Raw genomic sequence first — 111962 nt, forward strand, 5'->3', positions numbered from 1 at the left:
ACGTTGCGCCGCCGGTCGTCCGGGTCAACGGACCGTGCGACGAGGTCGCGGCGCTCGAGCTCATTGATCGCCGCGGTGACGTCGCTGCGGTCGATGCCGGTGCTCCGACCGAGATCCGCCTGGCTGGCCGCGCCCTGCTCCTCCAGTGAGGCCAGCAGGCGGTAGTGATAGCTGCGCAGCCCGGCGCCGTGCGCCTCGAACCCGGCGCTCAGCAGGCTGCTCGAGCGTGCGTAAGCGCGACTGATCAGCCAGGTCGGCCGGTCCCGAACGCGCGCCGGCGCCCGCCCGGCAGGCTTCGTGTCTTCCACTCGCAGCAGCCTAGCAGTTGTTGGTCCGGCCAACGATGACTATGGTGGTGAAACCAACGTTGGCCCTGCCAACGATTTTACTCAGTGAGAGAGGAACTGCCATGAGCCCGTCCGCATTGATCGTCGGCAAGAGCCAGCTGGTGCTCACCGATACCGTCAGCCTGTTGCGCGGCAAGGGATTCACAGCCGACGCCACCAACCAGTTCGACGACGTCGGCCGCGACTTCGACCTCGGCGCCTACGACGTCGTCGTGTTCGGCGGCCAGGTGCCGCCGGACACCAGGGAGCAGCTGGCTTCGCAGGTCCGCCGGCTCAACCCCGAAGCGTTTCTCGTCGACGGCCTGGCCGGGATCCCCGGCCTGATCGCGGCCCAGGTCGAGGGAGCCTTGGCTGCCGGACGGGCCGAACCCGCCCCGGAGTTCGACCCCGGACGACGGGCGATCGTGCTGTCCCTGGCCGGCGCGCGAACCGTGACGGTCACCACCTGGTGGGCGACGTCATTCATACCGCCGGACCCGAAGAGCGACTCGCGGATCCTGGTCGACCACCAGTGGCTCGAGGGACGGCAGACGATCCTGTTGCCGGATGACGTGCCAGCGCAGGCGGCGTTCGTCGCCGTGCAGCTCGACGAGCAGGTCCACACCCTGCGCGTGGCTTGACCGGCAGGACCTGATCGGGCCGCTCACCTGCCGAGGATCGACCCATCCGAGGTGAACGGGTCCGGGCGGCACCACCGTTCAGCTGTTGGCGCGCGGGGCTATCGCGGGTAGTTCCACGGTGATGCGGATTCCCCCCGCAGAGCGCGGGGTGAGGGTGAGTGTCCCGTCGTGGGCGTGGGTGATGGACTTGACGATGGCCAGGCCGAGGCCGACGCCCGCTTGGTCGGTGTGTATGCGCTCGGTGCCGCGCTGAAATGGTTCGGTGAGTGCCGAGATCTTTTGTGGGGTAAGCCCCTCGCCGGTGTTTTCGACGGTGAGCACCACAGTGTTGGCGCGGACGCTGGTATTCACCCAGACGGCGCCGTGGTCAGGCAGGTTGTGCACGATCGCGTTGTGCACGAGGTTCGTGACCAGCTGCAGCAGGAGCGCAGGTGAGCCGACGGCGGGAGTGATGACGCCCGATGTCTCGATGGTGACGCCGTGCTTCTCGGCGAAAGGGAGGAGGGTTTCGGTGGCTTCCTCTGCCACAAGCGAAAGGTCGACGTGCTCGGGGGCGAACGAGCGTTGGTCGGCGCGGCTGAGCAGGAGCAGAGCTTCGGTGAGGTCGATCGCTCGGGTATTGACGACGTGCAGGCGGTCCAGCAGCTCTACGGTGTCGCGGCTGGGGTCCTTGCGGGCCACTTCGAGGAGGGTCTGCGTGATCGCCAACGGGGTGCGCAGCTCGTGGGAGGCGTTCGCTGCGAAGCGCTGCTGCTCGGCGATGTGAGCTTCGAGCCGCGCGAGCATGGCGTCGAAGGCGTCGGCAAGCTCGCGGAACTCGTCGCTGCGGCCTTCGAGCCGGATCCGGTGCGAGAGCGAACCCGTGGCGGCGATGCGGGTGGCATCGGTGATCCGGGTCAAGGGAGCGAGCATCCGTCCAGCGAGCAGCCATCCCCCGACGAGACCGAAGACAAGCAGGAACGTCAGCGCCTGAGCTGCTCTCGGCGCAAAGGCCTTCTGCAGATCGGAGCGGCCGGGACTGAAGGGGCCGGGGCCGAAGCCCGCCTGGTCAGGCACATAACGCAAGAGGAACACCCACACGGTCGCGAGCAGCAAGGTGCCAGCGACCATCAGGAAGCCGGCGTAGCTGAGGGTGAGCTTGAGGCGGACGCTCAACCCAGGCGCCCTATCCATCGCCGACTCCCCCACCTTCGGCGTCCGGTTCCGTCTCGATGCGGTAGCCGACGCCGGGCACCGTGGCGATGATCCCGGGCTTGCCGAGCCGCTTGCGCAGGGCCGAGACCGTGATACGCACCGCGTTGGTGAAGGGGTTGGCGTTCTCGTCCCAGGCCCGCTCCAACAGCTCTTCGGCGCTGACGACACCGCCTTCGGCTGCGACGAGGACCTCGAGCACGGCGAACTGCTTGCGCGTGAGCGCGATGTAGCGGCCGTCGCGGTGCACCTCGCGGCGGAACGGGTCCAGGCGCAGACCGGCGATCTCCCGCACGGGTGGCCTGTTGTGGGCGCGCCTGCGATCGAGCGCTCGAAGACGCAGCACGAGCTCTTGGAGCTCGAACGGCTTCGTGAGGTAGTCATCCGCGCCGAGCTCGAACCCGGAAGCCTTGTCGTCCAGTCGGTCGGCAGCGGTGAGCATGAGGATCGGCATGCCGCTGCCGGAGGCGATGATCCGCTTGGCGACCTCGTCACCGGACGGCCCCGGGACGTCTCGGTCGAGGACGGCGATGTCGTAGGCGTTGATGCCGAGCGCCTCCAGTGCGGTGTCACCGTCGCCGGCGATGTCGGCGGCGATCGCTTCCAGGCGCAGGCCGTCGCGGATGGCCTCTGCCAGATAGGGCTCGTCCTCGAGGATCAGCACACGCATGCTCTCGATCCTAGGGAGCCGGCGCATATCGTCGGCATATCGAAATCCAGATACGTGCTGGCAACACACAGCTGCCTTGACTGGCAGCATGAGTCGAACGCCACCATCCGCGCGGACAACGACTCGCCCGATTCGCTGGCTCATCGTCGTCGGCCTGATTGTCGTCATCGCAGTGGTCGCTGCAGTCCTCGGCCATTCCGGGGCGAGCACCTCCGCTGCGGCTGCCTCGACAGCCTCGGCCTTTTCGATGCCCTCGGCGTCCACAGCCCGATCGGCCCGCTCGGCGCCTCCCGCGCCGTCACCCTCGCATACTCAGCGCAGCGAGCACCGGGGTTCGCTCGGCAAGGCCGACGGCGTCGTCCCCGACGGCGTGACCGTGTTCGATGACGCGACTCCGGCTGTGGCCAACCTCGATCCGGACCTGCTCGAGGCCCTCCGCCAGGCCGCAACGGACGCCGCGGACGATGGCGTCGAGTTCTACGTCAACAGCGGCTGGCGTTCCCCGAGGTACCAAGAACAACTACTCGATCAGGCGGTCTCGAAGTACGGGTCGAGAAACAAAGCCGCCCGATGGGTGGCCACCCCGAACACGTCCGCTCACGTCTCCGGGGACGCGGTCGACATCGGGCCCAGCGATGCCGCGGTGTGGCTGTCCAGACACGGCGCCGAGTACGGGCTGTGCCAGACCTATCGCAACGAACCCTGGCACTACGAACTGCGCACCACTGCGGTCAACGGTGGTTGCCCGCGTATGTACGCCGACCCCACGCAGGACCCGAGGATGCAGCAGTGAGCATCCGTCGTGGGCCCTGGCGGCGCGGCCGGCTGCTCGCGGCTCTTTCGCTGCTGCTGGGCCTGTTCATGTTGCTGCACCTGAGGATTCCGAACCGGATCGGGAACCTCGGCAGCCTGGTGGACACCTTTCTGCCGTGGTTCGGTCTGTTCATCCCGGTGCTGCTGGTCGGGGCACTGGGGCGCCGCTCCATCCCGGCGATGATCGCCCTGCTGCTGCCGATCGCGGTGTGGCTGAACCTGTTCGGAGGGCTGCTCAGCGACAAGTCCCACCCAGGTGGCGACCTGACGGTGGCCAGCCAGAACGTCGGGGCCGACAACCCCGACCCGGCCGGCACCGCCCGCGACGTGGCCGCCTCCGGTGTCGACCTGCTCGCGTTGGAGGAGCTGACCCCGCAGGCCACCAGCAAGTGCAAGCAGGCGCTGGCGACGACGTACCGGTACCACGTCGTGCAGGGAACTGTCGGACTGTGGAGCAAGCTGCCCCTGTCGGACACCCAGCCGGTCGACATCGGGATGGATTCGACGCGGGCGCTGCGCACCACGGTGACGACGGACCACGGGTCGCTGGCGGTGTATGTCGCCCACCTGGGATCCGTACGGGTGTTGCCCAGGAACGGCTTCTGGACAGCCCAGCGGGACGCCGGCGTGCGCACTCTCGGCAAGGCCATCGCCGCCGAGCAGAATCAGCGCGTGGTGCTGCTCGGCGACCTGAACGGCACCACGAACGACCGTGCGCTCGCTGACCTCACCTCGCAGATGCACTCAGCCCAGGACGCCGCCGGAGCTGGCTTCGGCTTCAGCTGGCCGGCGAGGTCCCCAGTCGCGCGGATCGACCACATCCTGGTCCGTGGGGTAGAGCCAGAGAGCGCGTGGGTGCTGCCCGCCACCGACAGCGACCACCGGCCTGTGGCGGCCGAAATCAGCTGGTGACCACCGCGTCCTCACAGCCAGGTCTGACCGCACGCCTTCTTGAACGATCGTTGCCGCTACAGGTCGGCCACGGCTGGGATCACCCGCTCGGCCATCAGCTCCAGCGTGCCGGGCCTGCTGACGTTGGCGAGGGCCCCGTGCGCCACCTCGATACCCAGGCCGGCGAGCTCGTGCATGTGTTCGATCGTCTGCTCGACGTACTCGCCGTTCGGTCCGAGGTCGAACCGCAGCTGAGCCGTCTTCTCGATCTGGTCGTAGTCGCGGTCCAGGCGCTCGCAGTGCTCGCGCAACACCTCCAGCTTGTGGGCCAGCTCGGGTGTGTCGAAGATGTTGCACGCGTCGGCGTACTGGGCCACCAGGCGCAAGGTCTTACGCTCACCGGCGCCGCCGATGAGGATCGGCGGGTGGGGACGGCTGAGGGACTGCGGTGAGTTCAGCGTCCGCGCGAGGTGGTAGTGATTGCCCTCGTACGGGCCGTCGTCCTCGCTCCACATCCGCTGGCAGATCTGCAGCGCTTCCTCGAGCCGCTCGAACCGCTCCGACGTTGATGGGAAGAACAGGCCAAGCCCGCGGGACTCCTCCTCGTTCCAGGCAGCGCCGATGCCCAGCATGGCGCGACCACCCGAGAGAACGTCGAGCGTGGTGACGGCCTTGGCCAGAAGTCCGGGATCGCGGTACACGACGGCGGTCACGACAGTGAGCAGCTTGACCCGCTCCGTCTTCGCGGCCAGAAAGCCGAGCGCGGTGTACGCCTCGAGCATCTCGTGCTCCGGCGGGCCAAGATGCGCGATCTGCCAGACGTGGTCCATCACGCTGATGCGGTCGTACCCCGCCAGTTCGGCGCGCGCAGCGACATCACCGAGCCTGTCGCGCAGGGTGATCGGCCCGCCGTCCCAGGTGAAGTCCGAGATGTGCAGCCCAAGCTTCATGCCACTCCCTCAGTCGCTGGTATCCGCTGGGCCGGCGCCGTTCGTCGCCGCCGGCCCCTCCATTCAACGCTCCTGGCCGCAGCATTCACAGCCAGCGACGCACCCGCCGTGCGTAGTCGTCGTACGGCGCACCGAACCGCTCGTGCAGGAACCGCTCCTCGGGGCGGATCGCGCCCCAGAGGACGAGCAGTACGGCGACCGGGAACAGCACGAGCCCCCACACCGTCGGTGCCAGCAACGCCAGCCCCAGGTAGAGCGCAAGCAGGCCGACGTACAACGGGTTGCGAGAGAGTCGGTACGGCCCCTCCTCAATCATCGCGTGAGTCGCCTGCCCCGGCAGCAGCCCGGTCTCGTGCCGGCGGAACAGCCACAGCGACCAGCCGTTCCACCCGACGAACAGCAGCACCAGTACCCAGCCGAGCGGAACCCGCCACCCGCCCAGCTCGATCGGGTCACCCCACAGCTGCGTTGCCAGCCAGCCAACGAGCAGAGGCGCGGCAACCGCGACCGGTGGCCAGAGCCGAAACCCGACGGCGTGCTCGGAACCATTCTCCATGCCCACATTCTTGCGAACGGCTCTCCGGGGACGCCCACACGCTGCCACGTCCTGGTCATCGGTGAGCGGTCGCCGGCCCCTGAGCCGGCGCCGCCAAAGGTCTCTTGTTGACCGTTTGGGCGTCGCAGGGCAACGTAGGTCTGACGGCGCCCCTGAGGACGTCGCCGTGCAGAAACCCCGCCAGGAGAAGCGATTCGGCCTCGTGCACGCTGTGACGATCGGTGTGGCGATCAGCGCCTACGCGGCGTCGTGGGTCGCCCGCAGGAAGGGCCTGCACCGCACCGGCGCTCGGCTTGCCTTCGCTGGTGCGACCGTCTCCGGAGTCGGCGCCTACCTGGGCGGCCACCTGACGGAGGCACGCAAGGTGGCCAGCCGCCATCCCGCATTCGACGAAGGTGCCTCGGGGACCTAGGCGGGCGATGCCTCGGGCCAGTGCCGGGCGGATAGACGCACTGCGTAAATGTACCCTTGTAGGTACGTACCCGATCAGGTACATTGGCGCCATGGACACGGTGTTGCAGGCATTGGCCGACCAGAGCCGCCGCACGGTGCTGGACATCCTGCGGGATCACCCTGCGACGGCCGGCGAGCTGGCCGACGCGCTGCCGATCGCTCGGCCCGGCGTGTCTCGGCACCTGCGCGTTCTGCGGGAGGCAGGGCTCGTGAGCGTTCGCCAGGAGGCGCAGCGCAGGATCTACAGCCTGCGACTGGATGCCTTCGTCGAGGTGGACGAGTGGCTGGAGGACTACCGCGCGTTGTGGCAGAACCGGCTCGATGCCCTGCACACGGAGATCGCACGAGGAAGGAAGGCACGAACATGAGGATCATCGGCACGATGCGGGCGCTCGACGAAACCCGTGGGGCGGTGCGCGTCGAGGACGTGTACGAGACCGACATCGACGATTTGTGGCAGGCCTGCACCGCGCCGGAACGCCTCGCCCGCTGGCTGGCCGAGGTGTCTGGCGACGCGCGCGAGGGTGGAACGGTCCACGCCGTCTTCACGAGCACGTGGAGCGGTCCGGCCAGGATCGACGTCTGCGACGCCCCGCACCATCTGCTGCTCACGACAGAGCCGGGCACGGACGACGAGGCCCAGATCGAAGCCTGGCTCACCGCGGAAGGCCCCCGGACCAAGCTGGTGGTCGAGGAGCGCGGTCTGCCGGTCGGCTCGCTCCCCTTCCACGGAGCCGGGTGGCAGGTCCACCTGGAGGACCTCGCACGTTCCCTCGCGAGCGACGGGCCCGCACACGTCGGCGGCTGGTCGGCGCAGACAGCGGCCCCAGCCTGGCACGCGCGCTGGACCGAGCTCACCCCGGAGTACCACGAGGCGGCGGTCGGCTGATGTCCGACAGCATCAAGCTGGATGGAACCACGGTGAACGCGCCCGACGCCCTCGCCCTGGCGAAGTTCTATGCGGACATCACCGGGGGCGTAGCCAGGGGTACCTCACACTGGGCAGCCGTCACCGGCTCAAACGGGTTCATCGCCTTCCAGCAGGTCGAGGACTTCAGACCGCCCCAGTGGCCCGGCAGGGAGGTACCGATGCAGCTGCATCTTGACTTCCTCGTCGACGACCTGGAGGCGACCCGGACGCGGGTCCTTGCCGCCGGCGCCACGCGGCTGGACTTTCAGCCCAACTCCGACCACTGCTTCGTGTACGCCGACCCTGCAGGGCACCCGTTCTGCCTGTCGACCTGGGACGGTCAGGAACTTGTCGCGGGCCAGGAGAGCGGCAGCGACTCACCTTGACCTGGCCACCTCAGCGACGAACCCTTCGCCAAGGGGCCACGCAAGCGCGTTTCGGTTGGGCCGAGATTGCGGCATGCTCTGCACATGGTCGACCCAGCCGATTGGTTGCTGACCCGGCGGGAGCGGGCGAACCCGCTGACCCGGCTGGACGACCTCCACGACGGCGACCAGGCTTGGTCTGAGGGCAACCACGTCCGTCCGCTGATCCACGGAGCGACATACTTCCGAGCCCTGTACGACGCGCTGGAGGCGACCGGGCCGGGCGACCTGGTGCTCTTCACCGACTGGCAGGGCGATGCGGACGAACAGCTCACGGCCGAGCGCGACAGCCAGGTGGTCGAGGTGCTGTCCCGAGCGCACCAGCGAGGGGTCGCCGTACACGGGTTGGTGTGGCGCTCACACCTTGACCAGGCCGGGTTCTTCGCCACCGAGAACCGTCACCTCGGCGAGCAACTGCAGAAGCGAGGCGCCGAGGTGCTGCTCGACATGCGGGTGCGCGCCGGCGGCTCCCACCACCAGAAGTTCGTCGTGGTCCGGCACCGTGACGACCTCACGCGCGACGTGGCCTTCGTCGGCGGTATCGATCTGGCGCACAACCGACGGGACGACGCCGAGCACCGCGGTGACCCGCAGCCCCAACCGCTGACCAGGGAGTACGGCGCCCGCCCACCCTGGCATGACGTCCAGATAGCGATCCAGGGCCCCGCCGTCCACGACGTGGAGACCGTCTTCAGGGAGCGTTGGAGTGATCCCGCGCCGCTGTCGCGATCACCGTTGCGCCGCATGGCCGACAAGCTTCGGGGACTGGACAGCTCACCCGACTCGCTTCCCGAGCAGTGGCCCCCTCCGCCACCAGCGGGTGCCCACACTGTGCAGCTCCTGAGGACCTATCCGGATCTCGGCCCCGGCCGCGACTACCCCTTCGCCAGGGGCGGTGAGCGCAGCATCGCCCGCGGTTACAGCAAGGCCGTGCGACGGGCGGAGAGCCTCGTCTACGTCGAGGACCAGTACTTCTGGGGTCATGATGTCGCGCGGGTCTTCGAGGACCAGTTGCGGGCGCGTCCCGAGCTCCACCTGATCGTCGTCATCCCGCTGGTACCCGACATCGACGGACTCAACCGAGTGCCGCAGCTGCTCGGTCGTCAACGCGCTCTCGGCCGACTGATGGACCTCGCCCCCGAACGCGTAGCGGCGTACGGCCTGGAGAATCACGCGGGCGTCCCCGTCTACGTTCATGCCAAGGTCTGCATCGTCGACAACATCTGGGCCAGCACCGGTTCGGACAACTTCAGCCGCCGGTCGTGGACCCACGATTCTGAGCTCACCGCCGTCGTTCTCGACGAGTCGTACGCCCGTGACCTACGGCTCACCCTTGCCGCAGAGCACCTCGACCGGCTCGACAAGGTGAACGACCGTGGCCTCGAAGCGACAATGAGTGACTGCATCGATCCCGCCGCGATGTTCGAGGTCTACGCCTCCTGCGCCGCTCGACTCGACGAATGGCACGCCGCCGGCCGGCGCCAGGATCGGCCCCCGGGCCGACTTCGCCGGCTCCCGCTGCCCCAGCTCAGCGCGCGTCAGCGGCATTGGGCAGCACTGCCGCTCGACCTCATCCACGACCCCGACGGCAGACCTTCGGCGCTGCGAAGGGCCGACCGCTACTGAATCGTCGCCGCGCGACGTTCAGGCAGCGGCCGCGAGCTAGGTCTGGCCGTCACCGCCAGATTTCGGCCAACAGCGCCGCAAGCGCTCGGCCTTGGTCGTAGCCACCTCGCGCGGCCGGCGGACGCGTCGACGGGTCCAACGCGTTGGCGTCGAACACGTCACCCGCGCCGGCATCGGGAAAGACGGTCTCGACCTCGCTCCCTCCTGCGCGCAGCTCATCGACCTGGCTTGCGAGATCCATGCGCCACTCCAGCGGCATCCGCGACCTGCCGCCGAACGGTGACAGCACCAGCACCCGCCCGTATCCAGCCGCGAGGTCGGCGTTCTCGCTGCGTCGATAGCCGCCGTTGATGTATTGGTTCTCGCCGATGCGGTAGGGCGTCATCCCGCTGGTGCTGGCCGCGACGGCGTCCACCAGATCGACTCCGCTGTGGCGGTCGAACACGACCGGTTCACCGGTATCCGCATCGACCGCCGCGATCAGCACGGCCTGTTGCGGCCAGTGCTGGCTGGGAAGACGAGCCGCGACGATGTCGCGCCAGCGCGTCTGGCTGGAGCCGTTGGAAGCGGCCATCTCGAGCGCCGCGGCGCCCATCCGGCGGCGCATGTCGGACGCATCCGCAGCAGCACCGATGATCCCGTTCGACCACTCCATGTACGTCGGGCCCGAGACCTTCGGCGGGCGCCCCCTGTCCGATCCCGCGTGGCCGGCCGGTCGCTGAGGCACCTCGGTGAGGATCGCGGCATACAGCTCGGCCGGCCGTGTCCCGCTGGTGATCTGGGCAGCCACGGTCGATCCCGCCGACGTGCCGATGATGAGATCGGCTTCGGTGACATCGACCCCGGCATCGGACAGGCCCGCGATGAGACCGAGCTCCCACGCGTTGCCTGCCGCTCCGCCGCCGGCGAGAACCAAGGCTCGCTTGTCTGAGTTGCCCGCCGGTCTTGTGGCGTCGACCTGCTGGTCGGGCGTCGGCCAGTTCCCGTGCCGTGTCATCCGCGTCACCGCGATGCCATCGGAAGAGGTCGTCGAGCTGATGCGGCCGTCACCTCGCGCCGTCGCCCGCCTGGCGCAGCTTGTCGAGCCGCGCCCGCAGCAGTGACTCCCGGTGCCCGTTGCCGTGCAGGTCGAGGTATCGGCTGCCGAAGACCGCGAGCAGCGCGTCGTCCAGCCGCCGGACGGCGCCCGGCGGGTAGCGGTAGCCCATGCGCGACTCCAGGGCGGCGTCGTCCAGGGTGCCCAGCAGCCCGGCCAGCTCGTCGAGGGAGGTGATCCCCAGTTCGAGCAGCAAGCCCGAGATCCACTCGTAGTGGTCGGTTCGTGACCACCCGGCGTCCACGAACTGCGCGGCCAGGAAGGTCGCGAGGTCCTGCGCGTCGATGCGCGGGTCCGCGTCACCGGCGTCCCGGGAGTCGTCAGTGTCGTCATCCGCAGCCGGGCCGCCCTGCCGCAGCCGGTCGCGGATCGCCGAGAACTCGCCGTCGGCCAGCTCGAGCAGGCCAGCGGCCAGGGAGAACCGGCGGTCGAGATCGGCGCCATGCTCCTCAGGAACCGTTCCCTTGTAACGGATGTCGTGCTCGAACTCCGCCCACGCGTGCTGCAGGACCGTCCGCACCTGCACCTGCGCGCTGCGGCCCTGCAGGAGTCCGGACGCCGACGCCGGCCGGTCGTCGTCCATGGTGACCAGAAGGTGGCGGCTGGCGTAGCCGAAGCGGCCCTCGCTCGCGGTGACCTGACCCATGTCCCGGTCGTCGAGCACCCGCAGCTGGTCGGCGAGCAGGTCGGCAACCGCCGCGACGTCGCTGTGCACGTAGGTGATTACCCGGAGCCCGATCTGGTCGGTGATCTCGCTCAGCGGGTCTGCGTAGATGTGTCGGCCGCCGTCCGTGCGCTCGGCCTTGCCCGCGAAGGACGCCACCGTCTTGGCCCGACCGGTGACCGTGAGGTAGTTGATGCCGGCGTCGTCGAGCAGGCCGGTGACCAGCGCGACGTACTGCTCTGTGGCCGCACGCAGCTCGGGCTGCCGGGCGGCGTACTCCTGCACCGCGCGCCGGATCGTGTCCTCGACCCCCGGTGGCTGCTCGATCGACGGCTCGAGCCCCGCCGGCAGTGTCGGCGTGATGATCGCGCCGGTCGCCGCGTCGCCATACACGGTGACCCGATCCGGATGGCGCTCTGCGAACAGCGCGACGTACGCGCACACGACGGCGTCGACCTGGTCCTCAGCGCGACGCAGGTCGCTCTTGCGCTGCGCCTGCTCGACCCCGGCCACCAGGTCGGCCCACGCGGGCAGCTGGACCAGCCGCATCGACGGGTCAGCGGCGGCCAGGCCCTCGAGCAGCCCGACGAGCCGCATGAGCTCCGAACGCAGCTGCGACAGCGCGCGACCGGGCTTGTTCTTGTACTTCAAGGTCTGACCCAGCCGGAACAGGGACACCGTCGCGGCGTGCGGGTACACCTCCATCGCGCGCCGTGGCCCGCGCGACGCCGGATCCAGGTCCAGGCCGAGCAGCTGAGCCAGCCGGCCGCCGCGAGACCCGCTCCGGAACTCCGCTCGTCCAGTGTTGGTGGGGTGCGCGCCGGCGTGAAACCGCGCGAAGTCACGGTTGAGCGCTGCCTCAGCCGGACGGTTGCCGGTCGGGTTGGTGACGAGCAGGGGTGCGTCGATCGCGACCACGCACGGGCCCTCGGTGAAGGGCCGCAACGCGGCGACGATGCTGTCGTCGTCCGTCGCGGCGCTGACGTGGACCAGCCGACCTTCGGCGTCCAGGACGGCCAGCCCCGTGGAGCGCTTCTCGCCCCAGGCGAGGTCGATGCCGACATGATGCACGCGGCCACTGTGCCCTACCCGCCGACGATCTTCGCCGGCGGATGCTGATCGAACGGAGTTGCTTGACCCACCCGCTCCGCGGCGTGAGGGACTCAGCCACGGTGTCGACATTGGACTGATGGCGGATCAGTCGACACCGTCAATCAGCTGGCGCAGCGCCGCGACGTGCTCGCGAAGGGCCTTCCGGCCGGTACTGGTCAGCCCGATCCACGTCGTGCGTCGCCCCGCCCGGACGCCCTTGCGGGTGCGCACGTAGCCGGCGTCGGCCAGTGCCGAGACATGTTTGGACAGCACCGAGTCACTGACGTCGAGAACGGCCCGCAGCGTGGCGAACTCCGCCTCCGACACCGCGGACAGCATCGTGACCACCTGCAGGCGGGCCGGGGCGTGAATCAGTGGGTCGAGCCCGGCCATTAGCCGACGACCAGCAGCGCAACGACCCCCACGCACGCGAGCACGGCGAGCACGGCGAGCACCCGGGGCGAAGCGCCGTCCGCGTGGGCGACCGGGTCATGTCGGTAGGCGTGCCACCACCGCCGGGCGCTGAGCGCGTATCCGACTCCCCCGGCCACGGCCGCGACCGCGACGAGCCACCAGTGCGACTCGAAGGCGGCCCATGTCGCAGCCCCGAACGCGCCCAGGTAGACCAGCGTCGACATGGCCCCGCTTCCAAGGACGATCTGGCTGGTCAGACCATCGATCCTGACCCCGTTGATCCGCCGGAACTGGTACAGCGCGAGTGCGGCCACCCCCAGGAAGACGGCCACCCCTGCCAGCGCCACCGCGAGGCCGGCCGTCGTTTGAGCGGCGATCCCGTAGGCGGCGCTGCCCAGCTGGACCGCGACCGCGGCGCCCAGTGCCGGGTGCAGGCCGGTGGGCAGTCGCAGGCCCGCAGCCAGTCGCTGGCGCGCCTGGTCCGCGGCATCCAGCACTGAGCTCGGGTCGTCCGGGTCCTGCTGCGCAGCCTTACTTTCCATAGTGGCAAGTATGCTTTTCACTTTCCAATTTGGCAAGTATGCCCACGGCGCGGCTGTCCGCCACACGATTGACCTGCCTCAGCACCGAGAGCATGCTGGCCGTGAGTGACGGCCGGGCATCGTGAACCACGACGCCGTATGCGCCTGCTCGTCCCCCGGGTCATGTTGCCCGTCCTCAACTCTTGCCCCGATGCTTCCTCGCGCCAGGGCACTAGTGGAAGGAGACGCGCATGTCGGTCCCGCTAGGCACAATCGTCAAGGCGAGCCTCGCCTTCTTGGTGCTGAACCCGCTCATCGTTCTCGGCCCCGCCATCGCGCCCGCACAGGCCCACAGCAAGCCCGCGCACACAGAATCCCAGAACTTGTTCGTCGCCAACCAGACCACCAACACGATCCGGGAGTACTCCCCGTCTGGCGTGGACCTCGGGGACTTCGCCACGACGGGGTTGAACGGACCGACCGGCCTGGCCTTCGACAAGCACGGCAACCTCTACGCCACGAACATCAACGACAACACAGTTCGCGAGTTCTCCGCGACCGGCGTGGACCTGGGTTCCTTCGCGAGCACTGGACTGATGTCGCCGCGCGGACTCGCCTTCGATCATCATGGCAACCTGTACGTCGCGAACAACACCTGGATCGAGAAGTTCTCCCCGGCCGGCGTCGACCTGGGCGCATTTGCCGCCACCGGATTGAACGTCGCGCGCGGCATCGCCTTCGACAAGATGGGCAGCCTGTACGCCGCCAACCTGGGGGACAACACGATCCGAAAGTTCTCCCGCAACGGTGTGGATCTGGGTACCTTCGCCGCATCAGGTTTCCTGGCACCGGCGCTCATCGCGTTCGACCGGCGCGACAACCTGTACGTGACCAACTTCGGCGGCAACACGATCCGCGAGTTCTCCAGGACCGGGGTTGACCTCGGCGACTTCGCCGCGACCGGGCTGAACGCACCAGCTGGCCTGGCCTTCGACCAGCGCGGCAACCTCTACGTCTCCAACCGCGGCGACGGCACCATTCGGAAGTTCTCCTCATGTGGAACGGACCTGGGCTACTTCGCCACCTCCGGAATGGTTACGCCGGTCGGCCTCGCCTTCGCGCCAGGTGACGAGCACGAGGACAAGTGAGCATCGCGGCTCCCCGGTCATAACCACAGCGCTCGCATGCTGCCCCTCCTCAGAGCTCGAAACCGTCCTGCAGTGCTCACGCTGGATGGAGACGGATGGTGGTGCTGGCCGCCACACCAGACAACCCCATCTCCGTGCGCGCGACAGGCCCTGTCGTGAGGGGTACCCGCAGGGACTCCCTGTTCGGCCAGGAACTTCTACGGTGGAGGGCGTGAATCCCAAGGACGATCTACGCCAGTTCCTCATCTCGCGTCGGGCCAAGCTGACTCCCGACCAGACCGGACTGCCCGTCTACGGCGCGAACCGCCGGGTCGTCGGTCTGCGTCGGGAGGAAGTCGCGCTGCTCGCGGGGATCAGTGTCGAGTACTACACCAAGCTCGAGCGCGGCAGCGTCGGTGGGGTCTCCGAGAGCGTCCTGGAGGGGATCACCCGCGCGCTGCAGCTCGACGAGGCCGAGCGGGACCATCTGATGCGCCTGGTCCGCGTGGCCTCGTCCCGGCGCACGGAGCGACGGGCCCCGACCCGGCAGCGGGTGCGGCCCACCGTCCAGCGCATCCTGGACGCCATGCCGATGCCGGCCTACCTGCGCAACGGCCGCTTCGACATCCTCGCCGCCAACGACCTCGGTCGAGCGCTCTATAGCCCGATGTACGAGCAGTCCCACACCCCGAACTCGGCCCGCTTCGTCTTCCTCGATCCAGCCGCAGCCGAGTTATTCGTCAACTGGGAGAAGACCTCCGACGACTGCGTGGCGTTCCTGCGCGCCGAGGCCGGACGCGACCCCTACGACAGGCAGCTCTCCGACCTCATCGGTGAGCTGTCCACCCGCAGCGAGCGGTTCCGCCAGCGCTGGGCCGCGCACGACGTGCGCTACCACCGCACCGGCACCAAGCACCTGCACCACCCGCTGGTCGGCGACCTCACCCTCGACTACGAGGCCTTCGAGCTCCCCGGCGAGGAAGGCCAACGCCTCAACGTCTACACCGCCGCGCCGGACTCCCCTGCCGCGCAGGCCCTCGACCTGCTCGCCAGCTGGACCCTGCGCGAGCCCGCACGGGCCGCTCCGTCCCCGATCACCGACCGCGACGAAGGACACCCCTGATGGCCGTCACCGAACGCGCCCGAACCAACCACGACGAGCTCTTCCCCGGCCACGTCTCCACGTTGACCGGCACCGACCCCGAGCTGATCGAGGTCTTCGACAACTTCGCCTTCGACGAGGTCCTGCAACACGGCGGGCTCGACACCCGCCGCCGGTTGATGGTCCAGCTCGCCGCGATGGTCGCCAGCCAGGCACATGCCGAGTACCGGGTCATGCTCGGAGCTGCGCTGACCGTGGGGGTCACGCCGGTCGAGGCGAAGGAGATCGTGTATCAGGCCGTCCCCTACGTCGGGATGGCCAAGGTCTTCGACGTCCTGCACATCACCAACGACGTGCTCTCCGCTCGCGGTGTCGACCTGCCGCTCGAAGGCCAGTCGTCGACCTCCCCGCAGACTCGCATGGAGCAGGGGCTCGCCGTCCAGAAGAGGATTGTCGGGGACGACGCCGTCGAGGCGATGTACGCCGCAGCACCGCCCGGCGAGCAACACATCCAGCGGTACCTGTCCGGCAACTGCTTCGGCGACCACGTCAGCCGCGGCGGCATCGACCTACGCACCCGCGAGCTGCTCACCTTCGCCATGCTCGTCGCCCTCGGCGGCTGCGACCCCCAGGTCAAGGGCCACACAGCCGCGAACCTCCGGGTCGGCAACACCCGGGCCGACCTGCTGGCCGTCCTGACGCACCTCCTGCCGTTCATCGGCTACCCGCGCACCCTCAACGGCCTTGCCGCGCTCGACGCCGTCGCGCCCTCCACCGACGTCGCCGCCTCGACGGACTACCCAGCAGGCCGATGACCGCAACTATGCGCACGGCAGAGGAGAACCAGCAGTGACGAACCTGACTCTGAACAACGACATCGCGATGCCGTCCATCGGACTCGGGGTGTTCCAAACCCCGCCCCACGAGACGCGCACGGCCGTGGAGGCGGCGCTGGCGACCGGCTACCGGCACGTCGACACAGCCGCTGCCTACGGCAACGAGCGTGAGGTCGGCGACGCCCTCCGCGCCGCGGGCATGGCTCGTGACGAGGTCTTCATCGAGACCAAGATCTGGATCAGCGACTACGGCTACAACCAGACCCTGCACGGCTTCGAGAAGAGCGCTGCCAAGCTCGGCGTCGACCGGATCGACCTGCTGATCCTGCACCAGGCTCTGCCGTCGGCTTTCGAGAAGACCCTGCAGGCCTACCGCGCGCTCGAGTCGTTGCTGGACCAGGGCAAGGTGCGTGCCATCGGCGTCAGCAACTTCATGGTGGATCACCTCACCGCGCTGCTGGAGAAGGCCACGGTCGTACCGGCGGTCAACCAGATCGAGCTGCACCCGTACTTCCAGCAGCGCGCGGTCCAGACGTTCGGTGCCGAGCACGGCATCCTGACCCAGGCGTGGTCGCCGATCGGCGGAATCACCTTCTACCGCAACGGCAGCCACGGGAGCACGCTCGAGGACCCGGTCATCGGCGGAATCGCGCGGGCACACGGCAAGTCGCCGGCGCAAGTGATGCTGCGCTGGCACCTGCAGCGGGGTCGCTCGGTCATCCCCAAGTCGACCAAGCCGCACCGCATCGCCGAGAACTTCGACGTCTTCGACTTCGACCTGACCGGCAGCGAGCTCGCCGCAATCGACGCCCTGGACACCGACCAGCGAGGCGGCCCGGAACCGACTGAGATCACCCTGGAGAGCTTCGGCCGCGAGATTCCCGAAGCCTGAAACGGACCGAAAGGACCAGCCATGACCACCTGGCTCATCACCGGCTGCTCTACCGGCCTGGGCCGTGCCTATGCCCAAGCCGCCCTCGAGCGCGGCCACAACGTCGTCGTCACCGCCCGCGACGCCACCACGGTGCAAGACCTCGCGGACGCCTACCCGACCACCTCGATCGCGCGGTCCCTGGACGTGACCGACGAGAAGCAGGTGACCGCAGCGGTCGCCGCAGCGGACGACCGCTTCGGTGGCGTCGACGTGCTCGTCAACAACGCCGGCTACGGCTACCGCGCCGCGGTGGAGGAGGGAGAGGACGCGGCCGTCCGCCAGCTCTTCGAGACCCATGTCTTCGGCGCCGTCCGCACCATCAAGGCGGTCCTACCCGGCATGCGCGCCCGCCGGTCCGGCACCATCGTGAACATCTCCTCGATCGGAGCCAGGCTCTCACCGGAGGGCTCGGGCTACTACTCCGCGGTCAAAGCCGCGGTCGAGGCGCTCACTCTCTCCCTGCGAAAGGAGGTGGCCCCCCTCGGCATCACCGCCATGGTCGTCGAGCCAGGCGGCTTTCGCACCGACTTCGCCGGTCGCTCGCTCGCCCAGGCCGCCGTGCCCATCGCGGACTACGCCGACACCGCGGGCAAGCGACGCAAGGAGCACGACACCGCACACGGCACCCAGCCTGGCGACCCTGCGAAGGCCGCGGCGGCCCTGCTGGACGTCGTCGAGTCCGGCCGCGCGCCGTACATGCTGCTGCTCGGCAACGACGCCTCCAACGCGTTCCGCGCCAGCCTCGACGCTCTCCGCGACGACATCGACACCTGGGAGGCCGTCAGCCGGAGCACCGACTTCGACTGATGAGACCGGCGTCCTCGCAGCAGATTCACTCGGCAGTCTCCATAGTAATTGCTTGATAGACAGTATAGGATTTGTCTACTAACAACTATAGAATGTCCATGCTGCGAGCACGGGAGGTCAGCGTGGTCCGATACCGTCCCCGGGTAGCAGACAGCGAGCTCTCGGACCGGATGCGGTCCGCCGGCGCCGTTCTCGTGGAAGGTCCCAAGGCGTGCGGCAAGACCGAGACAGCGCAGCGGGTCGCCGCCACGTTGTTCCGGATGGACACGGACGACGGTGCCCGGGCGCTGGTGGACACCGCACCCGAGGTGCTGCTCGGCGCGAGCCCACCAGTGCTGTTCGACGAGTGGCAGGTAGAGCCGAAACTGTGGAACCTGGTGCGCCACGAAGTCGACGACCTCGGCGGCGTGCCCGGCAGGTTCATCCTGACCGGCTCCTCGACCCCTACCGACGATGCCAAGCGTCACACCGGCGCAGGCAGGTACTCCCTGCTGCGGATGCGACCGATGAGCCTGTTCGAGGCTGGGGTCTCCACCGGGCAGGTGTCCCTTCGTAGGCTCTTCGACGGCGACTTCACCCCGAGCCTGGATCCCGGTGTCACGGTGCCTGCGCTTGTGGACTGCATCGTCACCGGAGGCTGGCCGGCTCTTCTCGAGGTTCCGGTACGAGAAGCCCAGCGATGGATCAGCGACTACGTGCGCACGATCGTGGAAGTGGACATGCCCCACATGGGGGTTCGTCGTGATCCGGGGACGCTGCGACGCCTACTCGCGTCGCTGGGACGTGGCACCGGAACTGACCTGAGCACCCAGGCCATTGCAAACGACGTTGCCGGCGCGAACCGATCCGTACAGCGCGACACCGTCGCTGGGTACCTCGGCATCCTGAACCGGTTGATGCTCACGGAGGACCTGCCGGCTTGGGCTCCACACATGCGTTCGACCACGCCGCTGCGGAAGTCGCCCACGCGATTCATGACCGATCCGTCCTTGGGAGTTGCTGCCCTCGGTGTGGGTTCAGGGCAACTGCTGCGCGATCTCAACGCCACCGGTTTCCATTTCGAGGGCCTGGTCGTGCGCGACCTCCGCATCTATGCCCAGCCCATCGGCGGCCTGCTCTCTCACTGGCGCGACAACAACCAGCATGAGGTCGACATCATCGTCACCCTCGACGACGGGCGGTGGGGCGCTCTCGAGGTCAAGATGAACCCTGGCGCGGTCGACGCCGCCGCAGCCTCACTGCTTCGTTTCAAGAACAAGGTGGACACGGCGAAGACGGGCGAGCCAGCCTTCCTCGCCATCGTCACCACGCGCTCGGCCGCCCTGCGGCGCGGTGACGGCGTCTGTGTCTTCCCTGTTGCATCGCTTGGTCCCTGACGTTACGCAACGGTCGCAGCTGCGCTGGTGTCCTGTGCCCTGGGCAACCGTCCCGGTCAGCGAGAACCCTTCACCGGCAAGATGGCGACGGCACCCAGGACCGCGCAGCCTCCGGCAACTCCGAACAGCAGCGCGTAGTTGTTGTTGCTCAGCGCCAGGACGACGGCGGCCAGCGCCGGCGCGATCGAGAACGGCAAGGCGCCGGCGATGTTCAGCACGCCGAGGTTCTTGGCAGCGTGCGCTCGGTCCGGGAGCACGTCGACCACCAGAGCCAGGTCGACAGCCTGGTACAGGCCGAAGCCGACCCCGGCCACAGCCATGCCGACCAGGAAACCGTTGAAGTCAGCGGCCGCGGCGATCACGAACATGGCGGTGCCGTAGACGATGGCTGCGGCCGCTACGAACACCTTGCGGCGTCCAGTCCGGTCGGACAGCCACCCGCCGGTCAACGAGCAGGCGACGACCACCACTGACTGCACGGCCGCCCCGACGAAGACCTGTTGCGGGACCTCGTCCTCAGCGGTGCCGAGCGCGTTCAGAAGGAAGTACACCTGATAGGTCGCCAGAAACGCGTAGGCGAGGACGAGCATGAAGCGGCTCGCGAAGGCCCAGGCGAAGTCCGGGTAGGCGCGAGGACTGACGTAGTACGTCTCCGCAACCTCGCGCAGCGACCAGGCAGGTACCTCGGACCTCTCGAGTGGCTGGTCGTCCAGCGTCACGGCGAACAACACGATGAACGCACCGCCGACGACACACGGCAGCAGGAACATTGCCAGCTCATCCCCGGTGACGACCTTGACCAGGAACGTGCCGACCACCGACGCGACGGGAACGCTGACACCCAGGACGCCGGCCACCGTCCCACGCTGCGTGGATGGCACCTGGTCGGGCAACACGGCCACCAGCGCAGCGAGCAGCGCATTGAAGAACACCTGCGCCACACACCACCCGACCAAGACCATCGCCAGGGCTGGGGCGAGTGCCACAGTCAGGATGCCGACCGTGCCCCCGAGGAGCCCTATGAGCAGCCAAGGACGGCGCCTACCGAGCCGAGACGTCGTGCGATCGCTCAGTCTCCCGAAGAACGGGTTGGCGAGCATCGACAAGAGGGCGCCAACCCCCACCACCAGAGCCAGCGCCTGCGGCGCGCGGTCCGCGCCGACGAGGTCCTTCACCTTCAACGGAAGGGTGACGATTGCCGGTGCCAGGAACAGCATGGACGTGCTGGCGGAGGCCAAGGCGTACCGGGCGACGAACCCTGGACCAACCCGACCTGGCACTGCGCTTGTCCTATCGCGTCGACGGCAACTCCTGCACATGACCGGGCCGCTGCTGGGTGGCGAATCAGAGCGCCACCACAGTGTCGCCCCTACGCTGGCAGGATGCCGGTGCTGGGCACGAAGCTGCATCTGCCGACCCCACGGCGACAGCTCGTGGCCCGAACCCGTCTCACCGACTCGCTGCAGTCGGCACCTGGTTCGATGCCGCGGCTCGTCCTGGTCGCCGCCCCGGCCGGGTTCGGCAAGACCACCCTGATGACCCAATGGCTCGTCGCACAGTCGTCGCACGGGCTCGGTCCGGTCGCACCGGTGGCGGTGGCCTGGCTCTCCCTGGACGCGGCGGACTCCGACGTGACCCGCTTCCTCACCCACGTGGTCGCTGCCCTGCAGAACGCCCACCCCGACGTCGCCGACGAGATCGGCAAGGAGCTCGGCGCGGATGCGCTCACTCTGCTCGAGGCGGCCCGCGGACAGTCCGCCGAACCGGCCCTGATCAGCCTGGTGAACGACCTGGACACCCTCGTCGGCGCAACGGTCGTGGCACTGGACGACTACCACCTCATCGACTCGTCAGCCGTCCATGACGCCGTGATCTTCCTGCTGGACCACCTGCCGGCCCACGTCACCCTCGCCATCACCACCCGTGCTGACCCGCCGCTGCCACTGGCCCGCCTGCGCGGCCGTGGTGAGCTCATCGAGGTCCGGGCCAGCGACCTGCGCTTCACTACCGACGAGGCCGAGGAGTTTCTCAACCAGGTGATGGGACTCGATCTGGACCAACCTCTCGTCGAGGCTCTCGAGGCCAGGACCGAGGGTTGGGCCGCCGGCTTGCAGCTGGCCGCCCTGTCGGCCCGGACCCGCGCGGGTGCCGACGACCGGCAGGCAGTCAGTGCCTTCGTCGAGGCGTTCACCGGCAGCCACCGGTTCGTCCTGGACTACCTGGTCGAGGAGGTCTTGGCCGGGGTGCCTGATGACACCCGAGCGTTTCTGCTGGTCACCTGCGTGCTCGAGCAGATGTCCGGACCGCTCTGCGACGCGCTCACCGGCCGCCACGACGGTCACCAGACCCTCCAGGAGCTGGACCGCAGCAACCTGTTCGTGGTCCCGCTCGACGACCGCCGTGAGTGGTACCGCTACCACCACCTGTTCAGAGACGTGCTTCGCGCCCGCCTGCTGGCCGAACAGCCCGAGCAGGCGCCCGCGCTGCACCAGGCGGCGGCCGACTGGTACGCCGGGCACCACCTCATGGAGGACGCGGTGCGGCACGCGCTGGCGGGCGGCGACCACGACCGCGCCGCGTACCTGATGGAGTCAGCGCTGCCAGAGCTGCGCCGGACCCGGCAGGACCACGTGCTGCTGGGGTGGATGCGGTCGATACCTGATGCGGTGGTGAGCGGGCGCCCGGTGCTGAGCATCCTGGCCGCCTGGTCGAGCATGATCGCCGGCGACCTGGACGCCATGCAGGACTGGCTCGACGATGCCGAGGCCGCCCTGGCCGCCGCCGACGTCGACCCAGGGGTCGCCGCGGCGTGGGCCGACACAGAGGACCTGCGAACGGCGCCGGCGACGTTGTGGGTGTACCGGGCCGCGCTCGCGCAGGCACGCGGCGATGTCCAGGCGACGATGCGCCACGCGCGAAGGGCGCGGAAGCTCGCCGGCCCTGACGACCACTTCGTGCACGGCGGCGCGTCCGGATTCCTCGGCCTCGCCGCCTGGGCCGCCGGCGACGTCGAGGAGGCCCTCGCCACGTTCTCGGACGCCGTCCGCAGCCTGCACGCGGCAGGGAACTTCGTCGACGCGCTGGATGCCACCGTGATGCTCGGCGACATGTGGATGACGGCAGGACGTCCCGACCAGGCACGCGCGCTGCACGAGCAGGCGCTGGCCACGGCCACCAGCCAGGGTGAGCCGTACCCGCGGGCCACCCCGGACCTGCACGTAGGCCTCGCCGAGCTGGCCTGTCAGCGCAACGACCTGGAGGCCGCGCAGGCACATCTGGAGACAGCCAGAGTGCTCGGCGAGCGCGGTTCCATCACCGAGAACCGGCACCGCTGGTACCTGGCCACGGCACAGGCCCACGCCAGTGCCGGTGAGCACGGCGACGTGGACCAGCTGCTCGACCGGGCCGAGTCGCTCTATCGGCCAGGGTCCTACCCCGACGTCCGACCTATCCGTGCCCTGAGAGCCAGGTTGCACGTGATGGCTGGAGACCTGCAGGCGGCCGAGTTGTGGGCCGCCGACCACCAGAGCTCGGCGGAGGCCGTGGAGTTCCTGTCCGAGTATGACCAGCTCACCCTCGTCCGGGTCCAGCTCGCCCGCCACGGTTCCAGCTCGCCAACGGCTGAGGGCGACCCGGGCGACCATGGCGGCGAGGGCGACCCGGCCGTCCTCGGCGAGGCGCTGTCGCTGCTGGCCCGCTTCGAGGACGCCGCGCGGCCAGCACGGGCAGGCAGTCTGCTGGAGATCGGCGTTCTCCGCGCCCTGGCCCACGACGCCCGCGGCCAGCGGGCACAGGCGTTGGCCGAGCTGGACCGAGCCCTGAGCGGCGCCCCTGACCCGAACAGCTACGTTCGGTTGTTCCTCGACGAGGGCGAGCCGATGCTCGCTCTGCTACGGGCCGCTGCGGCGGAGCAGGGCCGGACGTCCGACGTGCTCCGCGATCAAGCGCGCCGACTCCTCGATTCCGCCGACAGGGTCGATCAGCCCGCCGAGGGCCTCCTCACAGCGGTCTCGGGCGGAGGACGCGGGCGACTGCCAGACCCCCTCAGCGAACGAGAGGTCGAGGTCCTGCGCCTGCTCGACAGCGCGCTGACCGGCCCCGAGATCGCAGGTCAGCTCTACGTATCGCTGAACACCTTCCGCACCCACACCAAGCGGATCTTCACCAAGCTCGACGTCACCAGTCGGGCTGCCGCCGTGCACCGTGGCCGCGAGCTGAATCTCCTGTAGTCACATCGCCAATCACCACATCTGGTGACGCCCGGTCCCCAGCGCGCGCCATACGTTCCGGACATCGGCACGGCACACGCGCCGAACCACCGGAAGAGGAGTCAGACAATGACCATCACGCCCGCCAGCCTCACCCGAGCCGCAGGCGCCGCTGCCGCCGCTGCCGGGGCGATCTTCATCGGAGTGCAGATCGGCCACCCACAGCTGAACGCGACCTCCGTCGTCACGACCAACGTGGAAGTCCGGGACACCCTGAAGGTGGTGATGGCCGCTTTGGCACTGGTCGGGATTACCGGCATGTACCTGAGCCAGGTGCGGCGCAACGGCCGACTCGGCCTGCTGGGCTACCTGCTGCTCAGCGTGTTCTACCTGATCAGCCTGGGCACCTCGTTCGTGGCAGCCTTCGTCCTGCCCTCCATCGCCGAGACCAGCACCCGCTACGTCAACGACGTCACCGCGATCGCCACCAGCCGGTCCTCCACCGGTGACATCGGGACCCTGCACACGGTGTTCCAGGTACAAGGCTTCGGCTACCTCGCCGGAGGCCTGATCTTCGGCATCGCCCTGTACCGGGCTGGCGTCCTGGCGCGCTGGGCGACCGTCCTGCTCGCTGTCGGCGGCGTCGTCACCGTCGCTCTGTCCGTGATGCCGGACGCCTTCTTCCGGCTGCTCGCGTTCCCCAACGGCATCGCCATGATCGGCCTCGGTGTCTCGCTGTGGCGCTCGACACGACAGGCCACGGTCCCGGCAACGGCGAGCGTCGAGCCGGCCCTGGAAGCACCGGTCCGATGACCCGCCAGCAGGGGCCGGCCAGCCCGACAGCCGGCCAGGGCCGCGGCGGCTCGGTCCGGCGCGCGGGATGGCCGGTCCCTGCGGGGCTCCTGGCGCTCAGCCTCATCCCGCTCACCGCGGGCGCTCTTCGGCTGGTCCAGCTCGCCGGAGGTCCCGAGATCTTCCCCGCGGATGGCAGGTTCGCTGGCTTCCCCGCAGCACTTGTCGTGCACATCCTGGGTGCCGCGGTGTACGTCCTGGTCGGCGTCGTACAGTTCCTGCCCCGGTTCCGCCGCCGCCACCTGACCTGGCACCGGCGCTCGGGTCGAGTCCTGGCCGTCGCCGGTTTGCTGGTCGCCGGCTCTGCCCTGTGGTTGACCTTGTTCTACGCACCGCAGCCCGGCACCGGTGACCTGCTGTTCGTCCTGCGGCTGGTGTTCGTATCCGCGATGGTCGCCAGCCTCGTCCTCGGGGTCACGGCCGCGCGTCGCCGCGACCTCGCCGCGCACCGCGCCTGGATGATCCGCGCCTACGCCATCGGCCTCGCTGCGGGCACCCAAGCGTTCACCGATGGCATCGGCGGCGCCGTGTTCGGCACCGGCGTGCTTCGCGGCGACCTCGCCAAGGGCGCAGGCTGGGTCATCAACCTCGCTGTCGCCGAATGGGCCATCCGTCGCGGGACGCCGTCCGGCGGGCGGCGGCGCCCACGTCAGCAACCTGCGAGCCACGAGACCGAACCACAAGGGGCACCGGCATGACCGCCATGCCCACGGCATACGAGCTCCGGGTAGTGGGCCACCTCGACGACCGCTGGGCGAACTGGTTCGGCGAGGTCACCCTCACCCGCAACGGCGACGGCACCACGACCCTGGTTGGCCCGGTGACCGACCAGGCTCACCTGCACGGCATCCTCGCCCGCATCCGAGACCTCGGCGCGACCCTGCTCTCACTCCAGGCGGGTCAACGCCGCGAGGACATCGCCGCAGGCCACCACAATGGTGAACCGGCAGCCGTCTCACCCGCCCTTGAACATCCAATTCGCACCGAGCGGCTCACGATCCGGCCGGCCACGGAGCAGGACGCCGACGCCACCTGGGCGTTCCGGCGCCTCGCATCGGTCAACGAGTGGTTGACCGGCGCACCTGCCAACGTCGACGCGTACCGCGCCGTATTCAACGATCCGGCACGCCTGGCGACGACAGCCATCGTCGCGCTCGGCGAACGCGACGACGGAGCCGGATCGCAGGTAATCGGTGATCTGATGCTCAAGCGCGAAGATGCCTGGGCCCAGATCGAGGTCACGGGAGTCGCGCGGGGGACGCAGGCCGAGGTTGGCTGGGTTCTGGATCCCACCTACAGCGGTCGTGGATACGCCACCGAAGCCGTTCGAGCACTTTTCCGCTACTGCTTCGAGGACCTCGGAGTCCGGCGTTTGGTCGCGAACTGCTTCCTGGACAACGAGGCTTCCTGGCGGCTCATGGAACGCGTCGGGATGCGCCGCGAAACCCACGCCCAACGGGACTCGCTGCACCGCACCGGTCAGTGGCTCGACACCTTCGCCTACGCCATCCTTGCCGAGGAATGGGCGGCATCAACGACCTCCTGATGACGCATCCTCACCCTCTTGCGGACAATGTCGTTTACTGCTCAACTATATATCTCGAGGCTTTTGCCATGGATTGCGAGGGAGCAGAGATGAGCGGAGACGATGCGCGTCGAGGTCACGATCCAGACGGCCAGCATCAAGACACACAACGAGATCCGCGACAACGACCTACGCTCCTCGAACTTCTTGGAGGCGGACACCTTTCCCGTCATCACGTTCACGAGCACCCGGATCGAGCCAGCCGGGCAGGACCGCTACACGGTGACCGGCGACCTGACAATTAAAGGGAACACCCGAGCGGTCTCGTTGCAGATGACCAGGCTCGGGGAGTTCAACGACCCGATGATGGGCCACCGAATCGGCTACAGCGGAAGCGCAAAGATCAACCGCAAAGACTTCGGTCTCACCTTCAACCCGGTGCTGGACGGGCGATTCGTCGTCAGCGACGAGATCAACATCATGTTGGAAGGCGAATTGGTCGAACAAGCCGAACAGGCCACGGCCGAGTGACCCCCCGGTCCGCGGGTCGACGCCCGCTCGTACAACCGTGCGACCACGGGACGTGTGCGCCCCCGACCACGGTCACACCTCTTCGCTCAGATCGTTCACAGTGCGCAGCACCGGCCGACTCAGCCAGCGTGGATCGCTAGCCGGGGCCGTCGTCTGGACGCTCAACACTCGGGTCTCCCCGGCCAGAAGGGTGAGGTCCTGGTCATCGACCTGCGCCAACCCATCCAGCCGGTCGGCCTGCAGAATCAGCCCGCGCACGAGGCTGCGCGCAGTGACGATCACGCGCACACCGCGCACGTCCTGCTCGACGGCGACCGTCGCCGCGTCCGGCGCGAGCTGCAGGTCCCGGTCCTCCACGAAGAACCACAGGGCCCGCTGACCACCGAGCTCCGCGACCATCACCTCCAGGTCGGGTCGCTCCGCGTTCGCCACCTCGGCCGGGATGGTCACCCCCAACGTCTGCCCGTCGTGGAGCCGGACCGCCACCGTCGCCTTGGCCAGCACCTCACCGTCCAGGGTTCGTCGACTGAGCTCGACGGCGCCCTCCCAATCACGTCCCGCATCGTTGACCAGGACGACGGCCAGCAGGCCCTCCCGCGGCTGGATGGTCATCAGCGTCGGCGCGAACGCGCGCCGGAGGGCGTACCACAGCGGCTTGCGTCGCCCGTCGCCGTCGACCGCCGCCCAGGACGTGACCGGCCAGCAGTCGTTGAGCTGCCACACGACTGCTCCTTGGCAGAGTGGGCGAAGCGACCGGAAGTGCTCCAGGCCCAGCTGCACCGCCCGCGCCTGGTTGAGCTGGGTCAGGTAGTGCCAGTCGTCGGTGTCCCTCGGCTCGGGCAGGTGCGGCGCCATGCCTCGGGCTAGCTTGCCGTTGCCGTCGTCCGCCTTCTGGTGTGCGAGCACGCCTGCGGAGTCGGGCAGCAGCGGATCGTCGTGCACGGCGCGGGTCAGGGTCGACCAGGTCGGCGGCCCCTGAAAGCCGAACTCGGCGACGAAACGCGGTGTGTAGGAGCGGTAAGCGCTGTAGTCGAGCTCGTTCCAGACCGTCCAGATGTGCATCGGGCCGTGCGCTGGGTCGTTGGGGTGACGGTCCGGGTCGCCTGAGTACGGGCTGCCCGGCCAGTACGGGCGCGTGGGGTCGAGCTCGGCGACAATGGCGGGGAGCAGCTCGGAGTAGTAGCCCCACCCCCAGCTGCGGCCGTCGAGCCGGTCCCGCCATCCCCAGTCGTGGTAGCCCCAGATGTTCTCGTTGTTGCCGTTCCACATCACCAGGCTGGGGTGTGCCATCAAGCGGACGACGTTCTCCCGCGCCTCTGCTTCGACCTCACTCGCCAATGGCTCGTCCTCTGGATAGGCGGCACAGGCGAACAGAAAGTCCTGCCAGACCAACAGACCGAGCTCGTCGCAGACCTCGTAGAACTCGTCGCTCTCGTAGATCCCGCCGCCCCATACGCGGATCAGGTTCACATTGGCGTCCAGAGCCTGAGACAGCCTGTGGCGCAGGCGATCCCGGGTGAGTCGGCTCGGGAAGCAGTCGTCCGGAATCCAGTTGACGCCGCGGCTGAAGACCTCCCGACCGTTCACGACGAGACCGAAGGACGTGCCGTGCTCGTCTGCTTCGCTGCGTAGCTGAACCGTGCGGAAGCCGATCCTGCGGACCTGCTCGTCGAGCGGCCGTCCGTCGGCGTCCGCCACGCTGATCTGGAGGTCGTACAGCGGCTGGTCGCCGAGGTCGTGCGGCCACCACAGCTGGACGGCGGGAATGCTCAGCTCCAGCACTCCCCGAGTGCTCCCGGCTGAGACGGTGGCCGTCGCCTCGATCCCACCGACCCGTGCGGACAGCGTCAGGTCGACGTTGCGGCCGGCGCGCTCCACGTCGACGTCCACGCGAACCCTGCCTTCTGCGGACGTGTCTGGCTCAACGGTGACCTGGGGCCGCACGCTCGCCAGGCGGGCTGTCGACCAGCGCTCGAGCCGCACCCCCTTCCAGAGGCCGGCTGTGAGCAGCGTCGGACCCCAGTCCCAGCCGAAGTTGCACGCCATCTTGCGCACGTACTGAAAGGGTTCGTCGTATGCGCTCGGCCGCGTTCCGACCTGCTTGCGCACCTGCTCTGCATAATCGCGCGTCGCGTCGAGGCGCACGGAGAGCCAGTGCTCGCCGGTGGCCAGCAGGTCAGTGACGTCGTACCGGTAAGAGCGGTGCATGTTGCGCGGCTCGCCCAAGACCTTGTCGTCCAGCATAACCGTCGCCACCGTGTCGACGCCGTCCAGCACCAGGTCGCAGCGATCTGCCTCGCTCGGGCCTGCTTCAAACATGGTCGTGTAGCGCCAGTCGCTGTCGCCGACCCAGTGCTGTGCGGCCTCGTTCTGGCCTAGGTACGGGTCGTCGAGCAGCCCGGCCGCCATCAGGTCCGTGTGTACGCACCCTGGCACCGTGGCTGGCAGGCAAGCATCCGGCAGCGCACTCAGGGCGGCAAGAGCCGCGGTCGGAACCGTGGCCGCCGGCCGTGCCAGCACGAGCTGCCACCCGTTGTGCCGTACCGATTCCAGACTGGTGATCTCCCGCATCGTCTCTCCCCTCGATCAACCACTGTCAGGACGTGCGGGGTGGAGCGGTACTGCCACGCGTGGTGAGCTCGTAAGGCGCGGCCGCGTGCGCCGCCGGCAGCGCGCCGTCCACGGCCTGTAGGAGTCGCTGCGCCGCATGGGCTCCGTACGCGCTCACGTCTCGGGACAGCGCGGTCAGCGACGGGTGGATCAGCCGGCACAGCGCGCTGTCGTCCCAGGAGACCATGGACACTTGACCCGGGACGTCGATCCCCATCTCCAGCGCCACGCCGAGGCCGATGTCTCCGTGTGCGGGTACGTCAGCTGCGGTGGCAGGCGGCCGGGAGCATGGCCGTGCTGGTGACCAGCCGAGCGACCTGGTTCCCCATCCGCACCGCGACCGTCCCGGCGGTGCGGAAGTGGATTCCGCCGAACACGCGGGCGTCGACCACCTGCTTCTTGGCGGCGGTGAAGCTCGTGTAGTGCCGCTCGACACCCGGCATCGTCGCCGATGTGGCGGTGAAGTGGGTGTGTTCGCCAAACGTGCGGCTGAGCACTGCTAGCGCTGCGGCACTGACTCCCGGGTGCCCGGCGGGGTACTCCTGGAAGGCGGGAGTGGTCAGCAGCGGGCTCCAGCTAGAGTTGGCCGCGGTGGCCGGGTTGCCGTCGGTGTCCGCGGCGCGAATCGCGGTGACTGGGCGCCAGGTGTCGAAGAAGTTCTTGGCGTTCCACACCGAGATGACGGCGTCCGCCATGGCCATGTTCTCGGCGGCGAGCAGGCGCGCTGCCGCGGTGATCCCGAGGTGGTGAGAGCCGGCGATGAGGTCGTCTGCGACCCGGTCCCAGATGGCGACCGGCACGTCGGACTGTACGAAGACGGCAGTCTGGGTGTCGAAGGCGCTGCGGGTGCTGCTGGTGTCCTGGCCGATCGAGGCGACCTCGTTGAAGTCCCGGGTGTACCGGGCGCTGGTCAGCGCCGGGGTCGGTCCTGGCAGGAACTGGCCCGGGCTACTCATCACCCACGGGGTCATGTCGGCGAACTGACGGAACGCTGGAGGGCCGAACAGCGGCGGAGTCGGCTGCCACCGGCCGGGGTCGGTCGAGGACATGTACGGCGGCAGGACTGCGGAGATGCCGTCACCGGCCCGCCAGGTCAGGATGTCGTCGGCGACCTGCGTGCCCCACGCGAGGCCGCTGGTGACGCCGGCTGGGCCGGCTGGGTCGTGGGTCAGCTGGCTCAGGGTGGCGGCCAGCGCAGCGTCGAGCGCCGGCTGCTGGGTCGGGAACAGCTTGAGCAGTGCCTCGTGCGCGGCGCCGGCTGCGGCGGCCGCGGCCGAGCTGTTCGGTGGCGCGGAGGTCGCGACACGGAACGGCGTGTACTCGTGGGTGACGCCGTTGACAGCGTCGAACACCGATGCCTGCACGATCGCGCCGATCCGTACCGCGGGCGGTGGAGGAGTCAGCGCCACCTCGAGCGCGTCGATCATCGTGTGGTTCCAGTCCAGCACCACCGCGGTGGCCGAGGACGGGTGCACGGGGCGCATCGGGTTCGCTGGGTGGGCGGCGGTCGCTTGCTGTGTTGGCATGAGGACTCCGGCCGCGAGAGCTGCGGCGGCGCCGAGCAGGGTCGTTCGTCGTGGGCTGATCATGGTCATCCCCTAGCTGTGATGTGGTGCGTGAACCGTGATGTTGTACGTAAAGACCGTGGAGGTGCCGCCGAACAGCCCGCTGTAGTCGACGACGATCTGGTGCTGGCCCGGCCGCAGGAAGACCTGCGTCTTGTAGCCGCAGTAGACCGTGGCGAGCTGGCCGGGATGTCCCACGGCGACCGAGTCGGCGTACAGGTCGGCCCCTCCTGGGATCTGTGCGTGCCGGTTCACCCGGGCAGTGAACAGGCCGCTGTTGAGCGCCGAGGCGGTGAGCGTCCGATAGCCGTCGAGGGTTGCCGGCACCGGGTCGCCGAGGAAGCCCTGGGCGATGACGTCGTCGCAGATCGGTTCCAGGTTCTCAGCTGTAAACGGGACCAGGACACCGCCCAGTGGGTAGCTGCTGTCGGGGAACCTGTTGTCTTGGGTGATCACGAAGCCGCCCAGGTCGACCAAGACCGACCGGGCGATCGTCCTGCAGGTGAGTGTCCGGTCGCCCGGCGTGAAACTCAGCACGGGAAGCAGGAACACGCCTGCGACGCCGGCCGCGCCCTGTCCTTGTCCGCATCGAGAAGGTGAGACGTTCTGCCCTTCGTAGAACTTCAGCATGAGCTTGGTCTGCTGCTGCGCCAGCCTGTGCGCAGAGGCCCGGGCGTTGGGCAGTGTGGCCGTGGCAGTCGGGGCGTCCGGGGTGGCGGACCTGATGGTTGCCGCCGCGGCAGTCGGGCAGGCGGACATCGCCGACATCGCCGGCAACATCACAGTCGTCAGTGCACATGCGAGGGCGCGTAACCTCATCAGCGGGTCCTCCTTCGGCGTAGGAGGGCTGCCATTTCGCGGTCGGTGATCGCGCGCCTCGGATGGTGTGTCGACAGCCGTCTGTGGCGGCCGGAGCATGTGGCCAACCTTTGAATACGAGTTCCCGCAGCCCCAGCTGCCGGGCGTCAAGTACTTCGGCGTCCACCGCGCAAGGTAGTCCCGGCGCGCGTCCAGGGACAAGGGTGAACTTCAGCCCCGGCGCCTCGACAGAGGTGGAGCAACTGGTTCTGATACCGACCCGGCCGTGGCGTGACACAAAGAATGTCCTCGTGAGGACGAAGGAGGAGCCGTGCAGCTAGGCGTCGTATATCCGCAGACCGAGCTACGAGGAGATCCGGCGGCCGTCCGGCGGATCGGCAGGGCCGTAGAGGAGCTTGGGTTTGACCACCTGCTCGCCTACGACCATGTACTGGGAGCCGTGCACGCCGATCGGACGCCAGCGCTGACAGGCCCGTACACCGAGCACGACCCGTTTCATGACCCGTTCGTGATGTTCGCCTACCTGGCCGGCATCACCGAGCGGATCGAGTTCGCCACCGGAGTCTTGATCCTCCCTCAGCGCCAGACCGCCCTCGTGGCGCGGCAGGCGGCCGATGTCGACCTGCTGTCAGGCGGTCGACTGCGTCTCGGTGTGGGCGTCGGCTGGAGCCAGGTCGAGTACGAGGCCCTCGGCCAAGACTTCCGCACCCGGGGCTCCCGGCAGGAAGAGCAGATCGAGCTCCTTCGCCGACTGTTCGCCGAACCGGTCGTGGACTTCTCCGGTCGCTTCGACCGCGTTGATCGAGCCGCTCTGGTGCCGAGGCCGACCAGGTCCGTCCCGATCTGGCTCGGTGGATCCGGGGAGAAGGCGTTCGACCGGGCCGCTCGCCTGGGGGACGGTTTCATCTTCATCGGGGACGGTGTCGACCACGCCATCGCGGCATGGGAGAGGCTGCGCAGCCGAGTGCACGGGCATGGCCGGTCGGTCGAGGGTTTTGGTGGGGACTATGTGGTGGGGTCCCGAGCCGGGGTCGGCGAGCTGACGGCGAAGATCGATGCTTGGGGGGCGGCGGGCGGCACCCATGCTTCCGTTGTGACGATGGGGCGCGGACTGGACTCCGCCGACAGGCACATCGACTTCCTCGCCCAGATCGCGCATGCGCTCGGCCGCGTCTGACCAGCACACCCAGACGTCGGGCTTCCGGCCCGCACCCTCCTGCCGAAGAATTCACGGGGCGAGCCCCTGACCCGCGCTTGCGCAGATCAGGGGCTCCCTCGTGCCGGTGGCGGCAGCAGGTCGAGCTATGCCAGGACCGTCAGTTTGAAATTGCCTACTCGAACGGCCGGAAGTCGAGCTGGCAGATGGTGTTGGCGTGCGGGACCTTCTGATCGATCAAGTACGTCGAGACGGTGTCGTTGATGCACTTGTCAGGGACGAACGAGGCGGGGTGGCCGGCGCCCTCGAGGGTGAGGAGCCTGGCGCCGGGTATGGAGGCGACGAACCGCCTGGTGTGCTCGTAGCTGCTCGCAGCGTCGAAGCGGGCGCCAACGAAGAGCAGTGGGTTGGCTGTCTTCGCCGTATACCGACCGTTGTAACGGTCCTGGTCGCGGGCTGGCCAGGTGGCACACGGCTGAACGAGGTAGGTCCAGTCGGCCCCGAAGTAAGGGGCGTCGGCATCCGCCTTGGCGGCCAGCTTTGGCCAGGCCTTCGGATTTTGCGGGTTGGTGGTCTCCGAGCAGGCGATGCTCAGCAGCGCTTCGGCTGAGTTGTCGTATCCGTCGACCGTGGCCGCGGACATCGCGCTGCCGAAGGCAGAAGCGACCTTCGCGCGACTGGAAAATCGACCGTGCTGCGCTGCGGCGGCCGCCGGCGCGCCGAGTGCACTCCGCTGTTCGGTGGCCTGCCAGGTCGCCTCAAGGTCGCCGGCGAGTTCCGCCCAGATCGGCGGGAACGTGAGCCCACCCCGGAGTCCGTCAACGAGGAAGCCGTACGAGACTTCGAGAAGTCCATCCGGGGTCTCGACCGTCACTGACTTCTCTAGCAGTCGGGCCATCAGCTCCTTGAACTTCGCCCGGGTGTGGGGCGACGCGAAGGCACAGCCGCCGCCAGCGGTCTGGCAGCTGTCGAGGAAGAAGCCGAGCGCCTTCGAGGTCGCGTCGGCGCTGCCGAGACGCACCGAGAAAGGCGCCGCGCTGGCAGCACTGTCGCCGCGTGTCCACTCCACCGGATCAGGGGTGCCGTCGAGCATGAGCGCCCTGACGCGACCGGGGAACAGGTTCGCATAGGTGACGCCCAGCAAACCACCGTAGGAGTATCCGGCGAAGGTCAGCTGTTCATCGCCGACGGCCCGACGGAGCAGATCCATGTCGCGAGCAACGTTGGCCGTCGAAAGATGGTTGAGCAGATCGCCCTCGCGAGCCTCGCAGAGCCGGCCGAGCGCCTTCGATCCCGCCGTGAAGGCACGCACCTCGTCGACCCCGACGGGCAACGCCGGCCGCGAACCGAAGAACTCGCCTTGGTGGTTGAGATCGGTGAAGCACTGCACCGGTGTGCTCTGGCCGACGCCGCGAGGGTCGAACCCGACCACGTCGAAGCGGGCTTGTACCTCTGGGCTGAGCACCTGGGCGGCATCGCCGCGGACGAAGTCGAGCACGGAGTTGCCCGGACCTCCGTTGTTGACGAACAGCGAGCCGATCCGGCGCCTCACGTCGGTCGCGGGACGCCGGATCAGGGCAAGGGAGATCCTCGCCCCGCTGGGATGGTCGTAGTCGAGGGGTACGCGGGCCGTGGCGCACTGCAGGCCATCGCCGCAGTCAGTCCAGACCAGCTTCGGCGCGTTGAGGGCGTTGGACGCCGCGAGCGCCCGACCGGTCTGGCTCCGTGCCAGGGCCGGGCTGGCGAACGCGACGCCGAACACGACGGCCAGCATTGTGGTGACGGCCACCACGAGGTGACGGCGGTTTCTGGTGGGTTGCATCTCGGAGTTCTCCTGAAGGATTCCGCGCCGGCTCTCGGCGGTCATCTCACGATCTTCCGAATGGCGCGCCACATCGACTGTGCCGACCGGTGTTCGTGCTGTCGTGCCAACACCCACCAGTGGTGGTGCTGGCATCACCGCGCGGCGAGGTAGACCAACACCGCCTTGACGCGCTTGTGCACCTCGGGCTCCTCTGCGAGGCCGAGCTTGCTGAAGATGGCGTTGATGTGCTTCTCGACGGCCCGCACCGTGAGCACCAGCGAGCTTGCGACCGCGTTGTTGTCCTTGCCGGTGGCCATCTCGGCGAGCACCTCGCGTTCGCGGGGAGTCAGGCGTGAGACGGGCGAGTTCCGTGTGCGGTTGCGCACGAGCGAGTCGACGATCTTCGGGTCGATGCTCGAACCACCGTCGGCGACAGCCCGGATCGCACCGATCAGCTGTCTCGGGTCGGACATCCGTTCCTTGAGCAGGTAGGCCCGTCCCTGGGAACCCTCGTCCAGGAGGGCGAGCGCAAACTCCGGGTCGTCGTACTGGCTGATGACGACCACCCCCGTCGCCGGCTGCGATCGGCGGATGAGGTTGGCCGCGCGTACGCCTTCGTCGGTGAACGTTGGCGGCATCCGGATGTCAGTGACTACGACGTCGGGTCCGTGCCGATCGACTGCGGTCATCAGCTCGTCGTAGTCCACACAGACCGCGAGCAGGTCGAACTCCGGCTCGGTCGCCAGCAGGCTGCACAAGCCTTCGCGGGCGAGGAGGTTGTCCTCGGCGAGCACGATGCCCAGACTCACGGGAGCAGGCTACGGCGGTTGGCCGTCTCGTGGGGTACGCCCTTGCGAACGGTGGTGCCTGCACCATCGCGACGATGGTGCGGCACCGACACGCTGGCCCCATGAGTTGGCGGGCGAGGGCAGCGCTGCCGGCCGCCGCCCTGCTGGCGGTTGCCGGTTTGATCACCGCTGCGGTGATCCTGGCGCACCGAGACGACCCCGGTGTGGCCGTGGCCTTCGGTCTGCTCAGCGTGTGGCTTGGTGTTGCGTTCGGCGCGGTCGGTGCCTTCCTGCTCGGTGTACGACCGGGCAACCTGCTCGGACCTGTCTTGTTCATCAGCGGGGCCAGCCTCGTCGCGGAGTACGGGCTCCGCTCGTACGCCTACGTGGGGATCGAGGCCAGCCCGGACGCGTTGCCCGCCGCGGCGGCCGCCGGTTGGGCGGGCATGGCGCTCGATCCGCTGTTCTTCCCGGTCTCGCTGGTCGTGACGCTGTTGTTGTTTCCCGATGGTCGGCTGCCGTCGCGGTGGTGGCGAGCGGTCCTGACGGCTTGCCTGGTCGTCACCGTTGGCCATGTCCTGGCCCTGGCGCTCAGACCGGGACCGATCGACGACGAGTCCTTCGGATATCAGATCCCCTGGTCGGGCGCGCTGCCCACGTCCGCCGCGGACCGGGTAAGCACCGTGTCGGACGCCGCGACCGTCGCGTTGCTGGCGCTGATCCCCGTTGCGGTGGTCAAGCTCGTTCGCGACTACCGACGGGCCGGCCGGCTCGCCCGCCAGCAGTTCCGACCCCTGCTGTTCGTCGCGGGACTGTTGGTGGTCGGGCTCGCCTTGCAGGCGGTGCCGCGTACGACGGGTCTGGGCATCGCGGTAATCGTCGGTGGCGTCACACTCGGGTTCCCGGCTGCGCTGGCGGTGGCGTCGCTGCACTATCGGCTGTGGGATCTCGACCGGCTCCTCGTGGCCGCGATCGTCTACGCTGCGCTCGCCGGGCTCGCGACCGTTGGGTACGTCGTCGTGGTCGTGGGTGTGGCACGGGCCACGGGTGCCACCTCGGGGTCGGGGGGGCTCGGCGCGGCGGTCGTCGGCACAGCCCTGGTCGCGTTGGCGTTCGCCCCCGCGCGCGACCGGCTGAGTGGCGCCGCGCGGCGGCTGGTGTACGGCGTACGCGCGACTCCGTACGAGGCGCTCGCGGCGCTACCGCACCGGCTCGCTGAGGCGCCGGAGGTAGACGATGTGCTGCCGCAGACGGCGCGGGTGCTCGCCGAGGGACTTGGTGTCCCGGCCGCACGAGCCCGAGCGTTCCTGCCCGACGGCGACCAGCAGGTCGCCTGGTGGCCGGCCGGAGACGGAGCAGATGTCGGCAGCGCGGAACTGACCTCCATCGAGGTCCGGCATCTCGGTGAGGTGGTCGGCGACATCTCGGTGCGCGCCTCGGCTGACCGACCGCTGGGTTCGGCCGACCGCCGGCTGCTGTCCGACCTCGGGGCGCAGGCTGGTCCGGCACTGCGCGGGGTCGGGCTGGCGGCCATGCTGCGGGCCCAGCTCGACCAGATCACTAGACAGTCCGAAGACCTGCGGGCCAGCCGGGAACGCCTGGCCTCCGCGCAGGTAGCCGAGCGACGGCGCATCGAACGCGACATCCACGATGGCGCCCAGCACGAGCTCGTTGGCCTGGCGGTGCGGCTGGCGGCCGCAGACGAGCTGGTCATGGCTGGCGATCCGCAGGCCCATGACGTGATCATCGAGAGTCGAGCCGCTGTGGAACGGTGCATCGGGGAGCTGCGAGAACTGGGTCGCGGCATCTTCCCTCCTGTCCTCGCGGCGCGCGGTTTGGTCAGCGCTCTGCGCGGGCGGGCCCGGTCCGCGTCGGGGAACGTGCAGGTGGTCGCGGGCCCAGGCTCCGAGTCGGCGAGAGTGGAGCCCGGCATCGAGCTCGCCGTCTACTTCTGCTGCATGGAGGCGTTGCAGAACGCAGCGAAGCACGCTCCCGGCGCGCGGGTCGTCGTGCACCTCGAGATCACCGCCGCTGAGCTGCGGTTCGCCGTAGCCGACGAGGGGTCGGGGCTTCGTGACATGTCGCAGGCCAGCGCTGGCACAGGCCTGGTCGGCATGCAGGACCGGCTGGGCGCCGTCGGGGGGGTGCTCAACTTGACCTCCTCCCCCGCACGCGGCACCACGATCAGCGGTCGGATCCCGTTGCACGGGTTAGCGCCCAGCTAGCAACCGTTCGGTGGCGCACCAGCCACATTCGTCTCGGACGACGCCCATGCTCTGTCCTGGACGGCCTGACAACGGCCGGCTATCGGGAACTTCCTTTCACCTGAAGGCGGCGGAAAGCGCGGTACCTGGTCGCTCAGCGGCGGCCGCCCGGAGATCATCGCCGGCCGCAGCGCCCCAATTGCGTCATGTCACCGAGTGGCAGGTGCCGAACTCGGACGGCGTGAGCTAACCGGTGGGCGCCGGGAAGCTACGTCGCATCCGATGTTCACGACCCGGGCGCCCGCCGGGTAGGGGCGCCTTTTCACCGGTGGTTCGGTATAGGTGCCTCTCGTAGAATCGTCGTGCGCGGGTGTTGCTGTCGACGACCCACAAGGCGATTGAAGAGGCGCCTTGAGTGCGCGCCCAGTGGTGTGCGGCCGTGAGCAGCTCGTCGGCGGTGCCCGTACCGCGCTGGACGGGATGGACCCACATGCCGATGACTTCGGGTTCATCGGGGCACTCGGGCCGTTGGAGGCAGCCGACCAGGCCGACCATGGGTTGGTGGGAGGGGCTGTTCTGCGCCGCAACGAACCAGGTGACGTTCTTGGCGAGGTCGGCCCAGTCGGCGGGGGTGTTCCGACGCTCTTGCTGCCAGGTGCAGTAGAACGCGGTCGGCGAGTCGCGCAGGGCGGCGAGGCGGACCTGCCGCAGGCTCTCCCACCCGGACACGTCGAGACGGTGGACGCTGACCATGGTGTCGTCGTGAGACTCAGGGCGCGACGACGGCGACGGCGGCGGTGCTGCCGGACCAGTCCGGTCGAGCTGAGACGATCACGGAGAGCTGCGCTCCGGTCAGGGCATCCGGGCCGTTCTCGTGCCAGGCTCCGACCCCGACGGTCCAGCCGTCGCTGGGTCGATCCGGCAGGTAGTGCAGGTAGCCAGCGCCGGCCCCGACGCCGATCTCAGCGGGCAGGGTCTGCGCGACGATGCAGACGGCCGGGCCGGGGGTGCGTGTGCCGTCGGCCATCGGCTCCCACGGTGGGTCATCGGGTGCCGGGTTCTCGGGGTGAGCCCAGTAGCTGATGTAGTTGGCCCTGGCGGCGCTGCCGGGGTCGACGAATCGCAGGCCGGGGTCGGTGGCGGTGATGACGACGCAGGTGTCGGCCATCGCGACCCGGCAGTCGCCGTCGGTGTGGATGATTTCTAGCCGCCAGATCCGCTGCGCCTGCGACCCCTGTGGGGCATCGACGGTCGGGTCGGGAACAGCCTCGACCGCGGTCGCCGGGTACACGGCGAACTGAGAGCCGGCCAGCTGCAGTGCGGTGCAGGTTGCTTCAGTGTTGATCATGCCGCGCTCCTTGGATGGGGTGCCGCCCGGACCGGGCCTACTTCAAGGTGTGCCTTCGCTCTGGAGTTCTTCTGGAGCGGCCCGCGCGCGGGCAGAGGTGTTCTGTCCGGCTTGGTATTTTGTGGTCACGCGATTGGCTGCCTGAGGCGGTGCCATGCAGGCCACGGAGTTCCGGGTGCTCGGGCCGTTCGAGGTGCGCCAGTCAGCCGACGTTCTCGCTGATGGCGCGGGTCGCCGTCAAGCGCTGCTGGCGATGCTGCTGGTGTCGGCGAACCGAACCGTCAGCGCCGACCGCCTAGCGAGCGGACTCTGGGGTGAGGACCAGCCGAGCTCGGCCGCGAACCTGGTCCAGGGCTACGTCTCACACTGGCGAACAGTTCTCGACCCAGGCCGCGGTCGTCGTGCCACTGGCGACCGGCTGACCTCGTCCGGCGGCGGCTACTGCCTGCATGTCAGCGAGCAGGAGTGTGACCTGCTGCGCTTTCGCGCCCGGGCCCGCGAGGGGCTGGACGCGGTAGCGCTCGGGGACCTCTATGCCGCCCGCCGGCTCCTGCACGCTGCGGTCGGTGAACGCCGCGGGCCGGCGCTGGTCGAGTTCACCCAGAGCGTCTTGGCAGACGCCGCAGCCACGTTCGAGGCTGAGTGGCTGACCACGGTGGAGGCGGCGGCTGAGGTAGAGCTCCGGCTTGGTCGACCCGACTCCGCGATGACGCAGTTGGATCCGCTGCTCGACGCGCACCCGATGCGAGAGTCGTTGGTGGCGCTGCGGATGCAGGCCCTGTACCGCTTGGGCCGGCAGGCCGAGGCTCTCGATACCTACGAACGGGCCCGGCACGCCCTCGCGGACGAGCTCGGCGTAGACCCCGGTCCCGAGCTGAGCCGGATGCATCTGGACATCCTGCAGCAGAGCCCGACTCTGGAGGGCGCGGGCGCGGCCGAGCCACGGCCCCCCGTACTGCCGTCACGACTCTCCTCGTTCATCGGCCGTGAACAACTGCGGGACGAGGTGGGCGAACTCTTGATGACCCATCGTCTGGTCACCCTCACTGGGCCTGCAGGTAGTGGCAAGACGCGCCTGGCCGTCGAGGTCGCGGCCGCGGTTGCGGCCGCCGGGGACCGGTCGGTGACGTTTGTCGACCTGGCGCCGGTACGCGAGGCCGGCCTGCTCTGGCAGACCGCGATCGGCGCTCTGGGCAGGCCGGCGCCCGCCACGTCCGAGGTCAACGCGGTTGTGGGCATCCTGGCTGCCCTGCCGGCGACCTTGCTGGTCCTGGACAACCTGGAGCACCTCCTCGATGCCGCGCCGGCCCTCGCTGAGGTTCTCGCCCAAATCCCGCTGCTGTCGGTCCTGGCCACCTCTCGCGAACCGCTGGGCATCTCCGGTGAGCAGCTGGTCCCAGTGGCTCCGCTGGCCACTCCCGAGCCGGGAGACAGTCGGGATGCAGTGCTAGGTAGCCCGGCGGTCCGTCTCTTCATCGCGCGAGCGAAGGAAGCCGACCCGGCCTTCGTCGTGCGCGACCCGGACGTGGCCGTTCTGGCAGGCGTCTGTCGGCGTCTGGATGGGCTGCCGCTGACCATCGAGCTCGCCGCCCCGCTCACGTCGACGTTGACCCTGCGGGCCCTGCTGGAGCGCCTCGACCGCCCAGTGGCTCTGCTCGGCGGACGGCGCCGCGGCGGAGACCAACCGGCACGACACCAGACGCTGCGGGCGGCCCTCGACTGGAGCTACGGGACGCTGGCGCCGACCCAGCGCAGACTGTTCGAGCAGCTGTCCGTGTTCGTCTCGGGCGCACGCCTCGAGCAGGTCGAGCAGGTCAGCGACCTGGGCGCGGACACCGCCTTGGTGCTGGCCCAGCTGCACGAGCGCAACCTGCTCTACCGGTCCGGCAGCGAGGACGCTCCGCGGTACCGCCAGCTGGTCACCATCCGCGACTACGCAGCCGAGCGACTGGCTGAGGACCCCGCTGCCCGCGCGGCCATCCTCGAACGCCACACCCGGTCGGTGTGCGACCTGGCCGAGCAGGTCTCGCGAGCAGCGCGGAGCGCTGCCGGGGCCGCCCTCGTCCAGCGACTGCGGGAGGAGCAGGACGAGGTGCGCAGCGTCCTGGCCCGGCTCGCCGACCCAGACGGTGGCGCCGACCCGGCCAAGCTGCTCGCACTGGTCGTCGACTGCCTCCCGCTGTGGTGGGACCTCGGGTACACGCGGGAGGGCTACGAGCTAGTCACCGACGCATTGGCAGCAGCACCCGGCGATACCCCCGATGAGTTGCGCGCCGCCGCGAACCTCGTCGCAGTGTTCCTGGCAGAGGCAATCGGCAGACCAGAAACGGCACTCGACCTAGGCGCCGAAGCGGCCCGCTGTGCGCAAATGGCCGGCTCTGGGCTCCTGCAGGCCCTCTGCCTGTGTGTGCGGGCCAACTCGCAGTCCTGGCTGCGTGCGGACGGCCCCACCCGCGACGACATCGAGATGTTCGAGCGGGCGCTGGCACTGGGAAGGCATGCACCCGAATCGCCGGCCCGCTGGGGGTGGGCGAGCCGCTCCGCAGTCCTGGTGATGGCTCTGCTGACGTTGTCCGACCTGTTGCGATACCGCGACGCTCGTCGGGCCCACGATCACATGGAGGAGCTCCTGGGGATCTACGACCCGGACGCGGACGCCTACACCGGTTCCTTCGTGCTGCGCGCCGCCGGTTCGTTTGACGCAGACGCCGGGGACTGGGACCGCGCCGAGCAGCGCCTGACGGCATCGCTGGCACTGGCCAACCAGGCGGCCTCGCTGCGCAGCCAGTCTCGGAGCCTTGAGGAGCTCGCGCGGCTGTCCTGGCGAAGGGGGGACGTCGTCGCGGCCACCGAACCGGCAGAGTCGGCGACGCGGCTGGCTCGCGAGACCGGCCACACCCTGAACTTGGTGCGCTGCGCCGCACTGGCTGCCGACATCGCACTCGAGGTCGGCGACCTGGCCCGCGCCGACGCCCTGCTGGGGCAGGCTGAGACCGCCGATGACTCCCGATCGCAGCGGTTCAAGCTGCAGAAGACGGCGCCAAGAAGGGCTCGTCTGGTTCGCCTGTCTGGTCGACCGGACGACGCCGAGCGGCACCTTCAGGCCGTCGTCCATCTCGAGCGGGCCACGGGGCTGCTGCCAGATCGCGTCGTCTATCTCCTCGAGGCCGCATACAGCGCCAGGCACCGCGGCGACCACGACCGTGCGCGGGCCATGGTGGACGCACTCCGCGACGCCGTCGCCGCGGTGGGTCTGGACCTTGCCCTGCCCGAACGCCGCTACCTCGATGACGTCACCGACTGTCTGCCCGAGATCACCAGCGGGCAATGACCTGCGGTCTGACCGCCCGCGAAACCGGCCGCGCACCAGCCAGCGACCTGGGGCACCGCCCGGCTCCAGAGCTTCTCCAGAGCCGCACTCCAGCCTGGGTTTCGACCGCACGTTTTCGAGCGCTGGAGCCCCAACATGAGCAACATCACGACCGCCGCTACTCACACCGGTCGCACGACGCGCAGTCGACGCGTCGGCCAGGCCCTAGCCCTGTTCGTTGCCCCGTGGTGCTTCGTCGTCGCGAACCTCGGCGACGCGCTCACCAGCCCCAACGGACTCGACGACACGACCTCACGCGGCGCGCTGGAAATCTCCGCGACGCACCCACTCGCGGACAAGTGGCTGACCTTCGCCGCGATGCTCGGCTGCCTGTTGCTCATCCCGGCCGTGCTCGGCGCCATGAGCCTGGTCCGGGTCGGCGCCGCCAGACTTGGCCTGATCGGTGGCGTGCTGATGATTGCGGGTTACGTCTGCTACTTCGGGATGCTCTTCCAGGGGTTCGCGACCATCGCGCTGGCCGAGCACGGTGGCGTGACTGCGGACCATGTCGCCGTCCTGGACCTGACCATTAACCAGCCGTTCTTCATCGCGGTCGCTCTGACGTTCGTGCTCGGCAACATCGTCGGCACGTTCCTACTCGGCCTGGCGCTGGTCCGGTCCCGGGCCGTGCCGCGCTGGGCCGGGCTCGCTGTCATCGCTTGGCCGGTCCTGCACATCCTCGGCGGCAGCTGGGGTGAGGTCCTCGGCGCGGCCCTGCAAGCCGTCGGCTTCGCCGTGGTCGGCCACCGTCTGCTGCGCGCGGATGCCGCTGGCAGCGGGACGTCGTCCGCTACTGCACCGGAAGCCTCGGTCGCGCCGCCGCTCGCTGCGCCATGACTTCCACCGGCCGACGGCCTACAACGCTGCCCGACTTGGCCGTGCCGCCATCAGGAGTTCGCTGGACGCCGCCGCATAGTCGGGCCTTCGGACCTGCTCGACCTTGCCGGCAAACGCCTGGCGGCGGGCAGGCACCGGCTGACGGCATCGCCACGCAGCAGATCGACCGGATGGACATCCCGGCCGGGTGGTGCTGCTGCGTAGAGGGAGCGGGACCGAACAACCCTCGATCGATGACCCGCTCTCGTCGAGTCCAGAGCGTCTCCAGAGCCGGTCACCACGCTGGCTCCCGACCTCAGATGTCGACCTTGGAGCCCACCATGAACGACCACAGGACGCCCACTTCCCACGGCCGCACGATGCGCCGCAGGCGAGTTGGCCAAGCGCTCGGCCTGGTCTCCGCGCTGGTCGTGGGGCTCGCCGCAGCCCCGGCCGCCAGCGCCGCCGAGCGGGATCCGGGCGCGACCCGGCTGGTGTGGAACAGCTATGACCTCGCAGCGCCCATGTCCCGCCTCGTGGTGGGTGACATTCGTACCGGCAGTTCGCGGGTTCTGACGCGGCCGGACGCCGGGTCCTTCGACACCGAACCGGTGCGCTCCCCCGATGGCCGGTCCGTCCTGTTCAACCGGGAGTCCGACGCCGGCGTGCAGATCGTGCTGGCCCGCGTCGATCGGCCCCGAGCGACGCAGGTGATCGACACGGGCTGTGCCGCGATTCCGGACTGCGTGGCCGACGTCAACCCGACATGGGCTCCAGACGGCCGTCACGTCCTGGTCACCCGGGTCCTCGGTCCCGTCGACCCGGTGACAGGCGACGCCACGTCCGCGGTGCTCATGATCGTCCGGTTGGACGGGTCCGGCGCACGCCGCTTCTCAGAACCGGGCACCCATGGAACGACCGAGGACAACGTCGCCCGATTCGCACCAGATGGCCGCCACGTCGTGTTCGTGCGGGATCAGCCCGTCGACGGCGTCCTGCACTTCGCGCTGTTCCGGATGCTCGTTGACGGCACCGCGGTCCAGCAACTGACATCTTGGGAGCTGGACGCCGACCGTCCGTCCGTGTCACCGGCGCGGCACGGCCCGACCGCGGGGCTCGTCTCGTTCGAGACCTTTGGCGGCGGTCACCCAGGTCGCGGCGACATCGCGTTGCTGCCACTGGACTGCCGATCGCTGGCAGCCTGCACCCGCACCACCCGGCTCGTCACCCACAACGCAGGCAGCCCGCGCAGCAGCTTCGCGGCGACCTGGTCACCGGACGGACGACAGCTCGCCTACGCACAGGAACCCGACACCAGCGGCCAAGTCGACATCTGGACCAGCCGGTGGGACGGCAGCCACGCTCGCCGCGTCACCTCCAGCGGACACGAGTTCTCTCCCGCGTGGTCGTTCTGAGTGCCATGGACTCATCCCGGCACGACGGCCCCTGCTCACCCAGCCAGAGTGTTCCCGCCGTCGCGAGCGCCGGCCGGCGACGATTCACGGAACACCAAGGGCCCGCACGGTCAACTGTGCGGGCCCGGCTCCTGGGTGGCAGGTGAAGGATTCGAACCTTCGAAGCTTTCGCGACGGATTTACAGAGCTGGCCGCGCAGCGCTCCCACCAGCACGTATGCAGCTGCGACTTTCATCGTGTCCGCTGATCAACCAGAACCATCGGCCCTCTCTGAGGCGCTTGTGGCCGCGCCAGCCGAGCGCCGGGGGCTGCGATCCAATCAGGTTAGTTCTCGCACGCAACCCCATCGCCGTCACGATCCAGCTTGTGGCTGTAGCCCGGCTCACCTGCCAGAATCGGCGCCGCACCCGCAGCGCGTGCCGCGTCGCAGTTCTCGTAATAGACGTTCGCTGCCGCTCTCTTCTTCGCCGAAGCTGCGGCAGCCGCCTTCGCCTTTGCGCTGGCTACCAAAGCCGCCTTTCTCTTCGCGGCCGCAACTGTCTTGGCCTTCGCCTCAGCAGCCGCCTTCGCTTTCGCGGCCGCAGCCGCCTTCGCCTTCGCGGCCGCTGCCGCAGCCGCCTTCGCGGCCGCTGCCGCAGCCGCCTTCGCCTTCGCCTTCGCGGCCGCGGCCGCAGCCGCCTTTCGCTTCTGTGCCAGAGCGATCGCTGCCAAAGTCTTCGCCGCGTCCGCGCTGGCAGACGCCTCTGCGGCGCTCGTTGCTGCGGCGTCCGCAGAGGCGACCGACGACGCGGTGGCGGTCGTCGGATGCGCCGCAGTTGGCCCTGCGATGTCTTGCGCTCCCCCGCAGCCGGTCAGCAGGAGCCCGACTCCGACGGCCCCGACCAGCGCCACACGCATACCCTTGGAATTCACCATGATGTGCCCCCACTCATCCCCCCGGTGAGGCCTCCCACGCTAGTCCCAATGCAGGGACAGCGAGCACGCTTTGCCCGAATCCAGCGATCTGCACCGTTCGTTCTACCTCGGCCCGCGCATGCACCGGGCGAATGTCCGTGCCCAGTTGAGCGAGGCCGGTCGGCTGTGTGGGCAGCGGCGCGGCGTTGCTCAGGCAACCGGATACCTCGGTGTTGCTTCAGAGAGCGCGGCAGGGTCACGGCCAGCCCGCATCACGGTGAAGTCCGGCCGAACGAGGGCGGCCGCGGCCTTGCCGTCTTCGAGCCACTGGTACAGCGGCGAGCCGGCTTGTACCTCGAGCACCTCGGTCCCGCGGCCCGTTAGCCCAGCCCGCAGCTCGGGCGTGAGAGGTACGCCGGTCACGAACACGAACCCGCCGCGGGTCACCTCGTCGTACCGAGTGCCGTCCGCCAGCAGCGCGTTCGGACAAAGCCGCCCGTTGAGGGACTTGCGGAGTCCGCGGCCGTCGACCAGCGCGGACCGGCGCAGCGGTGGGGTCTCGCTGTCCAGAAGCCGGTCACGAAGGCCGGGAATCCTGTGCAGCCGTGGGGCGATGGCCCTGCGGAGGAGTTCACCAGCCTTGCCACCTTGGATCATGGAGATGCCGACGAGCTTGGCGAGCTGGATGAGCGCGCGAGCATGCGGTTTGCGTTCCACCTGATAGGTCTCGAGCACGGACTCGGGGAGGTCGCCAGTGACGACGCCCGCGATCTTCCAGCTGAGGTTCATCGCGTCGCGGAGACCGGTGCAGAGTCCTTGTCCGATGAAGGGCGGGGTCAGGTGGGCAGCATCGCCGAGGAGGAAGACGTTGCGATCTCGCCAGTGGTCGGCCAGCTGCGCGCGGAAGTGGTACTCCGCGACCCGCACCAGCTCCAGCTGGTCGCACGGGATGCCCTCGACCCATGGGCCGATGAGGGGCTGGATGGCCTCGATGGACTCGAAGTCAACGGCCGTCTCGTCCTCGAGGAGACGGAACTCCCAGCGGTAGCGGGTGTCCCCAATCCGCATGTAGGTCGCCGCGCGCCGGGGGTCGCAGACCTGGTGCACGCCCTCCCACTGGTCGAGCTCGACCGCGCTTGCCACGTCGATCACCAGCCAGCGCTGCTCGAAACCGAGGTCCTCCATGGTGGCACCGATCGCCCTTCGCACCACGCTGTTGGCCCCATCGCAGCCCAGGACGTAGGTGGCAAGCACGGATTCGTGCCCGCCAGTTAGGCGGTCGGTGAAGTCCACGCGGACGCGGCTCTGCCCGTCCTGGGTGACGTCGCTGACCTCGACGTTGCCGCGCAGGCTGACTGTGGTCTGGTCCTTGAGGTTGGTGCGCAGCAGGTGCTCGAGCTCGGGCTGGTCGAACATGTTGGCCCTCGGGTGTCCGTGGCGGCCGCAGGCGCCGTCCCGGTCGAACACGGCGAAGGTCCGGTGGTCGCGGTCGATCAGCTGAAGCCCGCGGGTAGGCCGAGAGAGGGCGGCGAACTGCTCCCCGACGCCGAGCCGCACCAGGATCCGGTAGATCTCGTCGTCCAGGTGCACGGCGCGCGGCTGGGGGTACACGCCGTCCCAGCGGTCCAGGACGAGGCAGTCGACGCCGTACTGCCCGAGGAGGGTGGCGGCGGCGATGCCCACCGGGCCGGCCCCCACGATGACGACGGAGACCGTACCGGTGGTCGCGCGCCCAGAAGTGTTCATCGGAGGTCGCTGAGCATCAGGATCAGGTAGGCGAGGCTAACGAGGCCGAGGACGACGGCCGGGGCAATCTGACGCGCGCCGTCGCCGTTGCGGAGGTGCGCGACGATCGCACCCCCGAGGAGCAGGAGGAGTCCCGCGGCGGCCAGGGACCCGATCACGGGGACGAACGCTCCGACGAGCAGCCCGAGGACGGCGAGGACCTCGAGGAAGCCGATCCGCCGGTATGCGGAGACGCTCAAGCCGACGTGTTCGGCCTTGGCGCGCATGGCGGGTACGGCGGCGAGCTTGGCAGAGCCGAGGGCCGCGAAGGCGACGATCAGGATACCGGCGAGGACAGGCGTCGTGTTCATGGTTGTTCCAATCTCCAGTTGAGTGCGTAGCGGTTGAGTACTTCCTTGACCGAGGTCTCGTCCGCGCCTGAGGTCAGGCCGACGACGACGGCGACCGTGCCGTCCTCGACAACGCCGCGGACGGCGGTGACCGTGGGGACGTCGTCGAGCGCTTCGGCGACGACCTGTCGAGCTGCCTGTGCCCGGAGGGCGGGTTTGAACGGCTTGCCCACGGAGGTGATCGGGAGGCTGTCCAGCACGGTGACGGCCTTGGGTGCCGCGGCCCGCTCGGACACGCGGTCGGCCGCCCAGGCACGCAGCTCCTCACCGGTGACCGTGGCGCCGGGCGTGAGGGTGACGAACGCGACGGGCAGTTCGCCGGCGTGCACGTCCGGACGGCCCACCGCCTGTGCGGCCGTGACCGCCGGATGTGCGAGCAGGGTGTTCTCGATGATCGCCGGGTCGATGTTGTGGCCGCCCCGGATGATCAGGTCCTTGGCTCGGCCCACGAGGTGGATGAAACCGTCGGCGTCGACCCGGGCGAGGTCGCCGGTGTCCAGCCATCCCTGGCGGAGCTTGCCCAGCCCGTCCAGCACTGGCCCGTCGGGACCTCGGTCGACGACGTAGCCGGGAAACACGGTCGGGCCGCCGATGGCCAGCACTCCGACCCTTCCGGTCGGCAGATCGACCCACTCACCGTCGGCATCGAGCTTGATGGCCTTCACCTGCTGGTACGGCAGACGCTGACCCGCCGAGCCGGGGACGGGACAGTCCACGAAGCCGCGGGCGCTTGCGCACGTCGCCTCCGTCAGGCCGTAGCCCTCCATGAGGGGCACCCCTGTGGCTGACTCGAAGATCTCGCGGACAGCCTGCGGCAGCGGGGACGCGCCGACGAGGGCGAAACGCAGGCTGCTGATGTCGGCGTCAACCGGTTGGCCGCCGAGCACCGCATAGATCGTCGGGACGCCGCTCATGGAGCTGACGCGATACCGCTCGACCACCTTCCAGAACGTGCCGAACAGCTGCGTGTCCCGGTACCCGAGGGGTCCGGCCCACACCACCTGCTGCCCCTTGAACAACGGCGCGAGCAGGGTGACGACGAGAGCGTTCACGTGGAAAAGCGGCAGCGCGGCGAACAGCACGGACTCGGAGTCCAGCAGCCCGATCGCGGCGATCATCCAGGCGTCGGTGACCTCGTTGGCGTGGGTGTGCGCTGCGAGCTTCGGCGTTCCGGTCGTACCACCGGTGTGGAAGAAGGCTGCGAGGTCAGTGGCCGAGGGAGGTTGCCCGACGAACCGGTCAGGGGGCAGCTCCGCCGCCAGTGCGGACAGGTAGCCGACCCGCACGCCGTCGATCGGGGGCAGTTCCGCCTCCGCCGCGCCGCTCCCCGTCGCGCGCAGCGCGAGCAGCGCGTGCACGCCGGCCTCGCGGGCGATGTCCAGCGCCTTGTCCCAGGCCTCAGGTGCCAGATCCGGGCCTGCAGCCACAAGGACGCGTGCGCCGGATCTGCGCAACAGCTCGGCGACGTGCTCCGCGGACAGGCCACTGTTGATCGGCGCGGCGATCCCGGCGAGCTGTGCCGCCAGGGTCGCGGTGATGAGCTCGTCACTGTTCGGCGCCAGGAGTGCGACCCCATCACTGCGGTGCACGCCGAGCAGGTGGAAGAGGTTGGCGTAGCGATGCACGTCGTTCAGAACCTGGGCGAAGGTGCGCTCGGTGGGCTGCTCCCACCGCTCAGCGTCCGGCAGCACGGACAAGGCGAGACGGTCAGGCCACAGCCTGGCGGCCCGCACCAGCAGCTCGTAGGTCGTGCTGGGCAGGCCACGGTCGGCCAGGGGGACGTCCTCGATGGCCGCGAGGTGGTGCGGGCCGTCGTACGTCGGCCAGAGAAGGTCGCTCATCAGGCGCTCCTGACGAGGTTGCGCTGGCGGCCGAGGTCGACGGCGCCGTCGTCGGTGCCGATCGCGAGCTCGACGACGTCGCCGTGCTTGAGGTACTTCGGGTTCTGGGCCTGGCGCTGGAAGAAGAGCTTCCACCGCAGTGCGGGTGGCAGCAGTGCGGCGATGATCTCGACCGGCTTCGGAGGGGCGCTCAGGGCGGTGCCCTTCGGGGTTCCGGTCAGGAGCAGGTCACCTGGGTCCAGGCGCTGGAACCGGCTCAACGCCTGCAGCGCCGACAATGGGGGGTAGATCATGTCGTCGTCGACCCTGGAGTCCTGGCGCAGCTCACCGTTGACCCACAGGCGAAGGCGCAGGTCGCCGAAACGCTTCAGCTCGTCCTGCTCCAAAAGGACAAGTGACGGTCCGACGGGGGTGAAGGTCGGATAGGACTTGGACTCGTAGAACTGGGTCTTCGGCAGTTGCACGTCGCGGGCCGACACGTCGTTGGTCACCACGAGGCCTGTGATGAACGACGTCCAGTTGTCCTTGGTGACCCGCGCGCCCACGGGCAGCTCTTGGCCGATCACCAGGCCGATCTCGACCTCGTAGTCCAGGCAGCGCACGTGATCTGGCCGAACGATGTCGTCGAACGGACCGCTGATCGATCCGGACGTCTTGCGGAAGAAGGTCAACGGGATGGTCTCAGGTTTGAGGCCTGCATCTCTGACGTGGCTGGAGTAGTTGGTCATCTGCGCCACAACGCGGCAGGGTGCAGTCACGGGCGAGATCAGGTCGAGCGTGGCCTCGTCGAAGGTCTTCTTGCTGCTCGCCGCCGAACGGATCCGCTCCGGTTCGGCGAGGAGGTCGCGCGTGGTGGTGGCGTCGGTGTCGATGCGGACGGCGCCGCCCGGCGTGCGGACCCACCAGGCGTCGTCGGTCCTGAGGACGGTGATGGTCATGAGCTGGCTACTTTCAGGAGGCCGCGAAGGCGGGATAGGTCGAACTCGTTGTGGTCGCGCAGTGCGCGAGCCGTCGACACGAGCTCGCGCAGTGCTTCGGGACCGGGGTTCAGGCCGAGGAAGTCCTTGGTGACCGGCGGCCCCCACTGCGCCAGGCCAGAAGCCGTCATCGGCGACCAGCCGGGCTCCAGCGCGCAGTCGAACAGGTCACCGTCGGCGAAGTGCTCGACCATGAGGCCGTCCGGGTCGCGCCAGTAGTCGAAGACCTGACTGCCCTCGATGTGCCGGCCGATCCCCCAGGAGCGGTGGAAGCCCTTCTCGCGGAGATACTCCCCACCCGCCGCCAAGGCGTCGAGATCGCCCACCTGGTACGCCGAGTGCACGTACCGGTTTCGCGGGCCGAGCGTCATCGCCAGCGTGTGATGGTCGGTTGGGGTGGCGCCACGGTCACAGCGGATGAAGCTCATCGTGGGCCCCCGTTCCCGTTGGCCCGCGTAGTACTTGAAGTCGCTGACGATGAGCCCGAGGTGCTCGAGGTACCAGTTCAGGGTCTGGAGGTACAACGTGGTCTGAACCACCACGTGCCCCAGCCGCTGGATCCGGGCGGGCTCACGGGGCGGGCGCTGCACAGCGTTCGTCCGGGCAGCGTTCTGACCGAAGTTGAACACCCCAGTCGGCTGGGGCGGCAGCGCTGCCAACTCGCGGGTGTCGGCGACAACCCGGACCTCGACCCCGCTCGGGTCGGTCAGGTCCACGGTGAGCCCGCCGATGCTCTCCGGCAGCTTCTGGACCAGCGCTCCGGTGGCGTTGGCCAGCCGCAGCACGTCACTGGAGTCCACCGCCCGGAAGGCGGCACCGACGTATCTCGACCGTGATCCTCGACGCACAATCACACAGGGCACGCCGACGTCGGTCCCACGCAACTGGAGCTCGTCCGCCGTCCGACTCACCGTGGTGAACCCGAACGCGTGCGCGAACTGCTCCGAGGCCGCCAGGTCGGGCTTGCAGAACTCGAGCCAGGCCAGATCGAGCACCTTGATGACGGGATTCTTCGCGCGTCCCGGGTGCTCGCCGCGCAGCGCGCCCTGCTCGCTGTGCAGGTCGTTGTGAGTCCCATGGTGGCTGGTCATCTGTCGCACCTCCTCATGTGTTGAGGAAATCGTCACTCATGAACCTCCCCTCAGTCAAGTGATAGTGAGGAAATCTTCATTTCTGACTCTCTGCGTTAGGATGTGGGCACGCAACCCGCCGATGGCGACGACGAGGACCGATCATGAGCAACGCACCAACGCAGCAGGCCAACCGACTGGACCGGCGCAAGGCCCGGACCCGGGCAGCTCTGATCCGGGCTGCGCAGACGCTGATCGCCGAAGGTAGGACGAACGTTCCGATCCTCGAGATCACCCAGGCGGCGGACGTCGGGATGGGCTCCTTCTACAACCACTTCGAGACGAAGGAACAGCTGTTCGAAGCTGCTGTCGAGGCCGTGATGGACGGTTACGGTCAGCTGCTCGACGACCTGACCAAGGACATCGAGGACCCCGCGGAGGTGTTCGCCTGCAGCTTCCGGCTCACCGGACGGCTCCAACGCAGGGAGCCGGAGCTCAGCCGGGTCTTCCTCAACAACGTTCTCCGGCTGCTCAGCGCCGACAGCGGTCTGGCGCCACGTGTCCGGCGCGACATCAAGGCCGCCATGGATGCCGGCCGCTTCGACGTCGAAGACCTCGACGTCGCAGTGACGATGAGCGCCGGAGCCCTGATCGCCCTTAGCCAGCTGCTGCTCGACCAGCCCGAACGCGATGTCGAGGAGACCACCGACCGGGTGACCGAGGAGCTTCTGCGCATGTTCGGCCTGCGGGCTGCGGCGGCTCGTCGCATCTGCAAACTGCCGCTCCCCGCGCTCGAGGCTGCCGCGCGTTAGGTGCTCTACTGACGAAATCGTCATTCATGGGGTATTCTTCAGTCTCTGCGCGGCCCCGTTCGGGAGCAATGACCCGGCGGTCGTCGCCGTTCATGACCATGGAGGTCCCTCGATGACGACCACTACCGCCGGCACCACCGACCACGCCGCTCCGCTCGATGCCCTCCTGGTCGACGCGGCGCTCGGCCCGCTACGCCGCTTCGTTCCCGACCTGTCCACGGCGAAGTGGGCGGTCTCTCTTGGGCGCAGGCCGAGGACCACCGCTCGGCGGGTGGGCAGGCTGGGCGTAGAAGCCGGGCGCATCCTGATCGGCGCCTCAACGTCGACGCCTCTACGCGGCGACCGACGGTTCACCGATGTCGCCTGGGCCGAGAACCCAGTGCTGCGGCGGCTGGTCCAGCTCTACCTGGCTACCAGCCAGACGGTCGAACAGCTGCTGATCGACACCGACCTCGGCCCACGCGACCGCAAGCGTGTGCAGTTCCTCGTCGAGAACGTCATCCAAGCCGGCGCCCCCAGCAACCTCCCGCTGGTCAACCCGGCCTCCGCCAAAGCGGCGATCGACACTGCGGGTTTGAGCCTCGTGCGCGGTGGCCGGCAGCTGGTGAAGGACCTGGCCTCGAGTCCCCGTGTCCCAGAGATGGTCGATGGCAGCGAGTTCGTCCTTGGCGAGAACGTCGCCGCCACTGCGGGCGCGGTCGTGTTCCGCAACGAGGTACTGGAGCTGATCCAGTACGCACCCCAGTCCGACGAGGTCTACGAGGTGCCGGTGCTGGTGGTCCCGCCCACGATCAACAAGTACTACGCCCTCGACCTGGCCCCTGGGCGCAGCCTCGTGGAGTTCGGCGTCCGGCAGGGCAGGCAGATGTTCGCCATCTCATGGCGCAACCCGGACTCGCGGCACGCCTCCTGGAACCTTGACACCTACGTCAGGGCCGTCCTCGACGCCCTCGACGCCGTTGAGGAGGTGACGGGCAGCACGCAGACGGTGCTCGGTGGAGCCTGCTCCGGCGGCATCCTCGCGAGCCTGGCAGCGGCCTACCTCGCCGGTACCGGTCGCCAGGACCGGCTGGCCGCGGTCTGCCTGGCCGTGACGGTCATCGACAACCACGATGCCGGGACCGTGTCGGCCCTCATCGACGAGGGGTTGGCGGCCCGGGCCAAGGCGATGTCGGCGCGACGCGGATACCTGGACGGCCGGACTCTGGCCGAGGTGTTCGCGTGGCTCCGGCCCGGCGACCTTGTGTGGACCTACTGGGTCAACAACTACCTGCTCGGCAAGCGACCCCCGGCCTTCGACATCCTGTTCTGGAACTCTGACACCACCCGGATGACCGCCGCCTTGCACGCCGACTTCGTCGACCTGGCGATGGAGAACTCGCTGGCCCGGCCCGGGACCCTGACCGTGCTCGGCGTGCCGATCGACCTCGTCAAGATCACGGTGGACTCCTACGTGGTGGCCGGCCTGACCGACCACATCACGCCGTGGGAGAACTGTTTCCGGAGCGCGCAGCTCCTCGGCGGCACCACTCAATTCGTGCTGTCCACCAGCGGTCACATCGCTGCCCTCGTGAACCCGCCGGGCAACCCCAAGTCGTCCTTCCGCACCAACGACGACCTGACCGTCGACGCTAAGAGCTGGCTCGACGGCGCTGAGGTCAACGATGGCACGTGGTGGACCGACCTCGGAACGTGGCTCGATGGACGTTGCGGGGCGCGGCGTCCGGCGCCCGAGACGCTCGGGTCGCCGCGCCTGAACGTGCTCGCCGAGGCGCCGGGCACCTACGTCTTCGACAAGTGACCGGGTTCGGCCGGGTCCGACTCCTCGGCCACGACGTGCGGGTGGCCGTCCGGCCGGGCACGACCCCCGGCCCACCGCTGGTGCTCTGCAACGGAATCGGGGCCAGCCTCGACCTGCTCGAGCCGTTCGTCAACGAGGTCGATCCGAGGATCGAGGTGGTCAGGTTCGACGTACCCGGCGTGGGAGGGTCCCCCGCTCCCAAGGTGCCCTACAACTTCGCGATGCTGGCGTGGCTCGTTGGGACGCTGGTCGACCGTCTCGGCTACCACCGCTTCGATACCCTCGGCATCTCTTGGGGCGGGGGGCTCGCCCAACAGCTGGCGTTCCAGTACCCGCGGCGCTGCCGACGACTGGTGCTCGTCAGCACCGGGACCGGCATGCTGATGGTGCCGGCCCGCCTGAGCGTGCTCAGCAAGATGGTCACCCCTAGGCGGTACCGGGACCCGACCTACGCCACGGCCATCGCACCGCAGATGTACGGCGGCCGAATGCGCCAACGGCCGGACGAGGTCAGGCGCGTGATGTACGAGCGGGAGCGCCTAGAGCCAAGAGCCGGGTACTTCCTGCAGCTCCTCGCCGGGGTCGGCTGGACGAGCCTGCCCGCGCTGCCGCTCATCCGGCAGTCCACCCTCATCCTCGCCGGAAGAGCCGACCCGATCATCCCGCTGGCGAACGCGCGCATCATGCACGCGCTGCTGCCCAACGCCTCCCTGCACGTCTTCGACGACGGCCACCTCGGGCTGCTCACCTCCGCCAACGAGCTCGGCCCGCTCGTCTCGCACTTCCTGACCGCGCCCAGCGGCGAGGACCCCCGTGGAGCGGCGATCGACTGGTCACTCGACCATCCTCCTCATAACTGAGGATTTCCTCATCTTCTCTTGACTTGAGGGTTGAACTGACGATATCGTCAGAAGTGCAGCAAGGCACCAAATGCCAAGCGAGCCCAACCCAACCCAAGAAGGTGGCAACTCATGACCAAGCACACAGATTTCTACTCGCGCCTGGATGATCTGCAGCAGCGGGTCGCGACGGCCAGGTCGGCGGTGCAGACTGCCGCCGCCGAGTCCGACGAGCAGCTCAAGGAGCGGATCGCTCGCGCTCAGGCCGATCTGAACCAGTCCGTCGAGAACGCACGGCAGGAGGTCTCGCACGGCGCCGACGGCGCTCGCCAGAAGTGGATGCAGATCAAGACTGACGCCGCGGCCACGATGAGCGACGTCAAGGCGAACGTCGACAAGCGCACTCGCCAGGTGGACGCCAAGGTCGCGGCGACCGACGCGGACTGGGCAGAGACTGACGCCGCCGAGGCGCTCGACTTCGCCGACTGGGCGGTCGAGAACGCACAGCTGACGATGCTCGACGCCATCCATGCCCGCGCCCACGCCGACAAGCTCGCCAAGGCCGCAGCCAGCTCGTAGTCCCGGTCGGACTGGCACGCGCCAGTTCTCGATCCAGCACTCACGCCACCGCAGGCAAGGAACCGTTGAAACCTTGCCTGCCGCGGCACAACCCAAGGAGATGTGCAATGAGTAGTGACGTGAAGACCCTGGACCCGCTGCGTGAAACGGTAAGGGTCGGCACTCGGGACGCGTCGGCCGCCTCGTGGTGGTTCGTGGCCCTTGGGGCGTTGTGGGTCTTGTTCGGCACGTTCGTGTTGTCGTACCGGGTAGTCAGCCTGGCTGCGGTGGCGACGTTCGTTGGTGCGGCGCTGCTCTTCGGCGGCATCACCCAGCTCGTGGTCGCCAGACGGGCGCCCACGCTGCGACGGCTGTCCATCGTGGGCGGGATCCTGGGGGTAGCCGCTGGCGTCGTCACTTTGGTCTGGCCGGGCATCACCCTCTTCGTCGTGTCGATCATGGTGGCTTGGTATCTGATCGCCCTGGGCACCATCCACATCGTCAACGCCTTGGCCGGCCCCAAGCTGTCGTGGTGGTGGACCAGCCTCCTGCTCGGCATCTCCGAACTGGTGCTCGGTGTGTGGGCCGCCCGCTCCTGGGAGCGCTCGCTGGTCACGCTGGTGACGCTGGTCGGGGTGTGGGCCATCTGTCGCGGGGTGAACGAGATCTTCGCTGGCTTCACCCTTCGCCAGGTCGGCAGGCAGGCCGATCGACTGGTCGGCTGACCACCGTTCCAGCGGCCGATACCGCCAGCGACTTCGCGCCGCCGGGGGTCGTCAAGCGACGAGCCCCGGCGCGCGGTGCGCACGAGCAAGGGAGCAGAGATGAGAGCCGCCCAGCCGCCACCGGTCAGCCCAGCACTGCTGAAGCATCTCCAAGTGCGCAGCGAGCGCCGGGAGAACCGGGTTGCTGATCAGATGACACGGTTCGCCGGCTCGATGAAGTTCGTGTACATCCACGCTGCCTGGTTCAGTCTGTGGATCATTCTTGGAGTCGAGGACTACCCGTACGGCCTGTTGACGATGATCGTGTCACTGGAGGCCATCTTCTTGTCGACGTTTGTGATGATCAGCCAGAACCGCGCCGACGAGAAGCGCCAAGTGATCGCGGACCAGCAGTGGCAGACGGTCCAAGAAGAGGAGCAACAGAACGAGAGGCTTCTCCGGTTGACCGACGAGATCCTCGATCTCACGAAGGAGATCCACGCTGCGAGCGACACCGCGACGCGGCGTTCGACCCGATCCTAGGGTCGACAACCGGGCGTGAGTCCTCGGCGCGAAGGCTGCGCACCACAGTGTCCCCGGCCTCCGGGTCCCGGCTGTGGGTCATGGATTTCCCGGGCACGAGCCGCCACGAAGAAACTGGCATCGAGGTCGTCCCTCGCAGCATGGATTGGAACCAGCGTCAGACCACCCGCAAGGTCGGGTGGCGGCTCAGGGGAAGCCGGTGTGGCCTGGGAACGGGACACACCCACTCAGTCGAGACAACCTCACGGCTCAACGACCACCGTCCTGACCTGGCGGCCGAGCTCGATTGTGCGAGTCACCGTGCAGAGGCGATCATGCGACCTGGCTACGGTCCGCGGCAGGATCTCGCGGGCCGCGTCACCGCGCCCGCCGACCGGGAATGTGACGTCGATGGTGAGGGTGATGTCGTCGAGGCTGTTGCCCGTGTCGTCGCGCACGTAGGTGGCATCGACGCGTGCCTGGAACGTCTCGGCCGGGCTGCGGCGGCCGGTCACGATGTCCACATCGATCGCGGAACAGCCCGCGATCGCGGCCATCAGCAACTCGACCGGGGAGAACCCGTCCGGATCGTTGCTCCCGAACCGAAGCTCGTTCCCGCGGGCGTTGGTGGCGACGTAGACGCCCTCCTCGACCCGGCCGAGTGTGACGAAACGATGCGTGTCTGCGGCCATTCGCCGATCGTCTCAGATCCGTACCCGCGGCAGGTAGCCGAGCCGTGCGGCCTGGGAGGCGACCGAGAAGGCGCCGGTGATGACGGCCTGAGACGCGATCACTGTGGCAGCTGTGGCGAGGACGATCATCGGGATCCGCGCCCAGTCCGGGGTGAGCAGGAAGAACGGTGCGGACAGGTTGGCGTGGTCTTCGAGGATCAGCGCGCCTTGGCCGAAGTAGCTCAGAGCACAGGCGGGAAAGACCAGGAAGATCCAGCCCGATCGAGATCGCCTTGTGCCCGAAGTGGCCCATGTCGGCGTAGAGGGCCTCGGCACCAGTGACCGAAAGCACGATGGCCGCCAACGAGAGAACGCCAGATGGAAGTGGCCGGCTAGGAATCCGACCGCGTAGGTCGGCGAGATCGCGCGCAGGATCTCCGGTTCGTTGCCGATGCCCCAAATGCCGCAGGACCCGATGGCCACGAACCAGGCGATCATCACCGGCCCGAACAACCGCCCGATCGCCTCGGTCTCGAACCTCTGCGCGGCGAAGAGCCCGACGATGATGACCGCGGTGATGGGCACGACCCAGTCCGCGAACGAGGGGTCGATGACCTCGAGCCCTTCGACGGCGGAGAGCACTGAGATCGCCGGGGTGATCATGCTGTCGCCCTCGCCGTCGTTGCTGATGCGCATGGCGAGCGAGACGTAGGTGACGGTGACGATCATCGTCACCGACCAGAAGACCAGCGGGACGACGCCGTAGACGTTGCCGGTGCTCACGGGGACCGGGTGCGGGTCATCGGGGTTGAACACCGTTTGGATGGTGTAGATCGGGCTCGTGCCGATGTCGCCGAAAACGACACCGAGTGCGCCGACCACAACCGCAAGTCGGAGCGGGCTAACCGAGCCAGTGGCGCGATCCGTCACGTAGGAACCCAAAGGGGTAGTGCGGCCATGGCTGCACGAACGGTTGAAGGTCCCAGCCCGGGCCTGGCCAGCTCGTCGCGGGGTCGGCGCGAGTGTTGGCCCGCGTCAGTGTTCACGACATGGCCGGGTAGGCAGCGGCGCTCTCCTCCTCGCAGGACTGACCGCGGAACGGCCGACGGTGCCAGGATGGGCGATGTCGTGAAGTCACTGGTTGCAGGCACGGACGGCAGGTTGCCGTTAATGCTGCTCGCGCTCACAGCTGTCACCGGCATCGTCGACGCGGTCAGCATCCTGGCCCTGGGCCGGGTGTTCGTAGCGAACATGACCGGCAACGTCGTCTTCATCGGCTTCGCCGTTGCCGGCGCTGCCGGGTTCTCGCTCGCGGCGTCCCTGTGCGGGCTGGGTGGCTTCCTCGTCGGTGCCGGCGCAGGCGGCCGGCTGATCGCGCGACTCGGTCCGGACCGCTCACGCCTCTTCGCCGTCGCCGTCACGATCGAGCTCCTGCTGTTCGCCATCGCCACCCTGGTCGTCCGCCTCTCGGCCTCGTCATCGGGAACTGGGCGACGCGATGTCGCGGTGGCGATGGGCACGCAGAACGCGGTGGCACGGCACCTCGCCGTCCCCGACCTGACCACCACCGTGCTGACGATGACCCTGACCGGACTCGCGTCCGACCTCCGACACGGCTCCCGTGAAGGGCTCGTCCGCCGACTCCTGGCAGTCCTGTCGATGTTCGCCGGCGCCGTCGTCGGAGCCACGCTTGTCCTCCAACAGAGCCCGACGACAGCACTCGTCACCGGCAGCGCCCTGCTCGCCATCGTCGTCGCGACCTCGTGGAACGCATCGAGGTCTGCGAACCGAGACGGGCGCTGAACCACGCCATCGGTGTGGCGAGCACCGGGTTGGTGCTCTGACCGTCCCCCCGCCAAAGGGCGGCTTCGCGCCGGTCAACCAGCGCCGGTCCCGGGTCTGGTCTTGACCACCGCAGCATGAATCTCGCGCGTCAAAACCTCGAGCGTCTTGGTGAGCTCGGTGTTGGCGTGCAACTCCTGCTCCTCGACAAGGAAGTCGTGGTCGGCCTTGTTCTGCTGGAAACTGGCCTGTCGGTTCTGCCCGATCATCACGAACGTCGACAGGAAGATCGCCTCGAGCGAGACAACCAGCGTCAAGGTTGGCCACGGGTTCTTCTCAAGCAGCAGCATCCAAGTCGCGAAGATCGCGATGTGGACGTAGACGAACAACATCGAGCCCGCGTAGCGGGTGATCAAGTCGGCGATGGACCCCTGCAGGCGCTCGGAGTGTTTCCGAAGGTCTTCGGCGACGGCGGGATGGTGGGAACCGGGCCCGGCCCGATGCGGGATTGACATGGAGCGAGAGTCGCAGCAACGAACGGTTGCGGCCAGCGTCGGTCTGACGCGCAACCGCGAGATCACCGCCTTCGCCGACACCGAGCGGGTGTACATCCGGCCGCCGTCGAGGTCTACCCCTGCGCCCGAACTGGCAGACCGCGGCCTGCGCGGGTCGCTACGGCCCGCCCCCGGTGTCGACAACATCTGGGACGGTCCGGCGGAACAATCAGTCCGATTCGTCTACCCCGAACGGGTACAAGAGGTGTTCACTGATGCGATGCGAGCCCGCGATGAGGCGTGCGCGCTCGACCGGGTTTCGGGTCAGCCGCTTGGTCGGATCTTGCTCAGGATGAAAGCCGGGACTTCGGTTTAGCTATGGAACCCGTTGGGCGCGGCTCCGAGATGCAACGACTGGAAGCGTTTCTGGCCGGAGCTGTGAACGACGGGGCAGCGTTGCTTCTGTCCGGCGAGCCAGGTGTAGGCAAGACGCTCCTTCTGGACACTGTGGCGGAGATCGCTAGTCAACAAGGAGTGCGCGTCCTCCGCGCCGCGGGAGCGCAGTTTGAGGCCGGTGTCAGCTTTGCCGGCTTGCACCAGGTCCTCCAACCGCTGAAGTCCGACATGGCCGACCTGGACCCCTACCAGGGCGCCGCGCTCAGCACGGCGCTCGGCATGGCCGAAGGTCCACCGCCTGACCAGCTGACGGTCTGTTCAGCATCGCTCGCACTCTTGCAGCACATGGCCAGACGGAGCCCGTTGCTGGTCATCATTGACGACGTGCCGTGGCTGGACCGCCCCAGCGCCATCGTTCTGGGGTTCGTGGCGCGCCGGCTCTCAGGAAGCCATGTCGGGCTGCTAACCGCGGCACGTCCCGGCCAGGAGAGCTACTTCGACCGCTACAGCATTCCGAACCTGACGGTAGGCCCTCTCGACGACGCCGCCGGCGAGGAGCTGTTGACCTCTCGCTACCCGGCGCTGGCGGCTCCGGTGCGACGGCGCCTGCTCGCTGAGGCTGAGGGGAACCCGCTGGCGTTGCTCGAACTGCCAGCCGCCCTCAGCATCGCCCAACGAGCGGGAAACCTGCCGGCTGTGCTGCCGCTCGGTCAACGACTGCAGTCGCTGTTCGCCGGCCGCATTCACGATTTGCCCGAGGTGACAAGGCACATCCTGCTGCTCGCCGCCCTGGAAAGTTCTGGTGACCTTGAGGTGTTGCAAGCCGCCGCGACCACCGCCAAGCCCCCGTCAGACATCAGCGCTCTCGCACCGGCTGAGCGTATTCACCTGGTTGCTGTCGATGACAGGGCGGGGGTTGTGTCTTTCCGTCACCCGCTGACGCGGTCTGCTGTCGTTGAGCTCGCCACGAGCGAGGAACGTCGCTCTGCACATCGGGTGATCGCCGAGCAGCTCGGCGATCACCCTGAACGCCGGGCATGGCACATGGCCGAGGCGACCGTCGGCGTGGACGAGACCTGCGCCGCGCTGCTCGAGCAGGCCGCCACCCGCATCCTTGCTCGTGGTGATGCTGTCGGGGCGGTCGCCGCCCTCACCCGGGCCGCGGAGTTGTCCCCACCTGGGCCAGCGCGGGGACGGCGGTTCGCTGAGGCAGCGTTCGCAGGCGCGGGTGTGACCGGCGAACTCGAGGACGCGGCGCGCCTGCTCGCGGACGCTCACAACGCCGACCCTCACGTCAAGGACTCATTCCAGGCCGCTGTAACGGCTGCTTTCGTGCTGGTCAACGGCGATGGCGACATCGACACCGCCCACCGCCTGATCGTCGGCGCACTCGAGGACGGCGAGCCGGTCAGCGACTTGGGTCTCGTGCACGCCCTGAGCGCGCTGAGCATGATCTGCTTCTTCGGTGGCCGGGCCGAGCTGTGGAAGCCGTTCTACGACGCCTTGGACAGGCTCGAACCTCACGTCCCGCGGTCCCTTCGCCTGATCAGCGAAACCTTCGCCGACCCTGCCCGTACCAGCCCGGCAGCCAGCGCCGCCCTGGATGCGGCCCTGGCCGGGTTGGCGAACGAGGCTGACCCGACCGCGGTCGTCCAGGTCGCGTTCACCGCCGGAACGATCGACCGGTTGGCGCCAGCTCGGCCGGCCCTGCTGCGCGTCGTCCAGATCGGCCGCGAGGTCGGTGCCGCGGGACTGGTTATCCAGGCGCAGGTCCTGCTGGCCCTGGACTCCTACTGGTCTGGTCTCTGGGACGACGCCATCGCTCGTGCTGACGAGGTGGTCGAGCTGTGCCAGGTGCACCGGTTCCCGTTGTTCGCGATCTCCGCCCATCACGTCCACGCCGCGGTAGCGGCGTCTCGGGGAGAGGAGGATGCCCTGTCCCAGGCGCTGAGGGCGTTGACGTCATGGGGAACACCCCGCGGCGCTGGACTTGCCACCCAGATGGAGGCCCATGCCCGTTCGGTGGAAGCCCTGGGTCGAGGTGACTACGACGGCGCGTACCGGTGGTCGGCCAGGATCAGCCCGGCCGGGGTGCTGGCCGCCCACGTCCAGTTCGCGCTGTGGGTCCTGATGGATCTAGTCGAAGGCGCCGTACACACCGGTCGCCTCGCCGAGGCGTCCGCGCACATCCACGCCGTGCAGGAGGCGGGCGTCGCGAGCCTGTCCCCGCGGATGGCGCTGTCAGTTCGCGCGGCCTGCGCGATGGCCGCCGACGACCAGGACGCGCCTGAACTGTTCGACGAGGCGCTGGCCACCGTCGATGCCGATCAGTGGCCGTTCTACCTGGGCCGCGTCCAGTTGGCCTACGGGCAGCGGCTGCGGCGGCTGCGCCGTCCCACCGATGCCCGCGTCCAGCTCGAGCGCGCCTTGGAGACGTTCGAACGACTCGGAGCCCATCCTTGGCAGCTGCGGGCGAGCGCTGAGTTGCGCGCCACCGGGCGTTCGTCACTACCCGCCCACCGCCGGCCACCCCGCACGTCCACGCCACCACCTGCGGACCTGACACCCCAGGAACGGGCCATCGCCGAACTCGCGGCAACCGGCCTCACGAACAAACAGGTCGGTGAGCAGCTCTACCTCTCCCACCGCACCGTGTCCGGACATCTGCACCGGATCTTTCCCAAGCTCGGGATCACTTCACGGGCCGCGCTACGCCGGGCCCTGGACCAGCACGACGCGGGCGCCTCGACGCACCCGCAGGGGGACGTTCCGGACCCGACGAGCTAGCCGGAGGAATCAGGCAGTCAGATCGGAGTCGCCAGCAGAGTCATCTGACTCATGCGGCCCACCCTATCGTCGCCCTAGCGTCATGGGCTCAACGAGATCCGAGAGGGAGGACTCACCATGCCTGCATCCACGCCAAACGTGGTCTTGGTCCACGGAGGGTTCGTCGACGGTTCCGGCTGGAAGGCCGTGTACGAGCGACTGACAACCTATGGCTACAACGTTGCCGTCGTGCAGCACCCGACCCTGTCGCTGGACGGAGACGTCGCCGCCACCAAGCAGGTGATCGACAGCCTCGACGGGCCAGTCGTACTGGTCGGGCACTCCTACGGCGGTGTGGTCATCACCGAGACCGGCACCGACGACCGCGTCGTCGGTCTGGTGTACATCGCGGCGTTCGCACCCGACAAGGGCGAGTCGGTGAACACGCTCATCGCCGACCCACCACCGGGCGCCCCGGTCCCCCCGATCCTGCCGCCCCGCGACGGGTTCCTGTTCCTGGACCGCGACAAGTTCCACGAGTCGTTCGCCGGCGATCTCCCGCACGACGAGGCTGCCTTCATGGCAGACTCCCAGGTCCCCTGGGGCGTCGACGCCCTCGCCGGCACGGTCAGCGAGCCGGGCTGGCGCGTCAAGCCCAGCTGGTACCTGATCGCCACCGATGACCACATGATTCCCCCGCCCGCACAACGCGCTATGTCCGAGCGAGCCGGCTCCACCGTCGTGGAGTCCCCCGGCAGCCACTCGATCTACGTCTCCCAGTCGCAGGCAGCCGCCGACCTGATTCGCACCGCCGTCGAGGCGCTCACCTGAGCCGAGGCGACCGTCAAACCCGCCTCTCGCATTGCGTCCTGGTCAGGCCCGACCTGGAGCGGAACTGCCCCGCTGAATCGGGACCGCACCTAGCCCCCCCGTGCCTTGCGGCGAAGAGGACGGCACCCAAGTCAGCACAACTCATTGAAACGAGGAGCTCACCATGAGTACGAATATCTCGCGCCGCCAGGCGCTGATGACGGGCGCAGCCGTCGCCGGGTCAGCTGTGCTGCTCGGCACTGGGCTCGGGGCAGAGGCGGCGGCCGCTGCCGAACCGCAAGCCGCCAATCGCGGGCCGAAGGTCAAGCCGACCATCGTGCTGGTGCACGGTGGCTACGCCGACTCGTCCTGCTGGAACGACGTCATCCGCGAACTGCAGCACGAGGGCTACACCACGATCGCCGGGTCCAACCCGCTCCGGGGGATCCCCACGGACGCCCCGTACATCGCCAGCCTGCTGGACTCCATCCCCGGGCCGGTTGTGCTGGTCGCGCACTCCATGGGCGGAACCGTCATCACCAACGCCGCCGCCGGGAAGGGCAACGTCAAGGCGCTGGTCTACATCTCGGCGTTCGTGCCCGACGTGGGCGAGACGCAAGGCGACCTGATCAACAAGTTCCCGGGCAGCGAGGTCCTCCCGGTGAGTGTGCCGGTCGCGTACACCAAGGCGGACGGCACCACCGGAACCGACCTGTACCTGAGCAAGGACGGACAGGCGGCCTTCGCCGCCGACATCTCCAAGGATGCATTCCGGGTCCTGCAGGCCACCCAGCGGCCGTTCGACGCGGACTCGTTCATCTTTCCGACGACGGCCGCCGCGTGGAAGACGATCCCGTCGTGGGGGCTGGTCGCCGGCCGGGACAAGGCGATCCCGCCCGCGTGCGAGCGTTTCATGTACAGCCGCGCCAAGGCGCGCAAGGTCGTCGAGGTGCCCACCTCGTCCCACGTCGCGATGATCAGCCACCCCCGGACCGTCGCCCGACTCATCAAGGACGCAGCTAAGGCGACCTGCTGACCTCGCCGTTCAGTGCACCGGCTCATCCGCGTGGGCCGGGGCACTTGCGGGACTCGCGCGGGAGCGCGCTCCCATTCCGAGATCCGCTCCTGTGGGCAGTTGCCGAGCGAGCCGGAGGAAAGGATCAGGCGCCGATCACGACCGGCCGTGAATCTGGTGGCAGGATGCGCGACGTGGACCCTGAAGCGGTGCCCTGGCGCGCCACCGTCGATGTTGAACTCCAAGATCCGCTCACCGAGGCCAAGGTGGCCGACCTGATCACCCGACTATCGGTGGCGCATGGCGGGGTCAGCTTCAGCGGGAAGAGCGACTTGAGAGTCAAGATGACCGTGCTGGCCGCGACGATCCCCGATGCGGTCCTGGACGTGCAGGTGCTCCTCGGTGATGCCCTGGCCAAGGTGGGGTGCTCTCTGATGGTGATGCGCGCGGTGAAGGTTCGGGCCGACGACAAGCACCCAGATGCTTGAGGTCGCCCGAGCCAGCATGGCCGTCCGCAGTGGCCATCAGCTCCGCAGTCGCAGGAAGATCCGCGACAGGTAGGCGAGCCCACCGATGGCGCCGATCATGGCGTAGGGCCACAGGTCGCCTTCGCGCGCGACCTCGATGACGAAGCGCGGAAGGCGGCCAGCGCAGGTCAGGCAGAACTCGACGGGTGCCAGTCGGGGGCCTTAGGCGCTGCGCGGTACCGCGGCCGTGGTGGTTCCCCCCGCCGCTGCTCGGCGGGTCAGCTCCTCCTTGGCGAGGCGCTGCACGAACAACGGTACGAACGCGCGGATGGGTGCGTCGGTGAACTGCCCAGCGACCTGGTCCAGGACGTGGTCCACCTCGGCTTGGCCCATCTGCTCGTCGAACTGCGCGTGCACTGAACAGGACGCATCGCCCAGGTCGGGGTGAAGGCTAGGGCGGCTCGCGCCGATGTCGAGCTGGATGCGATCCATGGCCCGATAGTGGGGCCGCCGGGTGAACGGCAGGTGAACGACGTCTTTAGCACTTCGGCTACTCGCCGGTAAAGCGAAACTCTGTCTGCCACGGGCCGTCGGTCTTGACAACGTCCCAGTAGCGCTCAGCGATACGTTCCGGGTCGAAGGCAGTGCCGTCAACGATCTGTCCGGCAATGGTGAGCGTCGCCACTCGTACTCCGGCCGGTTCCAAGTCGGCGGCGAGCATGGTCGCGGCCGACCGGAGAGCGGCCTTGCCGAGAGAGACCGTTGCGAGCGCTGGGATTGGGTGGTCTGCGAAGCCACCCCCCGTCACGATGATGGTGCCGAATCCCGCGGCCCTCATGGCCGGGGCAGCCACCTGTGCGACCACGATGGCACTCACCACGTCGACCGCATACGCGGTCTGCAGGTGCGCGACACTCGCACTCAACAGTTGGTCCGGCGTCCCCATCACCGCGTTGTAGATGACGACTCCAGGCGCCTCGTCCGCGCGGTAGAGCTCAGCCAGTCGGGCACCCAGGCCCTCGGGATCGCTGGCGTCCGCCTCAATCGTGGCGATCTCGGCGCCCGTGTCAGACAGGCTGTCCGCGAGGTCAGCCAGCCGGTCGGCACTGCGAGCGACCAACGTGACTCGGTAACCTCCGATTGCGAAACGGCGAGCGACGGCCGCGCCCAGGCCCGGACCGGCGCCGACCAGCAGCAGGTGACTGCGGCTGACACTGTGGGCGCGGGCGCTCGCGTCCGGGTCGCTGGTAGATGGCTCTGTCATGGGCGACCTCTCTGTTCGTCGACCTGGCCTTGAAGCCCGTCGGCCGGGGCTAGGCGGCTTGGCTGACCTGACGCAGAGGCGCGAGGGCCTGACTCCAAGCGATGACCTGGTCGAGCAGTGTGTTGAGTGCTGGGGCTTGATGCCCAGCAGGTGCGAGCTCGGTGAACTCCTTGAAGTCCATGAAGAGGGACAAGGCAACGTTGGTTCGCACGTCGGCCAGCTGCAGCTCGCCAGCGATCAGCCGCAGGTGCTCGGCGGCTCTGGTGCCGCCGGTGGCGCCGTACGAGACGACACCCATGGCCTTGTTGTTCCACTCGGCGTACACGTAGTCGATGGCGTTCTTCAGCACTCCTGAGGTGGAGTGGTTGTACTCCGGGGTGACGAAGACGAACCCGTCGAATCGTCCGATGGTGGCGGCCCAGTCCTTGGTGTGGGCGTTCTGGGTCTGGCCCATGCTCGGGGGCAACGGTTCGTCGAGGTGCGGGAGCGGGTAGTCGATGAGGTCCACAAGCTCGAACTCGGCGTCGGTCCGCCGCCGCGCCTGGTTCATCACCCAGTGTGCAACCTGTTCGCCGCGGCGACCTGGCCGGGTGCTCCCGAGGATGACGGCGATGCGGATCATGTCTCCTCCTCCTCCTTGCTCTGGATCAGAGTGACAACGAGACCCGACGCATGGTCGTGGCCCTGCCGATCAGAGGCTCAACCCCGATACTCGCTGCAGCAGCTGAGCCCTCGCATCCCGGAACCCCGTAGTCTGCTGGCGGGTCGCTAAGGCGTGAGTGCGGCGCCCGGCTCGGGCGGCAACATCAGTGCGAGCTTGGTGCGTGAGTTGATCTCGAGCTTCGCAAAGACCTTGCGTAGGTGGTACTCGACGGTGTGCTTGCTGATGTAGAGCCGCGCCCCGATGTCTGCGTTCGACAGGCCGTCTCGGGCAAGGCGGGCTATCTGCATCTCTTGCGGAGTGAGGTCAGCTCTCATCCCCACGGCGCGTTTGCGGGCGTGCTCGCCGGTGGCTGCCAGCTCGAGGCGCGCACGCTCGGCGAACGCCTCCATGCCGAAGTCGGAGAACAGGTCGTGGGCTGTGCGTAACTGGCCGCGGGCATCCAGGCGTCTGCGATCGCGCCTCAGCCATTCGCCGTACAGAAGGTGCGTACGGGCGAGATCGACAGCCATCCTCGTCCGTCCGAGACGATCTAGGGCTTCGAGGAACAGTTCCTCGGCCCGGTGATCATCCGCCAACAGCGCCTCCGAACGAGCTGCGAGGCCACGGGCCCAGTCCGTCCCGCTTGCCTCGGCCATCGCGGTCAGCCGCGAGCAGATATCGACGGCCAGTTCCGGCGTTCCGGCTCTGGCCGCCGCCTCGATGTGCTCGACCATGCCCCAGTTGATGGGGCCGCCGAGGTCGTGCGGATACTCCAATGCCCGAGTCGCCGCCTCGCGAGCCTCGACGTAGCGGCCGAGGCCGTTGTACAGGACCGCTTGCGCCCAGTCGAGCACCGAGAGCCCGATGCCTTCACCTCGCCGCGTCGCGTCCCTGCGGCCTTGCTCGATCAGCCAGAGCGCCTCGGGCTCGCGGCCGCGCAGTGCGACGAGCCCCACCTCTCCGTATGGTGCCAAGGTGGCGCCTGTGGCATCGGTCGCCGACCTGATCTCGTCCACTAGGGACGCCGCCTGTGTCAGTTCGCCCGCGAAGAGATGTCCGAAGACCCGCTGGCTCAGGGCGAGCGGGAGCTCGGCGAGCGCGCCGGTCTCCCGGGCGATCTGCACGTGCCGTTCCGAGATCGCCAGCCAGCGCACGTCGTCCCAGAGGTGGACGGACGAGATGGAAACGAGCCACTTCCAACGGAGTTGCTCGTTCACGGCCATTCCGCTGACATCGAAGGCATCCTGCGCTCGGCGCAGGCTCGGGGCGGAGGCCACGTAACCCTCACAGAGAAAGGTCGTAAGGCCCTCGAGCAGCAGGTCGGGGGCGCGGAGTACGGCCGGCTTCGGCGCGGATGCCGCGGCCACCGCCACGTCGATCGCGCGTGCGCCAGGTGTCCCCAGCCTCCCGGAGAACAGCGCGGCCGACAGTGCTTCGAGGTACGTCTCAGAGGCCAGCGCCGGAGACAGGGGCGTCAGCCGCCGGGCGGCCGCGAGCAGCAGCGTGGGTGCGTCGCTGCCATGGGTGGAGGCGAAGGCAATCTGCGCGCGCAGCAGCTCGACCCGCGCCTGACCGAGCTCGTCGAGCGCACCGACGTCCGCGGACGAGAGCAGAACGAGCGCCTCTTCGAGGGCGCCGGCCAGGAATTTCGTGTGAGCCGCGACCAGCGCGCGCTGCACTCGATGTGCGGGCTCGGGAGTCAACGCCGCGGCGCGTTCGAGGAAGGCGGCAGCAGCGGCAAGCCCGCCTCGCGCCTGCGCCCGCACCGCCGAGTCCTCAAGCTCGCGGGCCACCTGTTCGTCGGGCATGAACGCCGCCTGCGCACGGTGCCACGCACGACGATCCGGGTCGATCTGAGGATCGGTCGCGTCCGCGAGCGCGCGATGAACCGAGCGACGCTCAGTCGGCTCCGCGGTCCCGTAGACCGCCGATCGCACAAGCGGATGACGAAACGCCACTGCACCGTCGACTGTCAGCAGGCCCTCGGACTCGAGGGCTTGCACGGCGAAGTCTGGGATTTCAAGCTGTTCCGCTGCACGCCATAGAAGCGCAGGGTCTCCGACCGGTTCTGCCGCCGCTAAGAGGAGCAGTCGCCTCGCGTCGCGCGGGAGCCGCGTCAGTCGCCGCGTGTAGCTCTGCTCGATCCCATTGGACAGCGGCATCGCCGCGGGCAGGCCGAACCCGCCAGCGAGCTGGGTGGGCGTCAGCCCACGCGGGAGCTCCAGGAGGGCGAGAGGGTTCCCCCCGGTCTCGGCGATGATCCGCTCGAGTACGGATTCGTCGAGCCGCGCGGCGAGGACGGACTCCAGCAGTGCCCGGGCATCCCGGTGTCCGAGCGGATCGACGCGGAGCCGCGGGAACCGGGCCAGCCCTGCGCCCACGTCACGCGTCGCGAACGCGAGCGCGATCCGCTCTGCCAGCAGACGGCGAGCCACGAACGCGAGCGCTCGGGCCGATGCGCCGTCGAGCCACTGCGCGTCGTCGACGATGCACAGCAGGGGCTGCTGCTCGGCCGCTTCCGAGATGAGCCCGAGGGTCGCGAGCCCGACGAGAAATGGGCTCGGCGCAGGTCCGGCGCTGAGGCCGAAGGCGACAGCCAGGGAGTCACGCTGAGGATCAGGGAGATGTTCGGCGAACTCCAGCAGCGGTGCACACAACTGCTGCAGGACCGCGTAGTCGAGCTCCATCTCCCCTTCGACCCCGGCTGTCCGGACGACGCGGAAACCGTTGCCTGCCTCGACGGCGTACTGGAGCAACGCGGTCTTTCCGACGCCGGGGTCACCGTGGACGACAAGAACGCCCCCGTGCCCGTCCCGCGCGGAATCCATCAGCCGTTCGAGCACGGGGCGCTCGCGCTGCCTCCCGAGCAGAGCCCCCGCGTGTGGGGTGACCACCATCCCCGCAGCATGCCACCCGAGTCATGGACTACGGGTTTCCGGGATTCGATCGCTTGACGACGACCGTCACGATCCGATGATGACCGAAACAGCCACGGACAACCTTCCCGACTATGCGCCCGTCCCGCGCTCGGCCCTCGGTCCCGCCCTGAACGAGCAGGGCTACTACGTCGGTCGCGTCGAGCGGAACCTGTACTGGATCACCGACGGCACCTACCAGTCGGCGTTCCTGACGACCTCCGACGGCGTCGTCCTGCTGGACGCGCCGCCGACGATCGGCCACAACATTCAGCGAGCTGTCGACGAGATCGCGGCCGCAAACGGAGTCAGCAACAAGGTGACCCACCTCATCTACTCCCACCACCACGCCGACCACGGGGGGGCCTCGTCCCTCTTCGACAAGAACGTCACCCGCATCGGACACGAGGAGACCCGGCGTCTCCTGCTGCGCGACGACGACCCGGCCAGGCCCCCGAACGAGGAAACCTTCCAGGACAACCGGACCCTGAACATCGGCGGCGAGCGGATCGACCTCGCCTGGCACGGCGCCAACCACACACCCGACAACATCCTGATTCACCTGCCAGACCACGAGACCCTGATGCTCGTCGACATCGTCAACCCCGGTTGGGCGCCCGTGTACATCTCCAACCTGACCGAGGACATCCCCGGATACATCGAGGCGCCGGCGAACGCGCTTGCGTACGCCTGGAAACAGTTCATTGGCGGCCACCTCACCCGGCTCGGCACCCGCGACGACGTGACGTTGCATCAGCAGTACATGGCCGACATCGCCACGAGCGTCCGAAGTGCGATCGACACCCTCGATCCAACCCGCTTCTACCAGCGCTACGGCGAGAACACCTGGGCGGCGGTGAAGGCCCACCTCGACGCGACTACCGCCGCCGCCGCCGCACCGGTGATCGAGAAGTACACCGGTGTCCTCGCGGCCGCGGATGTGTTCACCGAGAGCACCACGTTCTGGGTGATGGAGTCCATCCGGCTCGACCTCGGCTACGGCTCACAGGTGCACCCCTGATGGTCAGCCTCCCGAAACGCGACCCTGTCAGCGATCACCTGCTCACGCCACGGGAGAGGTACCGATGAGCAAGCAGCAGCAGCTTCAGCTGGACGCCATCCTTCGCCAGGGCGGGCTCGACACCAGCGCGGATGTCCCGACCATGCGGGCGGCGTTCGGCGAGCTCATGGCACAGGTTCCGGTGGCTCCCGATGTGCAGCACGAGGCTGTCGAGATCGGCGGTGTCGCGGGCGTCGAAGTGACCCTCCTTGGCAACAAGTCCGAGAGCGTGATCCTCTACCTCCACGGGGGTGTCTACGTCATCGGCTATGCGGCAGCCACGGTGCCCTTGGTGGGTGAACTAGTTCGAAGAACGGGCGGCTGGGCCATCACGCTCGAGTACCGACTAGCTCCCGAACACCCCTATCCGGCCGCGGTCGACGACGCCCGAGCCGCGTACGAAGGACTACTCGCGAAGGGCATTGCCCCGGCTCAGATCGCGCTCGCGGGCGAGTCGGCGGGAGGCGGGCTGGCAGTTGCCACACTCCTCGCCCTACGGGAAGCGGGCGTGCCCCTGCCATCCTGTGCGTACCTGATGTCGCCGTACGTCGATCTGACACTGTCGGGAGAGACGCTCGCCGGGAAACGGGAGGTCGACCCGCTGCTGACTCCCGACGGGCTCCGCGCGCGGGTTCCGGACTACGTGGACGGGGCAGATGCCTCCGACCCGCACATCAGTCCAATCTTCGGCGACCTCAGGGAACTGCCTCCGCTCCTCATCCAGGTTGGATCCCACGAGATCCTGCTCAGCGACGCTCTCCGGCTCGCCGGACGGGCAGCCATCTGCGACGTCCCGGTCACGCTCGATGTCACTCCAGGCGTCCCGCACGTCTTCCAGGCGTACGCCGGCCTCCTCGATGAGGCCGGCCTGGCGCTAGACCGGGGAGCAGGCTTCTTGACGGCTCAACTCGGCGGCACTGGACCACGCCATGAGCTAGCCATCGACCTGCCCTCGGTGACGCCATCGAGCGGGAACGCCCCGTAGTCGGGCGACGTCAGCATGCGCGGCGTCATGGCGGCCCGTGACCCGCCTGCACGCGCGGACGCCCCCTCGCGCGAACCTGGATGGGGATGATTGACGTAACGCAAAGGGCCCGCACCGTCAACTGTGCGGGCCCTGCTCACGTGGTGGCAGGTGAAGGATTCGAACCTTCGAAGCTTTCGCGACGGATTTACAGTCCGCTCCCATTGGCCGCTCGGGCAACCTGCCGTGCCGCACTCGGAGTGACCCCCCAATGCAACGGATGGAAGGATAGCAAGGACGCCCCACAGATCCGAAAACGGAGGTAACCATGGCCGACTCCTCGATGGACGTCGTGAGCAAGGTCGACCGACAGGAGGTCGACAACGCGCTGAACCAGGCCGCGAAGGAGGTCGCCCAGCGGTACGACTTCAAGGGCACCGACGCCTCGGTGGCGTGGAGCGGCGAGACGATCCTGATCAAGGCCAACAGCGAGGAGCGCGCAAAGGCCGTGCTCGACGTCCTACAGACCAAGCTGGTGCACCGCGGGGTATCGCTGAAGTCGCTGGACAGCGACGAGCCGAAGCCGTCCGGCAAGGAGTTCCGGATCGAGTCCAGCCTCAAGGAGGGGCTTAGCCAGGAGAACGCCAAGAAGGTCTCCAAGCTCATCCGCGAGGAGGGGCCGAAGTCCGTCAAGGCGCACATCCAGGGGGATGAGCTGCGGGTGACCAGCAAGTCCCGCGATGACCTGCAAGAGGTTCAGCGCATGCTGAAGGCAGCCGACCTGGACGTCGCGCTCCAGTTCACGAACTACCGCTGAGCCCCCGGTGACCACGGGTCGGACGGTCCAGGCCGGCATCTACCGCGAGGGCGTCTTCGGGCGCCGTCCGGTGGTGCCGACCTCGCCGTCCGCCCTGGAGCACGCCGCCCGACGGCGGATGAGCCGCCGCGGGTTCGCTTACGTCGCCGGATCGGCCGGTCAGGAGCGCACCGCCCGGGCGAACCTCGCGGCGTTCGCCCGCTGGCAGGTCGTCCCCCGGATGCTGCGGGACGTCTCGGCACCGAACGTCGGCCTCGACCTGTTCGGGAAGCGCCTGCCAGCCCCGCTGCTGTTGGCCCCGATCGGCGTGCTGGAGATGGCCCACCGCGAGGCGGATCTTGCCGCCGGCCGGGCTGCCGCCGCAGTGGGTCTGCCGATGATCCTGTCCAGCCAGGCGTCGCGCCCGATGGAGGATGTCGCGTCTGCGATGGGTGCCGGGCCGCGCTGGTTCCAGCTCTACTGGAGCAGCAACGACGACCTGGCCGAGAGCTTCGTGCGCCGCGCCGAGGAGTCGGGCTCCACCGCCCTCGTGGTCACGCTCGACACCCACACGCTCGGCTGGCGCACCCGCGACCTCGACCTGGGCTACCTGCCGTTCGCGCACGGCCTGGGCATAGCGCAGTACACGTCGGACCCGGTCTTCATGGACCTGGTCCGCCAGCGCGCTGCCGCCGCCCCGGCACCGGGCAAGGGGCCACGACCGACTCCGGCCGCCGTCCGTGCCCTGGTGTCGATGGCGCGGCACTACCCGGGCCGGGAGCGCCTGCCCGCTCGGCTGCGCTCGCCCCTGCCGAGAGCCGCCGTCGAGACCTTCCTCGACGTCTTCTCCCGGCCGTCGCTGACCTGGGACAACCTGACCTGGCTGCGCGAGCGCACACGGCTGCCCATCGTGCTGAAGGGCATCCAGCACCCGGCCGACGCGACGCGTGCGCTGGACGCCGGGGTGGACGGCATCGTGGTGTCGAACCACGGCGGCCGGCAGGTCGACGGCGCCATCGCCTCGCTGGACGCGTTGCCGCCGATCGTCGAACGGGTCGACGGCCGGGTGCCGGTGCTCTTCGACAGCGGTGTGCGGTCCGGCGCGGATGCGTTCGTGGCGCTGGCCCTGGGCGCGACTGCGGTCTGCCTCGGACGGCCGTGGGTCTACGGCCTCGCGTTGGCGGGCGAGCGCGGTGCACGCGCTGTGCTGCAACACATCTGGGCCGAGCTCGAGCTGACGATGGCCCTCGCGGGGTGCGCCACCCTCGCGGAGATCAACCGCGACACGATCACCGCGGCCCCGACTGAGGGCTGACCCGGTCAGCTTCGCCGGGCGATCCCGAACACCCCAGCGGCCGCCACGAGCAGGGCTGCCACCAGCGGAACCAGCACGACGCCCGGCCCGAACGTGCTGGAGAACCCGCCGTCGCCGTCGGTCGTCACGGTCGCGACGTCCAGGCCGAACAGCCGGAACCCGTCGCTGCCTGCCGGGCCGCCGCTGCGGGCCATGCCGAGCACTATGGGCAGCAGCAGCCCCAGGAACATCAGGGTCGCGAAGGTCAGCACCACCTTGACGAGGAGTCGGGCCCAACGGCCATCGGCAGTGCTGGTCATGAGGTACTCGCTCTCTGCTCAGGGTGCTGCGGGGCGGAATCTGTGCGGACGACATCGGGTGCCGGGGAGCGCAGGACCTTGCCGTCGGGCGCCCAGGGCAACAGCGATACGAGGTGGGACGCCGCAATGGCCAAGGCAGCGGCGACGTCCAGCCCGGCCCGCACGGTCAGCGCGAGGGCGAGCGCCACCGCGGCCACCGCGGCACCCGCGAGCGGCCCCGCGGCGGCCGCCCGCCAGCGCCGGTGAGCATCGCGGTGCGCGACCAGCACCCGGACGCCGCCGAGCGACCGGACGTACGACACCCGACCACCGCCGAGCCCGACGGCATGCGCAACCTCGTGCGCCGCAACGGATCCGACCAGGACGGCGCTCGCGACGATCACCTGCACTGCGAGACTCGAGCCGGTCGCGGCTAGGACCACCGCAACCGTCCACAGGGCGACGGTCATCGGCAGCAGGCACCCGGCGACAGCAGCGACCAGGCTCAGCAGGCCGCCGGGGATCACGACCTCCCGCCGGTTCGCGAAGGTCAGCTCCATGCTGCGGGCGGCCAGCCACCCCGCCGTCCTGGTGGGGTGTCGCAGACCTGCGGCGGCCAGCCACGGCGAGCCGACCCAGCAGTGGTCGACGGGGCGCCGCTGGACGTTGAGCAGCCCCGCATCGTTCAGGCCGGCCACCAGGCGCAGGACGTCCCGACGGACCGGGGACATCGGGAAGCGGGCCTGCAGCAGCGACGCAGCACCGTCCACGGTGGCCCCGGCCACCAACGCGCCGACGACCGTCCGCGCGGAGCTGTTCAGGCCCGCAGTGCCGGCCACGACGTCGTCGCGCAGGCCCGAGTCGGTAAGCCGCACGCCGGGCGCGAGGGTCAGCCGGCGGTATCGGAATCGCCGGTCCGCGAGCGCCGTCAGGCCGGCTCGTACGGCGGTCATCGGGTGAACGGTGCGCGCTTGCGCGCGACTGCAGTCAGCGCCGGGACGGCGGCCAGGACCGAGCCGACGACCGCACTGCCCAGCCACGTCCACGCCGCGCCGGTCAGGCCACCGACGAGCACCGACCCGGCCCCGAGATGGGCCAACGACACGGACGCGGGCAGGTCCACGGCTGCCGCCCGCACGGGTCGCACTGCCGCCAGGACGAGGGCCAGCACCGAGGCCACCACGGCCACAGCCGAGAACCGGGCCAGCTCAGCCATCGTCATCCAGGACCCGCCGGACAGCGACGCGGTCAGCGCCCCCAGCAGTGTCACCGACACCCCGGCGACCAGCGAGACCGCGACCACCGAGCAGGTCGACTCGGCGGGACGGATCCGGTGCCCGGCCAGGCCGCCACCCGCCGGGATCGCCTTGGCCACCACCACGAGTGCCCCCGCGGACGCCGGCACGATCACCAGGAGCGGCCAAAGCCCGACGTACATCTGCCCCAACGACTCGGTCGACGGGTATCTGCCGACCGTGCCGGCGATACCGATGAGCACCACCAGGGCGGCGGAAGACGGCAGGCCCAGCGGGTCGCGCCACAGCAGGCACAGCGGATGCCAGAACCGTTGCCGGGCAAGGGACCTGAGTGGCCACCGGGACCGCCGGGTCGTGCGACGCTGAGCCAGCCAGTGCGGCCGCAACGGGGCCACCCCACCAGTGGCCAGCAGCACGATCCAGGCGCTGGCGGCGACCGCGACAAGCACGGGCACCAGACCCGACCGAGCCGCGATCCCACCAGCCGTTAACAGCACAATCAGGGACGTCGCGAACCGGCTCGCCGGCAGTACCGCGCGGGTCCGGACGACGGCCCTGGTGAGCCCCTCGACCCCGAAGCCGATCCCGAGGCCGAGCAGGACTCCGGCCGGCAGGTCGACGGCGGCCAGCCTGGCCACATCCAGCACCGCGAGTCGGGTGCCGGGCACGAGAACGGCGAGCAGCATCACGACGCCGAGGGCACCAAGGGCGGCTGCCCCTGCGGACCTGGCCAGCTGCAGCCCGCGTGGGCTGAACCGGTGCGCGAACGGCGCGATCTCGGGACGGATCGCCAACGACGCCGTCGCCGCGGAGGCGGTGAACAACGTCCCGGCCACGACGGCGACGGTGGCTAGGCCGTAAGCGGCCCGACCCGCGGGCATCCCGGCGAGCAGTCCGTGTGTCGCCGCACGCAGCGCCCAGCCGCAGGCCAGCAACCCGATCAGCACCACCGCGACCTGCTCTGGTGCGACGCGACGCAGGGCGCTGCGGTGCGCCCGCATCCCCCCTCGCAGCAGGATCAGGGCGTCGCCGATCACTGGAATGCCTCGGCTGCCTCGCGGGCGATCCGGTCGCGGTCGATGCCGGTCAGCGCCTCGTAGGCCTCCGGCAGGTTGGCCGTCCCCGTTCTCCCGAGCACCTGCTGCGGCGGTCCGGCCATCACGACCCGCGAGCGGAGCAGAACGACGTGGTCGCAGAGCCCCTCCGCGAACCCGAGGTTGTGGGTCGAGACGACGATCGTGGTACCGGAGTCCGCCAGCGATCGCAGCACCAGCTTGAGGACGACGTGCTGGTCCGGGTCGAGCCCGTTGGTCGGCTCGTCGATCACCAGTACCTGCGGGCGGCAGGTCAGGTTGGCCAGCAGCTGCGCCTTGCGCCGGGTGCCGTGCGACAGGTCGCGACTGAGCCGGTGCAGGTGCTCTCCCAGCCCGAACAGGTCGCAGAGCCGCTCGAACCGGTCGGCTGGGAACTGTGTGTCCGCTCCGACCAACCGGGCGTGGACCGACCAGGTGAGCCGGGCCAGCTCGTCGGGCGAGAGGTCCTCGTAGAGCTCGTCGCTGTCGGGCACATTGCCGATGGCCCGCCGCTGGGGCGAGGTGCCAGCCGGCTGGACGGCGTCGTCGATCACGACCGCACCCTGATCCGGTGGCGTGAGGCCGAGCAGGATCCGGAACAAGGTGGACTTGCCGGAGCCGTTGGGGCCGAGCACCCCGGTGACGGCTCCGGACGGGAGTCGCAGGCTGACGTCGTCCAGCGCGTGCACGGCGCCGTACGACTTGGAGACGGACTGGGTACGAATCAAGGCTGTGCCCTTCGGCGGGGACGTCGGACGGTGACTGGCGCGCGGGGAGCGGCGCGAGGGTGGAGGGACCTCGCGCCGCCACCCGTCCCCGCGGTTAGCCGCAGGCGATCCTCCAGTGCGTCCAGCCCTTCTGCGCCCACTCGAGCCGGTGGCCCTTGAGGATGCAGAAGATGGCCACGCCGCCGAGCGTGAGGATGACGACGATCAGGACGATGAAGATCCAGAAGGCCATCTGGGCGGCGTTGACCGGCCCGCTCAGGTCGGCCTGCGGCGCGTCGTACGCGTCCGGTGCGGAGACGAGATCCGTACTGGTGATCATGGTGGCCCTCTCTGACGTGGATACTGACACGCGCCATGCTGGCCGCGTGTCAGTAAGTCATCAAGAGATCCAGAGCAGACCCTGATGGGTCGGCGATCCGGTCGGGGATCGGATTGGCGGTGGAGTTGGCGCTGGGGTCAGCTCAGCGCCGGTACCCGGCCTTCGCCTCCAGCCGGGCGATGCGCTCAGCCATCGGCGGGTGCGTGCTGAACAGCTTGCTGATGCCGTCGCCGCGGAACGGGTTGGCGATGAACATCGAGCTGGCATTCACCAGGTCGCGGTCCGGCGGCAGCGGCAGCTGCTTCGTGCCGGCGTCCAGCTTGCGCAGTGCCGAGGCCAGGGCCAGCGGGTCACCGGTCAGCGTCGCGCCGTCCTCGTCCGCGTCGTACTCACGGGTACGGCTGATCGCCAGCTGGATCACGGTGGCCGCCAGCGGCGCGGCGATGGCGATCAGGATCATCGCGAACGGGTTGGGCCGGTCGTCGTCGTCCCCGCCGAACGCGCCACCGAAGAACAGGCCGATCTGCGCGATCGACGTGATCACGCCACCGATCGCGGCCGCGACCGACGAGGTGAGGATGTCGCGGTTGTACACGTGCATGAGCTCGTGACCCAGCACACCGCGCAGCTCACGCTCGTCCAGGATCGCCAGGATGCCCTCGGTGCAGCAGACCGCCGCGTTGCGCGGGCTGCGGCCGGTGGCAAAGGCGTTCGGCGCCATCGTCGGCGACACGAACAACCGCGGCATCGGCTGCTGGGCGGCGGTCGACAGCTCGCGGACGATCCGGTACATCGCGGGCTGCTCGGCCTCGCTGACCGGGTGCGCGTGCATGGCCTTGATGGCCAGCTTGTCGCTGTTCCAGTAGCCGTACCCGGTCATCACCACACCCAGCAGCGCGAACGCCCAGATGTACTGGCCGCCCTGGAACACCGCGCCGATCATCAGCAGCAGGCCGAAGATGCTCGCGAACAGCAGCGTCGTCTTCAGCCCGTTGTAGTGCTGGTGGCCCATCCTCATCAATCCGATCCTCGTGCACCAACGATCCCGGCCGCACCGAGCAGCCGTCCCATGAACGCCCGAGCACCACCCGGACGTTCCCGCGCACCGATGATTCTGCCCTGTGCTCGCGGTCTGCACCGGTAGGCACGGATCGACGAAGGAGAGGACCGTCATGCCCATGCTCGACCTGAACCCCGCCGCTCAGGAGGTGCGCCGGCTGCTGGACGGCGTGCAGGACGACCAGCTGAGCGACGCCACGCCGTGCGAGGGCCGACCGGTGGCGGCGATGCTCGACCACCTGATGGGTCTGACGCTCGCCTTCAAATGGGCGGCCACCAAGGACCTGCCGCCCGGTGCGGGCGGCCGACCACAACCCGCTGCCGACTCCCTGGACCCGGACTGGCGCACGGTGCTGCCGGGGCGGCTGGACGCCCTGGCGGAGGCCTGGCAGGACCCCCAGGCCTGGACCGGGATGACCGAGGCTGGCGGCATCCAGCTGCCGGGCGAGGTCGCCGGCCTGGTCGCCCTGGACGAGGTCGTGCTGCACGGCTGGGACCTGGCGCGGGCCACCGGGCAGTCCTTCCGCTGCGACCCGGCGAGCGCCGAGGCCGTGCTCGGCTTCACCGAGGCCTCCGCCCGACCGGACCAGTCACCGCGGCGCGAGGGGCTGTTCGGACCCGTCGTCCGCGTGCCGGACGACGCGCCGGTCCTGGACCGTGCGCTCGGCTTCGCCGGGCGCGACCCGAGCTGGCAGGCCCCCGGCTGAGGACGGCCGGCCTCAGGCCTCGGTCGCCTCCTGCAGCGGTGCGGGTTCGTCCTCCGCGCCCAGCAGAGGTCCGTAGATCGCACCGGCGATCACCGCACCGACGATCGGCGCGACCCAGAACAACCAGAGCTGTCCGAGCGCCCAGCCTCCCGCGAAGAACGCGACGCCGGTGGACCGGGCGGGGTTCACCGACGTGTTCGTGACCGGGATGGACATCAGGTGGATCAACGTGAGCGCCAGCCCGATCGCCAGCGGCGCGAAGCCCTTGGGCGCCCGGGTGTCGGTCGCGCCCAGGATGACCAGCACGAAGCCCGCGGTCAGCACCACCTCGATGACGGCGCAGGACAGCAACGCGTATCCGCCGGGCGAGTGGTCGCCGTACCCGTTGGCCGCAAAGCCGCTCGCGTGCGCGCTGAACCCGTCCTGCCCGCTGGCGATCACGAACAGCACCGTGGCCGCCGCGGTCGCCGCGACCACCTGGGTGACCACGTACCCCGGCACGTCCCGCCAGGCGAACCGCTTGGCGATCGCGAGCCCGATCGTCACGGCCGGGTTGAAGTGCGCCCCGGAGACGTGACCGACCATGTACGCCGCGGTCAGCACCGTGAGCCCGAAGGCGAGCGCGACGCCCGCGAACCCGATGCCCAGGTGTACCCCGTTGCTGACGAAGCCGGAGGCGAGCACCGCGGCGCCGCACCCGCAGAGCACCAGCCAGAAGGTGCCGAACCCCTCGGCGGCCAACCGTCGTCCCATGCTGAACATCTGCATCGACCGGCCTTCCTGGCAAAGCGACCCAAGACGGTCGCCGTCAGACGACAAGTTAGAGCCGCCCTGGCGCGTTGCGCCTCACCCGCTGCGGGGGAGGTCGCTCAGCGAACTGCCGACCCGGCCAGCAGGCCGACCACACCTTCGGGCAGGACGGACAGCGCGATGCAGCCGGCCGTGGCGACGGAAAGCGCCACCCGGCCCGTCCAGCGCTGGGTCATCGGCGACCGTTCGACCGACTCGCCGCCGGAGAAGATCTGCACCGCCCAGCGTAGGTACACCGCCACCCCGAGGACGACGTTGGCCACCGCACCGGCAACCAGCCACCACGCACCGACCCCGACCACCGGCACGAGGGCGATCACCTTGGCGACCAGCCCCACGATCCCGGGTGGCAGGCCGGCCAGGCAGAGCAGCCCGAACACCAGGGCGAGCGCGACGGCGGGCTCGCGCCGCCACAGCCCGGCGTACGCGTCCAGGCGGTGCCCGGCGCCGCCGTCCGCGTGGTTCGCGGTGCGCGCCACCACCGCGAACACGGTCAGCGTCCCCGCCACGTACGCGAACAGGTACCCCACGGACGCCGACACCGCGCCCGGCACGCGGCTCTGCCCGACCGCACCGGCCAGCGGCAGCAGCACCCACCCGGCCTGGGCGACGGTGGACCAGGCGAGCAGCCGCACCGCCGAGCTCTGCCGCAGTGCGACGAGATTGCCGACCGTCATGGTCAGCACGGCGAGCGCCCCGACCGGCGCAGCCCACAGCCCGGAGCGCTCCGGCGCGCCGACCGCCAGCACCAGCACGACGGCCGCCAACCCGGCCGCCTTGGACACCGTGGACAGGAACGCCGCCACCGACAGTGGCGCGCCGGCGTAGGTGTCCGGCGTCCAGAGGTGGAACGGCACCAGCGAGAGCTTGAACGCCGCGCCGGCGACGACCAGGGCAAGTCCGAGCCCGTGCAGCAGCCGCACGTCGCCGAGCCGGTCCGAGACCCCCGCCCCGAGCATCAGCGACCCGGTCGACGCGTAGAGCAGGGCCAGGCCGAGGGCGAGCAGGCCGAACGAGAGCACCGCGGTCAGCAGCAGCTTCACCCCGGCCTCGGCGCCGACGCTGTCGCGGCGCAGCGCCACCAGACCGATGATCGGCAGGGACGCCGTCTCGAACGCCACCGCAAACGTGGCCAGGTCGCGGGCGCCGGCCAGTGCGCAGGCCCCCGCCGTGGCGGTGAGCAGGAGCAGCAGCATCTCGGCCCGCGGCAGCTCGGGCCGGTCGTCGTCGGCCAGGGCGAGCAGCAGGCAGATCAGCGCGGACAGCAGCACGACCATCTGGAGCGAGAAGCTCAGGCGACCGGCGACGTACCCGCAGCTGGCGGCGGTGCTGCCATGGCAGAAGGTCAGCCGGGTGCTGTCGCCCAGCACGGCCAGCGAGCCGATGGCGACCAGCAGCGACGCCACGGCCAGCACGTCCAGCACCCGGCGCCCGCGCCCGCGGGGCAGGGCGGCGTCCACGGCGAGCACGAGTACCGCGCCGACCGCCGGTGCCAGCGCGGGCAGCAGCGCGACGGCATCGACCGCCGGGACCCCGCTCACACCCCACCCCGCGCGATCGCGAGCAGGCCGAGGACGCCGGGTTCGGTCATCCGCAGCAGCAGCCAGGGCACCAGCCCGAGCAGCACGGTCACCGCCACCATCGACGTCCCCACCAGCACCTCTACCCGCGTCGCGTCCGAGCGAACGGACGCTGCAGCGACCGGTTCGTCGGACGTTGCGGCTTCGGGGCCGGCTTCGGGGACGCCGTGCCAGACCACCCGCAGCACCCGCAGCAGATAGGCGGCAGCCAGCACCGTGCCGACGACGGCGAGCACGGCGAGCGTCCGCCAGAAGGCAAGGTCACCCTGCGGCGGCCCCTGCCACGCGCCGTAAACTGCCAGCAGCTCGCCCCAGAATCCGGCGAGCCCCGGCAGCCCGAGGCCGGCGACGCAACCGAACGCGAGCAGCGCGCCCAGGTGCGGACTGCCGTCCCGAAGGCCGCGGCCAACCCGGTCCAGCCGGCCGCTGCCCGTACGGTCCTTCAGGCCGCCGACCACCAGGAACAGCAGCGCCGTGATCACTCCGTGCGCCACGTTCGCGAACAGCGCGCCCTGCAACCCCTGCGGCGTGCCGGAGGCGATGCCGAGGGCGACGAAGCCCATGTGCGCGACCGAGGAGTAGGCGATCAGCCGCTTCAGGTCGCGCTCGACCAGGCAGACCAGCCCACCCCACAGGATCCCCACCACGCCGAGCGCCCCGAGGAACGGCGCCACCTGCGCAAAGCCCTGCGGCACGGTCGGGACGACGATCCGCACCATGCCGTAGCTGCCCATCTTCAGCAGCACGCCGGCCAGCAGCACCGACCCGACCGTGGGCGCCGCGGTGTGCGCGCTCGGCAGCCAGGTGTGCAGCGGCCAGACCGGCACCTTCACGGACAGGCCACCGACCAGCAGCCCGGCGACCACGAGCTGTGTCGTGTGCGACATCCCGGTGCCGTGCGCCGCGGCGAGCTCGACCAGGTCGCTCGTCCCGGTATCCAGCGCCAGCACCAGGATGCCCAGCAGCATCACAGCCGACCCGAGCGCGGTGTACAGCACGAAGCGGGACGCCGCGTCGCGCCGTCCGGCGTCGTCGTGCGGGTCACCCCACCAGCGGATGATCGCCCACATCGGCACCAGCACGATCTCGAAGGCCACGAAGAACAGCACGACGTCCGCCGCGGTGAAGGTGGCCAGCGCACCACCCTCGACCGCCAGCAACGCGACCACGAGCGATCGCAGCGTGCCGGTCGGGGCGCTGTCGCCGGAGGCCACCGCCTCGGGCGAGGCCACCGGCGACTGGCGCGCGGCGTGCACCGTCACGGCCACCCCGAGCGCCGCGGTCAGCACGATCAGCGGCCAGCTGATGCCGTCCACCACCAGGTGCAGCCGGACCCCGAGCGTCGGGATCCACGGCCAGTCGATCTCCAGCGCCGGGCCGGGGCTCTGCCACGGGCGGGCGGCCAGCATCAGCACCGCGCACAGCAGCACGACCGCGCTGGTCACGACGCCGGTCACGGCGGCGACCTGCTCGCCCAGCGCGCGGGGCGCCAGCAGCAGGCCGAGCGAGACCAGCAGCGGCAGGCCGACCGCGAGCAGCAGCAGGTCGCTCATCGCAGCCCCACCCCCACCACGACCGCCACCAGCGCGCCCGCGACCAGCCAGGTCAGGTAGCCGGTGGTGACGCCGGTCTGCGTGCGCCGCAACGCGATCCCGGCCCAACGGCTGGACGTCGCCGACCCCCGCACGTACGCGTCCACCACGTCCTGGTCGCCGGCCGTCACCAGACGGGCCAGCGCGCGAACCGGCCGGACCACGAGCCGGCTCTGCGCGGCGTCCACCCCGAAGCCGGCCGTCAGCACCCGCTGCACCCAGGCCGGCAGCACGGACGCGGGGTCGCCCACCCGCGCGGCCAGCGCCACCGTGCCAGCGACACCGGCGATCGACGCCAACGCGCCGACCAGGGCGGTCACCGGACCCAGATGCACGGTGCCCGGGATGATCGGGGCGAGCAGCAGTAGCCCGCCGGCCACGGTCGGCACCGCGAGCACCAGCAGGACCCCGGTCATCGCGGCCGGAACGGGCACGACCGGCACGGCACCGGCCTCCGCGGCAGCCACCGCCGTCGCACCGGAGTCCTCGGCCAGATCCGCCTCGGCGACCTCGGCCATCTCCTGGTGCGCCTCGGCCGGGGTGTCCCGGACCACCAGCCACCACGCCCGCGCGCAGTAGGCAGCCGTGACCAGGCCGGTGACCAGACCGACGACCAGCACCAGGACGCCGGTCCACGGCTGGGCGCCGTGGATGCCCTCCTCCGCCGCTCCCAGCACGGCCTCCTTGGACCAGTAGCCGGACAACGGCGGTACCCCCGCCAGCGAGGCGAGCCCCAGGGTGAACAGCACCGCGACCAGCGGCGAGCGTCGCCCGGCACCGGCGAGGTCGCCGAGCGCAGTGCTGTGCACCTGGTGCGCCAGCGCCCCGGCCGACAGGAAGAGCAGCGCCTTGAAACCCGCGTGGGACAACAGGTGCACCAGGGACGGCGCCGGGCCGAGCTCGGGCGTGGTGACCGCGATCGCGGCCAGGATGTACGCGACCTGGCTGATCGTCGACCAGGCCAGCACCCGCTTCAGGTCGGTCTGCACACACGCGATCAGGGCAGCGCCCAGCATGGTGACCGCGGTGACCACCGCGAGCGTCGCGCGGGTGTCCGGCGCGGCCAACAGCATGGGCAGCAGGCGGGCCAGCACCACGCCACCGGCGGCCACCATGGTCGCCGCGTGGATCAACGCCGACACCGGCGTCGGGCCCTCCATCGCGTCCGGCAGCCAGGTGTGCAGCGGGAACTGCGCGGACTTGCCGATCACCCCGACCACCAGCAGCAAGGTGGCGACGGTCAGCGTCGTCGTCCCGATCGACGCCAGCTCGCGCGGGCGCAGCAGGACGCTGATGCTCGTCGTCCCGCTGGCCACCCAGAGCACGATGATGCCGAGCACGAAGCCGATGTCGCCGAACCGGGTGACCAGGAACGCCTTCACGGCCGCGGCGCGGGCCGCCTGCCGCTCGCTCTCGTGCCCGACCAGCAGGTACGAGCACAGGCCCATGACCTCCCAGCCGATCAGCAGCAGCACCAGGTCGTCGCTCTGGACGACGACCAGCATCGCGGCCGTGAACAGCGAGACGGTCGAGGCGAACGCCCGGTAGCGGGGGTCCTTGGCCTGGTAGGCGATCGAGTACACCTGCACGCACAGCGCAACGGTGGTGACCATCACGGCGACCACCGCGCTCAGCGCATCGGCGCGGACGGCGAGCTCGATGGTCCCCGCGCCGGTGGGCACCGGCGGCAGCAGCGGGACGGCGACCGCGAAACCGCCGTCGCGAACCTGCACCAGCTCGCTGATCGCCGCGACCAGGGCGGCACCCGTACCGACCACGGCGATGATCGCTTGTCCCGCTCGCTCCCCGCGCGGCAGCAGCAGACCGCACAGCGCAGCCAGAGCCGGTAGCAGGACGACGAGGCGGGCCGCCTGGGCGATCCCGCTCACCTGACGTCCACGGCAGCGGCCGGTGCCTGGTCGACGGCTCCGACCGCCGTGCTCGCCTCGCCGAGGTCGCGGGCGGCGCTCAGGTCGACGTCACCGCGACGGCGGAACAGCAGCATCACCACGGCGAGCGCCAGCCCCACCTCGGCGGCCGCGATCGTGACCACGAAGATGGCCAGCACCTGCCCGCCGTGCAGCTGGTCGCCGTAAGCGGTGTCGAAGGTGACCAGCAGCAGGTTCGCCGAGTTCAGGATCAGCTCGAGACCGACCAGGACGAGCACCGCGTTGCGCCGCGCCAGGACGCCGTACACGCCGGCACCGGCCAGCACGGCGGCGAGCACCATCGGGGGGGCCAGGTGCATCAGTGCTCCCGGTCGTCTCGGGAGAGCACCAGCGCGCTGACCAGGGCGGCCAGCAGCAGCAGCGAGAGCAGCTCGAACGGCAGTGCCCAGGCGCCGAACAGCGAGCGCGCAAGGGGTTGCGCCGCACCGCGTTCGGGGGCGACCACCACGGCGCGACCGCCGGCCGCCAGCAGCAGCGCGGTGCCCAGCAGCCCGGTCACCGCGACCGCGCAGACCGCGGCGGCGAGCCGCTGCACCCAGCCGGCGTTCACCTCGTCCGAACGACCGATCGGCGCGCGGGTCAGCATCAGCGCGAACAGCACCAGCACCACGACGGCGCCGACGTACACCAGCACCTGCACCAGCGCGACGACCTCGGCGCCGAGCACCAGGTAGCAGCCGGCCAGCGCGCCGAGGGCGGTGACCAGCCACAGCGCCGAGTGCACGACCTGCCGGGTCGTCACAGCCAGCACGGCCGACGCCCCGGCGACCAGCCCGAGCAGGGTGAACAGCACGTCGCGGCTGGTCACGAGACGTCCCGGCGCGGTCGGGCCGGGCGGGCGGCGGCGGCGACCTCCTTGGGCTCGGCGGCGCCGGGGTCGGCCGCGGGCGGCGGCGGGACGGTGGCCATCCACTCGCCCAGCCGCTCCTTGCCCTGCAACAGGTCGCGGATGTCCAGCTCGGCGTACTCGAAGTGCGGGGTCCAGTGCAGCGCGTCGAACGGGCAGACCTCGATGCAGATGCCGCAGTACATGCAGAGCGAGAAGTCGATGTCGAAGCGTTCCAGGACGTTGCGCTGGCGCTCGCGCCCGCCCTCGGTGGTGGCCGGCAGGGTCTGCTTGCTGGAGTCGATGTAGATGCACCAGTCGGGGCACTCGCGGGCGCACAGCATGCAGACCGTGCAGTTCTCCTCCAGCAGCGCGATGACCCCGCGGCTGCGTGGCGGCAGGTCCGGGGCGACGTCCGGGTACTCAGCGGTGTGGCTGGGGGTGGCCAGCGTTCTGGCGGTGACCGCCAGGCCCTTCAGCAGCCCGGGGATCATCCGGTCGCGGCGCGCGGCCTCGGCGGGGCTCCCTGCGTCGCGCTCGCGCTCATCCACGGCAGCATCCTGTCAGGCTCGTCGGGTCATCGGTACACGTCGCGGCGGTGAGCCATGCGAAGCACCAGGACCAGCACCTGGTCGTCATGGATCTCGTACACCACCCGGTAGTCGCCGGTGCGCACCCGCCACTCGCCAGCGCCGCCGACGAGCTGGGTTGCGGCCGGGGGCCGTGGATTGTCTGCGAGCAACTCGATGGCGGCCTGGAGCCGACGCCGGACCTGCGGGTCGAACTTGCGTAGCTGGCGCGCTGCCGCGGGGGCGAGAACGACTCGGTAGCTCGTCATACCAGCCCGAGGTCCGCCTTGACGTCCTCCCAGGGGACCGGCTCGCTGCGGGTCTGGACCATCTCCTCGCGTGCCTTTGCAGCGGCGCGGATGTCGGCCATGTCCTCAGCGAGCTCGAGCAGGCGATCGAGGTCTTGCGAGGAGATGACGGCGGCGACGCGGCGACCTCGCCGGGCGATGAACACGGGCTGGTGCTCACGCTCGGCCCTGTCGACGATCTCCGCCAAGTGACTGCGCGCCGCAGAGATGCTCACATCAGGTGTCGCGGTCATGTACAAACAGTACAACTGGAGGGCATGATGTACAACTGACTATCCGATCGCCACCACCACGACGCCGGTGAGGGCCAGTTGAAGCAAGGCCAGCGGGACGAGCACCTTCCACGCCAGCTGCTGCAGCTGGTCCTCGCGCAGCCGCGGCCAGGCCACCCGGATCCAGATCACCAGCACGGCGACGAACCCGGTCTTGAGCAGCGTCCAGAGCCAGCCGAGGGTGTCGCTGAACGGTCCCTGCCAGGCCCCGAGGAACAGCACCGCGGTCAGCGCGGACAGCACCACGATCCCGGCGTACTCGCTGAGCAGGAAGAACGCGAAGCGCAGCCCGGTGTACTCGGTGTACGGCCCGAACACGATCTCGGAGTCCGCGACCGGCATGTCGAAGGGCGGGCGGGTGATCTCGGCGACGCCGCCGACCACGAAGCACACCAAGGCGGGCGCCTGCCAGATCAGCCACCAGGGCTGCCAGGCCTCGCCGATGCCGATCAGCGACAGCGTGCCCGCCGCCATCGCCACGCTGCTCGCGGCCAGCACGATCGGCAGCTCGTAGGAGAGCAGCTGCGCGGCGGTGCGCAGGCCACCGAGCAGCGCGTACTTGTTGGCACTGCTCCAGCCGGCCATCAGCGTGCCCAGCACGCCGACGGCGCTGACCGCCAGCACGAACAGCAGGCCGGCGTCCAAGTCGGCGCCGACCACGGTGGGCGACAGCGGGATGGCCACCATGGCGACCAGGTACGGCACCAGCGCGACGGCGGGCGCGAGCCGGAACACCTTGCCGTCCGCGGCGGCCGGCGTCACGTCCTCCTTCTGCACGAACTTCACGCCGTCGGCGACCAGCTGGGCCCAGCCGTGGAACCCGCCGGCGTACATCGGGCCGAGCCGACCCTGCATGTGCGCCATCACCTTGTGCTCGGTCTGGCCGACCAGCAGGGGCAGGACCAGAAACGCGGCCAGCACGCCGACCACCCGGACGACGGCTTCCAGCGCCTCATTCATCGCGTGGACCCCAGGTCGCGTCCGGCACGCCGGGCGGCAGCGTCTTGCGCCGGGACGGCGAGGTGCCGGCGTCGCTCTCGCCGGGCTCTTTGGCCCCCGGCCACGGCTTGCTAGCCCTGGCCGCCAGCACGAACTCCTTGCGCAGCGGCGTGCCCTGGAAGCCGTCCGGCAGCAGCAGTGGGCGCAGGCCGAGCCCGGTGCCGTCGTCGAACCCGGCGAAGTCCACGCCGAACATCTCGTGCGTCTCGCGCTCATGCCAGGCCGCGCCCGGCCACAGGTCGGTCAGGCTGGCCAACCGCAGGGCGGACGCCGGGACCCGGGTTCGCAGCAGCAGCCGCGGCACCCCGCCCCCGGGCAGCGCGGTCGAGCTGGCCACGTGCACGACGACGTCCACCGACGCCGGCTCGACGTCCGGCTCGTCGACCGCGGACAGCCAGTCGAAGAAGTCCAGCCCGAGGTCCTGGCGCGCCCAGCGCAGCGCGTCGTGCCAACGATCGACCGGGACGTCCAGGCACACCGTGCCCTGACCGTCCGCGGAGGCCGGGACGTCGTCCAGCCCGAGCGCCGCAGCCAGCCCGGCGCCCGCGTCCTGCGGGCTGCTCACGAGGGGCTGCCGGCGGGCTCGAGCGGGCCACCGCCGTCCGCGGCGACCAGCGGTCGGGTGACCTGTGCGGCCGACGGCGGACGGCGACGCTCGGCGATGGCGGCGCCACTGAGGCTCTCGCCAGCGATCTTCTCCTGCAGCCGAAGGATTCCGTGCAGCAGCGCCTCTGGCCGAGGCGGGCAGCCGGGCACGTACACGTCCACCGGGATGATCTGGTCGACGCCCTTGGTGACGCAGTAGGAGTCCCAGTAGGGGCCGCCTGAGTTGCTGCACGCGCCGAACGAGATCACGTACTTGGGCTCGGGCATCTGGTCGTACAGCCGCTTGATGGCCGGTGCCATCTTGTCGGTGACCGTGCCGCTGACCACCATCAGGTCGGCCTGCCGCGGGCCGGGCGCGAACGGGATGACGCCGAGCCGGATGAAGTCGTGCCGGGCCATCGACGCCGCGATGAACTCGATCGCGCAGCAGGCCAGGCCGAAGTTGAAGACCCACAGGCTGTAACGGCGGCCCCAGTTGAGCACCAGCCGCAGCGGACGCGGCGCGGCCTCGGACAGGGGCCCCACGCGCGGCGCGGGCAGGTCGACAGCCACGCCGTCACCCTAGCGCCGCGCACGCCGCGTCGTCCGTGCAGTCGCGGGTGCACCGACGGGTGCGCCCAGGTGGCTGCGATCGCGACCAGGTGAGCGCACCCATCGACGCACACCTGGCACATCGGGCGCCCGGCGTCCGACATGCGAGACGATTGCCAGGGCCGCGTTCGCTCGCTCGTACCGTTGTCGTGACCCCCCGTCACGTCCAGCACCGGAGTACGCCGTGCCCGCCCCCCACCTGCGCTTCCCCCTCGTCGCCGCGCTCGCCGCCACCGCCGTCGTCACGCTCGGCGCCTGCGCCCCGCAGGACGACAGCCCGTCGGCCGCGTCCTCCGGCACCGCCAGTGCTAACGCGTGCACCAAGGACTCCCTGGCCACCCACACCAAGGGCACCTTCACCGTCGGCACGGACAAGCCCGCCTACGAGCCGTGGTTCGTGGATGACGACCCCAGCAACGGCAAGGGCTTCGAGTCGGCCGTCGCGTACGCCGTGGCCGACAAGCTCGGTTTCGCGCAGCCCGACGTCAAGTGGGAGGTCGTGAGCTTCAACCAGGCCACCGCCCCGGGCCCGAAGGCGTTCGACGTCGACATCAACCAGATCTCGATCACCGACGAGCGCAAGAAGAACCTCGACTTCTCCTCCGGCTACTACGACGTGGCCCAGGCCGTCGTGACCGTCAAGGGCAGCAAGGCCGAGAACGCCGCCAGCATCGCCGACCTGAAGAAGCTGAAGATCGGCGCCCAGGTGGGCACCACCAGCTACACCGCCGCCACCGAGACCATCGCCCCCGACCAGAAGGTCGCCGTCTACAACACCAACGACGACGCCAAGGCGGCACTGTTGAACGGCCAGATCGACGCGCTCGTCGTGGACCTGCCCACCGGCCTCTACCTGGCCGCGGCGGACCTGAAGGACGGCAAGCTCGTCGGCCAGATCCCCACCACCGGCACGCCCGAGCAGTTCGGCATGGTGCTCGACAAGGGCAGCGCGCTCACCGCCTGCGTCTCCCAGGCGGTCGACGCACTGCGGGCCGACGGCACCCTCGACAAGCTCGAGCAGCAGTGGCTCACCAGCACCGCCGGCGCCCCCGTCCTGAAGTGACGACGTCGGCGTGAGCACGTACGCGCCGTCCGCGCGGCAGGTCGAGCGGCTGGCCTACCGTCAAAGGCGAGCGGTCCGGTCGGCCGTCATCGGCCTGGTCAGCACCCTGGTCGTCGTCACCGTCGTCCTCACGGTGCTGGTCAACAGCCCTGGCTGGCCGCGGGTCAAGGCCAGCTTCTTCGACTGGGACGTCGCCAAGGCGTCGCTGCCTGACATCCTGGTCGGCCTGTGGCTCAACGTCCGGATCATGGTCGTGTGCGCCGTCTTCATCCTGATCTTCGGGATGGCGCTGGCGATCATGCGCACCCTGCGCGGGCCGGTGTTCTTCCCAATGCGGGCCTTCGCCACGGCATACGTCGACCTCTTTCGCGGCATGCCGCTCCTGCTGGTGCTGCTGCTGGTCGGCTTCGGCGTGCCGGGTCTGCGGCTGCAGGGCCTGCCGAGCAGCGTGCTGTTCTACGGCTGCGTGGCGCTGGTACTCACCTACTCGTCCTACGTCGCCGAGGTGTTCCGGGCCGGCATCGAGTCCGTGCACCCGAGCCAGCTGGCCGCCGCCCGGGGGCTCGGGCTCTCCTACCCGCAGACCATGCGCTATGTCGTTGTGCCGCAGGCGGTCCGGCGGGTCGTCCCACCCCTGCTGAACGACCTGGTCAGCCTGCAGAAGGACTCCGGCCTGATCTCCATCCTCGGCGTCATCGACGCCATCCGGGCCGCGCAGATCGCGCAGGCCGAGTACGCCAGCTTCACGCCGTACGTCGTGGCCGGCATCTGCTTCGTCCTGCTGACCATCCCGCTGACGCGGCTGACCGACCGGGTGGCCCGCAAGCAGGGCTGGCAGGGCGCGGGGGGTGTGCCGTGAGCGACCACCTGCTGCGGGTCAGCGGGCTGCGAAAGGCCTACGGCGACAACGTCGTCCTGGACGGCCTGGGCCTGGACGTCGACCCGCACCAGTGCATCGCACTGATCGGCGCGTCAGGATCGGGCAAGTCGACGCTGCTGCGCTGCATCGACCTGCTCGAGGTGGTGGACGACGGCGTGATCGAGCTGGCGGGGGACGACATCACCGACCCGCGAGTGGACGCCGACGCCGTCCGGGCCCGGATCGGGATCGTGTTCCAGGCCTACAACCTGTTCCCGCACCTGCGGGTGCTGGACAACATCACGCTGTCCCCGCGCAAGGTGCACGGCACCAGCCGCGACCAGGCCGAGGACGAGGCGATGGCGCTGCTGCGCCGGGTCGGGTTGCAGGACAAGGCGAAGGCCTGGCCGGACGAGCTGTCCGGCGGGCAGCAGCAGCGGGTCGCGGTGGCTCGCGCACTGGCGACGAAGCCGGTGCTGATGCTGCTCGACGAGGTGACCAGCGCGCTGGACCCGGAGCTGGTCGGCGAGGTGCTCGCGATGCTGCGCGACCTCAAGGGCGACGGGATGACGATGCTGATGGCGACCCACGAGATGTCCTTCGCCCGCGACGTCGCCGATCAGGTCGTGTTCCTGGACGCCGGCCAGGTCCGCGAGTCCGGACCGCCCGAGCAGGTGTTCGGCGACCCGCGCGAGCCGAGGACGCAGCAGTTCCTGCGCCGAGTGGTGGACTCCGGCCGGCTCTGACTCCGATCACGCAGAGTGACCGGACGAGGAGGACGGATCACCCCGATCGCCGCTTCAGGTGGCGATTCGGGCGCCGAGGTGATCAGCAGGAGACGCCACGTCTCGACTGACCCGAGGAGAGAACATGCGAACCTTCACCCTGGCACTGGGCTTGAGCGCGGCCCTGGTCGTAGGCGCGGCGAGCCCCGCACTGGCCGCGCAGGGAACGCCGCAGCGGCCCGGCGGACAGGTCACCCCCGTTGCTCCGTCCGACAACGGCGGCGACAACGGCTGGGGCAACTGCGGCCACAACTCCAGCACCGGGCACCCGCACAGCGACCCGGCCGGCGGTGGGAACGGCGGCTACCACAAGGGCGACGGCTGCGGCGCCGTCCCGACCGACCCGACCGACCCGACCGACCCCACCGACCCCACCGACCCCACCGACCCGGGCGGCCCGATCAACGTCTGACCCGCGGCTCCTGACGGCCCAACCGGACGGGCCCATACTGACGCCATGGCCTACGACAGGGTGCTGGCGCAGCGGATCCGGGACGCCACTGCGGGCGAACCGGGACTCAGCGAGAAGGCGATGTTCGGTGGGCTCGCCTTCCTCGTGCGCGGCAACATGGCGGTCGCGGCCAGCGGCCAGGGCGGGGTGCTGCTGCGGATCGATCCGGCTGACGCCGAGTCGCTGACCAGCCAACCGCACGTCGAGCGGTTCGAGATGCGCGGCCGGGCGATGAACGGCTGGCTGGCCGTGCACCCTGAGGCGTTGCAGACGGACGCCGAGCTGCAGGCCTTTGTGGACGTCGGCCTGTCCTACGCGCGATCCCTGCCGGCGAAGTAGGGGGCTGATGGACGGCGAGCGCTCCCGGGGGCGGGTGCTCGCTGACTGGGCGTGGCCTGGGCACCCCGACCGGTGGCGCGAGGTCCCGCGACGGCTGCGGCCGACCATGGTGTCGGTGACCCGGCTGACCTCGGCTGCAGTGGTCGCCTTCCTGTTCTCGGCCGCGCTGACCGACGGCGCCCTTGACCTGACCGGCCCGCTGACCGCGCTGCTCGTCGTCCAGGCATCGGCGTTCTCCACGATCAAGATGGGCGCGGTCCGGGTCGGCGCGGTGCTCGCCGGGATCCTGGTGGCCACGGTGCTGTCGGCCTGGGTCGGGCTGACCTGGTGGAGCCTCGGCGCCGCGATCGCGATCTCGCTCGTGCTGGCCAAGGGGCTGCGGCTGGGCGAGCAGGCGCTGGAGGCCCCGATCAGCGCCATGCTCATCCTGGGCGTGAGCAACCACGACGTCGCAGCCGAGACCCGGATCCTGAACACCCTGATCGGTGCGGCCGTCGGGGTGTCGTTCAACCTGCTCTACCCGCCGGCGATGCCGACGGCCGCGGCCGCCGGGGAGCTGCGTCGCGTCGCCGACGCCGGCGCGGCCCCGCTGGACGCCGCGGCGGACGCGCTGGTCGACAGCCCGGTGACCCGGGCCGAGGTGGAGGAGTGGATCGACCGGGTCCGAGCCGCGAACCGGTACGTCGCGTCGGCGACCGGCGTCCTCGCGCGGCTCAAGGACAGCAGGCGCTTCAACACCCGGGCGCTGGGGACGGTCGACGTCGAGCCGGTGCTGAAGTCGGGGCTCGACACACTCGAGCACTGCCTGCTGGCGATCCGTGCGCTGTTCACCGTGATCCAGGCCGAGATCCCGGCGACCGACGAGCCGGAGGACCCCTACGGCTCCGAGCTGCGCGCGGCCTTCGCGGTGGTGCTGCACGACACCGCCGACTGCCTGCGCGCCTTCGGCAACCTGGTCGTCGCCGAAGCCGAGGGGCGCGAGCAGGAGACCGAGCAGGCGCTAGCGGAGAGCCTGGACATCCTGCGCGAGACCAAGGCGATCCTGACCGAGCTGATCATGGTCGACGCCGCGCACAACACCTCGTCGTGGCTGCTGCGCGCGTCCGTCCTGGCCGCCGTGGAGCAGCTCCTGTCCCGGCTGGACCTGGAGGACCGCGCCCGCGTCCACCAGCGGTGGAAGGAGGAGCAGGCACGTCGGCCTATGGCCCAGCTACCCCGGGTGGTGGAGAGCGTGCTGCCGCATCCGGAGCGGCCGTATCCGCGCGGTCTGCAGCCGGACCGGCTCAAGCGCCGCGGTGATGTCGGCGGTCGTGACTAGGGTCGGCGACACAGCGTGTGGGCGAACCCGAGCTCAGACCCAGCGCAGCAGGCCCCGCCGCCACGCGTGCGCCAGCCCGACCGCGAGGACGCCGAGGAACACGCCCATCTCGGCCAGCGTCCGCCAGCCGAACCCGGGCAGCGTCAGCACCGTGGCCCAGGGCAGCAGGTACATCGCGTCCACTGCGAACACCACGTACAGGTACGCGTAGAGGTAGTAGCGGATGTTCGACTGCGCCCACCCGTCACCGACCGGGTCGACCCCGCACTCGTACGTCGTCAGCTTGCCGGGCGTGGGGGCGGCGGGACGCAGCAGCCTGGTGCCCTGGGTGCCCGCCAGGAACAGCGCGACACCGCTGAGGACGACGAGCCCGACGATCGCGTACGGCGGCAGCTGGTGCACGTCGTCACCCTAGCGAGCCGGTTGGCGGGCCGACGATCGTCGGCCCGAACCGGACGAGCACCCGGACTACCGTGCCGCGCTCGGACGAGCGCACCTGGACCAGGTCGCACAGCTGGTTCGCGATCCAGACCCCGCGACCGCCATCGACCTCGGGGCCCGGCATCCGGCGTCCCACCAACGGGTCGTCGATCCGGCCGTCGTCGCGGACCTCGCAGACCAGATGGTCCTCGGTACGCCAGAACCTCAGCACGCCGGTGGGCGCGCCGTGCCGCAGGCTGTTGGTGGTGAGCTCGGCCACCGCCAGGACGAGGTCGTCGGCCCGGCCAGGGCCGAGTCCCGCGTGCCGGGCGAACGCGGACACAGCGTGCCGGACGTCGGCCAGCTCACCCTTCGCGAACGTCCGGCGCTGGTGCACGGCCGGCGGCTCGGGCAGCGACCCCGCGAACAGCTCCTCGACCAGCAACGCACCGGCGTAGGACCTGCTGCCTTGCTGCCGGCCCGCCTCGATCAGCGCCGGGTGGCTCCGCCGGGCACCATGCAACGCGTCTTCGTCCAGCTCGGACACGTCGTAGGGGCAGCGCAGCCAGAGCGGCTCGTCGGGCGAGACCGCGACGTTCAGCAGCGCCTCGTGCAGGGCGCACTCGGCCATCTCGGCCGGCCCGCGGCCGAACCAGATCGGCTCCCCCACGCCGCGCAACGGCTCGCCGTGCGCACCGTGGCGGTCCACGAACTCTCGCCACGCCGGGATGATCCGCGCCGGGTTGTCGCCCAGCTCGGACATGTCCACCAGCTGAACCTCGTCGGCGTCGCTGCCCAGCGCGTCCGCGAACGCCTCGAGCCGCGGCTGGGGCACGGCCACCAGGCACGGCTGGCCGAGCTCGAGGCCGTCCCGGACGAATCCCACGGTGCCGTCGAGGAACTGCGAGTCGCCGTCGTAGAGCAGCGCCTCGTGCTGGTAGCCGCTGTGTTGTCGCGTAGTGCCTTCTTCCCGAGCGGGGAACCTCTGGCCCTCGCCGACAAGTTACTCCCGGCTCGCGTCCGCGGATCGAAAACTTTTCCTGTCCAAATGCCGGTCAAGCGCGCATCCGGATCGTGGGCGACCTACGATGACGTAGGTAGTGCATACCCGGTTCAGCGAGGCGATGACAGCGCAGATGAAGCACCCGACGAGTGGCAAGCAGGTCCGCAAGCTCGACCGTGTGGTGATCCGATTCGCGGGTGACTCCGGTGACGGCATGCAGCTCACGGGTGATCGATTCACGTCCGAGACGGCGGCCCTGGGCAACGACCTGTCGACGCTGCCGAACTTCCCCGCCGAGATCCGCGCTCCGCAGGGCACCCTGCCCGGCGTGTCCAGCTTCCAGCTGCACTTCGCGGACCACGACGTGCTCAGCCCGGGCGACGCGCCGGACGTGCTGGTCGCGATGAACCCGGCCGCCCTGAAGGCCAACATCCGGGACGTGCCGCGCGGCGCGATGGTGCTGCTGGACACCGACGAGTTCACCAAGCGCAACCTGGCGAAGGTCGGCTACGCCGCCAACCCGCTGGACGACGGGTCCCTGGACTCCTACCACGTGCACGCCGTGGGGCTCACCTCGATCACCGTCGAGGCGCTGTCCGACTACGACCTGACCCGCAAGGAGAAGGAGCGGGCGAAGAACATGTTCGCCCTCGGCCTGCTCTCCTGGCTGTACGACCGCCCGACGGAGGGCACCGAGTCCTTCCTGCACGCGAAGTTCGCCAAGAACCCCGAGATCCTCAAGGCGAACCTCGCAGCGCTGCACGCCGGCTGGAACTACGGCGAGACCACCGAGGACTTCGCGGTCCGGTACTCGATCGCGCCGGCGCCGATGGCCACCGGCACGTACCGCAACATCACCGGCAACACGGCGCTGGCCTACGGGCTGGTGGTCGGCGCGCACCGGGCCGGTCGCCCGCTGCTGCTGGGCTCGTACCCGATCACGCCGGCGTCCGACGTCCTGCACACTCTGTCCGGCCTGAAGCGGTTCGGTGTCACGACCTTGCAGGCCGAGGACGAGATCGCCGGCATCGGCGCGGCGCTCGGCGCCGCGTTCGGCGGTGCCGTGGGCGTCACCAGCACGTCCGGCCCGGGCATCTCACTGAAGTCCGAGACCATCGGACTGGCCGTCTCCCTCGAGCTGCCGCTGGTGATCTGCGACATCCAGCGCGGCGGGCCGTCGACCGGCCTGCCCACCAAGACCGAGCAGAGCGACCTGCTGCAGGCCATGTACGGCCGCAACGGCGAGGCCCCGGTGCCGATCATCGCGCCGAGCTCGCCGGCCGACTGCTTCGACGCGGCCATCGAGGCGGTGCGCATCGCCACCACCTACCGCACCCCCGTGCTGCTGCTCTCGGACGGCTACCTGGCCAACGGCTCCGAACCCTGGCGGATCCCGGAGATCACCACCCTGGCGGACATCTCCGTCGAGCTGACCACCAGCCCGAACGCCACCGACGACGACGGCAGCCCTGTGTTCCATCCGTACCTGCGCGACCCGCAGACGCTGGCCCGGCCGTGGGCCGTGCCGGGGACGCCGGGTCTGGAGCACCGGGTGGGTGGGATCGAGAAGGCTGACATCACCGGCGACATCAGCTACGACCCGGACAACCACGACCACATGGTCCGGCTGCGGCAGGCCAAGACCGACGGCATCGCGGCCACGATCGACCCGCTGGTGGTGGACGACCCGGCCGACGCGAGCGGTCGCACGGCCGACGTGCTGCTGCTGGGTTGGGGGTCGACGTACGGGCCGATCTCGGCCGCGGTGCGCGAGGCACGCAACCAGGGCATGCGGGTGGCCCAGGCGCACCTGCGTCACCTGAACCCGTTGCCGCGCAACGTCGGCGAGGTGCTGCGGGCCTATCCGCGGGTGATCGTGCCCGAGATGAACCTGGGTCAGCTGTCGCTGCTGCTGCGAGGCAGGTTCCTGGTCGACATCCAGGGCTACAACCAGGTGCGCGGCATGCCGTTCACCACCCACGAGCTGGTCAGCGTGATCAGCGCGGCCGTCACCGAGCAGGCGGGCGCCTCGGCCCGACCGGTGCCCGCGCGGTCGCAGGAGGAGCAGTCATGAGCATCGACCTCGGGATGCCGGGGGGTCCGTCCGGGCTGGCCGGCGTGCCGACGCTGCCGGAAGGCGCTGCGCCGCAGACGAAGAAGGAGTTCACCTCCGACCAGGAGGTCCGCTGGTGCCCGGGCTGCGGCGACTACGCCGTGCTGGCCACCATGCAGGGCTTCCTGCCCGAGCTCGGCCTGCGCCGCGAGAACGTCGTGTTCATCTCGGGCATCGGCTGCTCCAGCCGCTTCCCGTACTACATGAACACGTACGGCATGCACTCGATCCACGGCCGCGCCCCAGCCATCGCGACGGGGCTGGCCGTGTCCCGTCCCGACCTGTCGATCTGGGTGGTCACCGGCGACGGCGACGCCCTGTCGATCGGCGCCAACCACCTCGTGCACGCGTTGCGGCGCAACGTGAACCTGAAGATCCTGCTGTTCAACAACCGGATCTACGGGCTGACCAAGGGCCAGTACTCGCCGACGTCCGAGCGCGGCACGGTCACCAAGTCGACCCCGGCCGGCTCGGTCGACAACCCGTTCAACCCGGTCTCGCTCGCGCTCGGCGCGGAGGCGACGTTCGTGGCGCGAACGCTGGACTCCGACCGCAAGCACCTGACCGAGGTGCTGCGGGCGGCTGCCCAGCACCGCGGGACGGCGCTGGTGGAGATCTACCAGAACTGCCCGATCTTCAACGACGGCGCGTTCGCGGTGCTGAAGGACCGTGAGTCCGCCGAGGCTCGGCTGCTTCGCCTTCGGCACGGCGAGCCGATGACGATCGGTGAGGGCGAGGCGGCCACGGTGGTGGTGCGCGGGCCGCACGGCGGGCTGGACGTCGTCCCGGCCGCCGACGCCAACCCGGCGGACGTCGTCACGCACGACGCGCACGCCGACGACCCGACGCTCGCCTTCGCGATCTCACGGCTGGACACCCGGGACATGGCCCACGTGCCGGTCGGCATCTTCCGCGACGTTGCGCGCCCGACGTACGACGACCTGGTGCGCGAGCAGGTGACGACGGCGAGCGCGGACGGCCCGCCGACCACGGAGGCGCTGCAGGCCCTCATCTCGGGCAACGACACCTGGACGGTCGGCACCGGGGTGTGAGCAGTCCCGACCCACGCTCTGCCGACCCACGCCCTGCCGCCCCACGCCCTGCCGACCCACGCCCTGCCGACCCACGCCCTGCCGACCCAGGCCCTGCCGAGCACGCCCGGCTGGGCACGGCGTACGGCGCTGGCGCGTTCCTGCTGTGGGGCGTGTTCCCGCTGTACTTCCACGCTCTGGAGCCAGCCGGTGCCGTCGAGATCGTCGTCAACCGCGTGGTGTGGTCGCTCCTGGTGTGCCTGCTCGTCCTCGCCGTCACCCGGCAGGTCGGCTGGGTCCGCCCGATGCTCGCCAACCCTCGCCAGCTCGGCTGGCTCGCGCTCGCCGCCGTATGCCTCTCGTTCAACTGGGGCGTCTACGTGTACGGCGTGAACTCGGGCCGAGCCGTCGAGGCAGCGCTCGGCTACTTCATCAACCCACTCGTCACCGTGCTGCTCGGCGTGCTGGTGCTGCGCGAGCACCTGCGCCGGCTGCAGTGGGCAGCGGTCGCGCTCGGTGCGGTGGCCGTCGTCGTCCTGACGATCGGCTACGGGCACCTGCCGTGGATCGCCCTGGCCCTGGCCCTGTCGTTCGCGTCCTACGGGCTGCTGAAGAAGCACGTCGGGGCGAACGTCGGCGCGATCGCCAGCCTCACAACGGAGACGGCGGTGCTGTTCCCGACGGCCGCGGCGACCTTGGTGTGGCTCGAGGTCACCGGGCGTGGGACGTTCACCGAGGATCCCCCCGGTCACGGCCTGCTGCTCGCTACCACCGGCATCGTCACCGTCGTGCCGCTGCTGCTCTTCGCCGCAGGGGCTCGACGCGTGCCGCTGGTCACCATGGGCCTGCTGCAGTTCATCACGCCCGTACTGCAGCTGCTCTGCGCCGTGCTCTTCCTCGGCGAGACCGTACCGCCGTCGCGCTGGGTCGGCTTCGCGATCGTCTGGGCGGCTCTGGGCCTGCTCACCGTGGATGCGGGCCGCGCTTACCGGCGGCCCGCCAGCCCGCAGGACCTCGAGCCGGCGGTGCTCTCCGGGCCGTGACCGGCACCCGGCCGAGCTCACTCGCGCCGGACCTCGGCCCGCAGCGCGTCGGCGACGCCGATCATGATGCGTGCGTACGGCAGCACCGCCGTCCCGCGGTCGGTCAGCCGGACGCCGGTCGGCCCGCGCTCGAACAGCCGGCAGCCGAGCCGGCGTTCGAGCACCTGGATCCGCTGGCTCAGCCCGGGCTGGGAGTACCCCAGCATGGGTGCGGCCTCGGTGATCGACCCGATCTCGGACACGTGCACGAAAGCACGCAGCAGTGCGACGTCCACGAACTACCCCCTTCGACAGACGCCCACACCCTCGCCCCACGGCGTCTGCGGTCATCTTGCGCGAAGGGCGCCAATGGTGTCAACCGTCACGCGCCGGACATGTCAACCGGATCCGACATACCGTCAGGCCAGCGAGACCGCGAGCTGCTCGAGGTGGTCCATCGCCTCCTGCATGCCACCCTCCATCCCGGAGTTGATGTGCGCATCGCGGTGCTCGACACAGCTGTGCTGCACCAGCATGGTCAGCGTCGTGCGGCCGTCCTGCTCGGTGAAGGTGACGGTGTTGACCGCCTCACCGTCCGGCGTGCCCTCGAACACCTCGGTGCCGACGATGCGCTCGTTCGGGACGATCTCGCGGAACACGCCGTGGAAGGCGACCTCGAAGCCGCCGTTCGCGGTCATGACGTAGCGCCAGGAGCCGCCCACCCGCAGGTCGATCTCGGCGCTGGTGACCTCGCCGCGGTCGCCGCTCCACCAGCGCTTGACCAGGTCCGGCGTGGTGTAGGCCCGGTAGACCAAGTGCCTTGGTGCGTCGAGCTCGCGCGTGATCAGGATCTGGGTGTCGCTGGGCAGCGTCACCACTGCCGTGCCGGTGCTGGTCTGTGCCATCTCAGTTCTCCATGTCCTTGAGCTCCGCGAGCACGTCGTCCAGCTTGGCGAAGCGCTCCTCCCAGTCCCGCTCGAAGCGGCGCACCCACTCGTGGATCGACTGGAGCGGCTCGGCGTTCAGCCGGTACAGCCGCTGACGCCCCTCACCCCGGACGTCCACCAGACCCACCTCCCTCAGCACGCGCAGGTGCTTGGACACCTGCGGCTGGGCCAGCTCGAGCAGTGCGACCAGCTCACCGACCGGCCGCTCGCCGCCAGCCAGCAGGTCGAGGATCTGCCGGCGCCGCGGCTCGGCCACAGCGTTGAACGCGTCGGTCGTGGTTGCTGCTCGGGCCATGCCACAATCATATGCCGATATCGGCATACGTCAAGTGGGCGCAGATCTCCGGGCATCGCATACGTGGTTGCAGCGAACTGGGGGTGATCACCCCCGCAAGGCTGCAACCACGACTGCAACCAGCCGAGGCACGACCCAGCAGTGCTAGGGGGTCGACGCCCCGCGGGCGGTGGAGGCCGTGGTCGCAAGGGCGGGTGCGACCTCGACGGCGACGGTCCGGCCCGAGTAGTGCCAGACCGCCGCGGCCATCTGGCCGACATCCACCTGGAGCGTCGAGGCGTTGCGCGCCCAGCCCCCTGCGGTCCACAGCGCCGGCGCACGCCACGGCCGGACGGCGGCCAGCAGGTCCGCCGGGGCATCCGCTCGAGGCTGGACGGCGATCACCGCCGGGTGCCGCTTCGGGCCGGGCACCAACGCGATCCGTGAGACGGCGGACCACGGCAGCTGCAGCCGCGCCGCGCCGTCGTCGAGGTGGATGCCCCCGCCGTCCACGACCAGTCCCGTGAAGGGCGCCCGCAGGTTCACCAAGCAGCGGCACCGGTACCAGAGCCGCCGGCCCATGACGAACAGGGCGAGCAGGCCGAGGACCCCGGTCAGCTCGCCGGCGACGAACGCGGCGAGCCCGGCGGAGCCGTCGGATGAGGTCAGCGCGGCCCGGAAGCCGATCACCACGGCGCACGCAGCGGCGAGCACGGCGAGCAGTCCGAACGTCGCAGCTCGGGCGTGCCACCGACGTTCGGCTCGTGCGTCCACCAGGACCACCAGCGAGTCATCGATCACGACGGGAGGCTAGTGGATCTTTTCGTCACGCAGTCACAACGTCGGCGCAAAGCGCCTGTTCGGGCGTGCCGTCAGGCGGAGCGCTCGACGACGCCATCGGCGAGCAGCGCCAGCGCCGTCTTGACCTGGCCGTCCGGCAACGGCTCGAGAGCCGCGTGCGCAGCGTTCGCCCAGAGCCGGGTGGTCTGCCGGGCCCGCTCCATCGCCGGGTGCGCCCGCAGCAGCCCGAGCGCCTCGGCGTGCCGGGCGTCGTCGGTCAGGTCGCTGGCCAGCAGCTCGAGCAGCCGCAGGTCCGCCGGGTCGTCCGACTCACGGGCGTACAGCACCGGCAGGGTCGCCACGCCCTCGCGCAGGTCGGTGCCAGGCGTCTTGCCGGACTCGCCGGAGTCCGAGTCCAGGTCGATCAGGTCGTCGGCCAGCTGGAAGGCGACACCGATCCGCTCGCCGTACTCGCGCATCAGGTCGATGGTCGCCTCGTCCGCGCCGCCGAACCAGGCGCCGAAACGGCCCGCGGTGGCGATCAGCACGCCGGTCTTCTCGGCCAGCACGGTCAGGTAGTGCTCCACTGGGTCCTGACCCTCGGCCGGGCCGACGGTCTCGCGGATCTGGCCGGAGCAGAGCATCTCGAAGGTAGCCGCCTGCACCCGGACGGCCTCGGCGCCGAGGTCGGCGACCAGCTGCGAGGCTCGAGCGAACAGCAGGTCGCCGGTCAGGATCGCCACGGTGTTGCCCCAGCGGGCGTTGGCGCTCTGCGAGCCACGACGCAGCGCGGCCTCGTCCATCACGTCGTCGTGGTACAGCGATGCCAGGTGGGTCAGCTCGACCACGACCGCAGCCTTGACCACGTCGTCGTTGACCTTGCCCGCCTGCGGTCCGGCCTGCGAGGCAAGCACCGTCAGCAGCGGACGGAACCGCTTGCCGCCGGCCTCCAGCAGGTGCCCGGCGGCCGTCGCGATGTAGTTGTCGACATGGCCGACGGACTCGTGCAGCGACGTCTCGACCCGCGCCATGGCGTCCTCGACCGTGGTCGCCAGCTCCGCGTCGTCCAACGGCAGCCCGAACGACTGCGCGCCGCTCATCAGGTGCTCACGGCAGGAACAGGGCTGAGCGGCTCGCCAGATCGAGCAGCGGGCCGGGCAGCACTCCCAGCAGCAGGGTCATCAGCACGCCGACGGAGATCGCCACAGTGGTCAGAATGCTCGGCACCGCGACGACCGTGCCCTCGACGTCCGGGTCGGAGAAGTACATGAGCACGATGATGCGGACGTAGAAGAACGCCGCGATCGCGCTCGACACGACACCGACCACCGCCAGCCAGGTGCCGCCGTTCGCCACGGCCGCCGAGAACACCGCGAACTTGCCGGTGAAGCCTGAGGTCAGCGGGATGCCCGCGAAGGCCAGCAGGAACAACGTGAAGACGGCGGCCAGCACGGGCGAGCGGCGAGCCAGGCCCGCCCACTGCGACAGGTGCGTGGCCTCCCCCGCGCTGTCCCGCACCAGGGTCACCACGGCGAAGGCGCCGATCGTGGTGAAGCCGTAGGCCGCCAGGTAGAACATCGAGCCGGACAGGCCGCTGCGGTCGAAGGCCAGCACGCCGACCAGGATGAAGCCGGCATGCGCGATCGAGGAGTAGGCCAGCATGCGCTTGATGTCGGTCTGCGTGATGGCCAGCACCGAACCGACCAGCATGGTGAGGATAGCCACGACCCACAGGATCGGCTGCCAGTCCCAGCGGGCCGGCGCCAGCGCGACGTAGAACACGCGCAGCATCGCGCCGAAGGCCGCCACCTTGGTGCAGGCCGCCATGAAGCCGGTGACCGGCGTGGGGGCACCCTGGTAGACGTCCGGCGTCCACATGTGGAACGGCACCGCGCCGACCTTGAACAGCAGCCCGATCGAGACCATCGCGATGCCGATGAACATCATCGGGTCGGCGTCGCCGCGGTTGCTGATCGCGGTGCTGATGTCCGACAGGTAGAGGCTGCTCGAGAAGCCGAAGAGCATGGCCGCGCCGAACAGGAAGAACGCTGACGAGAAGGCGCCCAGCAGGAAGTACTTCAGCGCAGCCTCCTGCGAGAGCAGGCGACGGCGACGAGCCAGCCCGCACAGCAGGTACAGCGGCAGTGAGAGCACCTCGAGCGCGACGAACAGGGTCAGCAGGTCGTTGGACGCGGGGAACAACATCATCCCGGCGATCGAGAACAGGGCGAGCGGGAAGACCTCGGTCTGCACCCAGCCCGCCCGCGCCGTAGCGGCCTCGTACGCCGACCCCGGGACGCTGGCGGCCTGGGAGGTGAACGCGTCACCTTCGTTGCCGGCGAAGCGCTCGGCCATGGTGAGCACCGCGAGGATGGCCAGCACCAGGATCGTGCCCTGCAGGAACAGCGCCGGCCCGTCGATCACGACGGCACCGGCCGCCGTGGTGGCCTTCTTGTGGTCGGTGGCCAGGATGACGGCCACGAACGCGGCGACCAGGCCGACCAGCGTCACCGCGACCTGGACCACGTAGCGCGAACGGCGCGGCGCGAACGCCTCGACCAGGACGCCGACCATCGCCGCACCGAGCACGATGAGCATCGGGGCGACGAGGTGGTACGAGATCGACGGCGCGTGCACGTCGGCCGTGACCAGGGCGTTCACTTCGAGGTCCCTTCGGCTGCGGGGGCGACCTTTGGTGCGGGGTCGGTGACGCCCACGACGGTCATGGTGCTCTTCACGGCCGGGTTGACCACGTGCAGCACGAGGTTGGGGAACACGCCCAGGCCGATGATCGCGACCAGGATCGGCGCGACCACCCATGCCTCGCGGGTGGTGAGGTCCTTGATGGTGGTGGCGCTCTCCGGCTTCGGGCCGGTCATCATGCGCTGGTACATCAGCAGGATGTAGATGGCCGCCAGGATGATGCCGAGGGTGCCGATCACGCCGGCCGCCGGGTACCGCGCGAAGGTACCGACCAGCACCAGGAACTCGCTGACGAAGCTCGACAGGCCTGGCAGCGCGAGCCCGGACAGGCCGGCCACCAGGAACACTCCGGCGATCAGCGGGGTGACCCGTTGCCAGCCGCCGAAGTCCGGGATGCGCCGCGAGCCCCGCCGCTTGACCAACATGGCGGCCACCAGGAAGAGCGCCGCGGTGGAGAAGCCGTGGTTGACCATGTAGAGCGTTGAGCCGCTCTGCCCCGGCGAGGTCATCGCGAAGATGCCCATCACGATGAACCCGAAGTGCGAGATCGAGGTGTACGCGATCAGCCGCATGATGTCGGTCTGCCCGATCGCCAGCAGCGCGCCGTAGATGATCGAGATCAGCGCGAGCACGATCACCGTCGGGGTCGCCCACTTCGCGGCGTCCGGGAACAGCGGCAGGCAGAACCGGATCATCCCGAAGGTGCCGACCTTGTCCAGCACGCCGACCAGCAGGACGGCCACCGGCGGCGGCGCCTCGGCCGCGGCGTCCGGCAGCCAGGTGTGCACCGGGAACATCGGTGCCTTGACCGCGAACGCGAAGAAGAACCCGAGGAACATCAGCCGCTCGGCGCCGACCCCCATGTGCAGCCCGGTCAGGTTGCTGAGCAGGAAGCCGTCGGGGCCACCGGGGCCTGCGAAGTACAGCGCGATGACCGCGACCAGCATGATCAGCCCGCCGGCCAGCGAGTAGAGCAGGAACTTCACCGCGGCGTACTGGCGCTGCTCGGCGCCGAAGGACCCGATCAGGAAGTAGACCGGGATCAGCATCGCCTCGAAGAAGACGTAGAACAGGAAGACGTCGGTGGCCGCGAACACGCCGACCATGAACGTCTCCAGCACCAGGATCAGCGCGAAGTAGTTCTGCTCGCGGCGGCCGACCTCGGGCACGTCGTGCCAAGCGGCCAGGATGCATACCGGGGTGAGCGCGGCGGCCAGCGCGATCAGCACCAGCGCGATGCCGTCGACGCCGACCGCGTAGCTGACCCCGAACTGCTCGATCCAGTGGTGCTGCTCGGTGAACTGGAACTGCGGCCCGTTCTTGTCGAACTGCAGGGCCATCACCACGACCAGGCCGAGGGTGAGGACGGAGACAGCCAGCGCGATGTGCTTGGCCCGAGCGACCAGACCCTCCGGCAGCGCGGCGACCACGGCCGCACCGACCAGCGGAACGGCACCGATCACGGTGACCAGCGACAGGCTGCTCATCGGATCACCGCCAGAGTGCCCAGGATGACGACGACGCCGGCCAGCATGCTCAAGGCGTACGAACGCACGAAACCGTTCTGCCACCTTCGTACCCGGGCGGACGTTCCGCCGATGAACGCGGCTAGGCCACCGACCGCGCCGTCCACGCCCTTGTTGTCCACGAACACCAGCGAGCGGGTCAGATGCTGGCCCGGTCGCATCAGCACGGCCTCGTTCACGTCGTCCTGGAACAGGTCGCGGCGGGCCGCGCGGGTCGCCAGCGACCCCACGGGGGCGGTCTGCGGGACGGCCTCACGCTGGTAGCGCGCCCAGGCGATGAAGATCCCGACGGCGACCAGCAGGAGCGTCGTGACGGCCAGCACGGGCACCGGTACGACCGGCTCCTCGTGCGGCGCCTCGCCGACGATCGGCGAGAGCCAGTCCGAGATCCACCCCGTCGGGCCGAGGATCAGGCCGAGGAAGCAGGAGCCGAGCGCGAGCACGATCATCGGGAAGAGCATGATCCGCGGCGACTCGTGCGGGTGGACGTCGTCCTCCCAGCGCTTCTTGCCGTGGAAGGTCATGAAGAACAGGCGTGACATGTAGAAGGCGGTGATGCCGGCACCGATCAGCGCAGCGCCGCCGAACACCCACGGCCGCCAGCCCTCACCGATGAACGCCGCCTCGATGATCTTGTCCTTGCTGAAGTAGCCGGAGAACGGCGGCACTCCCATGATCGCCAGCCAGCCGCAGGCGAAGGTGATCCAGGTGACCTTCATGACCGTGGAGATCAGGCCGTACCTACGCATGTCGGTGCGGTCGTTCATGCCGTGCATGACCGAGCCCGCCCCGAGGAACATGCCTGCCTTGAAGAAGCCGTGGTTCAGCAGGTGGAAGATCGCGAAGACGTAGCCGACCGGGCCGAGGCCGGCGGCCAGCATCATGTAGCCGATCTGGCTCATCGTCGAGGCGGCCAGCGCCTTCTTGATGTCGTCCTTGGCGCAGCCGACGACCGCGCCGAACAGCAGCGTGATGGTGCCGACGATGACGACGACGAGCTGCGCGTCCGGCGTCAGGTTGAAGATCGGGCTGGACCGCACCACCAGGTAGACACCGGCAGTGACCATCGTCGCGGCGTGGATCAGGGCGGACACCGGGGTCGGGCCGGCCATGGCGTCACCGAGCCAGCTCTGCAGTGGGAACTGGGCCGACTTGCCGCAGGCGCCGAGCAGCAGCATCAGGCCGATCGCGGTCACCGCGCCCTTGGAGGCGCCGCCTGCGCTGCCGAAGACGGTGAGGAAGTCGACCGCCCCGAACTGGACGAACATGATCATGATGGCGACTGAGAGCCCGAAGTCACCGACCCGGTTGGCCACGAACGCCTTCTTGGACGCCGCCGCGTAGTCGCGGTTCTGGTTCCAGAAGCCGATCAGCAGGTACGACGCCAGACCGACGCCCTCCCAGCCCACGTAGAGCAGCAGGTAGCTGTCGGCCAGCACCAGCAGCAGCATCGAGGCGACGAAGAGGTTCAGGTAGGCGAAGAACCGGCGGCGGTCCGGGTCGTGCTCCATGTAGGCCACGGAGTAGACCAGGATCAGCGAGCCGACGAACGTGACCAGCAGGCAGAACGCCATCGAGAGCTGGTCCAGCATCAACCCGGCCTCGACCTTGAACGATCCGGCCGAGATCCAGCTGTACAGCTGCTGGGTGAACGCACGGTCGTCGCTGCTGCGGCCGAGCATCGCGATGAACACGACCAGGGCGACGACGAACGCGGCCCAGGACATCGTGACGCCGAGCAGGTGGCCCCAACGGTCGGTCCGTCGTCCACCGAGCAGCAGCACGACGGCGCCGAGCAACGGCAGCGCGACCAGGAGCCAGGTCAGCGAGAACACGCCGGAGGCGGTCACGTACGTGACAGCGCGCACGCTGCTGTCCGCCGCGAGTACCGATGTGGTCGTCATCTGGGTATCGAGTCCGTTCCGGTTCCGGTGCCAGTCAGAGCTTGAGCAGGTTGTCGTCGTCGACCGAGGCCGAGCGGCGGGCGCGGAAGATGCTCAGGATGATCGCGAGACCGACCACGACCTCGGCCGCGGCAACCAGCATCACGAACAGCGCCACCACCTGGCCGTCCAGCGTGCCCTGCATGCGGGCGAAGGTGACGAAGAGCAGGTTGGTCGCGTTGAGCATCAGCTCGACGCCCATGAACACCACGATCGCGTTGCGCCGCAGCAGTACGGTCGCCGCCCCGATCGCGAACAGGATCGAGGCCAGGTAGAGGTAGTTGTTCAGACTCATCGACGGCCTCCCTGCTCGACGTCTTCCTCGATGGCCGGCACCGCTTCGTCGAACTCCTGCGCCGCGCGCACCTGCTGACGGACCCGCAGCACGCGGGACACCGACAGCTCACTGGGGGTGCCGTCCGGCAGCAGCGCCGGGGTGTCCACCGCGTTGTGCCGGGCGAACACACCGGGAGCCGGCAGGCCCGCGGGCAGCCGACCGGTCAGGAAGCGCTCCTCCGACTGCACGCGCTGGGTGCGCTTGATGCCGAGCCGCTCGCGGTGGGCCAGGATCATCGCGCCCATCGCCGCTGTGATCAGCAGCGCGCTGGTGACCTCGAAGGCCCACACGTACTTGCCGAAGATGATGTCGGCGATGCCGTTGACGTTGCCGTTCTTGTTCGCTTCGGAGAGGCCGACCGGTGCGGCGAAGGTGACCGACCCGATGCCGGCGATCAGCAGAATGCCGAGGCCGAACGCCAGCAGCACGGCGACCCAGCGCTGCGCGGTGATCGTCTCGACCAGCGAGTCCGCCGAGTCGACGCCGATCAGCATCAGCACGAACAGGAAGAGCATCATCACCGCGCCGGTGTAGACGAAGACCTGGATGACCCCCAGGAAGTCGCCGTCCTGCACGATGTAGAAGACACCGAGGCCGACCATCACCACGGCCATGCCCAGGGCCGCGTGCACCGCCCGGCTGGCGAAGATCAGCCCGAGAGCGGCGATCACCATCAGCGGGCCGAGGACCCAGAACAGCACCGTCTCTCCGCTGCCGGGTGCGGGGTCGCCGGTCGCCATCAGCTGCGCGGGCAGGGCGAGCGCGCTCATCCGTGGACCTCCTCGGCCTGCGAGTCGACCCAGGCCTGCTGGTCCGGGGTGGCCTTCACGACCTCGCCACGGTAGTAGTCCTTGTCGGTCTTGCCCGCCGGCATCGGGTGCGGCGGGGGGAGCATCCCGCTCTGCAGCGGAGCGAGCAGCTGGTCCTTCTCGAAGATCAGCTTGCCGCGGGTGTCGTCGGCGAGCTCGTACTCGTTCGTCATGGTCAGCGCACGCGTCGGGCAGGCCTCGATGCACAGCCCGCAGAAGATGCAGCGCAGGTAGTTGATCTGGTAGACGCGCCCGTACCGCTCGCCCGGCGAGAACCGGCCGGCCTCGGTGTTGTCGGCGCCCTCGACGTAGATGGCGTCCGCAGGGCAGGCCCACGCGCACAGCTCGCAGCCGATGCACTTCTCCAAGCCGTCCGGGTGACGGTTGAGCTGGTGCCGGCCGTGGTACCGCGGCTCGGTCGGGCGCGGCTTCTCGGGGTACTCCTCGGTGGCCACCTTGCGGAACATGGTGGAGAAGCTCACGCCGAACCCGGCGACCTGCGGGGCCAGCCGCGGCAGCACCCCGCGCGGCTCGCCCTTGTTCGGCTCGCGCCACTCGGCGCGGCCACGTCCAGTGGACTCGTCAGCCACGGGGATCCTCCTCGGGCAGGGTCTCGTCGTTACCGGACGCAGTCAGCGCGGCGACCTTCGGGCGCGATCCCCGGGTGACCAACAGGGTCTGCCCGGGCAGCGGTGGCACGGGGTGCCCGCCCGCGAACGGGTCGACCTCGCCCAGCGTCCAGCCGGCCTGATCCTCCTCGTCCGTGGCCCGCGTCGCGTCGATCACCCAGACGACCGCGATGGCGATCACCCCGACGACGGCGATGCCCAGGAACAGCTGGCGTCGAGTGATGTCGGTCATCGGCAGCGCCCGGATGGTGGCGACGCCGATGATCCACAGCAGGCTGGTCGGGATCAGGAACTTCCAGCCGAAACGCATGAACTGGTCGTAGCGCACCCGGGGCAGCGAGCCGCGCACCCAGACGAAGAAGAACAGGAACATCCACAGCTTGATGACGAACCAGAGGAGCGGCCACCAGCCCTCGTTGAACATCCCGTCGTTGACCGCGGACAGCGGCCACGGTGCGCGCCACCCGCCGAGGAACAACGTGGTCGCGAGCGCCGAGACGGTGACCATGTTGACGTACTCGGCCAGGAAGAACAGCGCGAACTTCAGCGAGGAGTACTCGGTGTGGAACCCGCCGGTCAGCTCGCCCTCGCCCTCGGCCAGGTCGAACGGCAGGCGGTTGGTCTCACCGAGCATCGTGATCACGTAGACCACGAACGAGAAGATCGCCGAGATGATGAACCACTGGTGGCGCTGCTCGTAGACGATCTCGGACGTCGACATCGACCCCGCGTACAGGAAGATCGGCACCAGGGACAGGCCCATCGCGATCTCGTAGCTGACGATCTGCGCGGACGAGCGCAGCCCACCGAGCAGCGGGTACGTCGAGCCGGACGACCAGCCGGCCAGCAGGATGCCGTAGACGCCGACGCTCGCGACGGCCAGCACGAAGATGACCGCGACCGGGATGTCGGTGAGCTGCAACGGGGTCAGGTGCCCGAAGACGTACACCGACGGCCCGAACGGGATGATCGCGAAGGCGACGAAGCAGCAGCTGGCGGCGATGATCGGCGCCGCGATGAAGACCGCCTTGTGGGCGTTCTTCGGGATGATGTCTTCCTTCAACGCGAGCTTGATGCCGTCCGCGAGGGTCTGCAGCAGGCCGAAGGGACCGGTGCGGTTCGGGCCGGGACGCTGCTGCATCCGGCCGATCACCCGGCGCTCGAACCAGATCAGCAGCAGCGTAGTGACGACCAGGAAGACGAAGATCAGCAGCGCCTTGACCAGCACCAGCCACCACGTGTCCTGGCTGAAGTCGGCCGCGCCGTCGGCGGTGATCAGGGCGGTGGTCATGCCAGTTCACCTCCCCGGCTCAGCGTGACGACGGAGCCGACATCGGCCCCCAGGGTGGATCGGACCGCGAAGCCGGTCTGGTTGGTGGGCAGCCAGACGACGCGGTCCGGCAGGTCGGTGACGACGACCGGCAGCGTCAACGTGCCGCGGTCGGTGCCGACGGCCAGCAGCTCGCCGTCCGCCAGTCCGACCTCGGCCGCGGTCGTCGCGGACAGCCTGGCCACCGGACGGCGCGCGGTGCCGGCCAGCCACGGCTCGCCGTCCTGCAGCCGACCGGCGTCCAGCAGCTGGTGCCAGGTGGCCAGCACGGCCTGGTTCGGCCCGACGGCCGGCGGGGTCGACGGGTCGACGGACGGCGCCGCCGCCCGCTCGCCGTCCCAGACGGCGATCTCGGCGGCCTCGGAGCGGACAGCGTCCAGCGAGCGCAGCCCGAGCTGGACGCCCAGCTCGTCGGCCAGCATGTCGAGAACCCGGTAGTCGCTGTTGGCGCTGGACTCCAGCACCGTCCCGAACGGGCGCTCGCGACCCTCGAAGTTCCAGAACGTGCCGCTCTTCTCGGCGGCCGGGGCGACCGGCAGCACGACGTCCGCGCGCTCGGTCACGGCGCTCGGTCGCAGCTCCAGCGAGACGACGAAGCCGGCGGCGTCCAGCGCGTCCAGTGCCGCCTGCGGGTCCGGCAGGTCGGCGGGGTCGACGCCACCCACGACCAGACCACCGAGCTCGCCGGTGCTGACCGCCTTGAGCATCTCGCCGGTGTCGCGACCCTCGTCGAACGGCAGGTGGTCCACACCCCAGGCCGCCGCGAGGTCGACCCGCGCGGACGCATCGCCCACCGGACGGGCGCCGGGCAGCAG

111 protein-coding genes, 1 tRNA gene and 1 pseudogene (2 of these 113 cut by a window edge) are annotated in these 111962 nt (G+C 69.5%); 49 read left to right on the forward strand and 64 right to left on the reverse strand.

All coding sequences use genetic code 11. The features are described 5' to 3' along the window. On the reverse strand, positions 1-308 hold the 5' portion of the coding sequence (locus ACPPVT_RS19635) for a MarR family winged helix-turn-helix transcriptional regulator (RefSeq protein WP_426563247.1). It extends 148 nt beyond the left edge of the window; only the first 308 of its 456 coding nucleotides appear in the window; the start codon lies at positions 306-308; its stop codon lies off the left edge, out of view. A 101-nt stretch (positions 309-409) separates the two neighbouring features. On the opposite strand from ACPPVT_RS19635, the gene ACPPVT_RS19640 reads away from it, so the two are divergent. After that, positions 410-967 (forward strand): hypothetical protein, encoded by a 558-nt coding sequence (locus ACPPVT_RS19640; protein WP_426563249.1) that lies wholly within the window; start codon positions 410-412, stop codon positions 965-967. 78 nt (positions 968-1045) lie between these two features. Here the strand turns inward: ACPPVT_RS19640 and ACPPVT_RS19645 are convergent, their stop codons facing one another. Together ACPPVT_RS19645 and ACPPVT_RS19650 are read right to left on the reverse strand one after the other, a co-directional pair. Continuing rightward, on the reverse strand, positions 1046-2140 hold the full coding sequence (locus ACPPVT_RS19645) for a sensor histidine kinase (RefSeq protein WP_426563251.1): 1095 nt from the start codon (positions 2138-2140) through the stop codon (positions 1046-1048). Further along, positions 2133-2828, reverse strand: coding sequence for a response regulator transcription factor (locus tag ACPPVT_RS19650; protein ID WP_426563253.1), 696 nt, complete (start codon positions 2826-2828; stop codon positions 2133-2135). Before ACPPVT_RS19650 ends, ACPPVT_RS19645 begins: the two co-directional genes overlap by 8 nt. A gap of 88 nt (positions 2829-2916) precedes the next feature. Between ACPPVT_RS19650 and ACPPVT_RS19655 the strand changes: the two genes are divergently transcribed. Then, positions 2917-3621: a M15 family metallopeptidase gene (locus tag ACPPVT_RS19655; protein ID WP_426567211.1), complete on the forward strand. Its 705-nt coding sequence runs from the start codon at positions 2917-2919 to the stop codon at positions 3619-3621. Continuing rightward, positions 3618-4553: an endonuclease/exonuclease/phosphatase family protein gene (locus tag ACPPVT_RS19660; protein ID WP_426563255.1), complete on the forward strand. Its 936-nt coding sequence runs from the start codon at positions 3618-3620 to the stop codon at positions 4551-4553. Before ACPPVT_RS19655 ends, ACPPVT_RS19660 begins: the two co-directional genes overlap by 4 nt. A gap of 56 nt (positions 4554-4609) precedes the next feature. Here ACPPVT_RS19660 and ACPPVT_RS19665 read toward each other — a convergent pair whose 3' ends face one another. Together ACPPVT_RS19665 and ACPPVT_RS19670 are read right to left on the reverse strand one after the other, a co-directional pair. Next, positions 4610-5482 carry an LLM class F420-dependent oxidoreductase gene (locus tag ACPPVT_RS19665; protein ID WP_426563257.1) on the reverse strand — a complete coding sequence of 291 codons (873 nt, stop codon included), beginning with the start codon at positions 5480-5482 and terminating at the stop codon, positions 4610-4612. 85 nt (positions 5483-5567) lie between these two features. Continuing rightward, positions 5568-6038: a methyltransferase family protein gene (locus tag ACPPVT_RS19670; RefSeq protein ID WP_426563259.1), complete on the reverse strand. Its 471-nt coding sequence runs from the start codon at positions 6036-6038 to the stop codon at positions 5568-5570. Positions 6039-6204: 166 nt separating this feature from the next. Here ACPPVT_RS19670 and ACPPVT_RS19675 point away from each other — a divergent pair, with 166 nt between their 5' ends. The 5 genes from ACPPVT_RS19675 (at position 6205) to ACPPVT_RS19695 (ending at position 9452) form a co-directional block, all read left to right on the forward strand. After that, positions 6205-6450, forward strand: coding sequence for a hypothetical protein (locus ACPPVT_RS19675; RefSeq protein ID WP_426563261.1), 246 nt, complete (start codon positions 6205-6207; stop codon positions 6448-6450). A gap of 91 nt (positions 6451-6541) precedes the next feature. Beyond that, positions 6542-6859, forward strand: coding sequence for an ArsR/SmtB family transcription factor (locus ACPPVT_RS19680; RefSeq protein ID WP_426563263.1), 318 nt, complete (start codon positions 6542-6544; stop codon positions 6857-6859). Further along, positions 6856-7380 carry an SRPBCC domain-containing protein gene (locus tag ACPPVT_RS19685; protein WP_426563265.1) on the forward strand — a complete coding sequence of 175 codons (525 nt, stop codon included), beginning with the start codon at positions 6856-6858 and terminating at the stop codon, positions 7378-7380. Before ACPPVT_RS19680 ends, ACPPVT_RS19685 begins: the two co-directional genes overlap by 4 nt. Continuing rightward, a complete protein-coding gene (locus tag ACPPVT_RS19690) occupies positions 7380-7787 on the forward strand; it encodes a VOC family protein (protein ID WP_426563267.1) in 408 nt (135 codons plus the stop codon). The genes ACPPVT_RS19685 and ACPPVT_RS19690 overlap by 1 nt, the downstream gene beginning before the upstream one ends. An 84-nt stretch (positions 7788-7871) precedes the next feature. Continuing rightward, entirely contained in the window at positions 7872-9452 is a 1581-nt protein-coding gene (locus tag ACPPVT_RS19695; protein WP_426563269.1) for a phospholipase D-like domain-containing protein, read from the forward strand. A gap of 49 nt (positions 9453-9501) precedes the next feature. Here the strand turns inward: ACPPVT_RS19695 and ACPPVT_RS19700 are convergent, their stop codons facing one another. From ACPPVT_RS19700 to ACPPVT_RS19715, 4 genes are all read right to left on the reverse strand, one after another. After that, entirely contained in the window at positions 9502-10449 is a 948-nt protein-coding gene (locus tag ACPPVT_RS19700) for a patatin-like phospholipase family protein (protein ID WP_426563271.1), read from the reverse strand. Positions 10450-10498: 49 nt separating this feature from the next. Next, positions 10499-12283, reverse strand: a complete 1785-nt coding sequence (locus ACPPVT_RS19705) for a DUF429 domain-containing protein (protein WP_426563273.1) — start codon at positions 12281-12283, stop codon at positions 10499-10501. Positions 12284-12409: 126 nt separating this feature from the next. After that, on the reverse strand, positions 12410-12697 hold the full coding sequence (locus tag ACPPVT_RS19710; RefSeq protein ID WP_426563275.1) for a transcriptional regulator: 288 nt from the start codon (positions 12695-12697) through the stop codon (positions 12410-12412). After that, positions 12697-13260 (reverse strand): hypothetical protein, encoded by a 564-nt coding sequence (locus ACPPVT_RS19715; protein ID WP_426563277.1) that lies wholly within the window; start codon positions 13258-13260, stop codon positions 12697-12699. Before ACPPVT_RS19715 ends, ACPPVT_RS19710 begins: the two co-directional genes overlap by 1 nt. 230 nt (positions 13261-13490) lie before the next feature. Here ACPPVT_RS19715 and ACPPVT_RS19720 point away from each other — a divergent pair, with 230 nt between their 5' ends. From ACPPVT_RS19720 to ACPPVT_RS19745, 6 genes are all read left to right on the forward strand, one after another. Then, entirely contained in the window at positions 13491-14387 is an 897-nt protein-coding gene (locus ACPPVT_RS19720; RefSeq protein WP_426563279.1) for an NHL repeat-containing protein, read from the forward strand. A gap of 211 nt (positions 14388-14598) precedes the next feature. Further along, positions 14599-15489, forward strand: a complete 891-nt coding sequence (locus ACPPVT_RS19725) for a helix-turn-helix transcriptional regulator (RefSeq protein ID WP_426563281.1) — start codon at positions 14599-14601, stop codon at positions 15487-15489. Beyond that, positions 15489-16283 (forward strand): carboxymuconolactone decarboxylase family protein, encoded by a 795-nt coding sequence (locus tag ACPPVT_RS19730; protein WP_426563283.1) that lies wholly within the window; start codon positions 15489-15491, stop codon positions 16281-16283. Before ACPPVT_RS19725 ends, ACPPVT_RS19730 begins: the two co-directional genes overlap by 1 nt. A gap of 67 nt (positions 16284-16350) precedes the next feature. Further along, on the forward strand, positions 16351-17196 hold the full coding sequence (locus ACPPVT_RS19735; RefSeq protein WP_426567212.1) for an aldo/keto reductase: 846 nt from the start codon (positions 16351-16353) through the stop codon (positions 17194-17196). A gap of 21 nt (positions 17197-17217) precedes the next feature. Beyond that, entirely contained in the window at positions 17218-18045 is an 828-nt protein-coding gene (locus ACPPVT_RS19740; protein WP_426563285.1) for an oxidoreductase, read from the forward strand. A gap of 170 nt (positions 18046-18215) precedes the next feature. Further along, positions 18216-19421: an ATP-binding protein gene (locus ACPPVT_RS19745; protein ID WP_426563287.1), complete on the forward strand. Its 1206-nt coding sequence runs from the start codon at positions 18216-18218 to the stop codon at positions 19419-19421. 56 nt (positions 19422-19477) lie between these two features. Here ACPPVT_RS19745 and ACPPVT_RS19750 read toward each other — a convergent pair whose 3' ends face one another. After that, positions 19478-20701, reverse strand: a complete 1224-nt coding sequence (locus ACPPVT_RS19750; protein WP_426563289.1) for an MFS transporter — start codon at positions 20699-20701, stop codon at positions 19478-19480. A 102-nt stretch (positions 20702-20803) separates the two neighbouring features. Here ACPPVT_RS19750 and ACPPVT_RS19755 point away from each other — a divergent pair, with 102 nt between their 5' ends. From ACPPVT_RS19755 to ACPPVT_RS19775, 5 genes are all read left to right on the forward strand, one after another. Beyond that, complete coding sequence (locus tag ACPPVT_RS19755) at positions 20804-23650, forward strand: LuxR C-terminal-related transcriptional regulator (protein WP_426563291.1); 2847 nt, start codon at positions 20804-20806, stop codon at positions 23648-23650. A 108-nt stretch (positions 23651-23758) separates the two neighbouring features. After that, entirely contained in the window at positions 23759-24442 is a 684-nt protein-coding gene (locus ACPPVT_RS19760) for a hypothetical protein (RefSeq protein WP_426563293.1), read from the forward strand. Continuing rightward, positions 24439-25179, forward strand: a complete 741-nt coding sequence (locus tag ACPPVT_RS19765; protein WP_426563295.1) for a DUF2306 domain-containing protein — start codon at positions 24439-24441, stop codon at positions 25177-25179. The genes ACPPVT_RS19760 and ACPPVT_RS19765 overlap by 4 nt, the downstream gene beginning before the upstream one ends. Further along, on the forward strand, positions 25176-26027 hold the full coding sequence (locus tag ACPPVT_RS19770) for a GNAT family N-acetyltransferase (protein ID WP_426563297.1): 852 nt from the start codon (positions 25176-25178) through the stop codon (positions 26025-26027). The genes ACPPVT_RS19765 and ACPPVT_RS19770 overlap by 4 nt, the downstream gene beginning before the upstream one ends. Before the next feature lie 102 nt (positions 26028-26129). Then, complete coding sequence (locus ACPPVT_RS19775) at positions 26130-26537, forward strand: YceI family protein (protein ID WP_426563299.1); 408 nt, start codon at positions 26130-26132, stop codon at positions 26535-26537. 72 nt (positions 26538-26609) lie between these two features. Here the strand turns inward: ACPPVT_RS19775 and ACPPVT_RS19780 are convergent, their stop codons facing one another. The 3 genes from ACPPVT_RS19780 to ACPPVT_RS19790 form a co-directional block, all read right to left on the reverse strand. Beyond that, a complete protein-coding gene (locus ACPPVT_RS19780; RefSeq protein ID WP_426563301.1) occupies positions 26610-29108 on the reverse strand; it encodes a glycoside hydrolase family 2 protein in 2499 nt (832 codons plus the stop codon). Between the two features lie 25 nt (positions 29109-29133). Further along, a complete protein-coding gene (locus ACPPVT_RS19785) occupies positions 29134-29583 on the reverse strand; it encodes a substrate-binding domain-containing protein (RefSeq protein WP_426563303.1) in 450 nt (149 codons plus the stop codon). A 1162-nt stretch (positions 29584-30745) separates the two neighbouring features. After that, on the reverse strand, positions 30746-31480 hold the full coding sequence (locus tag ACPPVT_RS19790) for a hypothetical protein (protein WP_426563305.1): 735 nt from the start codon (positions 31478-31480) through the stop codon (positions 30746-30748). Between the two features lie 361 nt (positions 31481-31841). Between ACPPVT_RS19790 and ACPPVT_RS19795 the strand changes: the two genes are divergently transcribed. Further along, complete coding sequence (locus tag ACPPVT_RS19795; protein WP_426563307.1) at positions 31842-32708, forward strand: LLM class F420-dependent oxidoreductase; 867 nt, start codon at positions 31842-31844, stop codon at positions 32706-32708. A 154-nt stretch (positions 32709-32862) separates the two neighbouring features. On the opposite strand, the gene ACPPVT_RS19800 is transcribed toward ACPPVT_RS19795, so the two are convergent. Together ACPPVT_RS19800 and ACPPVT_RS19805 are read right to left on the reverse strand one after the other, a co-directional pair. After that, complete coding sequence (locus ACPPVT_RS19800) at positions 32863-34554, reverse strand: alpha/beta hydrolase (RefSeq protein ID WP_426563309.1); 1692 nt, start codon at positions 34552-34554, stop codon at positions 32863-32865. A gap of 89 nt (positions 34555-34643) precedes the next feature. Continuing rightward, entirely contained in the window at positions 34644-35300 is a 657-nt protein-coding gene (locus ACPPVT_RS19805) for a response regulator transcription factor (protein WP_426563311.1), read from the reverse strand. A 101-nt stretch (positions 35301-35401) separates the two neighbouring features. Between ACPPVT_RS19805 and ACPPVT_RS19810 the strand changes: the two genes are divergently transcribed. Beyond that, positions 35402-37504, forward strand: a complete 2103-nt coding sequence (locus tag ACPPVT_RS19810; protein WP_426563312.1) for a histidine kinase — start codon at positions 35402-35404, stop codon at positions 37502-37504. Between the two features lie 225 nt (positions 37505-37729). On the opposite strand, the gene ACPPVT_RS19815 is transcribed toward ACPPVT_RS19810, so the two are convergent. Next, entirely contained in the window at positions 37730-38212 is a 483-nt protein-coding gene (locus ACPPVT_RS19815) for a GNAT family N-acetyltransferase (protein WP_426563314.1), read from the reverse strand. A 40-nt stretch (positions 38213-38252) separates the two neighbouring features. Next, positions 38253-38831, reverse strand: coding sequence for a hypothetical protein (locus tag ACPPVT_RS19820; RefSeq protein ID WP_426563316.1), 579 nt, complete (start codon positions 38829-38831; stop codon positions 38253-38255). A 154-nt stretch (positions 38832-38985) separates the two neighbouring features. Between ACPPVT_RS19820 and ACPPVT_RS19825 the strand changes: the two genes are divergently transcribed. The 3 genes from ACPPVT_RS19825 (at position 38986) to ACPPVT_RS19835 (ending at position 44432) form a co-directional block, all read left to right on the forward strand. Further along, on the forward strand, positions 38986-42162 hold the full coding sequence (locus ACPPVT_RS19825) for a BTAD domain-containing putative transcriptional regulator (RefSeq protein WP_426563318.1): 3177 nt from the start codon (positions 38986-38988) through the stop codon (positions 42160-42162). A gap of 135 nt (positions 42163-42297) precedes the next feature. Continuing rightward, on the forward strand, positions 42298-43038 hold the full coding sequence (locus tag ACPPVT_RS19830; protein ID WP_426563320.1) for a hypothetical protein: 741 nt from the start codon (positions 42298-42300) through the stop codon (positions 43036-43038). 320 nt (positions 43039-43358) lie between these two features. Continuing rightward, entirely contained in the window at positions 43359-44432 is a 1074-nt protein-coding gene (locus tag ACPPVT_RS19835; protein WP_426563322.1) for a TolB family protein, read from the forward strand. Positions 44433-44756: 324 nt separating this feature from the next. On the opposite strand, the gene ACPPVT_RS19840 is transcribed toward ACPPVT_RS19835, so the two are convergent. From ACPPVT_RS19840 to ACPPVT_RS19865, 6 genes are all read right to left on the reverse strand, one after another. Further along, complete coding sequence (locus tag ACPPVT_RS19840) at positions 44757-45323, reverse strand: excalibur calcium-binding domain-containing protein (protein WP_426563324.1); 567 nt, start codon at positions 45321-45323, stop codon at positions 44757-44759. A 213-nt stretch (positions 45324-45536) separates the two neighbouring features. Then, positions 45537-47072 (reverse strand): bifunctional 3-(3-hydroxy-phenyl)propionate/3-hydroxycinnamic acid hydroxylase, encoded by a 1536-nt coding sequence (locus ACPPVT_RS19845; protein WP_426563326.1) that lies wholly within the window; start codon positions 47070-47072, stop codon positions 45537-45539. Next, the gene (locus ACPPVT_RS19850; protein WP_426563328.1) at positions 47069-47422 is read right to left on the reverse strand and encodes a DoxX family protein; all 354 of its coding nucleotides are present in this window, start codon (positions 47420-47422) and stop codon (positions 47069-47071) included. Before ACPPVT_RS19850 ends, ACPPVT_RS19845 begins: the two co-directional genes overlap by 4 nt. Then, entirely contained in the window at positions 47419-49305 is a 1887-nt protein-coding gene (locus tag ACPPVT_RS19855; RefSeq protein WP_426567213.1) for an acyl-CoA synthetase, read from the reverse strand. The genes ACPPVT_RS19850 and ACPPVT_RS19855 overlap by 4 nt, the downstream gene beginning before the upstream one ends. Continuing rightward, positions 49302-50240, reverse strand: a complete 939-nt coding sequence (locus ACPPVT_RS19860) for a fumarylacetoacetate hydrolase family protein (RefSeq protein WP_426563330.1) — start codon at positions 50238-50240, stop codon at positions 49302-49304. Before ACPPVT_RS19860 ends, ACPPVT_RS19855 begins: the two co-directional genes overlap by 4 nt. Continuing rightward, positions 50237-51370, reverse strand: coding sequence for a VOC family protein (locus tag ACPPVT_RS19865; protein WP_426563332.1), 1134 nt, complete (start codon positions 51368-51370; stop codon positions 50237-50239). Before ACPPVT_RS19865 ends, ACPPVT_RS19860 begins: the two co-directional genes overlap by 4 nt. Positions 51371-51513: 143 nt before the next feature. On the opposite strand from ACPPVT_RS19865, the gene ACPPVT_RS19870 reads away from it, so the two are divergent. The 6 genes from ACPPVT_RS19870 to ACPPVT_RS19895 all read left to right on the forward strand — a co-directional run bounded on the left by ACPPVT_RS19870 (position 51514) and on the right by ACPPVT_RS19895 (position 56606). Beyond that, positions 51514-52161: a TetR/AcrR family transcriptional regulator gene (locus ACPPVT_RS19870; RefSeq protein WP_426563334.1), complete on the forward strand. Its 648-nt coding sequence runs from the start codon at positions 51514-51516 to the stop codon at positions 52159-52161. Between the two features lie 112 nt (positions 52162-52273). Then, complete coding sequence (locus ACPPVT_RS19875) at positions 52274-53962, forward strand: PHA/PHB synthase family protein (protein WP_426563336.1); 1689 nt, start codon at positions 52274-52276, stop codon at positions 53960-53962. Beyond that, positions 53959-54822, forward strand: a complete 864-nt coding sequence (gene phaZ / locus ACPPVT_RS19880) for a poly(3-hydroxyalkanoate) depolymerase (RefSeq protein WP_426563338.1) — start codon at positions 53959-53961, stop codon at positions 54820-54822. The genes ACPPVT_RS19875 and phaZ overlap by 4 nt, the downstream gene beginning before the upstream one ends. Positions 54823-54933: 111 nt before the next feature. Continuing rightward, entirely contained in the window at positions 54934-55380 is a 447-nt protein-coding gene (locus tag ACPPVT_RS19885; protein ID WP_426563340.1) for a hypothetical protein, read from the forward strand. Positions 55381-55487: 107 nt separating this feature from the next. Continuing rightward, the gene (locus tag ACPPVT_RS19890; RefSeq protein WP_426563342.1) at positions 55488-56084 is read left to right on the forward strand and encodes an HdeD family acid-resistance protein; all 597 of its coding nucleotides are present in this window, start codon (positions 55488-55490) and stop codon (positions 56082-56084) included. Between the two features lie 99 nt (positions 56085-56183). Then, a complete protein-coding gene (locus tag ACPPVT_RS19895; RefSeq protein ID WP_426563344.1) occupies positions 56184-56606 on the forward strand; it encodes a DUF1003 domain-containing protein in 423 nt (140 codons plus the stop codon). Positions 56607-56848: 242 nt separating this feature from the next. Here the strand turns inward: ACPPVT_RS19895 and ACPPVT_RS19900 are convergent, their stop codons facing one another. Together ACPPVT_RS19900 and ACPPVT_RS19905 are read right to left on the reverse strand one after the other, a co-directional pair. Beyond that, entirely contained in the window at positions 56849-57277 is a 429-nt protein-coding gene (locus tag ACPPVT_RS19900) for an OsmC family protein (RefSeq protein ID WP_426563346.1), read from the reverse strand. Positions 57278-57292: 15 nt separating this feature from the next. Further along, positions 57293-58186 (reverse strand): annotated as a pseudogene (locus tag ACPPVT_RS19905) (KUP/HAK/KT family potassium transporter); the annotation flags it as partial. Between the two features lie 186 nt (positions 58187-58372). On the opposite strand from ACPPVT_RS19905, the gene ACPPVT_RS19910 reads away from it, so the two are divergent. Further along, a complete protein-coding gene (locus tag ACPPVT_RS19910; RefSeq protein WP_426563348.1) occupies positions 58373-59059 on the forward strand; it encodes a YoaK family protein in 687 nt (228 codons plus the stop codon). A gap of 74 nt (positions 59060-59133) precedes the next feature. On the opposite strand, the gene ACPPVT_RS19915 is transcribed toward ACPPVT_RS19910, so the two are convergent. Continuing rightward, a complete protein-coding gene (locus tag ACPPVT_RS19915; protein ID WP_426563350.1) occupies positions 59134-59649 on the reverse strand; it encodes a DUF1003 domain-containing protein in 516 nt (171 codons plus the stop codon). A gap of 261 nt (positions 59650-59910) precedes the next feature. On the opposite strand from ACPPVT_RS19915, the gene ACPPVT_RS19920 reads away from it, so the two are divergent. From ACPPVT_RS19920 to ACPPVT_RS19935, 4 genes are all read left to right on the forward strand, one after another. Then, positions 59911-62715: an ATP-binding protein gene (locus ACPPVT_RS19920; RefSeq protein ID WP_426563352.1), complete on the forward strand. Its 2805-nt coding sequence runs from the start codon at positions 59911-59913 to the stop codon at positions 62713-62715. A 117-nt stretch (positions 62716-62832) separates the two neighbouring features. After that, positions 62833-63525 carry an alpha/beta fold hydrolase gene (locus ACPPVT_RS19925; RefSeq protein ID WP_426563354.1) on the forward strand — a complete coding sequence of 231 codons (693 nt, stop codon included), beginning with the start codon at positions 62833-62835 and terminating at the stop codon, positions 63523-63525. 163 nt (positions 63526-63688) lie between these two features. Next, positions 63689-64540, forward strand: coding sequence for an alpha/beta fold hydrolase (locus tag ACPPVT_RS19930; protein ID WP_426563356.1), 852 nt, complete (start codon positions 63689-63691; stop codon positions 64538-64540). 164 nt (positions 64541-64704) lie between these two features. Then, positions 64705-65007 carry a hypothetical protein gene (locus tag ACPPVT_RS19935; protein WP_426563358.1) on the forward strand — a complete coding sequence of 101 codons (303 nt, stop codon included), beginning with the start codon at positions 64705-64707 and terminating at the stop codon, positions 65005-65007. A 201-nt stretch (positions 65008-65208) separates the two neighbouring features. On the opposite strand, the gene ACPPVT_RS19940 is transcribed toward ACPPVT_RS19935, so the two are convergent. The 4 genes from ACPPVT_RS19940 to ACPPVT_RS19955 all read right to left on the reverse strand — a co-directional run bounded on the left by ACPPVT_RS19940 (position 65209) and on the right by ACPPVT_RS19955 (position 69790). Next, complete coding sequence (locus tag ACPPVT_RS19940) at positions 65209-65478, reverse strand: three-helix bundle dimerization domain-containing protein (RefSeq protein ID WP_426563360.1); 270 nt, start codon at positions 65476-65478, stop codon at positions 65209-65211. 58 nt (positions 65479-65536) lie between these two features. Continuing rightward, positions 65537-66250: an SDR family NAD(P)-dependent oxidoreductase gene (locus ACPPVT_RS19945; RefSeq protein ID WP_426563362.1), complete on the reverse strand. Its 714-nt coding sequence runs from the start codon at positions 66248-66250 to the stop codon at positions 65537-65539. A gap of 49 nt (positions 66251-66299) precedes the next feature. Beyond that, entirely contained in the window at positions 66300-66872 is a 573-nt protein-coding gene (locus ACPPVT_RS19950; protein WP_426563364.1) for an NADPH-dependent FMN reductase, read from the reverse strand. A 146-nt stretch (positions 66873-67018) separates the two neighbouring features. Continuing rightward, positions 67019-69790 carry an AAA family ATPase gene (locus ACPPVT_RS19955; protein ID WP_426563366.1) on the reverse strand — a complete coding sequence of 924 codons (2772 nt, stop codon included), beginning with the start codon at positions 69788-69790 and terminating at the stop codon, positions 67019-67021. Positions 69791-69869: 79 nt separating this feature from the next. On the opposite strand from ACPPVT_RS19955, the gene ACPPVT_RS19960 reads away from it, so the two are divergent. Both ACPPVT_RS19960 and ACPPVT_RS19965 read left to right on the forward strand, forming a co-directional pair. Then, positions 69870-70829 (forward strand): MBL fold metallo-hydrolase, encoded by a 960-nt coding sequence (locus ACPPVT_RS19960; protein WP_426563368.1) that lies wholly within the window; start codon positions 69870-69872, stop codon positions 70827-70829. Positions 70830-70893: 64 nt separating this feature from the next. Next, on the forward strand, positions 70894-71853 hold the full coding sequence (locus tag ACPPVT_RS19965) for an alpha/beta hydrolase (protein WP_426563370.1): 960 nt from the start codon (positions 70894-70896) through the stop codon (positions 71851-71853). A gap of 141 nt (positions 71854-71994) precedes the next feature. Here ACPPVT_RS19965 and ACPPVT_RS19970 read toward each other — a convergent pair. Beyond that, positions 71995-72078 (reverse strand) — tRNA-Tyr (locus tag ACPPVT_RS19970). Positions 72079-72160: 82 nt separating this feature from the next. Between ACPPVT_RS19970 and ACPPVT_RS19975 the strand changes: the two genes are divergently transcribed. Beyond that, positions 72161-72649 carry a YajQ family cyclic di-GMP-binding protein gene (locus tag ACPPVT_RS19975; protein ID WP_426563372.1) on the forward strand — a complete coding sequence of 163 codons (489 nt, stop codon included), beginning with the start codon at positions 72161-72163 and terminating at the stop codon, positions 72647-72649. A gap of 7 nt (positions 72650-72656) precedes the next feature. Next, on the forward strand, positions 72657-73943 hold the full coding sequence (locus ACPPVT_RS19980) for an alpha-hydroxy-acid oxidizing protein (protein ID WP_426563374.1): 1287 nt from the start codon (positions 72657-72659) through the stop codon (positions 73941-73943). Positions 73944-73948: 5 nt separating this feature from the next. Here ACPPVT_RS19980 and ACPPVT_RS19985 read toward each other — a convergent pair whose 3' ends face one another. From ACPPVT_RS19985 to htpX, 6 genes are all read right to left on the reverse strand, one after another. Beyond that, the gene (locus tag ACPPVT_RS19985) at positions 73949-74242 is read right to left on the reverse strand and encodes a hypothetical protein (protein WP_426563376.1); all 294 of its coding nucleotides are present in this window, start codon (positions 74240-74242) and stop codon (positions 73949-73951) included. Beyond that, positions 74239-75174, reverse strand: a complete 936-nt coding sequence (locus ACPPVT_RS19990; protein WP_426563378.1) for a PqqD family protein — start codon at positions 75172-75174, stop codon at positions 74239-74241. The genes ACPPVT_RS19985 and ACPPVT_RS19990 overlap by 4 nt, the downstream gene beginning before the upstream one ends. After that, on the reverse strand, positions 75171-76514 hold the full coding sequence (locus ACPPVT_RS19995; protein ID WP_426563380.1) for a hypothetical protein: 1344 nt from the start codon (positions 76512-76514) through the stop codon (positions 75171-75173). Before ACPPVT_RS19995 ends, ACPPVT_RS19990 begins: the two co-directional genes overlap by 4 nt. Beyond that, on the reverse strand, positions 76511-77278 hold the full coding sequence (locus ACPPVT_RS20000) for an ABC transporter ATP-binding protein (RefSeq protein WP_426563382.1): 768 nt from the start codon (positions 77276-77278) through the stop codon (positions 76511-76513). The genes ACPPVT_RS19995 and ACPPVT_RS20000 overlap by 4 nt, the downstream gene beginning before the upstream one ends. Before the next feature lie 94 nt (positions 77279-77372). Continuing rightward, a complete protein-coding gene (locus tag ACPPVT_RS20005) occupies positions 77373-77597 on the reverse strand; it encodes a hypothetical protein (protein ID WP_426563384.1) in 225 nt (74 codons plus the stop codon). A 142-nt stretch (positions 77598-77739) separates the two neighbouring features. Then, positions 77740-78609, reverse strand: coding sequence for a zinc metalloprotease HtpX (gene htpX, locus ACPPVT_RS20010; protein WP_426567214.1), 870 nt, complete (start codon positions 78607-78609; stop codon positions 77740-77742). Positions 78610-78769: 160 nt separating this feature from the next. On the opposite strand from htpX, the gene ACPPVT_RS20015 reads away from it, so the two are divergent. Then, complete coding sequence (locus tag ACPPVT_RS20015) at positions 78770-79363, forward strand: TIGR03086 family metal-binding protein (RefSeq protein ID WP_426563386.1); 594 nt, start codon at positions 78770-78772, stop codon at positions 79361-79363. Positions 79364-79375: 12 nt separating this feature from the next. On the opposite strand, the gene aqpZ is transcribed toward ACPPVT_RS20015, so the two are convergent. The 12 genes from aqpZ to ACPPVT_RS20075 all read right to left on the reverse strand — a co-directional run bounded on the left by aqpZ (position 79376) and on the right by ACPPVT_RS20075 (position 89426). Next, a complete protein-coding gene (gene aqpZ / locus ACPPVT_RS20020) occupies positions 79376-80116 on the reverse strand; it encodes an aquaporin Z (protein WP_426567215.1) in 741 nt (246 codons plus the stop codon). Positions 80117-80232: 116 nt separating this feature from the next. After that, positions 80233-81714: an NADH-quinone oxidoreductase subunit N gene (locus ACPPVT_RS20025; protein ID WP_426563388.1), complete on the reverse strand. Its 1482-nt coding sequence runs from the start codon at positions 81712-81714 to the stop codon at positions 80233-80235. Next, the gene (locus ACPPVT_RS20030) at positions 81711-83306 is read right to left on the reverse strand and encodes a complex I subunit 4 family protein (RefSeq protein WP_426563390.1); all 1596 of its coding nucleotides are present in this window, start codon (positions 83304-83306) and stop codon (positions 81711-81713) included. The genes ACPPVT_RS20025 and ACPPVT_RS20030 overlap by 4 nt, the downstream gene beginning before the upstream one ends. Beyond that, complete coding sequence (locus tag ACPPVT_RS20035; protein WP_426563392.1) at positions 83303-85234, reverse strand: NADH-quinone oxidoreductase subunit L; 1932 nt, start codon at positions 85232-85234, stop codon at positions 83303-83305. Before ACPPVT_RS20035 ends, ACPPVT_RS20030 begins: the two co-directional genes overlap by 4 nt. Next, the gene (gene nuoK / locus ACPPVT_RS20040; protein WP_426563394.1) at positions 85231-85593 is read right to left on the reverse strand and encodes an NADH-quinone oxidoreductase subunit NuoK; all 363 of its coding nucleotides are present in this window, start codon (positions 85591-85593) and stop codon (positions 85231-85233) included. Before nuoK (ACPPVT_RS20040) ends, ACPPVT_RS20035 begins: the two co-directional genes overlap by 4 nt. Next, a complete protein-coding gene (locus tag ACPPVT_RS20045) occupies positions 85593-86102 on the reverse strand; it encodes an NADH-quinone oxidoreductase subunit J family protein (protein ID WP_426563396.1) in 510 nt (169 codons plus the stop codon). The genes nuoK (ACPPVT_RS20040) and ACPPVT_RS20045 overlap by 1 nt, the downstream gene beginning before the upstream one ends. Next, a complete protein-coding gene (locus tag ACPPVT_RS20050; RefSeq protein WP_426567216.1) occupies positions 86099-86614 on the reverse strand; it encodes a NuoI/complex I 23 kDa subunit family protein in 516 nt (171 codons plus the stop codon). The genes ACPPVT_RS20045 and ACPPVT_RS20050 overlap by 4 nt, the downstream gene beginning before the upstream one ends. Before the next feature lie 83 nt (positions 86615-86697). Next, positions 86698-86958, reverse strand: coding sequence for a type II toxin-antitoxin system RelE family toxin (locus tag ACPPVT_RS20055; protein ID WP_426563398.1), 261 nt, complete (start codon positions 86956-86958; stop codon positions 86698-86700). Then, positions 86955-87230 (reverse strand): type II toxin-antitoxin system Phd/YefM family antitoxin, encoded by a 276-nt coding sequence (locus ACPPVT_RS20060; protein ID WP_426563400.1) that lies wholly within the window; start codon positions 87228-87230, stop codon positions 86955-86957. The genes ACPPVT_RS20055 and ACPPVT_RS20060 overlap by 4 nt, the downstream gene beginning before the upstream one ends. A gap of 39 nt (positions 87231-87269) precedes the next feature. After that, a complete protein-coding gene (locus tag ACPPVT_RS20065; protein ID WP_426563402.1) occupies positions 87270-88229 on the reverse strand; it encodes a complex I subunit 1/NuoH family protein in 960 nt (319 codons plus the stop codon). Beyond that, a complete protein-coding gene (locus ACPPVT_RS20070) occupies positions 88222-88833 on the reverse strand; it encodes an NADH-quinone oxidoreductase subunit C (RefSeq protein ID WP_426563404.1) in 612 nt (203 codons plus the stop codon). Before ACPPVT_RS20070 ends, ACPPVT_RS20065 begins: the two co-directional genes overlap by 8 nt. Next, entirely contained in the window at positions 88830-89426 is a 597-nt protein-coding gene (locus ACPPVT_RS20075) for an NADH-quinone oxidoreductase subunit B (protein WP_426563406.1), read from the reverse strand. Before ACPPVT_RS20075 ends, ACPPVT_RS20070 begins: the two co-directional genes overlap by 4 nt. 223 nt (positions 89427-89649) lie before the next feature. Between ACPPVT_RS20075 and ACPPVT_RS20080 the strand changes: the two genes are divergently transcribed. The 6 genes from ACPPVT_RS20080 to ACPPVT_RS20105 all read left to right on the forward strand — a co-directional run bounded on the left by ACPPVT_RS20080 (position 89650) and on the right by ACPPVT_RS20105 (position 94280). Beyond that, positions 89650-90528: an ABC transporter substrate-binding protein gene (locus tag ACPPVT_RS20080; protein WP_426563408.1), complete on the forward strand. Its 879-nt coding sequence runs from the start codon at positions 89650-89652 to the stop codon at positions 90526-90528. A gap of 10 nt (positions 90529-90538) precedes the next feature. Further along, positions 90539-91387: an amino acid ABC transporter permease gene (locus tag ACPPVT_RS20085; RefSeq protein WP_426563410.1), complete on the forward strand. Its 849-nt coding sequence runs from the start codon at positions 90539-90541 to the stop codon at positions 91385-91387. Then, positions 91384-92133, forward strand: coding sequence for an amino acid ABC transporter ATP-binding protein (locus tag ACPPVT_RS20090; RefSeq protein ID WP_426563412.1), 750 nt, complete (start codon positions 91384-91386; stop codon positions 92131-92133). Before ACPPVT_RS20085 ends, ACPPVT_RS20090 begins: the two co-directional genes overlap by 4 nt. 124 nt (positions 92134-92257) lie before the next feature. Next, positions 92258-92584: a hypothetical protein gene (locus ACPPVT_RS20095; protein ID WP_426563414.1), complete on the forward strand. Its 327-nt coding sequence runs from the start codon at positions 92258-92260 to the stop codon at positions 92582-92584. Between the two features lie 45 nt (positions 92585-92629). Then, positions 92630-92962 carry a TfoX/Sxy family protein gene (locus tag ACPPVT_RS20100; protein WP_426563416.1) on the forward strand — a complete coding sequence of 111 codons (333 nt, stop codon included), beginning with the start codon at positions 92630-92632 and terminating at the stop codon, positions 92960-92962. A 7-nt stretch (positions 92963-92969) separates the two neighbouring features. Then, positions 92970-94280, forward strand: coding sequence for an FUSC family protein (locus ACPPVT_RS20105; protein ID WP_426563418.1), 1311 nt, complete (start codon positions 92970-92972; stop codon positions 94278-94280). A 33-nt stretch (positions 94281-94313) separates the two neighbouring features. Here the strand turns inward: ACPPVT_RS20105 and ACPPVT_RS20110 are convergent, their stop codons facing one another. Next, positions 94314-94682: an NADH-quinone oxidoreductase subunit A gene (locus ACPPVT_RS20110; RefSeq protein WP_426563420.1), complete on the reverse strand. Its 369-nt coding sequence runs from the start codon at positions 94680-94682 to the stop codon at positions 94314-94316. Between the two features lie 4 nt (positions 94683-94686). After that, positions 94687-95586 (reverse strand): anti-sigma factor RsbA family regulatory protein, encoded by a 900-nt coding sequence (locus tag ACPPVT_RS20115; protein ID WP_426563422.1) that lies wholly within the window; start codon positions 95584-95586, stop codon positions 94687-94689. 250 nt (positions 95587-95836) lie between these two features. On the opposite strand from ACPPVT_RS20115, the gene ACPPVT_RS20120 reads away from it, so the two are divergent. The 3 genes from ACPPVT_RS20120 to rarD are packed head-to-tail and all read left to right on the forward strand — an operon-like array spanning position 95837 to position 99890. After that, positions 95837-97777 carry a 2-oxoacid:acceptor oxidoreductase subunit alpha gene (locus ACPPVT_RS20120; protein ID WP_426567217.1) on the forward strand — a complete coding sequence of 647 codons (1941 nt, stop codon included), beginning with the start codon at positions 95837-95839 and terminating at the stop codon, positions 97775-97777. Next, entirely contained in the window at positions 97774-98868 is a 1095-nt protein-coding gene (locus tag ACPPVT_RS20125; protein WP_426563424.1) for a 2-oxoacid:ferredoxin oxidoreductase subunit beta, read from the forward strand. The genes ACPPVT_RS20120 and ACPPVT_RS20125 overlap by 4 nt, the downstream gene beginning before the upstream one ends. Next, on the forward strand, positions 98865-99890 hold the full coding sequence (gene rarD, locus ACPPVT_RS20130) for an EamA family transporter RarD (protein ID WP_426563425.1): 1026 nt from the start codon (positions 98865-98867) through the stop codon (positions 99888-99890). Before ACPPVT_RS20125 ends, rarD begins: the two co-directional genes overlap by 4 nt. Before the next feature lie 17 nt (positions 99891-99907). Here rarD and ACPPVT_RS20135 read toward each other — a convergent pair whose 3' ends face one another. The 13 genes from ACPPVT_RS20135 to ACPPVT_RS20195 all read right to left on the reverse strand — a co-directional run. Further along, positions 99908-100165: a LysR family transcriptional regulator gene (locus ACPPVT_RS20135; RefSeq protein ID WP_426563427.1), complete on the reverse strand. Its 258-nt coding sequence runs from the start codon at positions 100163-100165 to the stop codon at positions 99908-99910. Positions 100166-100288: 123 nt separating this feature from the next. Then, on the reverse strand, positions 100289-100774 hold the full coding sequence (locus tag ACPPVT_RS20140; RefSeq protein WP_426563429.1) for an SRPBCC family protein: 486 nt from the start codon (positions 100772-100774) through the stop codon (positions 100289-100291). A 1-nt stretch (position 100775) separates the two neighbouring features. After that, complete coding sequence (locus ACPPVT_RS20145; RefSeq protein WP_426563431.1) at positions 100776-101111, reverse strand: ArsR/SmtB family transcription factor; 336 nt, start codon at positions 101109-101111, stop codon at positions 100776-100778. A gap of 144 nt (positions 101112-101255) precedes the next feature. After that, complete coding sequence (locus ACPPVT_RS20150; protein WP_426563433.1) at positions 101256-101891, reverse strand: hypothetical protein; 636 nt, start codon at positions 101889-101891, stop codon at positions 101256-101258. A 71-nt stretch (positions 101892-101962) separates the two neighbouring features. Beyond that, a complete protein-coding gene (locus ACPPVT_RS20155; protein ID WP_426563435.1) occupies positions 101963-102970 on the reverse strand; it encodes a polyprenyl synthetase family protein in 1008 nt (335 codons plus the stop codon). A 7-nt stretch (positions 102971-102977) separates the two neighbouring features. Then, the gene (gene nuoN / locus ACPPVT_RS20160; protein ID WP_426563436.1) at positions 102978-104531 is read right to left on the reverse strand and encodes an NADH-quinone oxidoreductase subunit NuoN; all 1554 of its coding nucleotides are present in this window, start codon (positions 104529-104531) and stop codon (positions 102978-102980) included. Further along, a complete protein-coding gene (locus ACPPVT_RS20165; RefSeq protein WP_426563437.1) occupies positions 104528-106060 on the reverse strand; it encodes an NADH-quinone oxidoreductase subunit M in 1533 nt (510 codons plus the stop codon). The genes nuoN and ACPPVT_RS20165 overlap by 4 nt, the downstream gene beginning before the upstream one ends. Then, the gene (gene nuoL, locus ACPPVT_RS20170; RefSeq protein ID WP_426563439.1) at positions 106057-108003 is read right to left on the reverse strand and encodes an NADH-quinone oxidoreductase subunit L; all 1947 of its coding nucleotides are present in this window, start codon (positions 108001-108003) and stop codon (positions 106057-106059) included. Before nuoL ends, ACPPVT_RS20165 begins: the two co-directional genes overlap by 4 nt. A gap of 34 nt (positions 108004-108037) precedes the next feature. Further along, entirely contained in the window at positions 108038-108337 is a 300-nt protein-coding gene (nuoK, locus tag ACPPVT_RS20175; protein ID WP_426563440.1) for an NADH-quinone oxidoreductase subunit NuoK, read from the reverse strand. Continuing rightward, positions 108334-109149 carry an NADH-quinone oxidoreductase subunit J gene (locus tag ACPPVT_RS20180; protein WP_426563442.1) on the reverse strand — a complete coding sequence of 272 codons (816 nt, stop codon included), beginning with the start codon at positions 109147-109149 and terminating at the stop codon, positions 108334-108336. The genes nuoK (ACPPVT_RS20175) and ACPPVT_RS20180 overlap by 4 nt, the downstream gene beginning before the upstream one ends. Beyond that, positions 109146-109778 (reverse strand): NADH-quinone oxidoreductase subunit NuoI, encoded by a 633-nt coding sequence (gene nuoI / locus ACPPVT_RS20185; RefSeq protein ID WP_426563444.1) that lies wholly within the window; start codon positions 109776-109778, stop codon positions 109146-109148. The genes ACPPVT_RS20180 and nuoI overlap by 4 nt, the downstream gene beginning before the upstream one ends. Then, positions 109771-111108 (reverse strand): NADH-quinone oxidoreductase subunit NuoH, encoded by a 1338-nt coding sequence (nuoH, locus tag ACPPVT_RS20190; protein WP_426563446.1) that lies wholly within the window; start codon positions 111106-111108, stop codon positions 109771-109773. The genes nuoI and nuoH overlap by 8 nt, the downstream gene beginning before the upstream one ends. Beyond that, positions 111105-111962, reverse strand: the 3' end of a protein-coding gene (locus tag ACPPVT_RS20195; protein ID WP_426563448.1) for an NADH-quinone oxidoreductase subunit G. Its footprint extends 1611 nt past the window's final position; 858 of the gene's 2469 nt are visible here — the last part of the coding sequence; its start codon lies beyond the right edge, outside the window; it ends in the stop codon at positions 111105-111107. The genes nuoH and ACPPVT_RS20195 overlap by 4 nt, the downstream gene beginning before the upstream one ends.

It is taken from the genome of Angustibacter sp. McL0619 (assembly GCF_049994355.1).
GTDB lineage: Bacteria > Actinomycetota > Actinomycetes > Actinomycetales > Angustibacteraceae > Angustibacter.

Excerpts from the sequence above, each read along its gene's own strand:
- ACPPVT_RS19810 (WP_426563312.1), top strand. The coding sequence starts at position 35,402 with ATGAGTTGGCGGGCGAGGGCAGCGCTGCCGGCCGCCGCCCTGCTGGCG.
- ACPPVT_RS19860 (WP_426563330.1), bottom strand. The coding sequence starts at position 50,240 with ATGACCATCACCGTCCTCAGGACCGACGACGCCTGGTGGGTCCGCACG.
- ACPPVT_RS19780 (WP_426563301.1), bottom strand. The coding sequence starts at position 29,108 with ATGCGGGAGATCACCAGTCTGGAATCGGTACGGCACAACGGGTGGCAG.
- ACPPVT_RS19825 (WP_426563318.1), top strand. The coding sequence starts at position 38,986 with ATGCAGGCCACGGAGTTCCGGGTGCTCGGGCCGTTCGAGGTGCGCCAG.
- ACPPVT_RS20165 (WP_426563437.1), bottom strand. The coding sequence starts at position 106,060 with ATGAGCAGCCTGTCGCTGGTCACCGTGATCGGTGCCGTTCCGCTGGTC.
- ACPPVT_RS20100 (WP_426563416.1), top strand. The coding sequence starts at position 92,630 with ATGGCCTACGACAGGGTGCTGGCGCAGCGGATCCGGGACGCCACTGCG.
- ACPPVT_RS19820 (WP_426563316.1), bottom strand. The coding sequence starts at position 38,831 with ATGATCAACACTGAAGCAACCTGCACCGCACTGCAGCTGGCCGGCTCT.
- ACPPVT_RS19765 (WP_426563295.1), top strand. The coding sequence starts at position 24,439 with ATGACCCGCCAGCAGGGGCCGGCCAGCCCGACAGCCGGCCAGGGCCGC.
- nuoH (WP_426563446.1), bottom strand. The coding sequence starts at position 111,108 with ATGACCACCGCCCTGATCACCGCCGACGGCGCGGCCGACTTCAGCCAG.
- ACPPVT_RS19730 (WP_426563283.1), top strand. The coding sequence starts at position 15,489 with ATGGCCGTCACCGAACGCGCCCGAACCAACCACGACGAGCTCTTCCCC.
- ACPPVT_RS20065 (WP_426563402.1), bottom strand. The coding sequence starts at position 88,229 with ATGAATGAGGCGCTGGAAGCCGTCGTCCGGGTGGTCGGCGTGCTGGCC.
- ACPPVT_RS19835 (WP_426563322.1), top strand. The coding sequence starts at position 43,359 with ATGAACGACCACAGGACGCCCACTTCCCACGGCCGCACGATGCGCCGC.
- ACPPVT_RS19900 (WP_426563346.1), bottom strand. The coding sequence starts at position 57,277 with ATGGCCGCAGACACGCATCGTTTCGTCACACTCGGCCGGGTCGAGGAG.
- ACPPVT_RS19645 (WP_426563251.1), bottom strand. The coding sequence starts at position 2,140 with ATGGATAGGGCGCCTGGGTTGAGCGTCCGCCTCAAGCTCACCCTCAGC.
- ACPPVT_RS19950 (WP_426563364.1), bottom strand. The coding sequence starts at position 66,872 with ATGATCCGCATCGCCGTCATCCTCGGGAGCACCCGGCCAGGTCGCCGC.
- ACPPVT_RS20155 (WP_426563435.1), bottom strand. The coding sequence starts at position 102,970 with ATGAGCGGCGCGCAGTCGTTCGGGCTGCCGTTGGACGACGCGGAGCTG.
- ACPPVT_RS19745 (WP_426563287.1), top strand. The coding sequence starts at position 18,216 with ATGCGGTCCGCCGGCGCCGTTCTCGTGGAAGGTCCCAAGGCGTGCGGC.
- ACPPVT_RS19975 (WP_426563372.1), top strand. The coding sequence starts at position 72,161 with ATGGCCGACTCCTCGATGGACGTCGTGAGCAAGGTCGACCGACAGGAG.
- ACPPVT_RS19670 (WP_426563259.1), bottom strand. The coding sequence starts at position 6,038 with ATGGAGAATGGTTCCGAGCACGCCGTCGGGTTTCGGCTCTGGCCACCG.
- ACPPVT_RS19700 (WP_426563271.1), bottom strand. The coding sequence starts at position 10,449 with ATGACACGGCACGGGAACTGGCCGACGCCCGACCAGCAGGTCGACGCC.
- ACPPVT_RS19920 (WP_426563352.1), top strand. The coding sequence starts at position 59,911 with ATGGAACCCGTTGGGCGCGGCTCCGAGATGCAACGACTGGAAGCGTTT.
- ACPPVT_RS19640 (WP_426563249.1), top strand. The coding sequence starts at position 410 with ATGAGCCCGTCCGCATTGATCGTCGGCAAGAGCCAGCTGGTGCTCACC.
- ACPPVT_RS19760 (WP_426563293.1), top strand. The coding sequence starts at position 23,759 with ATGACCATCACGCCCGCCAGCCTCACCCGAGCCGCAGGCGCCGCTGCC.
- ACPPVT_RS19715 (WP_426563277.1), bottom strand. The coding sequence starts at position 13,260 with ATGGAAAGTAAGGCTGCGCAGCAGGACCCGGACGACCCGAGCTCAGTG.
- ACPPVT_RS19770 (WP_426563297.1), top strand. The coding sequence starts at position 25,176 with ATGACCGCCATGCCCACGGCATACGAGCTCCGGGTAGTGGGCCACCTC.
- ACPPVT_RS19990 (WP_426563378.1), bottom strand. The coding sequence starts at position 75,174 with ATGACCGCCGTACGAGCCGGCCTGACGGCGCTCGCGGACCGGCGATTC.
- ACPPVT_RS19910 (WP_426563348.1), top strand. The coding sequence starts at position 58,373 with ATGGGCGATGTCGTGAAGTCACTGGTTGCAGGCACGGACGGCAGGTTG.
- ACPPVT_RS19955 (WP_426563366.1), bottom strand. The coding sequence starts at position 69,790 with ATGGTGGTCACCCCACACGCGGGGGCTCTGCTCGGGAGGCAGCGCGAG.
- ACPPVT_RS19945 (WP_426563362.1), bottom strand. The coding sequence starts at position 66,250 with ATGACAGAGCCATCTACCAGCGACCCGGACGCGAGCGCCCGCGCCCAC.
- ACPPVT_RS20105 (WP_426563418.1), top strand. The coding sequence starts at position 92,970 with ATGGACGGCGAGCGCTCCCGGGGGCGGGTGCTCGCTGACTGGGCGTGG.
- ACPPVT_RS19965 (WP_426563370.1), top strand. The coding sequence starts at position 70,894 with ATGAGCAAGCAGCAGCAGCTTCAGCTGGACGCCATCCTTCGCCAGGGC.
- ACPPVT_RS19650 (WP_426563253.1), bottom strand. The coding sequence starts at position 2,828 with ATGCGTGTGCTGATCCTCGAGGACGAGCCCTATCTGGCAGAGGCCATC.
- aqpZ (WP_426567215.1), bottom strand. The coding sequence starts at position 80,116 with ATGGGACGACGGTTGGCCGCCGAGGGGTTCGGCACCTTCTGGCTGGTG.
- ACPPVT_RS19845 (WP_426563326.1), bottom strand. The coding sequence starts at position 47,072 with ATGAACACTTCTGGGCGCGCGACCACCGGTACGGTCTCCGTCGTCATC.
- ACPPVT_RS19940 (WP_426563360.1), bottom strand. The coding sequence starts at position 65,478 with ATGGATCGCATCCAGCTCGACATCGGCGCGAGCCGCCCTAGCCTTCAC.
- ACPPVT_RS19925 (WP_426563354.1), top strand. The coding sequence starts at position 62,833 with ATGCCTGCATCCACGCCAAACGTGGTCTTGGTCCACGGAGGGTTCGTC.
- ACPPVT_RS19665 (WP_426563257.1), bottom strand. The coding sequence starts at position 5,482 with ATGAAGCTTGGGCTGCACATCTCGGACTTCACCTGGGACGGCGGGCCG.
- ACPPVT_RS19935 (WP_426563358.1), top strand. The coding sequence starts at position 64,705 with ATGCGCGACGTGGACCCTGAAGCGGTGCCCTGGCGCGCCACCGTCGAT.
- ACPPVT_RS20120 (WP_426567217.1), top strand. The coding sequence starts at position 95,837 with ATGAAGCACCCGACGAGTGGCAAGCAGGTCCGCAAGCTCGACCGTGTG.
- ACPPVT_RS19930 (WP_426563356.1), top strand. The coding sequence starts at position 63,689 with ATGAGTACGAATATCTCGCGCCGCCAGGCGCTGATGACGGGCGCAGCC.
- ACPPVT_RS19850 (WP_426563328.1), bottom strand. The coding sequence starts at position 47,422 with ATGAACACGACGCCTGTCCTCGCCGGTATCCTGATCGTCGCCTTCGCG.
- nuoK (WP_426563440.1), bottom strand. The coding sequence starts at position 108,337 with ATGAGTCTGAACAACTACCTCTACCTGGCCTCGATCCTGTTCGCGATC.
- ACPPVT_RS19895 (WP_426563344.1), top strand. The coding sequence starts at position 56,184 with ATGAGAGCCGCCCAGCCGCCACCGGTCAGCCCAGCACTGCTGAAGCAT.
- ACPPVT_RS19890 (WP_426563342.1), top strand. The coding sequence starts at position 55,488 with ATGAGTAGTGACGTGAAGACCCTGGACCCGCTGCGTGAAACGGTAAGG.
- ACPPVT_RS19735 (WP_426567212.1), top strand. The coding sequence starts at position 16,351 with ATGCCGTCCATCGGACTCGGGGTGTTCCAAACCCCGCCCCACGAGACG.
- ACPPVT_RS20055 (WP_426563398.1), bottom strand. The coding sequence starts at position 86,958 with ATGACGAGCTACCGAGTCGTTCTCGCCCCCGCGGCAGCGCGCCAGCTA.
- ACPPVT_RS20060 (WP_426563400.1), bottom strand. The coding sequence starts at position 87,230 with ATGACCGCGACACCTGATGTGAGCATCTCTGCGGCGCGCAGTCACTTG.
- ACPPVT_RS19710 (WP_426563275.1), bottom strand. The coding sequence starts at position 12,697 with ATGGCCGGGCTCGACCCACTGATTCACGCCCCGGCCCGCCTGCAGGTG.
- ACPPVT_RS19985 (WP_426563376.1), bottom strand. The coding sequence starts at position 74,242 with ATGACCAGCACTGCCGATGGCCGTTGGGCCCGACTCCTCGTCAAGGTG.
- ACPPVT_RS19830 (WP_426563320.1), top strand. The coding sequence starts at position 42,298 with ATGAGCAACATCACGACCGCCGCTACTCACACCGGTCGCACGACGCGC.
- ACPPVT_RS19885 (WP_426563340.1), top strand. The coding sequence starts at position 54,934 with ATGACCAAGCACACAGATTTCTACTCGCGCCTGGATGATCTGCAGCAG.
- ACPPVT_RS20095 (WP_426563414.1), top strand. The coding sequence starts at position 92,258 with ATGCGAACCTTCACCCTGGCACTGGGCTTGAGCGCGGCCCTGGTCGTA.
- htpX (WP_426567214.1), bottom strand. The coding sequence starts at position 78,609 with ATGGGCCACCAGCACTACAACGGGCTGAAGACGACGCTGCTGTTCGCG.
- ACPPVT_RS19695 (WP_426563269.1), top strand. The coding sequence starts at position 7,872 with ATGGTCGACCCAGCCGATTGGTTGCTGACCCGGCGGGAGCGGGCGAAC.
- ACPPVT_RS19870 (WP_426563334.1), top strand. The coding sequence starts at position 51,514 with ATGAGCAACGCACCAACGCAGCAGGCCAACCGACTGGACCGGCGCAAG.
- ACPPVT_RS20005 (WP_426563384.1), bottom strand. The coding sequence starts at position 77,597 with ATGATCACCAGTACGGATCTCGTCTCCGCACCGGACGCGTACGACGCG.
- ACPPVT_RS19685 (WP_426563265.1), top strand. The coding sequence starts at position 6,856 with ATGAGGATCATCGGCACGATGCGGGCGCTCGACGAAACCCGTGGGGCG.
- ACPPVT_RS19655 (WP_426567211.1), top strand. The coding sequence starts at position 2,917 with ATGAGTCGAACGCCACCATCCGCGCGGACAACGACTCGCCCGATTCGC.
- ACPPVT_RS19690 (WP_426563267.1), top strand. The coding sequence starts at position 7,380 with ATGTCCGACAGCATCAAGCTGGATGGAACCACGGTGAACGCGCCCGAC.
- ACPPVT_RS20145 (WP_426563431.1), bottom strand. The coding sequence starts at position 101,111 with ATGGCCCGAGCAGCAACCACGACCGACGCGTTCAACGCTGTGGCCGAG.
- ACPPVT_RS20015 (WP_426563386.1), top strand. The coding sequence starts at position 78,770 with ATGCCCATGCTCGACCTGAACCCCGCCGCTCAGGAGGTGCGCCGGCTG.
- ACPPVT_RS19865 (WP_426563332.1), bottom strand. The coding sequence starts at position 51,370 with ATGACCAGCCACCATGGGACTCACAACGACCTGCACAGCGAGCAGGGC.
- nuoL (WP_426563439.1), bottom strand. The coding sequence starts at position 108,003 with ATGACGACCACATCGGTACTCGCGGCGGACAGCAGCGTGCGCGCTGTC.
- ACPPVT_RS20180 (WP_426563442.1), bottom strand. The coding sequence starts at position 109,149 with ATGAGCGCGCTCGCCCTGCCCGCGCAGCTGATGGCGACCGGCGACCCC.
- ACPPVT_RS19790 (WP_426563305.1), bottom strand. The coding sequence starts at position 31,480 with ATGTCGGCGATGTCCGCCTGCCCGACTGCCGCGGCGGCAACCATCAGG.
- ACPPVT_RS19755 (WP_426563291.1), top strand. The coding sequence starts at position 20,804 with ATGCCGGTGCTGGGCACGAAGCTGCATCTGCCGACCCCACGGCGACAG.
- ACPPVT_RS20125 (WP_426563424.1), top strand. The coding sequence starts at position 97,774 with ATGAGCATCGACCTCGGGATGCCGGGGGGTCCGTCCGGGCTGGCCGGC.
- ACPPVT_RS19775 (WP_426563299.1), top strand. The coding sequence starts at position 26,130 with ATGCGCGTCGAGGTCACGATCCAGACGGCCAGCATCAAGACACACAAC.
- ACPPVT_RS20030 (WP_426563390.1), bottom strand. The coding sequence starts at position 83,306 with ATGAGCGACCTGCTGCTGCTCGCGGTCGGCCTGCCGCTGCTGGTCTCG.
- ACPPVT_RS19800 (WP_426563309.1), bottom strand. The coding sequence starts at position 34,554 with ATGACCGCCGAGAGCCGGCGCGGAATCCTTCAGGAGAACTCCGAGATG.
- nuoK (WP_426563394.1), bottom strand. The coding sequence starts at position 85,593 with ATGCACCTGGCCCCCCCGATGGTGCTCGCCGCCGTGCTGGCCGGTGCC.
- ACPPVT_RS19875 (WP_426563336.1), top strand. The coding sequence starts at position 52,274 with ATGACGACCACTACCGCCGGCACCACCGACCACGCCGCTCCGCTCGAT.
- ACPPVT_RS20140 (WP_426563429.1), bottom strand. The coding sequence starts at position 100,774 with ATGGCACAGACCAGCACCGGCACGGCAGTGGTGACGCTGCCCAGCGAC.
- ACPPVT_RS19915 (WP_426563350.1), bottom strand. The coding sequence starts at position 59,649 with ATGTACACCCGCTCGGTGTCGGCGAAGGCGGTGATCTCGCGGTTGCGC.
- ACPPVT_RS19740 (WP_426563285.1), top strand. The coding sequence starts at position 17,218 with ATGACCACCTGGCTCATCACCGGCTGCTCTACCGGCCTGGGCCGTGCC.
- ACPPVT_RS19960 (WP_426563368.1), top strand. The coding sequence starts at position 69,870 with ATGACCGAAACAGCCACGGACAACCTTCCCGACTATGCGCCCGTCCCG.
- ACPPVT_RS19720 (WP_426563279.1), top strand. The coding sequence starts at position 13,491 with ATGTCGGTCCCGCTAGGCACAATCGTCAAGGCGAGCCTCGCCTTCTTG.
- ACPPVT_RS20050 (WP_426567216.1), bottom strand. The coding sequence starts at position 86,614 with ATGATCCCCGGGCTGCTGAAGGGCCTGGCGGTCACCGCCAGAACGCTG.
- ACPPVT_RS19680 (WP_426563263.1), top strand. The coding sequence starts at position 6,542 with ATGGACACGGTGTTGCAGGCATTGGCCGACCAGAGCCGCCGCACGGTG.